Source organism: Mesorhizobium sp. M0239 (genome assembly GCF_040321815.1).
Classification (GTDB): Bacteria; Pseudomonadota; Alphaproteobacteria; order Rhizobiales; family Rhizobiaceae; genus Mesorhizobium.
In genome coordinates this window covers 55,844-165,854 of record NZ_JAMYSG010000007.1, presented here as the reverse complement: position 1 = coordinate 165,854, position 110,011 = coordinate 55,844, and the positions used below count along the sequence as shown (strand labels likewise).

Here is a 110,011-nt window from a genome sequence, read left to right as displayed (position 1 = left end):
GGCTGGATCTTTTCGACGACAACAGGACTGTCGGCAGCGTCACCCAAAAGAACACCGACCCCCGCTTCGCCGCGCACCATCCAGCTCTCGTCAAGCATATATGTGGCGGAAATCGAAAAATCGGCGTGCTTCAAACCGGCGCCGGCATCATAGCGCGCCAGCCCCGAGCGAGCCGATTGTTCGGGCGTGACGCCAAAATAGGCCTGCATGTAATTTTCGTCGGCAAAGACGGCGGACGCGCTGGCGCCGATCATCAACGATTGAGACAGAGGCCGGGTCACCTCGATCCCCACCCTGCCCTCCAGGCCATCGCTGCCGCCGATGGTCTTGTCCAGCTGCGCGAATATTTCGGCTGGACCGAACTTCGCCGCTGCCTTCGCGCCGACCGTCGCGCCCATGTCGACATCCCCCAAGCCGCGCAGATGGTCGGAGTCGTCTTCCTTGCGGCCCATCTCATAGCCAAGCCGCGCGCTGAACGCGAACGGTCCTTGTCCATAGACGGCGATGTTGGCACCTGTCGGATCGATCGTCACCGTGTCGAGGAATGTCGCCGTGACGAAAGGCACCGGCATGATCTTGAACTCATCGCTGCCCTCGTATTTGGGGACGATGATGGCCCCGCCGCCGAGCACGACATGCCAGTCGGCCAGCTTCTGTTCGAAACGCCCGAAACGGGAAGGCTCGGGCGGCAGGGTAAAATCATCGGAATTCACGGCAATGGCGTCTGCCGCCAGCGCGCCCTCCGAATGCGTCGAAAGCAGGATTGCCATGGCCGCGAGAGATGCCCGGCCGGCAAATAGTCCAGAGTCGATTTTGGCGAACATGCGCGCTCCAGTATAGCGAGGCCACGAGCCTCCGATGGCGCCAACATGTCAGGTGAAAGTGGCCGCATGCGTTAAGTGATGTTAAGTTTTGTTGCGCAATCGTGGTTTCATCTTGCCGTATAGGGAAGCCATAGACTGACAGCGGGAGCTGCCACGATCTGCCGTGGATCGTCTCGCGATCGGGGAACAGAACTGTTTCAATCCCGGCCAGAACAGTTCTAATGTCTGTGCTGGAGCAATGTAGGCGGTGTATGGGGAACACAAGCGACGACGACGAGCGGAGTTTCTTCTCCGAAGCGCCGATGCGGCCTGCGGCGAAAGCCAAGGCGACGCTCGACGAAAAGCCGCATTACCTCGGCCATCGCGACCGCTTGCGCGAGCGCTTTGCCCTGGCGGGGCCGGATGCCCTGCCCGATTACGAACTTCTGGAACTTCTGCTCTTTCGCCTGATCCCTCGTGCCGACACCAAACCGGCGGCCAAGGCGCTGCTGGCACGCTTCGGCACGCTGGCCGAAGTGCTCGGGGCGCCGGTTGGCCTCCTGCAGGAAGTCAAGGGCATTGGCCCTGCGGTGGCGCTCGATCTCAAGATCGTCGCGGCAACCGCGCAGCGCATGGCGCGCGGAGAGGTGCAGAGTCGCGAAGTCCTCTCGTCCTGGACGCAGCTTCTTGCCTATTGCCGGTCGGTCATGGCCTTCGAGGCGCGCGAGCAGTTCCGCATCCTGTTCCTCGACAAGAAGAACGCGCTGATCGCCGACGAGGTTCAGCAGACAGGCACCGTCGACCATACGCCCGTCTACCCGCGCGAGGTGGTCAGGCGCGCCCTCGAACTCTCGGCCACCGCCATCATCCTGGTCCACAATCACCCGTCAGGCGACCCCACACCCTCACGAGCCGATATCGAAATGACGAAGGAGATCATCGAGGCGGGCAAGCGGCTGGGCATCGCGGTGCACGACCACATCATCATCGGGCGCAAGGGATACGCCAGCATGAAGGGCCTGTTGCTGATCTGACGGGCCGGGGGCATGCCACGACCGCCCGATCAAGCCCGGGCGATCGAATGAAGTGCAGGAAATTCGCTTGCACAATCTTTTGCCAAAAAATTTGAAAATTGTTCAATCTTGGAAAGAGGATCCCAGTATCCGCTATTTCTGGATTAATCTTCCAATCTAGAAGAATTCTCTCTTTGATTTTTAGAAGATAATTCCGTTGAGGCATCGCATTTTCGCTTACCGTTTTGAAACGCTTCAATTGGAACTCCGCCATTGCAACGCAAGCGCCCGACCATAGCGGATGTCGCACGAACCGCCGATGTCTCCATCGGCACGGTGTCGAACTTCATCAATGGAACGGCCAGCCTGAGGGAAGGCACGCGCGACCGCATCGAGAAGGCGGTTGCCGCGCTGATGTATCGGCCGAGCTCCTTTGCGCGCTCACTGCCGGGCCGCGCGCCACACAGGCCAAAGAACCTCGATCACCTGCCAAGACTTCTGGTCGCCGGCAGGGTGAGTGTCGACTTCCTGTGCCGCGTCGACGTGCTGCCGCATCGCGACGACCGGATCACCGCCAGCCACATCGACAAGGCGCTGGGTGGCCCCGCCGCCAATCTCGCGGTTGCCGCCGCCGGCATCGGAGCACCCTACGCGCTGGACGTTGAACTGGCGACAGCGGTTGGCCAGGATCCAGAGAGCGATTGGGCGCTCGGCGCGCTTTCGAAACTGGGTGTCCACGCCTTGCCGATCCGCAACACGCCCAACAACCGACTCTCCCAGGCGATCGTGATCATCGAGCGCAACGGCAGCCGGACGATCATCAGCGAACCGTTCGAGCTTGGCGAGGTCGACCTGACAGCCAATCTGGATATCCAGCCCGAGCAACGTCCGGCCTGCCTTCATATCGAAGGCTTTCACTACGAGACGATGACCGCCTCCATCGCGCGCTTTCATCACGCAGGCTGGAAGGTGAGCCTGCATTCGGCCGGCCTTCCCAAAAGCGCACGCACGCCGGAAACCTTCTCGCAGATGGTCAAACAGATCGATCTGACCTTCATCAACGATGTGATGATACGGGAGATCTTCGACTTTCGCAGCCGCATGGCGACGACGATCGAAGAGGTGCGGCTGATGCTGTCACGCATCAAACAACGGGGAACGGTCGTGCTCACCCTCGGCGAGTTCGGCGCCGTCGTTTTTCCGGCGAATGGCGGTCCGCAGATCGAGGTGCCGGCGCTGCCGGTCAATCGCGTCGACGCGACGGGCGCCGGCGACAGCTTTGCCGGCATCTTCCTTGCCCTTTGGCTGCATGGCGCGTCGCTGGGCGACGCCGCGCGCTACGCGGCGATCGGGGCGAGCCTGACGACAACGGTCGAAGGCGCGCAGGGTTACATCGCAGACTTTGCCACGCTGAAGGCTGCGGCCCTGGCGAACAATGCCGTGATGGCCAGTTGAAACAATGGCTTATCGACGTTTCGACCCGGCGCGGAAAACCGCATCAACCGACGAAATCAGGAGAGTATGATCATAGCGAAAACAAAAGTCCTTCTTGTCGGCGAAAGCTGGGTGAGTTCGGCGACCCACTACAAGGGGTTCGACCAGTTCGGCAGCGTCACCTTTCACCTGGGCGCAACACCCCTGGTGGACGCCTTGAAGGGCAGCGAATTCGATCTCGACTACATGCCCGCTCACGAGGCCGTCGAGAAGCTGCCTTTCACCATGGAAGGGCTGTCGCAATACAGGGCGATCATCCTGTCCGACATTGGCGCGAATTCGCTCCTGCTCCACCCCGATGTCTGGCTCCACGGCAAAACGGTTCCCAACCGGCTCAAGCTGCTGCGCGACTGGACGCTGGCCGGCGGCGGCCTGATCATGATCGGCGGCTATTTCAGCTTCCAGGGCATTGACGGCAAGGCGCGCTGGCATCGCACGGCGGTCGAGGAGGCGCTGCCGGTGACCTGCCTTCCCAACGATGACCGGCTCGAAATTCCGGAGGGCTTTCGTCCTGAGATCACTGGTTCCAGAGACCACCCGCTTTTTGCCGGCATCGAGGGCGAATGGCCGCTGCTGCTCGGTGCCAACGAGGTCATCGCCCGTGATCGCGACGATGTCGAGGTCCTGGCACGGCTGCCGCAGGACCAGGGCGGCCATCCCCTGCTGGTCACCGGGCGCCATGGCGAAGGGCGTACGCTGGTCTGGACGTCGGACATCGGTCCTCACTGGCTGCCGAACAGTTTTGTCGAATGGCCTGGCTACGCGAGGCTTTGGACCAACGTGCTGCGCTGGGTCAGCAACGCCTAGCGGTCCGCAATCGTCGGGGAACCCGTCATGACAGAGCCCTTTCTTGTCGCCAGAAACATCGCCAAGCGCTTCGGCGCTCTGACCGCGCTGGCAAATGTCGATCTGGAGATCCGCTCCGGCGAGGTGCTGGCGCTTCTCGGCGATAATGGCGCCGGCAAATCGACCTTCATCAAGATCCTGGCAGGCGCTCATCCGCCCAGTGGTGGGGAGCTTGTGATCGAGGGCAATCCGGTCGCCTTTCACTCGCCCAAGGATGCCGCGGCATCGGGGATCGCGACGATCTTTCAGGAACTGGCGCTTTCGGAGAACCTGCCGATCGCAGAAAACGTCTTTCTCGGCCGTGAATTGAAACGCTCCATTTTGGGCATTCCGTTCCTGAAGCGCAAAGAAATGCGCCAGCGCGTCGACGGCCTGCTGAAGGAGCTCGATGCTCATATTTCCGATCCAGAAGCGCCTGTTGGCAGTCTGTCGGGCGGGCAACGCCAGGCCGTCGCAATCTGCCGGGCGCTCAATCTGAATGCCAGGCTGGTCATCATGGATGAGCCGACTGCGGCCCTTGCCGTTGCCGAAACGCGCAAGGTCCTGGCGCTGACACGGCGGCTTGCCGCGCGCGGCTGTGCCGTTGTGCTCATCAGCCACAACATTTCCGAGGTCTTCGAGGTCGCCGACCGCATCGTGGTGTTCCGGCGCGGCCGCAAGGTGGCCGAACGGCTGGCTGCCGATACCGATCACGAGGAAGTCGTTTCGCTCATAACAGGCGCTCATCCCGACGTGCGGGCGCTTGAAAAAACAAACTGAAACGCACGTCATTTCCAGAGAGGTTCAAACACAATGCTTTCACAGTTCAAGAAAGTGCTCGCCGCATCCGCACTGTCACTCGCCATTGCAACCGCGGCGCATGCCGCGGACAAACACAAGGTCGCCTTCGTTCCGCAATTGATCGGCATCCCTTACTTCAACGCCATGGAAGCCGGCGGCAATCGCGCCGCCAAGGATCTCGGCGTCGATTTCATCTATTCCGGTCCCGTCGACACCAATCCGGTCGACCAGTTGCAGATCGTCCAGAACCTGATCGATCAGGGCGTCGAGGCGATCTCGGTCAGCGTCCTCGATGCCTCCAGCATCGCACCCGTGGTCGAGAGCGCCAAGGCGAAAGGCATCAAGCTGTTCACCAGTGACAGCGACGCGCCCGACAGCGGCCGCGCCGTCTATGTGGCGCAGGCGACCGACGAAGGCCTCGGCACAACCATTGTCGACGAACTCGTCAAGCGCGTCGGCGAGGACGCAACCATCGGCATCGTCTCCGGCGAGGCAACGGCGTCCAATCTCAACGCCTGGATCGGCTTCATGCAGAAGCAAGCCACCGCCAAATATCCGAAGCTGAAGCTGCTCGCGCCGCAATTCGCCGGCGGCACCGCCGAACGCGCCGCGCAAATATCAGGCGATCTGATGGCGGCCAACCCGGACATCAAGGCCATCATCGCCGTCGCCTCCTCGACATGCCCGGGCGTAGCCCAGGCCATCGAAACCGCAGGCAAGATCGGCTCGGTCATCGGTGCCGGCTATTGCAGCCCGAACACGGCACGGTCCTACCTGAAGAGCGGAGCCTTCGGCTTCACCGTGCTCTGGGATCCCGAGCAACTCGGCTATCTCACGGTCTGGGCCGGCAAACAGCTGATCGACGGCAAGAGCTTCGAAGCGGAAAACAAGGTCGCCGGCCTGGAAAAGCCAGTCACCTATGATGCCGCCAAGGGCATTTTGCTTCTCGGGCCGCCGGCTGTCTTCACCAAGGACAATGTCGACAAGTTCAACTTCTGAGCTCTGAGATGAACGTAGTGCGGCAGTTTGGAAACGGTGTCTTCTCCATGAACGGGCGGGAGTGGTCTCTGCTTGTCGCCTGTTTGCTGGCGATCGTCATCTTTTCTGTCGCATCGCCGCACTACGCGACATCAGGCAATGCAGCCACGGTCTTGCGCAACAGCGTCGAACTGCTGCTGATCGGCCTTGGCATGACCCTGCTGCTCGCCATGGGCGGCATCGATGTCTCGATCGGCATCGTCATGGGTCTGGCGGCGATCGCCATCGGGCGCGTGCTCGGCGCCGGCGGCAATCCGCTGCTGGCGCTCATTGCAGGCCCTTTGGTCGGTGCGCTGCTGGGATGCGTGACCGCCGCCGTCGTTGTCCTCGGCCGCGTTCCGGCAATTGTCGGTACACTCGGCCTGCTCGGTGTCTACCGCACCGCCGTCTTCGTACTTCTCGGAGGGCAATGGCTTTCGGGCCTGCCCTCGAGCCTTACATATCTTCTTGCAACCAGCGTGCTCGGCGTCCCCGTCCCTGCCCTGGTGATTGCCGCTGCCTATCTGGCCGTCTGGCTGGCGCTGCGGCGAACCCCTTATGGGCTGCATCTGCTGGCGATCGGCAATTCGGAGGAAAAAGCGCGGCTTTCTGGCATCCCAGTGATCAAGATCCGCTTCACGACCTTCGTCATCAGCGGTGTGCTGACTGGCATTGCCGCCACGTTCTATGTCGCCACCTACCGCAATGTGGAGATGACGATCGGCAGCACGCTGGCGCTCGACGCCATTGCCGCGGTCATTCTTGGCGGCACCAGCATATTGGGCGGCAGATGCAGCCTGATCGGCACCGTGCTCGGCGTGCTTCTGCTTAGAATCCTGCAAAACGGTCTGCTGCTGATCGGTGTCCCCTCCCTTTGGCAGCCTGTCGTCACCGGCGTTCTCATCATCGGCGTGCTTGGCTTCGAAGCTGTTTGCAACCGATTGCCGCTCGGCAGATTTCAACGAGCCCGCGCATGAAAACGCTCCGCAACCTGCAGGGCCCGGCCCTTACCCTGGCTCTGCTCTGTATGCTTTGGCTGATCGTGATTGTCGGCCTGCTGGCGCTCAAGCCTTCTGTCTTCAATCTCGGTACCGTCACCACCATTCTTCAGTTCTCGACGATCCTTGCCCTGGTCGGCCTTGGACAAGGGTTGGTCATCATGGCCGGTGGCGCCGGCATCGACCTCTCGGTCGGCGGTGCGGTCTCGCTGTCCGCCATCGTCGCGATGCTTTGCCTCAAGCTGGGATTGCCGCCGGTCCTGCTGCCCGCCGTCTGCATCCTGGCCGGCGCGATGCTCGGTGCCTTGAACGGATGGCTGGTGAACGGGCTCGCGCTTCTCCCCTTCATCGCGACGCTCGGCACCTTCTTCGTCTATTCCGGCGCTGCACTTGCCATTACCGGCGGCGCGGCCCAAGCCGGCGTGCCCTCCTGGCTGCTTGTGTGGGGGCGCGGCGTCGTCATGGGCATTCCCCTGCCCTTTCTCACCCTTGCCATCCCCTGCTTTGCGCTAGCCGGTTTGGTGCTGCTCTCGACAGCGTGGGGGCGCTGGATCTACGCCATGGGCTTCAACGAACGCTCGGCCAGGCTGGTCGGTATTCCGGTCGATCGCGTTCGCTTGGTCCTCTACGCCTTGAGTGGCGCGCTCGCCGGCGCCGCGGGACTCGTCTCGATCGCCTGGCTCGGCAGCGGCAGGCCCAATATCGGCCAGAACCTCGAACTTGAATCGCTGACTGCCGCCATGCTCGGCGGCATCGCCATCACCGGCGGGCGCGGCGGCGTCGGCGGCGTGTTCGCGGCCGTCCTGCTGCTGGTCACGCTGAAGACCGGCCTTCTGCAATTGAACATCAACACGGTTTGGCAGGTGGGGATTGTCGGCGCCCTTCTGGTTTTTGTCCTTCTCGCCGACCGACTTTCCCAACGTTGGAGATCATGATGCCGTCCATGGAAGAGATCATTGCCGCGCGCGTCGAGGCAAGCGCTGACCGTATCGTCCAAACGCTGAGCGATCTCGTCGCCTTCCCCTCGATCGTGAAATCCGATCCAAAGGAGGCCGGCCCCGGCGAGCGTGATTGCCAGGTCTATCTGCAAAAGCGGATCGAGGCGCTAGGCTTCTCGACCGATCTATGGGACCCGGACGGCCCAGCACTCTACGAAAAATACAAGGGGCGGGCCGGCGCCAACAAAGGCAGGACGTTCGAAGGCCGGCCCAATCTCGGCGGTATCTTGAAGGGCACGGGCGGCGGTCGCTCCATCATGCTGACCGGCCATATCGATGTCGTCCCGCCCGGCGCCGCCGGGCACTGGACGACCGACCCGTTCCAGCCCGTCCTCAAGGACGGATTTCTACACGGCCGTGGTACGGTCGACATGAAAGGCGGCGTCGCCTGCATGCTGATGGCCGTCGAGATCCTGAGGGGACTCGACATTCCCCTGTCCGGAGACGTCGTCTTCACCACCGTCGTCGACGAGGAAATCGGCGGCATGGGGTCGCTGGCCATGGTCGATCGCGGCTTTCACGCCGACGCCGGCATCATGACCGAACCGACCGCGAACAGGATCGCACCGCTCTGTCACGGCATTCTGTGGGGGAAGATCATCATTGACGGCATAGGCGGGCATGCGGAGCTGACGCCCAATGCCTGGTATTCGAGCGGCCCGGTCGATGCCGTCCAGCTTTGCCGGCAGATCCTCGACGGCATCGACATCCTCAACCGGCGCTGGATGTTCGATCCCAGAAAGAACCATCCGTTGATGGACCTGCCCAACCAGATCATCGTCACCCAGATGAGCGCCGGCGAACATCCGTCCTCCATGGCAGGGCGCGGCGAGATCATCATCGACGCCCAGTATCTGCCAAGCGAGCATGACGAGTTCAAACTGGGCGGCAACGTCAAACGCGAAATCGAAGAGCACATCGCCAATGTCTGTCAGGCAGACCCATATCTGCGAAAGCACCCCGCCCGCGTCGAGTGGATCCTCGACGCCGACTGCGCCGAAATCCCGTCGGACAATCCCTTTGTCGGCGTCTTCCAGGAGGCCGTCAAAGAAGCCAATCTCTCGCCGGTCCTGAGTGGCTTTGGCGCGCACAGCGACATCGGCCTGCCGACCGGACTCGGCAACACGCCGACCGTCAATTTCGGTCCCGGCGACCCCGCGCAGGCGCATCAGCCGAACGAACGCGTTTCGGTGCGCGATCTCGTCGATTGCACCAAGGCAATTGCAATTGCCGTCGAAAAATGGTGCCGCTAGCGGGCAGACGATTGGCAGTGCGACAACGCAGCATAGGGGCCATGGCCCTTCGACAGGAGCCGCGGCTTCTGGTCATCGACCGGCGGCGGCACGCCCTCGAGTTCCCGCCATGCGGCAAGTGATCGATCTTTGCCGCACTGCAGGCATGGTTGCGCCCCTGCCTGGTGACGTCGTCGCGTTCTGACACCCGGCGAGCTTGCGCACGTGATTTGAGCTGAACGCCTGTGCAGCAAGCCGTGCCCGTTGCGTCCGTTCACGGCGGATCGGTGTTGCAGCTGCCGGCTACCTGGTTGACCGCTTCGCCGAACCCGGCGAGGTCGAAATCGGCCTCGCCGCGCCCCGCCAGCAGCCCGAACCGCCAGGAAAGCTGGAGCCGGTTCGCGGCGACAAGGCGCCTGATGCCGTCGGCTCCATCGCGCACCAGCATCCGGCCGCGCGGCCCGACCGACCAGCTTTCATCGAACTTGCTCTCCTGATCGACCGTGATCGACATGGTGATCTTGCGGCTGGCCGAAACAGCGTCGTTCAATTGCAGCCATTCAGTCCAATACGGCTCGCCGTTTGCCCGGCAGGCAATCGTCAGGATCGGGCTGTAGCTCAAGGCACCGCCGCCGGTGATCAGCTTGTTGGTGGCATAGAGCGAGGCCGTGACGAGGCCGTCTTCACTCGTGCCGAACCGCCAGTTGTCAGGCACCGTGCCGGCCTGGGCAATGCCGCAGACCGAAACAAGGATCAGCGCGATTACCGAAGCGTGTCCCAATTCGACGAACAGTCTCAACACGCCCTCCAACAACCAAGCGCTCGCAATAGAAGCGCAGATAATGATCAAAGCTTGGTCGCCACAGGCCATCGCTCGCGAAGCATGGCGGCTGTTGCAGTTTGGCAACGAAAAAGGCCGCCTCGACGGCGGCCTTCCTGTTTCAGCGGAGCGCTGGTGTTATTCGGCGGCCTTCTTCTTCGGCGCGGCCTTCTTCTTGGGCTCTTCCGCGTCGTCGGCCTTCTTGGCGTCGGCCTTCTTGGTGGCGGCTTTCTTCGCCGGCTTCGCCTTGACGGCGGTCTCGTCCTCTTCGTCGTCGGCCATCAGCTCTTCCTTGCTGACCTTGACGTCCGTGACCGAAATCTGACCGAGCAGATGGTCGACCACCTTTTCCTCGAACATCGGTGCCCGCAGCGTGTTCAACGCTTCCGGGTTGTTGCGGTAGAACTCGAAGACTTCCTGCTGCTGGTTGCCCGGATAGCGGCGCACCTGCTCGAACAGGCCGCGCTGCAGCTCTTCGTCCGATACGGTGACGCCGGCCTTCTCGCCAATTTCAGCCAGTACCAGGCCAAGGCGTACGCGGCGCTCGGCAAGCCGCAGATACTCGGCGCGCGCCTCTTCTTCCGTCGTCTCTTCGTCGGCGAAGGTGCGTCCGGCTGCTTCCAGGTCACGATTGACCTGCGCCCAGATGTTGTTGAACTCGGCGTCGACGAGCTTCGATGGCGCCTCGAACGAATAGGCCGCGTCGAGCTGGTCGAGCAGCTGGCGCTTGACCTTCTGGCGCGTCATAGCGCCGAACTGGTTCTCGATCTGGCCGCGTACGACGTCGCGCAGGCGCTCCAGCGACTCCAGGCCGAGGTTCTTGGCGGTCTCGTCGTTGATTTCCAGCGCGCCGGGCTGGGACACTTCCTTGACGGTGACGTCGAAGGTCGCTTCCTTGCCGGCCAGATGCGCGGCCTGGTAGTTTTCCGGGAAAGTCACGGTGACCTGCTTTTCGTCACCGGCCTTGGCGCCGACCAGCTGATCCTCGAAGCCGGGGATGAATTCCTTCGAACCCAACACCAGCGGCTGATCGGTGCCGGCGCCGCCATTGAAGGCCTCGCCGTCGATCTTGCCGACATAGTCGATGGTGACGCGGTCGCCATTGGCGGCCTTGCCGGTCTTCGGCTCATAGCTGCGCGCCGATTCGGCAACGCGCTGAACCTGCTCGTCGATCTCGGTATCCGGAACGTCGAACACCTGGCGTGTCACCTTGATGTCGGAAAAGTCCTTGATCTCGATCGCCGGGATGATCTCGTAGTTGAGGCGGAATTCGAAGTCGGCGCCGCCGGCCAGGATCTTCTCGGCTTCCTTCTCATCCTCGGTCATGATGACTTCGGGCTGCATGGCAGCCTTTTCACCACGCCCGGTAATGATCGAACGGGTCGAATCGTTGAGGATTTCGTTGACCACTTCGGCCATGAACGACTTGCCGTAAACCTTGCGCAGGTGCTGCACCGGCACCTTGCCGGGACGGAAGCCGTTGATGCGGACCTTGTTGCGGGCATCCGAAAGCCGCGCCATCAGCTTGGCTTCCATGTCACCGGCCGGCACGGTGATCTTGATCTCTCGCTTGAGACCGGAGTTGAGCGTTTCGGTGACCTGCATCGTAAAACCTTTGTTTTCACCAATGAGACTGCCACGGCCTCTGCCGTTCACAGCCTGCCGGTATATTCTTGCCGGGAATGGCTTTTGGTACGGAACCTGGCGATTTGACCGAAAACCCGGCTCAAACTCTCCCAAACTGCGTTCCAAAATGTGAATAAGTTCTTGTTTTTCCTACTTCTTATCACATTCTGCAGAAGCGGATCGTCGCGTCCCGTCACATTTGACACGCCTTTTGTCACAGGCGAGGCCAATTTTCAACAGTCTTCGCATTCCGGCGAATAACCAGCATTCGGGCCTGACCACATCTTGTCGCTGACCCACATCTTGTCTCTGACATTGACAGAATGATGGCCACATGGGATTGCCGGTCCATGCGGATGTGGCGGAACTGGTAGACGCCCTGGATTTAGGTTCCAGTGCCGAAAGGCGTGGGGGTTCGAGTCCCTTCATCCGCACCACCCTTCGCTCTGCGAGCTTCGGGTGGCGGCCACCGAAGCTCGGTTCAGGCAGCGATCGGATTGAGCTTCAGATGCTGGATCAGAATAATGGTCTTGGCGTCGAGGATACGGCCATCGGCGATGCCGGCCAGGGCCTCGTCGAGCGGCATTTCCAGGACCTCGATGTCCTCGCCCTCTTCTTGCGCGCCGCCGCCGGCCGAGATGCGGTCGGCGGGTGAATAACGGGCGATGAAAAACCAGAGACGTTCGGTGACGCTGCCGGGGCTCATATAGGGCGAAAACAGCCGCTCGACGTTCTGCAGCCGGTAGCCGAGTTCTTCCTCCGCCTCCTTTCGGATGCAGGTTTCGGGATCGTTTTCGTCCAACAGGCCGGCACAGGCCTCGATCAGCGGCTCGCGGTGGCCGGTGACGTAGGCGGGATAGCGGAACTGGCGCACCAGAAGCACGGTCGAACGCAAGGGGTCGTAAGGCAGGATCACCGCGCCATCGCCGCGATCATAGGTCTGGCGGATTTGCGTCTCCCACTGACCGTCGCGCCGACGGTAGTCGAGAACGGTCTTCTTCAGGACGGCCCAGTCGTCGGAGAGGATTTCCTCCGAACGGACGCGAATACGATCTTCCATCGTGGTCTCCATGCAAAAGCGCGTCGCGCTTTATGCTCCTGTTTTATGCGTGTCGTTCTCCCAAACCGGGGCCACTTTTGGGCGCCATGCATTGCCGAGGCCTATCCGCGAACCGGCATTTCGGCAATCCCGTCAGTGATTGGTCCAGAACCCCTTTCACCGCCTCGTGTCTGGCGCAGGCGCCATCGGTCGCCTAAATAGCTGCGAACCCTCCCGGAGTTTCTCATGACAGCGTCGCTTTTCCAGTCGATCACCCTCGACGGCCTCACCTTTCCCAACCGCATCGCCGTCGCGCCGATGTGCCAGTATTCCGCCGACGACGGCTCGGCCAGTGACTGGCATCTCCATCACTGGATGAATCTCGCAATGTCCGGTGCCGGCATGGTCACAGTCGAGATGACCGATGTCGAGCGGCGCGGGCGTATTACCCATGGCTGCCTCGGCCTTTATTCCGAAGACAATGAAGCCGCCGCCCGCCGCGCACTGAACGCCGCACGACGCGTCGCCGCACCCGGCACGAAATTCGGCTCCCAACTCGCCCATGCCGGCCGCAAGGCTTCGAACCGCAAGCCGTGGGAAGGCGGCGGGCCACTGCAGCCAAACGAGGATCCCTGGCAGACCGTTTCCGCCTCGGCCATCCCCTACGACACCGGCTGGAACGTGCCGCACGCACTGGAGGACGAGGAGATCCTGCAGCTCATCGAACGCTTCGCCGAAGCCGCAAGGCGGGCCGAACGCGCCGGCTTCGATTTCATCGAACTGCACGCCGCGCATGGCTATTTGATCTTCCAGTTCCTGTCGCCCTTGTCCAACCAGCGCACGGACCGCTGGGGCGGCTCGCTGGAAAACCGCATGCGTCTTGCCGTCGAAATCGCCAAGGCGGTGCGCAAGGCTACGCCAAAGCTGATGCTCGGCGCGCGGCTGTCGGTGATGGATTGGGTCGATGGCGGCTTCGACGTGGCGGACGCGATCGAAGTGGCCAAAGCGCTCAAGGACGAGGGCGTTGCCTATCTCTGCTGCTCGAGCGGCGGCAATTCGCCGTTGCAGAAATTGCCCACCGGCCCCGGCTATCAGGTGCATCTGGCGGAGGCGGTGCGCAAGGGTGCTGATATTCCGACCCGTGCCGTCGGCCTGATCGACGACCCCAAGCAGGCCGAAGCGATCCTCACCGAGGGCCGCGCCGACATGGTGGCGCTGGCGCGGGCCTTCCTGGCTGATCCGCGCTGGGGATGGCGTGCGGCGGCGACATTCAGCGAAACGATCCACCCGGCGCCGCAGCTTGCCCGTTCGGTGACCACGATGCAGCACTGGATGAAGGCGGTGGGCTGAACGGTCCGCGCTCCCGAAACGCGCGCCCCTCCTGTCTCCAGACAGTTTGACGGTGCTTCGCAGCTATTCCGTCCGCAAGCTGTTGGGTGGGACGAGGCTGCGGCGGGCGTGGCCGGCGTGGGAGGAAACTGTTCAGGGCATTCTTGCCGGTTGCGCGCTGACCGCAGGTGTAGAGCCTTCAAACAGCCTCTGAGACGTTTGGGCGCAGGCTGATGGCCATGGTTGCAACCAAATTGGCTGCTTTGCGTTGCGGCCATGATGGACAACAAACCTTTTGAAGTGCCGGTCGTCGTCGAACTTGGCCACGTCGGCAAATATCGCCACATCCGCAGCGCCCAGGAGGCCGCGGAATGCCTGATGACGGTGTGGCCGCTCAATCGCGGCCCGCGCCATCGTGATGCCCTCGACACTTGCCTCAAAGTGCTGGAAGGTTATCGTTCGACAGCAGATGCGCGCCGGGCGCTGATTGAAGCCGCCAAGGAATCGGAAGTGCTGGTGCCCGACGATAGACTGCCCGACGACCGGCTGCATTGAGCAGACGGACCTTTCAACCGGAGGTTTTCTATGGCGAAGCTGACTTACAAGATCGTCGAACATGACGGCGGCTGGGCCTATAAGGTCGGAGCGACCTTTTCCGAGACGTTCCCCACGCACCAGGACGCATTGCGCGCGGCCGAAATCGCCTCGGCCGAGCAGCAGGTCGCCGGAGCGACCGATGGCATCCAATATGAGGACGCCGAAGGCAAATGGCACGAGGAACTGGCCGACGGCCGCGACCGGCCGCAGACAGAAGTCTCAGATTAATTCGGTATAGCGCTTGATGTTGAGCGGTCCGACAGGGCGCCGACCGCAGCGCCGTCCGGAGAAAGGACGCGCCAGCGGCCAGCGGCTGTCCTTGCGGACTAGCCCTCGAACATTGCTTTCCAGAAAATCAGTGTGCGCTTTTCGGAAATTGCGTTCTGGCTATTTGCCGCAATACTGATCGTTGACGTTTTGCCCTGCGTTAGCGTCCGGGCCTGGCGTGTTGTGGGCACATGGGCCTATTGCGCCGGTATTGCCTTGGGTGTTCAACCCGGAGCCGTCACTGATGCTTCCCGTGGTATAGGGGTCGACAGTTGTCTGGTCGCTGTTGCCGAACAGCCACCAGTCACGATTGTTGGAATACCTGTCGTCCAGTGACTGCGCCATCGCCGATGTTGCGAGACCGATCGTCAGAACAGATGCTGCGAGAATTTTTGTAACCATTGAATCACTCCGTATCTTAGCCGCCTTGGTGCGACACTGATAAAACCCGGTAGTCAGCCGAATGGTTCCTTGAAATTGTCGTGAAGCTGAGGTGAGGCCCTGACCAGCAAAGCCCGGCCGGCGATGCGCTCGATGAATGCGGCGGTTCGCTCCGGGATCACGAATTGCGGCATGTGCCCTATTCCCTCGACCAGTTCGAACCTGGGTCCTTGACCTCATCGGCTCGCCGTGGCGGCGCGAAGATGACATTGCGGCCACCGTCGCGCCGCGCTATCTCAGACCACTCGCCTTGCCGGAGCCTTCCATGCCTGAAATCGTGACCGCCGCCATGCTCGTCATCGGCGATGAGATTCTGTCCGGTCGCACCAAGGACAAGAACATCGGCCATCTCGCCGACATCATGACGGCGATCGGCATCGACCTGAAGGAAGTGCGTGTCGTCCCTGACGAGGAAGACGAGATCATCGCCGCGGTGAATGCCGTGCGCAGTCGTTACACCTATGTGTTCACCACCGGCGGCATCGGTCCGACGCATGACGACATCACGGCCGATTCCATATCCAAGGCTTTTGGCGTGCCTTGCGAATACGATGCCCGGGCCTATGCGGTGCTGGAAGCAAGCTATGCCGCGCGCGGCATCGAATACACGCAGGCCCGCAAGCGCATGGCGCGGATGCCGCGCGGCGCCGATCTCATCGACAATCCGGTGTCGGTCGCACCTGGCTTCCGCATCGGCAACGTCCACGTCATGGCCGGTGTGCCATCGATTTTCCAGGCCATGCTCGACAATGTCGTGCCGACGCTGAAGGCCGGCACGAAGATGCTGTCGGCGACCGTGCCCTGCCCGTTCGGCGAAGGCCTCATCGGCGGGCCGCTGGGTGATATCCAGAAAGCGCATCCCGATACGATCATCGGCTCCTACCCGAAATATGGCGATGGCAAGTTCTGGACCGAGCTGGTCGTGCGTGCCCGCAGCCAGGAGGCGCTGGACGCCGCCCGCGCCGATGTCGAGGCGATGGTCGCCGGCTTCGCCAGCAATCCCGGCTGATCTGGTCCAGGCCGGAACAAAGCGCGACGCTGCAACGTTTCCCCGGCACGAGTTCGCCAGCTCGTAAACCGAGGGATTGTCATGCGATTCAAAACCATCGTCGCCATTCTGCAGAACGAGCAGGACGCCGAGCGCGTGCTCGACTGCGCCATTCCGCTCGCCACCCGGTTTCAGAGCCATCTGGTCGGCATCCACGCCGAAACGCTTCCCGTGCCCTACACCTCCGCCACAGGCTTTCCCGACACCGAATTCCTGCAGGTTTCGGCAGACATGAACCGGGAACGGGCCGAGAAGTTGAGGACGCTGTTTCTCAGGCATATCGAGGATTCCGGTCTTTCCTTCGAGTGGCGAAGCCTGGAAAGCTTTTCGGGTGACAGCGCGCTGACCGGGATTTCGAGCGTGCGGGCCGCCGACCTGATCATAGCGGCGCAGCGCGAAACGGGCGGAGATTCCAGCGCGGACGTAGACACGCTGGTCTATGATGCCGGCCGGCCGGTGCTGGTGGTGCCGCACGAGGGTCCGCTGATCACCACCTTCAAACGCGTCTTGCTCGCCTGGAACGGCAGCAAGGAAGCGGCGCGCGCCGCCTTTGACGCGCTGCCCTTCATCATCGCAGCCGAGAAGACCGACATATTGGTTATCGACCCTCCTGAAACGCTCGACGACAGCCCGGAGGCCGCCGGCGCCGAAATCGCGTCGGCGCTGTCGCGCCACGGCGCCACCGTCAGCGTCTCGGTGCAGCAGTCGGGCGGCAGTTCGGTCGATGACATCATCCAGACCAGGATCGCGGAAACCGGCGCCGATCTGCTGGTGCTTGGTGCCTACAGCCACTCATGGCTGCGTCAGCTTCTGTTCGGCGGCGTGACGCGCAGCGTGCTGCGCACCGCGCCGGTGGCAGCCTTCCTGTCGCGGTAGGTCCACACCGATCGCTGGTCCTTGCCTTTGCCAAGGCCCTTGCTCTTGCCAAGATGGGGGCTTTCCAGCTAATTCCGCGCGCATTCCCCTGTTTTCCTGCGCGCGATCCCCGCGTGCTGTGGAGTGCGCGACATGTCCCTTCCCGAAAAAGCCTTTCCGGTCTCCTGGGACCAGTTCCATCGCGACGCCCGGGCGCTCGCCTGGCGGCTTTCCGGCGCCAACAAGGGACAATGGAAAGCGATCGTCTGCATCACGCGAGGCGGGCTGGTGCCCGCGGCGATCATCTCGCGTGAACTCGGCATCCGCGTCATCGAGACGGTCTGCGTCGCCTCCTATCACGACTATACCAGCCAGGGGCAGTTGCAGGTCCTCAAGGAGATCACCCCTGCCCTGCTCGACGAAGACGGCGCCGGCGTGCTGATCATCGACGACCTGACCGACACCGGCAAGACGGCGGGCATCGTGCGCGCGATGATGCCCAAGGCGCATTTCGCCACCGTCTACGCCAAGCCGAAAGGCCGGCCGCTGGTCGATACTTTCGTCACCGAAGTCAGCCAGGACACCTGGATCTATTTCCCGTGGGACATGGGCTTCACCTACCAGAAGCCGATCGCCGACGACCACGCGGGCTGATTCGAACTACCTGCCTGTTACAGACCGGCAGCTTGCACTGGGGATGATTTGCTTTCGCAAACAGGTCCGGCAGGGCCGGATATTTTGTGAAATCGACGTCTATCGGCGGAAATCGGCCAGGCGAATGAAATTTTTTACTTTTATTGCCGACAATTAGCCGTAAGATTCGTGAGACGGCAAACGATTCCGGAGGCTGGGGCTAGCTTCTTCGATGTTGACGAGGCCAACGACACACAATCATCTGGCCGAAAGGGTCCGACGGCTCTTCGGCACGGCGCCGTGCCGCCTGCAGGTTGCCGCCCTGCCTTGGCGCGACACGGGAGACGGCGTCGAGATCATGCTGATCACCAGCCGCGATACGGGTCGATGGGTGTTGCCCAAGGGCTGGCCCGAGGCCAGGGAGCCGCTCTGCGAGGCCGCGGCGCGCGAAGCCGGCGAGGAGGCCGGGCTGCGCGGTCGTGTCTCTCATCTTGAAGCCGGCCGTTACTTCTACGCCAAGGTACTGGCTTCCGGCGAAGAAGTGCCGTGCGAGGTCCTGGTGTTTCCGCTGCATGTCGACAAAGTCGCGGACCGCTGGAAGGAAAAACACTCACGCACCCGCAAATGGGTCCGCGCAAGCGAAGCGGTGCGCATGGTCAACGAACCCGACCTTTGCCAGATCATCGCCTATTTCTGCGCCGACCCGCACAGCTTCTCCTGACGGGCGGCCACACCGCGCTCTTTGCAAAACGGGACTGGCTTGCAAGGGCTGGACATGCGTTGCCGCGTATCGACATGAATGCTTTGCTAAGGAATCAAGGATAGGATTCGGCAGCTCTGGTATTTTTGATCGATGGCGAATCCCGCAAATCCAATTCCAAACGAGTCCGACGAGCCCCAGCGCGAGCGTCGTCCGCGCGTGCTCAAGGGCGGGTCGATCATCACCGGAATTTCGAATTCGGAAGTGGGCTGCACGCTGCGCAATCAGCACGACGGCGGCGCCGAACTGAAGATACCGCTCGAAGCCCGGGTCCCAGATCGCTTCCTTCTCTATGTGCCGCTCGACGGCATTGCCTATCGTTGCGAGGTCCGCTGGCGACGCAACGACCGTATCGGGGTGCAGTTCACCGGCACCGAGCCAAAACCCCGGCTGCATTACGGCTGACGCCCGGGCAAGCTTGCGCGCGGAAAATCGTGATCCGCGCCTGCATTCTATCCCCGTTATCCACATATGTGACACACAAGATGTTGGGGTCACAAAAGCTACGCAAACGAATCCTTGACGGCGCAAAACGAGTCGCCTTTTATAGGCCATGTGCTCCTGTTGAGAGTGCGACCGGAAAGTTCTGAGCCCGGTCTTTTTTCCCGGACTATGTGCGTTTTTGCTCGCATTTCCGCCTGTTTACGAGGCCGGCGGAAGCGTTGGGATTGTGGGGCGGTTGGGGACGATAGGGACAATTGTCGGGCTTGAATAAATTGTCTGTTAATACTATATTTAGTGTTTGCAGGTAGGTTCGACGCTAGATAGTGTGAATTTCCCTCGATCGAGGGAATCGGAAAAAATCAGTTTTGAAGGACCCGCGGGTTCGTCGGCGCGTTGGACAGATGCTTCGCAAGGAGTTTGACCAGCAGGGCCGGCGGAGACCGCGAAAATGAAGAGCCGGTCGTTTCGAACGCCCGGCAGACGGCGGACATGCGCGTTTCGCATCGGGGGCAGAAATCCCTTGGGAAAAGCGCTATATATAGACAAAAGGGACCGGACCAATGCGCATCGAGCGTCGTTTCACCAAGCCAGGACAATCTGCCTACGCGGAGATCGAATTCCGCAAGGCGCTTTCGGAGATCAAGAATCCGGATGGTTCGGTGGTGTTCCGCTTGGACAATATCGACGTGCCGGCGCAGTTCTCCCAAGTTGCCGCCGATATCCTGGCGCAGAAATATTTCCGCAAGGCCGGTGTGCCGGCGCGCCTGAAGAAGATCGAAGAGAACGACGTCCCCTCCTTCCTCTGGCGCTCCGTCGCCGATGAGGCGGAACTGGCGAAGCTGCCGGAAGCCGAGCGCTACGGTTCCGAGATCGACGCCCGCCAGGTCTTCGACCGGCTTGCCGGCACCTGGACTTACTGGGGCTGGAAAGGCGGCTACTTCAAGGCGTCGGAGGAAGACGCGCGCGCCTTCCGCGACGAGCTTGCCTACATGCTGGCCACCCAGCGCGTCGCGCCGAACTCGCCGCAATGGTTCAACACCGGCCTGCACTGGGCCTATGGCATTGACGGCCCGAGCCAGGGCCACTTCTATGTCGACCCGTTCACCGGCAAGCTGACCAAGTCGAAATCCTCCTACGAGCATCCGCAGCCGCATGCCTGCTTCATCCAGGGCGTACAGGACGACCTCGTCAACGAGGGCGGCATCATGGACCTGTGGGTGCGTGAAGCGCGCCTGTTCAAATACGGCTCCGGCACCGGCTCCAACTTCTCGCTGTTGCGCGGCGAAGGCGAAAAACTGTCCGGCGGCGGCCGCTCGTCGGGCCTGATGAGCTTCCTCAAGATCGGCGACCGTGCGGCGGGCGCCATCAAGTCGGGCGGCACCACGCGCCGCGCCGCCAAAATGGTCATTGTCGACGCCGACCACCCCGATATCGAGGAATTCATCGACTGGAAGGTCAATGAAGAGCAGAAGGTCGCCTCGCTGGTGACCGGCTCGAAGATCGTCAAGAAGCATCTCGAAGCGATCATGAAGGCCTGCGTCAACTGCGAAGGCAATGGCGACGACTGCTTCGACCCGTCGATCAACTCCGCGCTGAAGCGCGAGATCAAGGCGGCCAAGAAATCCGCCGTGCCGGAGAACTACATCTACCGCGTCATCCAGTTCGCCAAGCAGGGCTATAGCTCGATGTCGTTCAAGACCTACGACACCGACTGGGATTCGGATGCCTACCTCACGGTTTCGGGCCAGAACTCCAACAATTCGGTGTCGCTGAAGGACAATTTCCTGCGCGCCGTCGAGGACGATGCCGACTGGCACCTGACCGCCCGCAAGGACGGCAAGGTGATGAAAACGCTGAAGGCCAGGGATCTCTGGGAAAAGATCGGTTACGCCGCCTGGGCGTCGGCCGATCCGGGCCTGCATTTCAACACCACGATGAACGACTGGCACACCTGCGCATCGGCCGGTGCGATCCGGGCGTCGAACCCGTGCTCGGAGTACATGTTCCTCGACGACACGGCCTGCAACCTCGCCTCGATCAATCTGCTGCCCTACCGCAACGCTGACGGCACGATCGACATCGCAGCCTACGAGCACACGGTGCGGCTGTGGACCATCGTTCTCGAAATCTCGGTCATGATGGCGCAGTTCCCGTCGAAGGAGATCGCCAAGCAGTCCTACGAATACCGCACGCTCGGCCTCGGCTATGCCAATATCGGCGGCCTGCTGATGACGTCGGGCATTCCCTACGACTCCGATGAAGGCCGCGCGATCTGCGCCGCACTCACCGCGATCATGACCGGCATGGCCTATGCCACCTCGGCCGAGATGGCCGGCGAGCTCGGCGCCTTCGCCGACTACGACCGCAATGCGCAGAACATGCTGCGCGTCATGCGCAACCATCGCCGTGCCGCCTATGGCGAGAAGCAGGGCTACGAGAAGCTCGCCGTCAATCCGGTGCCGCTGGTCGCTTCCGACCTGAAGCAGCAGGACCTTGCTACCCACGCCAAGGCCGCCTGGGACCGCGCCATCGAACTCGGCGAGGAGCATGGCTACCGCAACGCGCAGGCGACCGTGATTGCGCCGACCGGCACGATCGGCCTGGTCATGGATTGCGACACCACCGGCATCGAGCCCGACTTCGCGCTGGTGAAGTTCAAGAAGCTCGCCGGCGGCGGCTATTTCAAGATCATCAACCGCGCCGTGCCGGAAGCGCTGCGCACGCTTGGCTACTCCGAAGCCCAGATCGCCGAGATGGAGGCCTATGCGGTCGGCCACGGCAACCTCAACCAGGCGCCCGCCATCAACCCCGGCGCGCTCAAGGCCAAGGGCTTCACCGACGACAAGATCGCGGCGCTCAATGCGGCGCTGAAATCGGCCTTCGACATCAAGTTCGTCTTCAACCAGTGGACGCTCGGCGCCGACTGGGTGAAGGAGAATTTCGGCTTCACCGACGAGCAGCTCAACGATTTCTCGTTCGAGATCCTGCCGGCGCTCGGCTTCTCCCGCAAAGACATCGAGGCCGCCAACATTCATGTCTGCGGTGCGATGACACTGGAAGGCGCGCCGTTCCTCAAGGCCGAACATCTGGCGGTGTTCGACTGCGCCAGCCCGTGCGGCAAGATCGGCAAGCGTTCGCTGTCGATCAACAGCCACATCCAGATGATGGCGGCTGCACAGCCCTTCATTTCCGGCGCCATCTCCAAGACCATCAACATGCCCAACGATGCGACGGTGGAAGACGCCAAGGGCGCCTACATGCTGTCGTGGAAGCTGGCGCTGAAGGCCAACGCGCTCTACCGCGACGGCTCGAAGCTGTCGCAGCCGCTCAACTCGTCACTGCTCGCCGATGGCGAGGACGACGAGGATGAAGCCGTCGAGCAGCTGCTCGCCGCACCTGCGGCAGCACGTGCCGCACAGATCACCGAGCGGATCGTCGAGCGCATCATCGAGCGCGTGTCGCGCGAGCAGGAAAAGCTGCCCGGCCGCCGCAAGGGTTACACGCAGAAGGCCAAGATCGGTGGCAACACCATCTTCCTGCGCACCGGCGAATATGACGATGGCCGTCTCGGCGAGATCTTCATCGACATGAACAAGGAAGGCGCGACCTTGCGTGGCCTTCTCAACAATTTCGCCATCGCAATCTCGCTGGGCCTGCAATATGGCGTGCCACTCGACGAATATGTGCACGCCTTCACCTTCACCAAGTTCGAGCCGGCCGGCATGGTGCAGGGCAACGATGCCATCAAGAGCGCGACGTCGATCCTCGACTACGTGTTCCGCGAACTGGCGATCTCCTATCTCGGCCGCAACGATCTCGCTCATGTCGACCAGTCGGACTTTTCCAACACCGCACTTGGCCGTGGCATCAGCGAAGGCAAGACCGATGCGGTCTCCAAGGGCCTGACCCGTGGCGCCTCGCCGGTGAAGCTGGTGTCGCGCGTCAGCGGCAACGATCCGAAAGGCTTTGCGGCTCCCTCGGGCGCCCCTGCCCGCTCGGCACCGACCGCCTTCTCCGGCTCCAACGTGCTGGCTTTGAAACCGGCCAGCGACGAAGCGGTCGCCTACAAGCGCGACTATGAGGAGCGGGCAAAGGAACTGGCCGAGGACATCGCCTTCGAGGAGGCCGCTGCTTCCGATGCCACGGCAGGCTTGTTCACCGACGCCGCGGCCGTTGAGGCGGCCGAAGCCAAGAAACTCGCCAACGACCGCCGCGCCAAGTCGCTGCTCCAGGGCTACACCGGCAATTCCTGCTCCGAGTGCCAGAATTTTACCATGGTGCGGAACGGGACTTGTGAGAAATGCGATACATGCGGCTCGACGAGCGGGTGCAGTTGAGGTCTAGTGCCACCTCGGCTTACAGTTCGCGAGATCATTCGCCTGCTGGAGGCCGACGGCTGGTATCTGGTTGCAACCAAGGGCAGCCATCGCCAATATAAGCATGAAGTCAAAGCCGGCCGCGTCACCGTGGCTGGCAAGCCGTCTGAAGAGGTTGCACAGGGAACACTGAACAGCATCCTCAAGCAGTCAGGTTTGAAGGAGTGATGACATGCGTTACGCGGTGGTGATTGAAAAAGCAGGAAGTAATTTCTCTGCCTATGTGCCGGACCTACCCGGCTGCATCGCGACAGGTGCCACTGTGCCTGAAGTGGAAACCGAGATTCGCGATGCAATACGCTTTCACATCGAAGGTTTGCGAGCCGATGGGCTGGATGTGCCCAAGGGTGTCAGCCTCGCGGAATACGTAGAGGCGTAGAAGGCAATTCACTCAATCGGATCAGGCTCTGATCCCGCCTGCTATCTCTACGGCAACACCTCCAGCGTCTGCTCGTCCTGCCCTATCCGCACGAACAGCACCTTGCGCCCCTCACCCGTGGGCACCTCGAAATACTGGATGCCGTCAGGCATTTCGCCGCAGGGCGGCTCGGGGATTTCATTGAGGTCGGCTACTGCTTTCAGTTCTTTAGCATGGGCGGCGTCGGGGCTGAATGTGTAGCGTTTGACGGCGGCAGGCGCGGCGCCCTCGGTCTAAGGCGTCGAATTCAATAACTTGTTTGCATCTGGCCATGCCTTCGGCTTGCCCAGCTCAAAGTCTCTCGCCATGCCATCTCAGATGGTCGTCCATGAAGCTGGAGATGAAAAGATACGAGTGATCATATCCATCCTGCATCCGCAATTTTAGCGGAATACCCGCTTTGGCGCAGGCCGCCTCAAGCAGCCAGGGCCTCAGCCCGTCGTCAAGAAATCCATCCGACGTTCCCTGATCCACCAGAAATTCGGGGAAACGGTATCCGTCGTCGATGAGCGACGTCGCGTCACAGGCTCGCCACGAGGCCTCATCCTTGCCGAGATACTTCTCAAAGGCCGGTCTCGACCAGCCGGCGGTGCTTGGCTGGGCGATCGGGGCGAACGCCGAGCAGCTCTTGAAACGTTGCGGATTCTTCAAGGCAATCGTCAGCGCGCCATGCCCGCCCATCGAATGGCCAAAGATTGCCTGGCGCGCCATATCGGCTGGAAATTCAGCCGCGATGAGGGCCGGCAACTCCTCGGTGACATAGGAATACATGCGATAATTCTTCGCATAAGGCTCTTGCGTCGCATCGAGATAGAAGCCGGCGCCGGAGCCGAACTGCCAGTTGTCTTTTTCATCCGGAATGTCGGCCCCACGCGGGCTGGTGTCGGGACAGACGACGATCAGGCCAAGCTCGGCGGCCATGCGCCTGTACTCGCCCTTGTCCATTACATTGGCGTGGGTGCACGTCAGGCCTGAGAGATACCACACAACGGGACAAGGCGCCTCCCGCGCCTGCGGAGGTATGAAAACGGCAAAAGTCATGTCGCAACGGCAACTCGTCGACAAATGGGAATAGACGCCCTGCACGCCGCCATGGGCTTTCGTTTGAGAGATGATTTTCATGTGTTCTCCACGTTGCGGGTCGGATGACGGTCGCCCCCTACTGCCAACCAGCGGCAGCACTTGCGTCCTGCCATCCTATGGTTCTTGTGTCGACGGATCTCAGCGCGAAAAAAGAACCTCGCCCATTCCGAGCACTGCGTTATCCCCGCCATATTTGCGCGGTGCGCTCCCCAGAAGCGGCCGTTTCAAAATGCCCTCGGCGATCAGATGACGATCGATGATGGCGGCGAAAACGCTCTCGGGCGCGCCGCATTCGACGAAGCTCGGCGACATGCGTGCCGGCGCGCGATCGAGAAGGATCGAACCGCGACGCATCAAATAGCCGGGCATCTCGCCGGTGCCACCGGCCACCACCAGCGTGCCGGCGATCATGCGGCTGCCGGCAAGGTCGCCGGAGCCTTTCAGCACCGCGATCAGGCCGCGCCGCATGCGGTCCGCCGCGAAGGCGCCCGCCTTGCCCCTGACAATCAACACACCGCCGTTCATGCCGGCCAGTTCGCCCACGAGCGGCGCACCGAGGTGGTCGCCGGCATTGCCTGTTATCTCAAGCCTGCCGCCGCGCATGCCGGAGCCGGCGTATGGACCCGCATTGCCTTCGATCGTCAGCTTGCCGCCGCGCATAGCGCGCCCGGCCTGGGCGCCGGCATTGCCAACGATGCGAACCGACCCACCCCGCATGCCTTGCGCCACAAGGTCAAGGCGCGCGCTTCCGCCTTCGAACACGATGTTTGTCGGATCGCTGCCGGCGACGCGAAAAATGTCGCCCACCTTCGATCCGTGTTTCGACATGCCGATCTGGATTCCTTCGACGTCGCGGCTTTCGATCCCGGCCAGCCGCTCCGGCGTCAGCGGCGACAGGTCAAGGCGCTCCGGCGGCTCGGCAACCAGGGTGAAGGTCAGCGCCTTCATGGCAGCATATCCTTCAGCGAGTAGATGAATTTTCCGAGCTTGCCGCCGTAATTGCCGGCGCTGATGCGAACCGCGCCTCTTTTCGGTCCGAGCTGTATGACAGCCTTGATGCCGGCCTTCATCGCGGCGGCAACTGCATCATTGGTTTCACCATCGATGACGATTTCCAGGACGGCGTTGATGTCGGGACCGAGTTCACTCGCGACGACGCCGCGCAACGTCGGCGCATAGGCTTCGTTGGCCGAGGCGATCATCCCTTTGTATTTGCCACCTATCTTGGAACCCGAACGGGCGATGCCGCCCGGAAACGGCACGATGGCGCCAGGCACCATGCCGATCGCACCGACCGCGGCCTCGGCAGCGGCCAAAGCGTTGGCGCTGCTTTGCGCCATGACAAAGAAATTGCCGCCACCGACAGCTTCCTTCGTCAGTCCGGTCGTTGCTTCGCACAGGAACTCGCCATCCATGACGGGAATACGCCAGAAATGCCTGTCGCCGATCTTCTTGGAGATTTGCCAGCCGTCGCCGAAATAACGCAGCGCCGAACCGAGCTTGAGCTCGGCGCTGCCCTGCAGCCCGGCAAAGCAGGCGGAACCCGGCGAGGTCAAAACGCACTGGCCGACACGATTGAGCAGTTGTTTCTGCAATTCGTCCGTTCCCATCGCGAAAATCATGACGCGGCAGCCCGGCCGGCCATCCGGTGTGGCCGACGGCGGCAGGTCGAGATCGATTGCCGCTTCGCAGCCGCAACCGATCACCGAGGTGGCGAAGCCGGTCATCGTGATCGCCGCCTGGCGAGCCCATTTCCGGCTCGGCGCGGTGATGACGATGGCGGTTGCGCGCATGCCGAAGGCTTCCGCGAAGGTATCGTCGATCGTCACCCCATTGACGCTCATGTTCGGCATGGCACCTCGCCGAATGGCTGTTCGCGCGCAATCGCGGAATCCGGAAAATTGAACCAGTCCAGCGACAGGCCGTAGCGCTGCTGGTGATAGTCCTCGAGCCGTCGCACCATTGCCTTGTCGACAGGCGGCTTGAGCCTCAATGCCTTGCCCCAGCGGTAATGGATGATTTCCCCGTCTTGCACGACGAGATCGCCATCCTTGAAAACATACGCCGCCTGTCCGAGCATTTTCGCGATATCGCGGTCCCTGCGATAGACAGCGATGTCGGCTATTGCACCGGCGCCGAGATGGCCTCGATCCGTCAAGCCGAGCAGCTTGGCCGGCGCCGCGCGCGTCATGATGGCGATTTCCTCGAACGTGTATTCGCGGTCGATTGCGGCCAGGGTAGAGAGCGCCAGGGCGGATCGTGAAAGTCCAGCGGTCATTTCGGCGCGCGCTTCCCGGCTCATCAGCAGTTCGAACAGCGCCGGATAAGCGGTAAAAGGTGCACCGTTGGGATGATCAGTGGTGAAGAACACACGCCAGGGATCGTCGATCAGGAGAAAAAGCTCAAGCCCGATCGCCCACTGCATCGTGCCGTAGAAGTCCTTGCCATAGCTGTAGGGCACGATGCCGCCGCCATTGCCGTCACCATCATGAATGACGGTCTTTTTCGGGTGCGCGCTGCCACGCGCCGAAAACTGCCGCATGACGTCGGAGGAGACCGTGACCGTCTGGCCGAACATGACCTGGCCGATATCGATGGTGACTTCCGGCGTCGCGTTGACCAGTTCGGCAAGCCGTGCGGCGGCGGAAGAAAACCCGCGTTTTCCTTCCGTGCCATAGCCATAGAACTGGAGGTGGGCGAGATGCAGCGGCAGCCCATCCGCCGCTGCAATCGTCGCAGCCGCCGTATCCGCCGATCCGGGGCTGCCCAGATTGTTGCAATGGACATGCAGGGGATGCGGCAGGCCAAGACTGTCGACGGCGGCCTGCAGCGTCTTGACGATCTTGCGCGAACTGACGCCATAGGAAGGCACGACATCGTCCAGCGAGAAGGTGCGGACGTTCTCCTTGAAGGCGGCCGCCGCACCGGCGTTGATCACCTTGACCCCAAGCGCTCGCGTCGAAGCGACCGTCCAGGCGACATAGTCCTCGATCATCGTTCGGGGGGCGTCGTCGCGGATCATCGACAACAGGAAATCGTCATTGCCGAGAATGGCGAGGGTTGCTTTGTCGATGATCGGGATGTCAGCCAGTTCGAGATGCGTGTGAAGCGCCGCTCCCGGCGACATCGCCGGCTCGACCACCGTCGTAAAGCCCATCTTTGCGTAGAGGCAGCCGGTCTGGAACGTCGACCAGCCGGCATTGGAGAGCGGCGTCATTGCTGGCCGCGGCTGATGGGCGGCGTGCTGTTCGGGCAAGAGCAGCCGCGCGGTGTTCACATTGCCGCCGCCAATGTGGGAGTGGATGTCGATGGCGCCAGCCATCACGATGCAGCCGCTGGCTTCGATGATCCGGTCGGCCGCCCCTCCCGCCGGCGCCGGAACGATCTTGTCGTCCTTGATCCAGAGGTCGCCTTTGCCGAGACGGCCGTTGACGGGATCGATGATGTCGCCGCCGGCGATTTTCGTCAGCATGGCAGTGCCTCGGCGAAAGCATGGGTAGCGATCAGGCGGATGATCGTCGCGGCGGAGGGCAATTGCGAGGCCGCTTGCGCATCGATCGACCTGAGCGAGCCCGTGCGGCTGGAGTAGACAACCGCATCGTGATCGACCCCAGCCTCGCCGATGGCGATGGTGACCGCGGCGCCGGCAACCGGCTCTTGCGTTTTCGTCAACGCAATCAGCGCGATGCGGCGCTTTTTTTCCTTCGGTTGAGCCGTTGTGGCGGAGATCCGCAGGTGCAGGTCGGCTTCGCCGGCAGCGATCATGCGCGCCACATCGCAGCGCCAGGGATCGAATTCCGGGAAGCCGCGCGCAAAGCCGGTGCGCAGTGGAAAACCTGTCATCCAGGCCGAGGCGAGCGTGCTTCCCCAGCCGTTTTCGTTCGCCGGCAGATGAAGGCCGGATGCGCGCGATTTGCGATTGAGATCGGCGATCAGTCCTTGCAGCATCTCCAATGCCAAGCCTTCGGCGGCGTGGCCTGAAAACAGGAACACGGGGAAATGCGCGGCCGCCAGAGCTTTGGCGAAATCATTGAAATTCGACACCGGTTGCGATGTACGCTGCCCTTTGTACTGTGCCCGCAGTGCCGCCAGCGTGGCGGCGAGGCTGGCTTGGCCACAGGAAAGTTGCGTTGCCTTGCGCCCGCCGTTCAGCGGCGGCACGGACATCCCGTTTGGACCTACCACGAAGAACGCGCGCTGGTTCCCGGTCGAGAGGTCGGGAACCGTCCCAGCGAGTTCGCCAACAAGACCATGATGGATCCGCGGGAGCTCGCCCACGATCACCACGACATCGGCACGCCGGCGCGTCTCACCGGGGGCGACGGTCATTGCCCCCTTGTCCGTAAAAAGCGCGGTCTCTCGGGCAAGTGCCGCGCCATCGGCATGGTCGTATGCCGCGCCAGCCCGCTCGGCCAGCGCGATCGCCACCCTGGTGCCGTCTATATCCGTATCAAAGCTGAAAACCGGGCACCGACTTGACGACAATAGCGACGCGGCATGCGCAGCCGCGTGCTCAATCAGCGCTTCCCGGTTGCCGATCCAAGCAACCGCCATTCGCTAAACTACTTTCTGGTGCCGGCCCGATCCTAGACGAAACTGGATTGGCCGTGAACCCCACCTTGCAGCGGATCAGCGAATGTTTTCATACGCGTCAACAAATTCCGACCCTGCTTAGTCATATTTGACGTAAGCGAAGCGTTGATCGGTCAGCGGAGTGCCTTCCAGCGCCCCGCCTTCCTTGGCCGGCTGCCACTGAACAACATCCTCGATCTTTTTCGCCAACTCGAAATCCTTGTCGGTAATGCCTTTCGCCGCGTGGTTCGTCAGGCGCACCTCGACCCAGGCATAGGAGGCGGTGATATCGGGATGGTGCCACGCCGCCTCGGCGAGATGGCCAACCGTGTTGATGACCATGAGCGTCGATTTCCAGCTGTGGGTCTTGTATTTGCGCCGGATCCAGCCGTTTTCGTAACGCCATTTCGGCAGCTCCTTCTCAAGCCGATCGGCGATCTCGGCTTCCGAATAGACCTTTTCCTTGACTGTCTCGTTCATCTCGACCTCCGCGAATTGCTCGGTCTGTCTATGCGCCGGAGCCGGCAAACACGTGATGCATTCTCTTTGGCTTGCCCCATCGACGAAAACAGTTATCATGGTACCGGGCACCTAAACTTCCATGATGCATCCATGATGCACCCATCGGGGGGCAGATGTCGAATTCTGTTACCATACGAGTGCCCGCTCGCCTGCACCTTGGCTTCCTTGATCTCAATGGCGATGCCGGACGGCGGTTCGGCAGCGTCGGGCTTCCATTGAGCGAACCCGAAACCGTCGTCACCCTGTCGCGGTCCGGCGAGACCATCGTCGAAGACTCCGAGAGCACCCGCGCCAGCGAGCATCTGTCGACGCTCTGCAAGCATCTCGGCATTCGCGGCCAGCACCATCTGGTGGTCGAGCAGTCGATCCCCAGTCATGCGGGTCTGGGGTCCGGCACGCAGATCGCCCTTGCCGTCGCCTCGGCATTGCGCACTCTCCATAATTTGCCTCTGGATATCGTCGGCGACGCCAGCCTGCTCGAGCGGGGCGGCCGATCCGGCATCGGCATCGCAAGTTTCGAAGACGGCGGCGTCATAGTCGACGCCGGCAAGAACGACCGCGGCGGAACGCCTCCGGTCGTCGCGCGGCTGCCGTTTCCGGAAGAGTGGCGCGTCATCCTCATCCTCGACCATTCCGGGCATGGACTGCATGGCGCTGCCGAGGTCGCGGCGTTTCGTTCGCTGCCGCCATTCCCAACGGCAGGCAGCGGGGAGATCTGCCGGAGGGTGCTGATGGGCATTATGCCGGCTCTGGTCGAGCGGGACCTTCCGGCATTCGGCGCCGCCGTCACCGCGATACAGATGCTGATCGGCAGCCATTTCGCCCCGGCGCAGGGCGGCGTGTTCACCTCGAAGGGGGTCGAGATGGCGGCCCACCGTCTCAATGAAGCAGGCGCCGTCGGCATCGGCCAGAGTTCCTGGGGGCCGACAGGCTTTGCCTTCGCGCCATCGCATGACGCCGCACTCAAGTTCGTCGACGCGGTTCGGAAGACGAAAGTTGGAGACGGCCTTGAGATCAAGATCGTCAAGGGCAGGAACTCCGGCGCGAAGATCAGCTCAACCAGGCTGAATCTCGTCGGCAGCTGACGCTCCCGTTTCAGGCAGAAAGGCAAGAAATGGCCCGCAAACACATCCTGCACATGCTGACACCGTTGAAGCAGATGAGCCCCTTCGACGTGAATATGGCGCTCGACGCAGGTTTCGACGCCGTCGTCCCCTATGTCGATGTAAGCCTCGCCGAAGTGACAGGCCTGGTCCAGGACGCGATCTTTTCGCGCCCGCCGGATGCGGGTGTCGACACCGGCATCTTCATCGCCGGGAAGGATGCCTCGTTGGCGCTCGACATGTTCGACGCCGCGAAGAAGGCGATGGTGCCGCCTTTCCAGGTTTCGGTATTTGCCGATCCGGCCGGCTCGTTCACCACGGCCGCGGCGATGGTGGCCAAGGTCGAAAAGGCGCTGGAGAAGAAATTCCAGCGTGGGCTCAGGGATACGAGGGTGGCTGTTTTCGGCGCCACCGGCGTCGTCGGCTTCTGCACCGCCGTCATCGCGGCAGAGGAAGGTGCACGGGTCACACTTGTCGGCCATGACGGCATTGAAAGGGTCAAGCAGATCGCGGCCGAGATCGAAAGCAGATTCAACATCATCGTCGATGCCGCTGACGGATCGAGCGACGCCCGCAAGACAAAGCTGGCCGAGGCAAACGAAATTATCCTGGCTTGCGCTAAAGCCGGCGTCCAAGTGGTCTCCAAAGCCCAATTGAAAGGCAATGACCTGCTTATTGCGGCCGACGTCAATGCTGTTCCCCCGGCCGGCATCGAAGGATTGGCCGTCAATGCCAATGGTGATCCACTCGAAACGGCAAAAGCTGTCGGCATTGGTCCGCTTGCCATTGGCAATGTCAAATATAAGGTCGAATTCGGTCTCTTCAAAAGAATGATCGAATCCGAAAAGACGATCACGCTCGATTTTCAGGAAGCGTTTTCCCTTGCACGCGAGATTGCCAAGTAACGCCGGATCTCTTTTGATCGCGGCAATTTCAGGCCGGGCGCTGGCCGCCGCCGCGCGTCGCGCCGGTTATCGTCCGCTGGTCGCCGATTTCTTTTGCGATACGGACACCGTCGCGCTCGCAGAACGCGCGACGATATTGCCGGGCGACCTGCAGGGGGGCGTCGATGGCGAGCGCATCATTGACACGCTTCGGCGATTGGCTGGCGACGACCTCCCGGTCGCCATTATCCTGGGCTCTGGGTTTGAGCGGATGCCTGAGACCGTGGACAAGATCGCGCGACACTTTCCGCTCGCAGGCAATGGCGGCGGCGCGATCCGCAGGATCAAGGATCCGCAGTTGCTGGCTGATGATTGCACCGAACTCGGCATCCCGCATCCGCAATTGCGATGGGACCAGCCGCCTGATCCGGAGAACTGGGTGGTCAAGACCGCGGGCGGCGCCGGCGGCGGGCACGTCAGACGAGCAGCCGGAGAAAGCCCGACCGCCGGCCGCTATTTCCAGCGCTTCGTTGCCGGACGCAGCATCTCGGCCCTGTTCGTCGGCAACGGGCAAACCGCGCACATCGTGGGCTTCAGCCAACAGTGGACGTCCCCCTCCCCGACAGCGCCCTATCGCTATGGCGGCGCCGTGCGGTTGAGACGCTTCGATCGCAGACAGGCGGCGCTCATCGGCGGTTGGCTCTCAAGTCTGACGCGGCGCGCCGGCCTGGTTGGATTGTGCAGCGCCGATCTCATCCGCGGGCCGGATGGCTACAAGTTCATCGAGATCAATCCGAGGCCGGGCGCCACCCTCGACATTTTCGACGATGTCGAAGCGCCATTGATCGAAGCGCATCTGCGCGCCGCGACGGGTCAGGTCTTCCGCTTGCCGCGCTTCGTCGATTCGATGGCGTCGATGGTGACTTACGCCGCGACGCCAATCACTCACTTTCCGTCGATCGCCTGGCCTGAATGGACAGCGGACCAGCAGTCGGCTGGCACCCGTCTGATTGCCGGCGACCCTGTCTGCACGGTCTTCGCACGCGGTCCGAGCGTCCAATCGACCAAGCGGCTCATCAAGGGACAAGCCAGTCAATTGCAACTCCAATGGGAAGGAGACCGGACATGAAAGACGGTTCGGCATTCCTGAACGACAATGCACAGCGCATCGTTGACGGCATGATCGGCGACGCCGAACGCCTGCGTATCGTCGTCTCCACGGGGCCATTGGGCGAGCGCCTGATCGATGCCGGCGCCAAGACCGTCGGCAGCGTCGAAGCCGGGCTGCGCATGGCTGAGGCCGCGATGGGCGGTCTCGGCAGCGTTTCGGTGTTCATGGATCGCGCTTCACAGCAATGGCCGTTCACCGTCGAAGCGCGATCTTCGCAGCCGGTGCTAGCCTGCCTGGGCAGCCAGTATGCGGGCTGGAACCTGTCTGGCCAGGACTATTTCGCCATGGGATCTGGACCGGCGCGGGCACTCGCCCGGGTCGAACCGCTGTTCGAAACACTTTCCTATCGCGACATCGCATCGTCCGCGGTGCTTATCCTGGAGACGGCCGAACCGCCTCCCCGCGCGATCGTTGAGAAAGTGGGCAAGGCAACTGGACTGGCGACGGAAAAGCTCACCTTCCTCTATGCGCCGACACAAAGCCTTGCCGGCGGCGTGCAGATCGTTGCGCGCGCGCTCGAGGTTGCCCTGCACAAGATCAACGATCTCAAATTCCCGCTGGAGAACGTTGTCGATGGCATCGGAACGGCTCCGATCCCCGCCCCCCATCCGGATTTCCTGACCGCCATGGGCCGAACCAACGATGCCATCATCTATGGCGGCAGCGTCCAGCTCTTCGTGAAAGGATCGGCGAAAGAAGCTGGCAAACTCGCGGAAAAACTCCCAAGCAGCGCCTCACGGGACTACGGCCAACCCTTCGCCGAGATCTTCACGCGGTTCAAGGGCGATTTCTATGCCATCGACCCGCTGCTGTTCAGCCCGGCCGAAGTGATCGTGACAGCGATCGAAACCGGCGATACGTTTCGCGCCGGTGGGCGTGATCTGAAGATGCTCGAACGGAGTCTCGGCTAAGAGGATGGCGGTGCAAAGGGATTCGTCCGTCATTCGCCTGCCCGACGACTGCATTTCGTGCAGCCCTGCCGCGGACGCGGCAATGAGGGCGTGGAATCGCTCGCGCCGCCGACATTCCCGCACCCGAGAGGCCACATGATCCCTCGCATCCTGATCGTCAGCGACAAAGTGGACACCGGCTCCAACGGCCTGGCGGTAGGGCTTGGTCGGCGGGGCGCCGCCGTTGCAGCCGCGCCGCTGGCGGCTATCGCATTCGACACCGGCAGCCCGAGCGGGCTTTCGATCCCTGGCTTCGGCGGCACGCTGCCCGACGCCGTGCTCGTCCGTTCGATCGCCGCTGGATCGTTCGAAGCGATTACCCGGCGCCTCGGCGTGCTGCACGCGTTAAGCAGACTGTCGGTTCCCGTGTGGAATTCCGCGCAGGCGATCGAGCGCTGCGTCGACAAGTCGATGACGACATTCCTCTTGAAAAATGCCGGCCTGCCTACGCCACGCACCTTTGCCGTAGAAGGACTTGCCGTCGCCGAGGAGATCGCGGCGCAAGAGCTTCCGCGGGGACCGCTGGTGCTGAAACCATTGTTCGGGGCGCAAGGCCGCGGGATAAAGCTGATCCGCACGCTCTCGGACCTGCCGGCCGCAGAAGAGGTGAACAGCGTCTACTACCTTCAGCAATATGTGTCGCGTGCCGGTCCGCCTTTCCGGGATTTTCGCGTCTTTGTCTGCGCCGGCGAGACCGTGGCGATGATGAGCCGCATCAGCGACGACTGGATCACGAACGTCAACAGGGGCGGCGTGCCGGAACAGGTTTCCGAACATGGCAAGGCGGAACTGGCCTCGCTGGCTGTCGCCGCGTCAGCTGCGGTCGGCGCGGATTTTGCCGGCGTGGACATCGTGCGGGCTGACGACGGCAATCTGTTCATACTCGAAGTGAACAGCATGCCCGCCTGGTCGGGATTGCAATCGGTGGTCGCCGTGAACATCGCCGAAGCAATCGCCGATGCCTTGCTGAAACTCCTGGCCGACCGCGCCGAAGCGGCCGCCGCGCCGCGGCCCTACCGTTTCGCCGCGCCTGCGAATTCGTGAGGGCCCGTAGGATGGCGCTATCGCGTGAACGCCTCCGGGCCAGCTACAAGGATGCCTGCAGGATGGAGATCGAAGCCCTCAAACCGGGCAACGTCCATCTGTTCGCCGACGGACACGGCATGTCGGCCGCTCAATTCATGATGAGTGCGGAGGTTTCTTCCGGGCCGCTGACCGATCCTCGTCTGCCGGTCGGACAGCGCATGCTGGAGGCGGTGCGCGCGACCCGACTGGCGGTCGCAACCAATACCAATCTCGGAATCATCCTTCTGACAGGGCCACTGATATGCGCCGCCGAAATGAGCGGTGACAGACTGCAGGACAATCTCGACTCGCTGCTTCGGGCTTTGAGCGTGCAGGATACCAAGGCGGTGTTCGAGGCGATCGTCACGGCCGCGCCAGGCGGCCTCGGAGAAGCCGCCAACGATGTGCGGCAGGAGCCGAAGATCCATTTGCTGGACGCGATGCGGGAGGCCACCGACCGGGACATGATCGCCCGCCAGTACGGCAGCTGTTTCGGCGACGTGTTCGGGGTCGGGCTCGCCGCGCTGGATGGAGCGTTGGCACGTGGAGAAACCGGCATGTGGCCGACGGTATTCGTCTACATGGCGTTTTTCGCCGACTTCCCCGACAGCCATGTGATGCGCAAGCACGGCGTTGACGTCGCAAATCAGGCGCGGCAGGAAGCCGTTGCCGTTCAGGCGGCGCTCCATGCGGAGGGCGACGAACCGTCGCGCATTCGCCTGCTCATGGAGTTCGACCGCCGGTTAAAGACCGACAACATCAATCCCGGCACCTCGGCCGACCTCACCGTGGCTACTCTTTTAGTCCACACCCTCGCCCTCACCTTGCATAATCGCGGCGTTGGTGCTTGACTTCCAAAAGTGGAAGCTGTGCTTCCGCGGCTATCTAGCCAACCGGTCCGGGCAAATCCGGACGCTGCCAACAAGGATAGCTGTCCATCGAGCGCCTGCTCGGTTGCAGCGTCCGTGGACACCATAATTGTGTCTTGGAGGAAATTGGCATGGCAAAAATCTCAAAGGTTATGGTCGGTGAATCGCTGGTGGGAGACGGCAACGAAGTCGCGCATGTCGACCTGCTCATCGGCCCGCGGGGGAGCGCGGTCGAAACGGCATTCTGCAACGCGCTTACCAACAACAAGGACGGCTTTACTTCGCTTTTGGCGGTGATCGCGCCCAATCTTCAATGCAAACCCAACACCGTGATGTTCAACAAGGTCACGATCAAGGGCGCCAAGCAGGCGGTCCAGATGTTCGGCCCGGCGCAGCACGCAGTGGCAAAGGCCGTGCAGGACAGCGTCGCGGACGGGACCATTCCGGCCAACGAAGCGGACGACGTGTTCATCTGCGTCGGGGTATTCATCCATTGGGACGCGGCGGACGACGCCAAGATCCAGAAATACAATTACGAGGCGACAAAGGAAGCTATCCAGCGCGCCGTTGCAGGAACGCCGACCGCCGCCGAAGCAACGGCCCAGCGCGACAAGGTCAAGCATCCGTTCGCAGCCTAGACAAGAGACAGCCCCGCACAGGAAAAACCCTCTTCTGAGACGGATGGTCTGTTGCGCCGGCTGAAAAAGGTTCTGGGCTTTTGAAACGTCAACTCCCGAAGGGCGCTCGCCCTTCGGGAGTTGACGAGCGACGATTGTCAGGCGCCGAGTGACGCGAGGCGGCCGGGGGTGAGCGTAGCGTTGTGCAATGAGGTTGCGACCAGCGCCGCGGCGACACCCATCGCCGACAAGGCGCTGATGTCGGTCTCATCTCGGACGCCGCCGGCCGCGATGACGGCGCGATTTCCGGCCTTGGCCTTGACCTCCTGCAACCGCCCGAAGTCGGGACCGGCGGCCGCACCGACCTTGGCCAGCGTCATGACAATCACCTTTTGCGGCCAAAGCTCGGGCTCATCGAGAAGAGAACGCGGTCCGCAAAAACTATCGCCGACGAAATCAAGGGACAGGATGAGATCGGGATGATCGCGAAAACGCCGCAGCAACATGTCGTCCCGCTGCGATTCAGAGCCCAGAACAGGAGACAGCGAGCGTTCGGCAAGCGCCGCCAAAAGTGTCTTTTCGTCGGCCACACCGGCATCGACCCAAAGTTCCGGCGGCTCCGCCATCGTCCTCAGCCGGGCGAGTGCGTCGCTGTTTGGCACACCGCCTTCGATAGCGTCCAGATCCGCGATGTAGAAGGTCGAAAAAGGATAAAGCCCACGCAGTCCTTCAGCGACCGCGACGACATCAGGGCTTCGGCTGAGCGGCGTAACGATCGGCCTGTAGCGATCGCGTTTTCCCTGCTGGGCGCGAACCACCACGCCGTCTTTCAGGTCGAGAACCGGAATGATACGCAACGCTTTTTTCACCGACCAATTGCCCCCGTCATGAAAGCTTGAAGCGTGGAAAAAAGAAAGGGCATCATTGCCGGTTTCGACATTGGCGGCGCACATCTGAAGGTGACCCGCGCACAAGACGGTCGCATCGTCGAGGCGGTAACGATCGCAACGCCGCTCTGGCAAGGGCTGCACAAGCTGGCTTCAGCCCTCGACGAAACGGCTCTGATCTACGCGGGTGCGGATCTCAACGCATTCACCATGACGGGCGAACTGTCGGACATCTTTCCGTCCCGCGATGTCGGCGTAGGGGCTCTGCTGGGTCAGATTTCCACCCATTTCCCCACAGACAAAAAGCTGGTCTATGCTGGGCCATCCGGTTTCGTCGGGATTGAGCGGGCAGCGCAGCTAGCCGCCGATGTGGCTTCCGCCAATTGGCACGCGACAGCCTTGTTGGTGGCAAAACTCGCCGGCGATGCCCTGTTCGTCGACATGGGCTCCACCACCACCGATATCATTCCCATCAAGAACGGCGTCGTGGCCAATGACGGCTACACCGACGCCGGACGGCTTCTAACCGGCGAATTGGTCTATACCGGCTTTACCAGGACATTCCTGTTCGGCGTAGCCTCGTCGGCTCCCGTCCATGGCAGGCTAACGCCGCTGATGAACGAGTATTTCGCCTCGATCGCCGACGCTCACCGCATCCTGGGCGTGCTCGACGAGGACGACGACAGGCACCCTCCCGCCGACGGCAAGGAAAAGACCGTGGATGGCTCGATCGCGCGGCTGGCGCGCATGGTCGGGCGCGACGCCACTGACCTGACCTCGCCGGAATGGGGTGAAATCGCGCGCTGGTTCAGCGAGCAGCAACTGCGCAAAATGCATGATGCAGCGTCGCTGGTTGCCGGGACCTTGCCTCGGGATGTCCCGATCGTCGGGGCCGGAATCGGTCGCTGGCAGATCAGGCGACTGGCCGAACGCATGGAACGCAGCTATGTCGATTTCGCCGACATCATCCCCGCGGATGACACCGTTCGCGGCCAAGCGAGCAGCGCGGCACCCGCTTCCGCGGTAGCGCTTTTGGCGGGATATCCGTCGTAAGCAGGATGCGGCGCTCGGCCTAAGCCCGCGCGTCCTTGCTCCCGGAACCTTTGGCGGTCAAATGATCGCTGACACGCTGCATCAGCCAGCCCCAGGCTTCCTTTTCACCGTCGCCTGCTGTCTTTTCGATGGCGATCGAAAGGTAGGCGATTTCCGCCTCGATCTTGTCGCGCGGCAGCATGCCGAGCCGGCTGACCAGGATGGCCAGCTCAAGCACCGCCGCCTTGGCTCGGTTAAGGCCGGTGAACGGCGCAAGCGCTTCCTCCCGCACCACGCGGCAGAAATGGCGGGGGCGCACGCCATTGTCATCGACCGCTTGAACTTCGAGGCCCGAATACGCCAGCGCGGCCTCGAGCCTCGGCACCGGAAACCCGTCAACCGGAACAGTTGGCCAATGCTTGCGGCCTGTCAGGCAGCCGGCAAAGACACGCACGTCGTCGGTATAATTGGCGATGGCGAACGGCACTTCGGCGAGATTGTCGAGCGTGACCGACGGCCGGAACGGCGCAATCACCCAGCCGTCATTCTCGGCGATGATGCCGATCGGCGCGATGTGGACGTTGCCTGCCTTGTTGACCGTCGTGATGATCGATTCGCGAATGTAGGGCATGGTCCTAGCGCTCTTTCCTTGCGCGGAGCGTCTTGCCCGGCTCGGCAAGACGGGTACGGTCGGTTTCGGGAGCCGGCGCGGCAACGCCCCATGCGAGCGGCTCGTCCTGCACATAACGCTTGCCGAGGCGCCAGGCGATCTCGGCCTTCATCAGTTCGGCGCCGAGGTAAAAAGCGTGTGCGCCATCGGCGTTGACGTCCAGCCCGGCAAAAAGTTCGAACGCATCCGTGGCAACTGCATGCCCTTTGCTATTGAAAACATGGATGCCGTCCTCCGCTACCGCGATCCGGAAGTTGGCATCGCGCACCTGGACCGCCAATGCCTCGATATCGTCGGTTGAGGCTGTGAAAGGCTTGCGATCGTGGACCTGCAACAGGCCTGGGTGATAGCCGCGCGGCAAGGCGCCGTCCGTGCAAGCAGCCAACATGACGCGGCGGGCGATATCGTGCTCCTCGATCGTCCGCACCGTGTGTGGGCTGACATGCACCGCCAGCACGTTTCGGATCCCGAGTTCCGAGCAGAGTCCCGCTAGAACGGCCGTAACACCAGAACTGTCCGCGTCGGTCAATTCGGTGAGATTGCCGGTGCCCATCAGCAATTCGACGTCCGGCCAGCGGCGCCGCGCCTCGATGAAGCGCCCGAGTGAAACGGCGAAGCCGAAATGGATCGGGTCGAGCACGGGATCGGCAATGAAGGCGATACCGGCCTTTTGCGCGGCTTCGATGGCCCGGCCGAGCGAATCCAGATCGCCAGGCGTGGAAGGTATCAACACTGCCGTAGCCCTATGATCGAAGATCAACGGCAGCGTGTTCTCATCGAGGCTGAGAAGATAGTCCGCGCCGGCGCGTGCCCCGATCGTCAGTTCGTCCACGCTGGCCGAATCGACGCTGACCATAAATCCCCGTGCCTTGAGCGCTCGCACAGCCTCCGCCAGCAATGGAAACGGCGTCTCCGGCAGGCAGCCCAGATCGATGACATCGGCGCCGGCCGCAGCTAGCATCGAGGCCCTCGCCATCAGTGCCTCGACCGACAGCATCGGCGCATCGACGATCTCGGCGAAGATGCGCATATCGTGACGCGTCAGATCCGGCGGTTTGCCCGCCCGGCCAAGGAAGGCCGGAAGGTCGGCGATCTCGTCGGGGCCGCGCACAAAAGGCACGCCGAAATGCTCCGACAGGTGCTCGATGTTTCCCCGATAGCGTCCGGGTAGGATGACGCGGTCGGCGTCTCCTGTCAGAGTGAGCCGACGCTTCACAATGTCCTCGCTCATCAGCGCGGCGACCTTGACGCCGACGTCGACGATTTCCCACGCGAATTCGGTTCTGCCCAGCCCGGCCAGCAGCCGTTCCAGCCGCGCCTTGGCCAGATGGCCGGTAAGAAAAACCAGCCGCTCAGCCATCGCTTGCGAGTTCGGCCTGTCGCCGTGTGAGCGAGGCTTCGAGATCAGCGAGCGACTCGACCACCTGGGTCCGCTCGAAACTCTTCAACTGCTCGGTATTTTCCAGATCGATCCTGCGCGGATAGACCTTGACCAGCCCGTGCGGTGCCTGGGTTTCGAGTTCCGGTGCGGTGTCGCAAGCAAAGACGATGGCTGGCACACGGCACTTTCCCGCTTGGGCAAAGACATTGGTGGCGAGCGTGTCGGAAATGCCATGCACGCATTTGGCGACCGTGTTGGACGTGGCCGGCGCCACCACGACCGTGTGATAGACACCGTGGTAGAATTCGCCGACCGGGATCGCGCTCGCGGTCTTGTCGTGCAGCACGCGCGTCGTCTCCGGGAAATCAAGTTTGAGCTTGTACATGCGCAGCACTTCGTTGGCGGCCTTCGACACGAAGACATCGCAATGTTCGAGTTGGCGAACAAGTGCGAAGCTCTCCGTAAAAAAATGCCCGGAACCCGTCAAAACCCACGCCCAGCGCGGCACATGCAGCTTCACCATCGGCTATCCCGCCTTCTTTGCCGACGACCCTGTAGAAGCCACGATCCTGATGCCGGGCAGCTTGCCCAACACGAGCATCGCGCCGGCCTCGGCAGCATCCTTCGGACCGGCGAGATGGAAATCGACGCCGTCAGGCAGCATGGCGGCAAAGCCTGGGTCGACAATGCCTCGGGTCCTCAGGCTGTCAGCGGTATCGCTGTCGAAGAATGCACCGGTCTGCTTGATAAGCAACAGCGCGTTTGCGCCAAGCTTACCGGCAAGCCAGGCGGCCAGAGAATCGGAGGTAATGTCCCAGGAGGCCGGAACATCCAGCGCCGGCAGTGCCAGTGACGACGGCAGCCACACCGGAACCTTCCCCGCCTCCAACGCTCGCCCGATCTCATCCAGCGACCGTGCCGGCGTCAGCCTTTCGTCCCGGTCGAGGATGACATGGCCGAACTGTTCCATGGCCAGGATCGCCATGGCATGTGCGGCGGTGTCGGAAAAATCCATGCGTGTCTGCGTCTCACGCACATGATCGGCAAAGAGCCCGCCGCCGGGCACGATGACGATCGGCAGCCGGGAACCCGCCAGCGCTGCGATCCAGCTCTTCATCTCCGCCGCGTGGGCCGTGCTGCCGCCAAGCTTGACGATGGCCCGTCGGAGCATTTCGGGGCGTTCCTGGCGCGGCCGGAAGACAACGCTTCGGTCTTCTCGGCCAGCGGTGCCGGAGGCAGCGCCGCGTCCCGCCGATTGGCGCTTGCGTTCGATCTCGACGCCGACACCGCCAGGACCGAGCTCGAGCTTTTCCACCCTTACCGTAACGCGCACGACCCGCTGGTTCTCCAGGACGTGCGCTGCCACCTGCTCGGCCAAAGCCTCGCTGAGCTGGATATGGCCTCGCGCGACGATGGTGCGAATGCCGTCCATGATGATGTCATAAGAGAATACATGGCGCATGTCCTCGGGATGGTCGGTGATTTGCAGCACGTCGGCGGTCACATCAAAGCGCACTTTTTGAGTATGGCCATGCTCGAAGCTGTAGGCGCCGATCTGGACCGGCAGAACAAAATCCCGCACAAAAATCCTGTCCGTGCCCAGTGTCGGGTCGGTGTCCGGCGAATAGCCTCTCGCCGCCAACAGGCGATAGTCGATACTCAATTGACCGCCGGTCCCGGATTCCGTCGGGATCAACTCTCGAATCTGCGAGACCGCCTCGGCGCTGATCGAACTCGTGCGACCGGAATGGCCACACAGCGCCCCCCGAAAGCCGAGAAAATCCGGAGCGAAAGGCAATAGGCGCGGAATATCCGGAGCTTCCAACGATCCACTCAGGCCTGCCATCAGACCGAGCGATTTCGTGCGATCGACGAATCCCGGAATACGCTCCGGCGGCAGATGATCGAGCAGCCGGCCCTTCCCCTTTTGCGCGGTATCGACCATCACGCCATGGAAGCGATGCCTGGCGAACATCGGCAGAAGCTCGAACTCCGGCGCCAGATCGGCAAACAGCACGGCAATCAGCTTCGTTCGTGCAGCGAGCGGTTCGAGCGCTTCTACGCAGGCAGAGATATTTGCCGAAGGGAAAAATCCGATCTTCACATAGTCGACGCCGGTCGCCGCGATCTCTTCGGCCTTGATGCGGATCGTTTCGGGCTCCATCGGCAGGTCGCCGCAGACCGCGCTGACCGGAGCCCGACCAGCGATGAACGAAATGGTTCGGCGCATGGTTTCCGTGGACACCGCGCCCAGGGCTCCCGCCTTCGGGTCCTTCAGGTCGACGATATCGACACCTCCAGAAAGAGCGATCTCCGCCTCTTCGATTCCGGTGACGCTTGCCAGCATTCTGGTCATTTGAACAGTTTCTCCAGTTTGGAGGACAAGACGTTTTTATAAAGGCGGTCGATGCCCCTGCGCCACGTCTCGTCGGTGTTGCCACGCGAATCGACGCTGGCGACTTTCCGCACCGTTCTGGCAGGCGCGAAAAGTCGTCCGATAGGGTTTGATAAATTTTGCGGGTCGGCTAAGTTGATCATGGGCACCTTGACTTGGCGCGGGTCCGGCAACAGTCGAACCTTTGCGCAAGAATGGGTAATTACTATCGATGACGAGCGCGGTGCCAGGCACTCTCGCTGCCTTTTTGTGCTTTTTTTCCCTGACCGTCAACGTTTCCGACGCGACAGGCCAGGAAACGGTGGCGAAGCCGGAAAAAAAGACAACTGAAATCAAAATAGGTTATTTGCGGGCCTACGCACCGCAATTGACGCTTTCCATGCTCGACCTGCCGCCACGTGACGAAGGTGTCGCCGGCGCCGAGGTGGCAATCGGCGACAACAACACGACGGGAAAGTTCACCAACCAGAAATTCAGCCTGGACGTGACCGAGATCAAACCCGAAGGCGACGCGGTTCGGGCATTCGAGGACCTGATCGCCAAAGGCGACCGCTATGTGGTCGCCGATCTTTCAGCAAAACAATTGCTGTCGATCGCCGACATCGCCCGCGAAAAAGGCGTGCTGATCTTCAACGTCGGCGCGACCGACGACAGCCTTCGCGAGGAGGACTGCCGCATCAACGTTTTCCATATCGCGCCGACGCGCAGCATGCTGGCCGATGCGCTGGCGCAGTATCTCATGGTGAAGAAGTGGCCGAATTGGGTGCTGCTCTATGGATCGCATGAGCAGGATCATCTTTACGCCGATGCGTTGCGCCGCGCGGCGACCCGCTTCGGCGGCCAGATCGTCGCCGAGAAGGAATTCAAGGATACCGGCACAGCCAGGCGCACCGACACCGGCGCCACGCAGATACAGCAGCAGATTTCCGTGTTCACGCAAGATCTCCCGGAGCATGACGTGGTGCTTGTCGCCGACGAAAGCGAGGTTTTCGGGACCTACGTGCCCTATCGCACCTGGACGCCGCGGCTGGTCGCCGGCACGGCCGGTCTGGTTGCATCGTCGTGGCATCCCGCCAGCGAACAGTGGGGCGGCATCCAGATGCAGAGCCGCTTCCTGAAGACGACGAGCCGGCGGATGCTCTCCAAGGACATGTCGGCCTGGACGGCGGTGCGTGCCGTCGGCGAGGCCACCACGCGCACCAACGGCGACGATGCGAAAAAGATCAGCGACTACATGCGCTCTGACGATTTTTCGGTTGCTGCTTTCAAGGGGCAGAAGCTGACCTTCCGCAAATGGAACCTCCAGCTTCGCCAGCCGATCCTGCTTGGCGATACCAAGTCCGTCGTCTCGACATCGCCACAAGAGGGCTATCTTCACCAGGTCTCCGAACTCGACACGCTCGGTGTCGATCAGCCGGAAACGAAATGCGCTCTCAAGTAGAGTCAATCGGGAGGAATTTGCGTGCAGAAACGAGCTTGCGCATTCGCCATTCTCGCGGCCGGCCTGACAGTCAGCCCCGCATCGGCCTATACGGCCTACGTTTCCAACGAGAAGGACAACACGATGACCGTCGTCGACACGGCGACGATGCAGGTGATGAAGACCGTCGAAGTCGGCCAGAGGCCGCGCGGCATCACCATCTCGCATGACGGCAAGTTCGTCTACCTATGCGCCAGCGATGACGATACGGTCCAGATCATCGATACCGCGACGCTTGAAATCGTCGGTACGCTGCCATCCGGCCCCGATCCCGAATTGTTCGTGCTCTCGCCGGACGGCAAGACGCTTTATGTCGCCAATGAGGACGATAATCTCGTCACCGCCATCGACGTCGAAAGCAAGCAGGTCCTGGCCGAGATTCCGGTCGGCGTGGAACCGGAAGGCATGGGTGTCAGCCCCGATGGCAAGACCATGGTCAACACTTCGGAAACCACCAGCATGGCGCATTTCATCGACACCGGCACGCATGAGGTGACCGACAACGTGCTGGTCGACACGCGCCCGCGCTTCGCCGACTTCAAGCCCGACGGCACGCAGGTCTGGGTCAGCGCCGAGGTTGGCGGCACCGTCAGCGTCATCGACAACGCCAAACGCGAAGTGGTGAAGAAGATCCAGTTCGCGATTCAGGGACTGCGGGCCGAAACCATCCAGCCGGTAGGCATCGCCATCAGTGCCGATGGCAAGAAAGCCTATGTCGCGCTCGGCCCGGCGAACCATGTCGCGGTGATCAATACCGATACCTACGAGGTGGAGAAATACATCCTCGTCGGCCAGCGCGTCTGGCATCTGGCCTTCACGCCCGACCAGAAAACGCTAATCACCACTAATGGCAATTCCAACGATATCACCTTCATCGACACGGCCACCGACGAGCCGGTCCAATCGCTCACCGTGGGCCAGCAGCCCTGGGGTGTGGTCATTTCGCCCAAATAGCAGACATTGATCATCGGGAGGTCAAGACATGAAACTTTGCCGCAGGTTTTTCTTCGCCGCGCTCGCCGGATTTGTCCTTGCTCCGATCGGAGCAAGCGCCGACGACGCAACACCAAAACCGTCGCGTGCCAGCAAGAACCTGCCGGAATTGATTATCGGTTCGGCCGATTCCACCTATGCCGTCAATCAGAAGGACTTCGAGCTGATCGCCGGCCAGGGGTATCGCTGGAAGATCACCTCCAAAGGCGGTTTCGAATACAAGTTCGTGACCGACCTCTTCCGCAATGTCTGGATGGACCAGATCGTCATCAACGATTTGGAAGTGCATATGGACGGCGGACCAGCCTGGCTGGAATTCGACGATGCGGGAACGATCCAGGTGCAGTTCCATACCGTTCGCCCGGGCGAATATACCTGGTCGGTTCCCGACCTTGCCGACAAGGGACTGAAGGGCAAGATTACGATCAAGTGAGACAAAGGCGACCAGGGCGCCAGATAGCCAACGCGTCCTGAAGGAGCGACCCGGCATGCAGCATATGAGGACAAACGGTCCGGGAGAAGAGGTGGCGGCGCTCGATGTCGGCGCCGTCAGCCATTCCTATGGCCAGAAGCGGGCGCTCAACGACGTCTCCTTCTCGATCGCGCCGGCGACTTTCACCGTTCTGCTCGGCCTCAACGGGGCCGGCAAGACAACGCTGTTCTCACTGATAAGCCACCTCTACGACACGCGTCACGGATCGATCCGCATCTTCGGCCATGACATTCGCCGCGCGTCCGGCGAAGCACTCAGACGGGTCGGCATCGTGTTCCAGGCACGCACGCTCGACCTCGACCTCAGCGTCTACCAGAATCTCTCCTACCACGCCTCGCTGCATGGCATTGGCGGACGCGAAGCTCGCCAGCGCATTGCCGCGCTGCTTGAAACGGTCGACATGCAGGGCCGCCAGCACGACAAGGCACGCAGCCTCTCCGGCGGTCAGATGCGACGCATCGAAATCGCCAGGGCGCTGCTTCACCGACCTTCCCTGCTCCTGCTTGACGAGGCGACCGTCGGCCTCGACATCGAATCCCGCGCGGGCATCCTCGCCACCATCCGCAAGCTCGTCCAGGCAGAGGGCATCGGCGTGCTCTGGGCCACGCATCTGATCGACGAAGTCGAAGACGCCGACCATGTTGTCATACTGCGGCGGGGTGATCTGGTCGCGAGCGGCAAGGTGTCGGATGTGACCCGTGCGAACGGTGGAAATTCGATTCGCGAAACCTTTTCGAAGCTCAGCCGCGTCGATGCGGCGGGCATGGCGGAGACGTCGCCATGAGCGCTCCTGCGATGCCTGGAAAGGTCGCCGGCATCATGCCGGTGCGGTCTGAGCCATTCGGCCTGCGCCACTATCTCATTTGCCTGAAAGGCGTCGTCCTGCGCGAGTGCCTGCGCTTCCTGCACCAGCGCGAACGCTTCATTTCCTCGCTGGTCCGGCCGCTCGTCTGGCTGTTCATCTTCGCCGCCGGCTTTCGCCAGGTGCTCGGCGTGTCGATCATCCCGCCCTACAAGACCTATGTGCTCTACGAGGTCTATATCACACCGGGCCTTTGCGGCATGATCCTGCTGTTTTCCGGCATGCAGTCTTCGCTGTCGATGGTCTACGACCGCGAGATGGGCAACATGCGCATCCTGCTGGTCAGCCCGTTTCCGCGCTGGTTCCTGCTGGTGTCGAAGATGCTGGCCGGTGTGGCCGTATCGATCGTGCAGGTCTACGCGTTCCTGATCGTTGCCTGGTTGTGGGGCGTCAAGGCGCCGCCACTCGGCTACCTCTACGTGCTGCCGGCACTGTTCCTGTCGGGCATGATGCTTTGCGCGCTCGGTATGCTCTTGTCTTCGCTGATCAAGCAGCTCGAAAACTTCGCCGGCATCATGAACTTCGTCATCTTTCCCGGCTATTTCGCGTCTCCGGCGCTCTATCCCTTGTGGCGCATCCAGGAGGCGAGCCCGCTGCTCTACAAGATCTGCCTCTGCAACCCGTTCACCTATGCCGTCGAACTGATCCGCTTTGCCTTCTACGGACAGATCGAATGGCTGTCGCTGGGCGTCGTCGCCGGCTGCACGCTGCTGTTTCTGGGCGGCGCCATCATCGCATACGATCCTTCGCGCGGTTTGGTGATCCGCAAACAGGACATGGGAGGAAACGCCTGATGGCGCGAATGAGGCTTGCTCACACTCTGGTTCTGGTCGCCACGCTTGCCTCGATGGGGAGCGCCGGCGCGGCAAACACCGATCCCGACTGGCCCTGCATGCAGCGTAAGGTGCCACAGCTCTCGCTTGGCCAGATCTGGAATGGGCCGGAGCTTCCTGCGACCGCGAAAGATTGGGCGAAGGATGCCCGTGTGTCGGCGCTTGTCGAGGCGGTGGCGGCCCGGCGGACGCCGATTGCCGAAGCCCAGAAAGAGATCAAGGATTTCGCGACTTCCCTGTCGGCCGAGCAGGTCGCACCAAAAATGACGATGCTGGTGCAGGGAATGTTCGACCATATGGACGCCGAGCGTTCGCACGTGATCTCCGGCATCTCCCGCTATGCGCACAAACAGCTCGAAATGGCGGCACAGTTGCGCAAGGAAGCATCCGAAGTCGACGCGCTGCGCGCCAAGGCCGATGCGGATCCGGACGAAGTCGAACGGCGAACCGACCAGCTGAATTTCGCGACGCGAATTTTCACCGAACGGGTCCAGTCGCTGACTTATGTCTGCGATGTGCCCACGATAATCGAGCAGCGGCTTTACCAGTTGTCGAAGACCGTCTCGGAAACGCTCGTCGTGAAGAAATAGACCTTGGCGCCTGCCTCATGACCCCCTGCCAGGCAGCACACGCCAGCGCTGCACGAAATAACCGGGATGCGTCTCGATCCACCGAGCCACCAGCGGCTGCGCCTGCATGAAGGCAGTCCCGGGATTCATCGCCAGACCGTCTACCATTTGTTCGCGTTGTTCGCAGGTCCGCGGTACATCCGTCAGGCAGACCATCATAACGAGTGTGTAAAGCATTACCCCTTTTCCCCATCGAATTCCCGAACCCTACCCGGGAGATTTCTGCAGGGGTTGCACATACGGATCGCTTACGGGTGTGAAAGGACGTGGCCCCCGCTCTTTCGCACTGCAACATAACATATTGCTTATATAACACCAACGATCGCGAGCGTTATCCACCGGGCTTTCATCCGTTGCGTTCGTGCAATGTCATCCCGCCTTGTCTGGATACAGCTTTCCGAAAAGGGGCAGATACATCGCGCCCTTGCGCATCAGGAAATCGTTGAACGTGGCCATGGCCGGCGAGATCGCGTGATCGGTTCGCATCACCGAAAACCATTGCCGGCGGATCGGCATGCCGACAACGTCGAGGATGACAAGCCGGCCTGCTTCGGTTTCCGCAGCGATGGTGTGGGCAGAGATGAAGGCGATGCCGAGACCAGCCATCACCGCCTGCTTGATCGTTTCGTTCGAGGCCATCTCGACACCGAGGTCGTCGATGCGCCCAGGTACGTCGCTCAGGAATATTTCCAACGAGATGCGGGTTCCGGAGCCGGGCTCGCGAATAAGGAAATGCTCCTCGGCGATGCGCTCCTTGGAGATATCGCGCGCCGCGACCAACGGATGGTCGGGCGGCGCGATGATGACCAGCGGGTGATCGCCGAAGACCGAAGCACGCACCGGAACCTCCTTCGCCGGGCGCCCCATCAGCGCGATATCGATGTCGTGGTTCCTGAGGTTGTCGATCGTCTGGGCACGGTTGCCGATGGCAAGCCGCATGTCGATGTCGGGATGGTCCTTCATGAACGCAGCCATCAGCCGCGGCGCGAAATATTTGGCGGTGGAAACAACGCCGAGCCTCAAGCTGCCGGTGCGTACGCCCTTGATGGCATCCATCTTGTCTTCGAGCAAACCGAGATGCTCCTCGATAACCTGCGCCGTCTCGACGAAAGCCCGACCTGCGGCAGTGGGACGCATGCCGTCCGACGTTCGGTCGAACAGAGCCAGCTGGAATTCTTCCTCCACTTGCCGCAGCTGGATTGTCAGCGCTGGAGGAGACAGACCTAACATCTTGGCTGCGCTGACAATTTTGCCGCACTTGATGATTGCCTGGACGGTCTTGAAATGCTTAAGCGTGAGGTTTCTCATGCCGCACACTAAATTATTTTTACTGGTTAAGTAAAGTTATTGAATTTTACTTATCTGGCGACGTTTGTTTCCATTCCTCCAGTCCAGCCGCTCCGAGGAGATGCGGCCCGACCGGGAGGTTACGATGCCAGCGGCAACGCTCGACGCTTTTCTGAACTCCTATCTCGGCCAGCCTGACGAATTTCGCTCGGCAGTTGTGACGACCGTCCGTCAGTTGACACAGGCCGCCATCAAGGTCCGCAACACCATCAACCAAGGGGTGCTCGGCGCCGCCTTTGCCGAAACCCGTGGCGCCAATGCCGACGGCGACGTCCAGAAGGATCTCGACGTCTTCTCCGACGACATCTTCCTCGACGCCATGCGCCGCGCACCGGTCGCGCTTTACGCCTCCGAGGAACTGGAGCAGCCGGTCCTGCTCGACAGGCAAGCGCCACTCGCCATCGCGATCGACCCGCTCGACGGCTCTTCCAACATCGACACCAACGTGTCGATCGGAACGATCTTCTCGCTCCTGACCGCAACTGGCGCGCCGGACGCTGATCCGACCGCCTCTTTCCTGCAGGCGGGCGTGAACCAGCTAGGCGCCGGTTTCTTCATCTATGGGCCGCAGCTGGCACTCGTCCTGTCGCTCGGCAGCGGCACGCATGTCTTCGTCTTCTCGACAAGGCTCGGAACCTTCGTCCAGGCCTATGAAAGCCGGATCATTCCGCAACGCACTCAGGAGTTCGCCATCAACGCCGCCAACTACCGGCACTGGGACGAGGCCGTGCGGCTCTATGTAGACGACTGCCTGGAGGGCACCGAAGGACCGCGCGAGAAGGATTTCAACATGCGCTGGATCGCCTCTCTGGTTGCCGACTGTTACCGCATATTGATGCGCGGCGGCGTTTTTCTCTACCCCGGCGATCGGCGCAAGGGCTATGGTCAGGGACGGCTGCGCCTCGTCTACGAGGCCAACCCGATCGCCTATCTCATAGAACAGGCTGGCGGTGCCGCCACCGATGCGATCAACCGCATCCTGGAAATCGAACCCGAGAGCCTGCATCAACGCGTGCCGATGATCTTCGGGTCGGCGCGGGAAGTCGCGCGCATCACCCGCTACCACACAGAGCCGAGCAACATCGGTGAGCGTGCGCCGCTGTTCAGCCGCCGCGGCCTGTTCAGAGCCTGAGCAGCACCATGTCAGCCAAACACCCTATCATCACCATCACCGGGTCGTCGGGCGCCGGCACGACCTCGGTCAAGCGCATCTTCGAGCTGATTTTCCGGCGCGAGAACATCGAGGCCGCTTTCATCGAAGGCGACGCATTCCACCGCTACGACCGCGCGGCGATGAAGGGAAAGGTGGCCGAGGAGGAAAAGGCCGGCAACCCGAACTTCACCCATTTCAATGCCGCGGCCAACGAACTCGGAATTCTCGAAGAGGTGTTCGCGGAATATGGCCGCCGCGGAACCGGCAAGACCCGCACCTACATTCATGATGAGGAAGAGGAAAAGCAGCACGGCACGCCCCCGGGAACCTTTACCGAATGGCGCGAATTCGCTCCCAGCGACCTGCTCTTCTACGAGGGGCTGCACGGCTGTGTCGTCACCGACACGATCAATTTGGCCAAGCATGCGGATCTCAAGATCGGCGTCGTGCCGGTCATCAATCTCGAATGGATCCAGAAGATCCATCGCGACCGTTCGACACGCGGCTATTCCACCGAGGCGGTGATGGACGTCATCCTGCGCCGGATGCCCGACTATGTCCGCTACATTGTCCCGCAATTCTCGCAGACCGCCATCAACTTCCAGCGCGTGCCGATCGTCGATACGTCCAACCCGTTTATCGCGCGCTGGATTCCGACGCCCGACGAATCGATGCTGGTTATCCGCTTCGCCAATCCGCGCGGCATCGATTTTCCGTATCTGCTGTCGATGATCCACGACTCGTTCATGTCGCGGCCAAATTCCATCGTGGTGCCAGGCAACAAGCTCGATCTTGCCATGCAGCTGATCCTGACGCCGCTCATTCTGCAATTGACTGAACGCAAGAGCCGTGTGTCGTGAGGAGGATGCAATGACCAGCCAAACAGCACTGAAGCCCGTCACCACAACCGCTCCCGTCTCGGAGCGCGACATGGCGAACGCCATTCGCGCGCTGGCGATGGACAGCGTCCAAAAGGCGAATTCGGGTCACCCTGGCATGCCGATGGGCATGGCCGATGTCGCAACGGTGCTGTTCAACCGCTTCATCAACATCGATCCGTCGAGGCCGGGCTGGCCCGACCGTGACCGTTTCGTGCTTTCAGCCGGCCACGGCTCGATGCTGCAATACGCGCTGCATCATCTGCTTGGCTATGAAGACATGCAGATCGAGGAATTGCAGCGATTTCGGCAGTTGGGCAGCCGCACCGCCGGACATCCGGAATACGGCCATGCGCTTGGCGTGGAGACCACCACCGGACCGCTCGGACAGGGCATTTCCACGGCGGTCGGCATGGCGCTGGCGGAACGTATGCTTGCCGCCCGCTATGGTACCGATCTGGTCGATCATCATACCTATGTGATTGCGGGCGACGGCTGCCTTCAGGAGGGCATCAGTCACGAGGCGATAGACCTCGCTGGTCACCTGAAGCTTTCCCGCCTGATCGTCTTCTGGGACGACAATGCGATTTCCATTGACGGGCCGACCTCCCTCTCCACGTCGATGGACCAGCCGGCGCGCTTCAAGGCCGCCGGCTGGGATGTCCAAAGCGTCGCCGGCCACGACATGGAGGCAGTCGCCGCGGCAATCGAGTCGGCGCGGCGGTCGGATCGGCCATCGCTGATTGCCTGCCGCACAGTGATCGGCATGGGTGCCCCCAATCTCGGCGGTTCGGAGAAGACGCACGGCGCACCGCTGGGTGAAGCAGAGATCGCCGCGACACGCGAAAACATCGGCTGGGCCCACGCGCCGTTCGATGTGCCGGATGATATCCTTTTCGCCTGGCGCGAGATTGCCGGTCGCGGCGAAGCGATGCGGCGCGACTGGGAGCAGCGGCTTGCCGCCTCGCCGCGGCGCGAGGCTTTCGAGAGCGCCGTCGCCGCCGAACTGCCCGACACCGTCTTCAAAGCGCTCGACGCCTTTCGTCGCGAACATGTCGAGAAGGCAACCAAGGTGGCGACGCGAAAAGCCTCCGAAATGGCGCTCGAGGTCATCAACGGCGCAACGGAATTGACCGTCGGCGGCTCGGCCGATCTGACGCATTCAAATCTGACGATCACCAAGGGCATGAACCGCATTGCGCCGGGTGATTATGCCGGCCGCTACATTCACTACGGCATTCGTGAACACGGCATGGCGGCCGCCATGAACGGCATCGCGCTGCATGGCGGTTTCGTGCCCTATGGCGGTACGTTCCTGTGCTTCGCCGATTATGCGCGCGGCGCGATGCGGCTCTCGGCGCTCATGGGCCAGCGCGTCATCTATGTGATGACACACGATTCCATCGGCCTCGGCGAGGACGGCCCGACGCACCAGCCGGTCGAGCACCTTGCGATGCTGCGTGCCACGCCTAATCTCAACGTCTTCCGCCCGGCGGATGTCATCGAAACGGCGGAGTGCTGGGAACTCGCGCTAAAGAGCAAGGATCGGCCTAGCGTCCTGGTGCTGTCGCGCCAGAACCTGCCGATGCTGCGTCGGTCGCACAGCGACGAGAACCGCTCCTGCCAGGGCGCTTACATCCTGCGCGAGCCGGCAAAGCACCGCGCCGTCACCCTGATCGCCACCGGCTCGGAGGTCGAGATCGCGGTTGCTGCCGCCGAAAGGCTGGAGACCGAGCATGGCGTCGCCGCCGCCGTCGTGTCGATGCCGTGCTGGGAGCTTTTCGAGGAGCAGGAAAGCGCCACCCGCAAGGCCGTTCTCGGCTCGGCGCCGCGCGTCGCGGTCGAAGCGGCAGCCCGGCTGGGCTGGGACCGCTGGATCGGCGAGACCGGCGCTTTCGTCGGCATGACCGGCTTCGGCGCCAGCGCCCCTGCCCCCGACCTCTACCGGCATTTCAACATAACGTCCGAAGCGGTTGCTGCAGCGGCGCTGAAGCTCATCATCTAGGAGGATTCACAATGGCTCGCATCACCCTTCGCCAGCTTCTCGACCATGCCGCCGAGCACGGCTACGGCGTTCCGGCATTCAACATCAACAACATGGAACAGGGCCTCGCCATCATGGAGGCGGCCAAGGCCTGCGACGCGCCAGTCATCATCCAGGCTTCACGTGGCGCCCGGTCCTATGCCAACGACATCATGCTGGCCAAGATGATGGAGGCGCTGACCGAAATCCACCCGGCCATCCCGCTATGCATCCATCAAGACCACGGCAACAGCGAGGCCACCTGCCTTTCCGCGATCCGCCACGGCTTCACCTCGGTGATGATGGACGGATCCTTGATGGCGGACGCCAAGACGCCGGCAAGCTACGACTACAACGTCGCCATAACCGAACGCGTCGCACGCATGGCGCATTGGGTCGGCGCTTCCGTCGAAGGCGAACTGGGCGTGCTCGGCTCGCTGGAAACCGGCCAAAGCGAGGCGGAGGATGGCCACGGCGCCGAGGGCGCGCTCTCTCACGACCAACTCTTGACCGATCCAGATCAGGCGGTCGATTTTGTGACTGCAACCCAGGTCGACGCGCTGGCGATTGCCTGCGGCACCTCGCACGGCGCCTACAAATTCACCCGCAAGCCGGACGGCGACATCCTGGCCATGCAGGTGATCGAGGCGATCCACGAGAAGCTGCCCAACACGCATCTGGTCATGCACGGCTCTTCCTCTGTGCCGCAGGAGCTGCAGGACATCATCAACAGATACGGCGGCGAGATGCCCCAGACCTTTGGCGTTCCGGTCGAGGAGATCGAGCGCGGCATCCGCTTCGGCGTGCGCAAGGTCAACATCGACACCGATTGCCGCATGGCCATGGCCGGACAGTTCCGCCGCGTCGCGACGGAAGACCCGCGCGAGTTCGATCCCCGCAAATTCCTGAAACCCGCCATGGATGCCTTGCGCGATCTCTGCCGGGACCGCTTCGAGCGTTTCGGTACGGCCTCCAACGCCTCGAAGATCAAGGTCATCGCCATGGACGAGATGGCGAAACGTTACGCCGCGGGAAAACTCGACCCCCATATCGCAACCGCGAAAGCCGCCTGAGCAACAAACAGGAGACCTGTCATGAACAAGATCGACATACTGCCAGCGGGGACGCTCAAGGAAGGCAAGGAACGCTACAAGTCAGGGGTCATCCCCTACAAGAAGATGGGCTATTGGGAGCCTGACTACAGGCCCAAGGAAACCGATCTGATCGCGATGTTCCGGATCACGCCGCAACCCGGTGTCGACCACGAGGAGGCGGCGGCCGCCATCGCCGGCGAATCCTCCACCGCGACGTGGACCGTGGTGTGGACCGACCGGCTGACCGCCTGCGAGCTCTACCGCGCCAAGGCGTTCAGTTCCGAGCCGGTGCCGAACACCGGTCCCGGAACCAAGACCGAACAACAGTACTTCGCCTACATCGCCTACGACCTCGACCTGTTCGAGCCGGGCTCGATCGCCAATTTGACCGCATCGATCATCGGCAATGTGTTCGGCTTCAAGGCAGTCAAGGCGCTGCGGCTGGAAGACATGCGTATCCCGGTCGCGTACCTCAAAACCTTCCAGGGGCCGGCGACTGGCATCGTGGTGGAGCGTGAGCGGCTCGACAAGTTCGGCCGGCCGCTGCTCGGCGCTACGACGAAGCCGAAGCTCGGCCTCTCGGGCCGCAATTACGGGCGCGTCGTTTACGAAGCGCTGAAGGGCGGCCTCGATTTCGTCAAGGACGACGAGAACATCAACTCGCAGCCCTTCATGCATTGGCGCGACCGCTTCCTCTACTGCATGGAGGCCGTGAACAAGGCGTCGGCTGCCACCGGCGAGGTCAAAGGCCATTATCTCAACGTCACCGCCGGCACGATGGAGGAGATGTACGAGCGCGCCGAATTCGCCAAGCAGCTTGGCTCCTGCATCGTCATGATCGACCTCGTCATCGGCTACACGGCGATCCAATCTATGGCCAAGTGGGCACGCCGCAACGACATGATCCTGCACCTGCACCGTGCCGGCAACTCGACCTATTCGCGCCAGAAGAACCACGGCATGAATTTCCGCGTCATCTGCAAATGGATGCGCATGGCCGGCGTCGACCACATCCATGCCGGCACGGTGGTCGGCAAGCTGGAAGGCGACCCGCTCATGATCAAGGGATTTTATGACACGCTGCGTGAGGAGCGCACGCCGCAGAACCTCGAAACCGGGCTGTTCTTCGATCAAGAATGGGCCTCGCTCAACAAGGTGATGCCCGTCGCCTCGGGCGGCATCCATGCCGGCCAGATGCATCAGTTGATCCACTATCTCGGCGAGGACGTCATCCTGCAGTTCGGCGGCGGCACAATCGGCCATCCGGACGGCATCCAGGCAGGCGCGACGGCCAATCGCGTCGCCCTGGAAGCGATGATCCTGGCCCGCAACGAGGGGCGCGATTATTTGCGCGAAGGGACCAAGATCCTCGAACAGGCGGCCAGATGGTGCACGCCGCTGAAGGCTGCCCTGGAGACCTGGAAGGACGTCACCTTCAACTACGAATCGACCGACACGGCCGACTTCGTGCCAACCGCAACGCCCAGCTTCTAGACGAAAGGAACCATCGTCATGATGACCAATCCGGGAAACAAGGTCACGCAGGGACAGTTCTCGTTCCTGCCAGACCTGACCGATGAGCAGATTTCGGCGCAGATCAAATACGCGCTGAAGAACCATTGGGCGGTCAGCGTCGAGTACACGGACGATCCGCATCCGCGAAACACCTACTGGGAAATGTACGGCAACCCGATGTTCGATTTGAAAGATCCGGCGGGCATACTGCTCGAGGTCAATGCATGCCGGAAAGCCTGTCCGAACATGTATGTGCGGGTAACCGCCTTCGATTCGACCAAGGGCTGGGAAGCGCCGCGCATGTCGTTCATTGTCAACCGGCCGCCCAGCGAACCCGGGTTCCGGCTGCTGCGCCAGGAGCGCGACGGCCGCAGCCAGGGTTATTCGATCGTGCCTTATGCGACCGACAGGCCCGAGGGCGAGCGGAGCTAGCTGAACCATGCTGAACGCGATGACCAAGGACGCTGCCGCACAGGACGCGACGGTTGATCTGCAGGCCGAGTTCGAGGCCTCCAACATCGACGAGGTGATGGACAAGCTCGACCGTGAACTCGTTGGCCTGAAGCCGGTCAAGACCCGCATCCGCGAGATCGCCGCTCTCCTCCTGGTCGACCGGCTTCGCCGCAAGTTCGGGCTGACCTCGGGCGCCCCGACGCTGCACATGAACTTTACGGGAAATCCCGGCACCGGAAAGACCACCGTGGCGCTGAGGATGGCCGAAATCCTGCATCGTCTGGGCTATGTCCGCGAAGGCCACATGGTCGCCGTGACGCGCGACGATCTTGTTGGCCAGTATGTGGGCCACACCGCGCCCAAGACCCGCGAGGTGATCAAGCGTGCCATGGGCGGCGTGCTTTTCATCGACGAGGCCTACTATCTCTACAAGCCCGAGAACGAACGCGACTACGGCCAGGAATCGATCGAAATCCTGCTGCAGTGCATGGAGAACAACCGTGACGATCTGGTTGTGATCCTTGCCGGCTACAAGAACAAGATGGACCGCTTCTTCGACAGCAATCCCGGTATGCGTTCGCGCATCGCCCACCATCTCGATTTCCCCGACTATGGTGTCAGCGAACTGAAATCAATCGCCGAGATTATGCTCGCGGAGCAGAATTATCGCCTCAGCGAGGCGGCATCCCGTGCGCTCGAAGAGTATCTTCCGATCCGCATGAGGCTGCCGCATTTCTCCAACGCGCGTTCGGTCCGCAATGGGCTCGATCGGGCACGGCTGCGGCAGGCCAACCGGCTTTTCGCATCGCGCAGCAGGGTGTTGACCAAGGCCGATCTTGTCACCATCGAGGAATCCGACATCCGCGGCAGCCGCGTGTTCGCGGAAGGGAAACTCGAAGGCGAACCGGAGACGAAGATGCGCTGACGGGATGGAGCCGGCTGGCGCAGAGACCAACAGCGCAGACAGGATTGGAGACGACGACCATGGTCACCAGGACAATCATCGCACCCTCGGTGCTTTCCGCGGATTTCTCGCGGCTCGGCGACGAGGTCGAAGCTGTCGTGCGGGCGGGTGCCGACTGGATCCATCTCGACGTGATGGACGGGCATTTCGTACCCAACATCACCTTCGGTCCGCCGGTGATCAAGGCGATCCGCGACCGAACGGACAAAGTCTTCGACTGCCATCTGATGATCGCGCCGGCCGACCCCTATCTGGCCGCCTTCGCCGACGCCGGCTGCGACATCATCACGGTGCACGCCGAGGCCGGGCCGCATCTCGATCGTTCCCTGCAGGCGATCAAAAATCTCGGCAAGAAGGCCGGCGTATCGCTGAATCCTTCGACGCCGGAGAGCGCCATCGAATATGTGCTCGACAGGCTCGACCTGGTGCTTCTGATGACGGTCAATCCAGGCTTTGGCGGCCAGGCCTTCATTTCCGCGGTCATCGAGAAGATCAGGCGAATCAAGGCACTGGTTGGCCACCGCCCGATTGACATCGAAATCGATGGCGGCGTCACGGCCGAAACCGCCCCGCTGGTCGCCGCGGCCGGCGCCAATGTGCTGGTCGCCGGGTCGGCCGTGTTCAAGGGGGGCACCGAGGCGGCCTATCGCGCCAACATTGGAACCATCCGACAGGCGGCCGACGGTGCGATCCGGAAAGCCGCGTAAACCATTCCATCGGAGGCAAGCATGGCGGCCGTCCCCCCTGTCTGCGATTTCGGCTGGCGCGCCATCGATGCCGTTTTGCCTGACGTCGACGGCAGGTCGCATTCGATCTTCAGCCAGGCCGGCCCGAACGGCCTGGTCGTGGCCTTCATCTGCAATCACTGCCCTTATGTGAAGGCGGTGATTTCACGTATCGTGCGCGATGCCAACGACCTCAAGGCCGAAGGTATCGGCTTTGTCGCGATCAACTCAAACGATGCCGATGCCTACCCGGAGGATTCCTTCGACCAAATGAAGCTATTCGCCACGACGAGCGGCTTCAGCTTCCCTTACCTGCACGACCAGCACCAAACTGTGGCGCGCGATTACGCAGCCGTGTGCACTCCCGATTTCTTCGGGTTCAACAGCGAGTTGGGACTGCAATATCGCGGTCGGCTGGACGCCTCGCGACGAGAAGCCGGAGCGCCCGGGCTGAGACGCGATCTGTTCGAGGCGATGAAGCAGGTTGCCCGAACCGGCGACGGGCCGCTGGACCAGATCGCCTCGATCGGCTGCTCGATCAAGTGGAAGGATGCCGCATGAACGTCGGCGCAGGTAGGCCGCTTCGATCGCCGAAGGCGATCCTGTTCGACCTCGACGGCACGCTGGTCGACTCGGCGCCGGACATAGCGGCCGCAGTCAACGAATTGCTGGCCAGCCGCGATCTGCCGCCGCTGCGCCTGGATCAGGTCACGGCCATGATCGGCGGCGGCGTCAGGAAATTGATCGAGCGAGCCTTCGCGGCGTCGGGAGCGCCACTGCTCGGTAACGCTCTCGATGAGGCCAACCGCGTCATGGCGCCTATCTACCGCCGGCATCTGACCGGCCTGACAAGGCTGATGCCTGGCGTCAGGGAGGCTCTCACCCACTTTCATTTGGGCGGGGTAAGCATGGGGGTGGTAACCAACAAACCGCAGTTGGCGACCCGCGAAATCCTGCTTCATTTCGGATTGACGGAATATTTCGGCGCCATCGTTGGCGGAGACGCGGTGACATTCCTGAAACCGGCGCCCGATGCCCTGCTGCTGGCGTTGGCACAGCTTGGGGTCGACGCCGGTGACGCGCTGCTGGTCGGAGACAGTGGCGCTGACCTGGGCGCCGCACGCGCCGCCGGCTTGCCCGTCATTCTGTTGCGCGGCGGCTACAGCCACATTCCGGTGGAAGAGCTTGGCGCCGACCTTGTTTGCGACAGCCTTTTCGATCTGCCTTCGGCAATGCAGAGGCTGCAAGCCGATGCGTGATTGAGGCGTCCGCCGGCCGAACGCAAATTCGAACGGCCGGCTGCGCTCTATTTCGAGAATTGCTTCAGATAGGCAATGACATTGGCGATGTCTTCGTCCTGCTTGAGGCCGACAAACGCCATCTTCGTTCCTTTGACCATGGCCTTGGGATCGTGAAGATAGGTCTTCAGTGAGGGCTCATCCCATTTGACGCCGGATTTGCCAGCCGCGACCATCGCCTGAGAATAGCTGAACCCCGGGTGTGTTCCAGCCGTTCGGCCTATGACGCCGTTCAACGACGGGCCGACCTTGTTCTTGTCCTGGTCGGCGACGTGGCAGACCTTGCATTTGGCGAAGACCTTCTCACCCGCCGCCGCATCCTGTGCCTGGGATTGGCTCGCGATGAAGGGCACAACGGACATGACTGCGAAAAATGCGATTGCGCGCATGGCATTTCCTCATTGATCGTCTGGGTGCCCTGGACGATTTGCGCATGCCGATCCTTTGATCCGTCGGCATGCGCCTTACGCGGTGGTGTGGAATATCCGCTTCTCCCGTGGAGCCGCGCCGCGTGATTCAGAAGCTAATTGGCATGTTGTGAAAGTCAATCGTACAAAGGTTTAGAGGCCTGGGTGCTCAACAGACCCGTCCATTCGTCTTTGTTGACGGTGATCCGGCGAGCGCGTAGCTTGACCTCACTCCGGTTTCTCCATTGGCACCTCGGGAAATCCGGCAAACGGTGATTTTGCCCTCGCTTCTGGTTGGGCTGAGCTCGCCGGGATGAGCGTTTGGGAACGCGCAAGAGGTGCTGAATGGACATGGTCGATCTCATATTGACGGTTTGCCTCAGCGCCAATCCGAGCAATTGCCGAGACGAACATCTCTATTTCGAGAGCCGCGGCACTCTGTTCCAATGCATGATCCTTGCCCCCAGCGAAATCGCGAAATGGTCCCAAGAACACCCGACCCTCAAGGTCATGCGCTGGAAATGCGCATTTCCAAACAAGGAACGAGCCATTTGATTTGGCAGCGCGGAACCCTGGGGAGGAGGTGTCATGATGGTTTCACGGCGCATGACGTTGCGTCTGGCGGTTCTCGGGACAGCCGCTGTTCTTGCTACCAGGCCGGGCGTTGCGGCAGCCAGGATTCGCCTCGGTGTGCTGAAGTTTGGAACCGTGAGTTGGGAACTCGATACGCTAAGGCAGCACAAATTCGATGCCGCGAACGGGATCGGTCTGGAGATCATCGACTTCGCCGGCGAGGATGCAACCAACGTCGCGATGCTGGCTGGCGCGATCGATATGATCGTCTCCGACTGGCTGTGGGTCTCGCGCCAGCGCTCCGAAGGCGGCGACCTCACATTGACCCCCTATTCGACCGCGGTGGGTGCGATCATGGTGAAGGAGGATTCGCCGATCCGGACGGTCGCCGATCTCAAGGACAAGAAGATCGGCGTCGCCGGCGGCCCGCTCGACAAGAGTTGGCTGCTGATACAAGCGCTGACCAGACGCGATCTCGGCGTCGACCTGTCGGCAACCAGCGACATCGTCTTTGGCGCGCCGCCACTGATTTCGGAAAAGGCGATACAGGGCGAACTCGATGCAGTGCTGAATTTCTGGCATTTTTGCGCGCGTCTCGAGGCCAATGGCTTCCGTCGATTGATCGGCGTGAATGACGCGGCAAAGACGCTCGGGGCTCTGGGACCCGTTTCGGCGCTCGGTTACGTCTTCCATGACCAATGGGCCAACGAGAACCCCGATGCCGTCAGGGGTTTCGTGAGGGCGTCCGCGCAAGCCAAGGACTTGCTGGCCAGATCCGATGACGAATGGCTGCGCCTGGCGCCGATCATTCGCGCGGAAGGCAAGGAACTGGAAAAACTGCGCGATCGCTACCGCCAGGGCATTCCCAGCCGGTCGATCGCCGAGGAAGCGGCCGACGCCGGCAGGCTATACCATGTGCTTGCGGCGATCGGCGGCGCGAAGCTTGTCGGCAGCGCGCCGGAAATGGCGCCCGGCACGTTCTGGCAGGACCCCGAGAAATGACCGCATTGGGAACCGACGGCGCGCGTGATGCCCCGCCGACCATGTCCGGCCGACGCAATCTGGCGACGGCACTCATGCCCGCGCTGACCGTAGCGGTCTCCCTGCTCGGGCTTTGCCTGCTGTGGAACCTTGCGGCAAGTGTCTGGCCAAGCCGTGCCTTTCCAGGACCTGGGCAGGTCTGGCAGGTGCTTCTCAGGGAGGCTGCGAGCGGCGACCTTTTTTACCATCTCGGCGTGACCCTCGGCCGGGTCGCCGCGGCATATATCGTCGCAATGATCATCGGATCCGTCATCGGCGTTTTGCTCGGCAGCCATCGTCGCGTCGACCGTTTTTTCAACCCGTGGGTGATCCTGTTCCTCAACATCCCGGCGCTGGTGGTCATCGTCCTCGGCTATATCTGGTTCGGCCTCAACGAGGTGGCGGCGATCGGCGCGGTGGCGGTGAACAAGATCCCGAATGTCGTGGTGACGATGCGCGAAGGCGCCAGGGCGCTTGATCCAAGTTACGCCGAAATGGCCACCGTCTATCGCTTCGGCCGCCTTGAACGCATCCGCCATATCCTGCTGCCGCAATTGCAGCCCTATCTTGCCGCCGCATCGCGATCCGGCATCGCCCTCATCTGGAAGATCGTCCTGGTCGTCGAGTTGCTCGGCCGCTCGAACGGTGTCGGCTTCCAGATCCATCTCTATTTCCAGCTCTTCGATGTCGCCGCCATTCTTGCCTACACGCTGGCTTTCGTGGCGGTGATGCTTGTCATTGAACTTCTCCTGGTGCAGCCCGTTGAACGACATGCAACCCGTTGGCGCCGTCGTCCCGCTTAAGGTCGACATCGCCGAAAAGACCTTCAGGTCCGCGCGAGGCGTCTCGATCACGGCGCTTCAGGACCTTTCCTTCGAGGTCCGGCAAGGCGAATTCGCCTGCTTGCTGGGACCGTCGGGCTGCGGCAAAACCACGACGCTGCGTATCCTGCTTGGCTTGGACAAAGACTTTTCCGGCTCCTTCCAGTTGCCGCAAGGAGGTTCGAACCGCATCGCCGCCGTATTCCAGGAACCGACCCTGCTGCCGTGGCGAACGGTGGAGCAGAATGTCAGGCTGGCGTTGCCGAAAAGCTTGAGAGCGAAAAATCTCGACAGGCTGTTCGACACGCTCGGCCTCGCCGGCATGCGCTCGCTCTATCCTGCCGAACTGTCGCTCGGCCTTGCGCGCAGGGCAGCACTTGCCAGGGCTTTCGCCACCGAGCCGGCGGTGCTTTTCCTGGACGAACCCTTTGTCTCGCTCGACGAACAGACCGCCGAGCGGCTTCGGCATCTGCTTTTGACCGTGTGGTCGGCACGGCCAACGACCGCCTTGATGGTGACGCACAATCTACGCGAGGCACTGATGCTGTCGGACCGCATCATCGTGCTCGCGCCGCGGCCAACCCATGTGCTCGGCGTGTTCGACGTACGGCTGCCACGGCAACATCGCAATTCGCAGGTGATGAGCGACCTTCTGCGGTCGTTCCATCATAGATTTCCGGACGTCACCTGATTGCCAGCAGGCGAAATGCATATCGGAGGCCTTCATGTCGGTTGATCTGCTAAGACGCAGGCTTGTGAGTGGCTTCGCCTGCACCGCCGCCAGCGCCGCCTTGCTGCCATGCTGCCTCGGACGAGCCGTTCTGGCCGCAGGTGGCAGTTCTCGGTTCTCGGTCAGACAAATCGCCGACGGCGTCTTCGCCTTCCAGGGCGCGGATGAGTTGATGACCGCCGCCAACGACGGTGCGATCTGCAATCTGGGCGCCGTCATCGGCACCGATGCGGTTGCCGTCATCGACAGCGGTGGCAGCCTCATCGAGGCGCACGCCTTTCTCGCCGCGATCGGAAAGCTGACAGCAAAGCCGGTTCGCTTCCTGGTCAACACCCACATGCATCCCGACCATATCTTCGGCAATGCGGCATTCCGGAAGATCGGCGCGACCATCGTCGGTCACCGTAATCTGCCGCGTGCTCTCGAGGCGCGTGGCGCGTTCTATCTGCACAACTATCGCGAACAGCTTGGCGAGGCGCTGATGGAGGGGATCGAGATCGTGTCGCCGACCATGCTGGTCGACGATCGCCTGCAACTCGACCTCGGCGGGCGCATGATCGAACTGCGGGCATGGAAGGCGGCGCACACCGACAACGACCTGACCGTGTTCGATCCCGCGACCAGAACGCTCTTTGCCGGCGATCTCGTGTTCATAGGCTCCTTGCCGACGCTCGACGGATCACTGCTTGGATGGCTCCGCCAGATGGATGCGCTCACCGCGATCGACGCCGCGCGCGTCGTTCCAGGTCATGGTCCTGTAACGGCCGACTGGCCACAGGCGCTGGCGGAGGAGCGACGCTATTTCGAGATTCTGGCGCGCGATATCCGAAAGGCGATCGCCGACGGAACGCCGCTGCGCGAAGCAGTTAAAACCGCGGGCGAAACCGAACGGGATAATTGGCACCTGTTCGACGATTACAACGAGCGCAACGCAACGGCCGCATTTGCCGAACTCGAATGGGAATAGACGATGCCGACACGCGTCAGGTACCTGTAACGCACGGCGATTTGCCAAGGTGTCGCCAAAGGCTTATCCTCAACGCAGCCTGGGCACCACCTCTCTTGCATTGGTGGAGGCATCGAAATGCAAAATCACGCTTACTCGAGCCGGCAGCTCGCTTTGCCGCTCGCATCCGTTTTCGTCGCGATCATCTTGGCCATCGGCACGCTGCTCGGCTCCTCGGGAACCGCCAGCGCACAGCAAACAACCGCGTCCTCGGATAGGATCTGGCAGGATTTGAAGGGCGACGTGTTCGGCGATCGGGCAATTCTGGTCGATACCGGGGTCGTCAGGATCGAAGCGCCGAAGCGGGCGCAGGATGCCGCCATCGTGCCCGTCGACATCTATCTCGATCCAGCCAAGGCGCCGGACGGCATCAAATCCGTTACCTTGATCATCGATGCCAACCCTGCACCGGTGGCGGCAACGTTCCAGCTCGGCAAGGATGCCGGCGTGACGCATCTGTCGACGCGCGTGCGCGTCAACGACTATTCCTATCTGCGTGCCATCGCTGAGACGCAGAGCGGCCAACTCCATATGATGCAGACCTTCGTCAAGGCATCAGGCGGATGCTCCGCCCCTGCGGTCAAGAACCAGGACGAGGCCAACGCAACGATGGGTCAGATGAAGCTGCGCCAGTTCCCGCCCAAAGAGACGATGACCAAGACTGAGGAACTGCAGTTGATGATCCGGCACCCTAATAATTCGGGCCTGCAGCGGGATCCGCTGACCCAGTATTTCATACCGGCCCATTTTGTCCAGAAACTGTCGATCTCCCAAGCCGGCCGGCCGATCCTCTCCATGGAAGGTGGAATATCGATTTCGGAAGACCCCAATTTCCGGTTCGATTTCAGCGTGCACGGCAACGGCGAAATCCAGGTGGAAGCGATCGACACGGATGGCAAGACATTCCGCAATCAGTGGCCCCTGGAGACAGCAGGTCTCTGAAGTATCCCTCTTGCGCCGTAATGCCGGCTGCTTGCCAGCTCGATCCCGAAAGTGGAGTTCGTTTCGCGAGGATCAGACAAAGGATGGTACTCCATCCGGCTTGCGGAGGGAGCAGGCTCTAAAAGCAGCGCACGTCGGCTTCCGACTGCGCGCGCTTCAATTCGGTGCGGGCTGCCTTCGCCGGTGCGCTTTCGCGAAACAACCCCGCGTTTTCCCCTGTGGTCAAAGACATGCTCTTGAAAGTCTCGGCTCTCTCATAGTGGTCGTAGGGAAGGATCGAGGCGATGACGTCGATCGAGCAGGAACAGCTTTCCAGCGCCTGACGTGTCTGGCCGTTCGTCTGCATGCAGCCGAGCACGTAATCGGCGATCGTTGCTGTCGGGTAATCTCCCGCGGCGCCCGCCGGGTTTGCGAAGGCCAGCGGCGCGGCAAGGAGCAGCGGCAAAGTCGAAAATCCAACATATCTGATCACGGGAAAACCTCCGGTTGGGCTGGGCGCGATGCGCCCAGTCGGGATCACCGTGGCAGTTGGCAACGTGCCGCAGAGTCAGTCAAGCGCCCATGGCTTCCGTATACGACCAAAGGAGGAATGCAGTGCTGGTCGACGGTGGTTCCGCATGGGGGCCCCATGCCCCGGTCCACGCTCCAACTCCAACGATCATCTCATGCTTGGCTCACTATCGTTTCCCAACGGGGCACGTACATGGCCATGCCGAGACATCGAAGTGAATACCTCCAAATAAAATCCACACTTAGGTGAAATGTAAAACTCAAAAAATAATCAAATTTTATCCGGCCCACCGTTATTTCTCAATCAGAAATACTTCATCTAACAAATACTACCCTACTTATTTCCTTATATTGCGCCGCATCATTTACGATATTGCGGTGCAAAAAAACACCCAGGCTTTTTTGCTTGCCTAGCGTTTTGCGATGACATAGCCTCACTCTGTTTCCGGCTTCAAGGGCGTCACCGTCATTAGGGAGCGGCGACAGTCTTTCGTAGGCCAAGGTGAGGTGGGCAGTAACGGTGCCCTCTGCACATCTGGCTTAGGTCGTGACACGCTGCCGGAAATATTTCCCCCCCGTGAATCGCTTGGGCAAGCCCTTGTGGGCTCAGCAAATGATTCATCACTATGAACCTCGGGAGGAATTCGGATGCGTGTATTTACGAAAGCTACCTATATTCTAACCACTGCGGCGTTTCTGTCGCTCGGCGCGGCCTTTACGGCGTCGGCTAACGAGGACCTTGCAAAGCTGGCTTCGGATTCGAAGAACTGGGCAATGCAGACGGGTGACTACGCCAACACCCGCTATTCCAAACTCAACCAGATTACTGCGGACAATGTGAAGAACCTGCAGGTCAAGTGGACCTTTTCCACCGGCGTGCTACGAGGCCACGAGGGTGGACCGCTTATCATCGGCGATGTGATGTATGTTCACACGCCTTTCCCGAACAATGTCTTTGCGCTCGATCTCAAGAATGACGGGAAGATCCTCTGGAAATACGAACCCAAGCAGGATCCCAACGTCATTCCGATCATGTGTTGCGATACGGTCAATCGCGGCGTTGCCTATGGTGACGGCAAGATCATTCTCAATCAGGCCGACACCACCGTCGTCGCCCTCGACGCGAAGACCGGCAAGGTCGTCTGGTCGGTCAAGAACGGCGACCAGACCGATGGCGGCAAGGGCGAATCCGGCACGGCTGCTCCCGTCGTCGTCAAGGACAAGGTGCTCATCGGCGTATCCGGCGCCGAATTCGGCGTTCGCGGCTGGCTGGCCGCCTACAATCTGAAAGATGGCAAACTCGCCTGGAAAGCCTATTCGGAAGGTCCGGACGCAGACACCCTGATTGATCCCGAGAAGACCACGCATCTCGGCAAGCCGGTGGGCAAGGACTCCGGCACGAACACCTGGGAAGGCGAGCAGTGGAAGACCGGCGGCGGCACGACATGGGGATGGTATTCCTATGATCCCAAGCTGAACCTGGTCTACTATGGCACCGGCAATCCCTCGACGTGGAACCCGGTACAACGCCCCGGCGACAATCGCTGGTCGATGACGATCATGGCCCGCGATGCGGATACGGGTGTTGCCAAATGGCTCTACCAGATGACCCCGCATGACGAATGGGACTATGACGGCATCAACGAGATGATCCTCGTCGATGGCATGGAGGTCAACGGCGCCAAGCACGACGTGCTGGTGCATTTCGATCGCAATGGTTTCGCCTACACCATGGATCGCGCCACCGGCGACCTTCTCGTCGCCAAGAAATACGATCCGGCCGTGAACTGGGCGACGGAAGTCGTCATGGACCCCAAGAGCGAACAATATGGTCGCCCGCAGGTCGTGGCGAAATATTCGACCCAGCAGAACGGCGAAGACACCAACTCGACGGGCATCTGCCCGGCGGCGCTTGGAACGAAGGACCAGCAGCCGGCGGCCTATTCGCCGAAGACCGGGCTGTTCTATGTCCCGACCAACCATGTCTGCATGGACTATGAGCCTTACAAGGTGAGCTACACCGCCGGTCAGCCTTATGTTGGCGCCACCGTGTCGATGTATCCCGCACCTGGCGGCGACGGCAACATGGGCAACTTCATTGCCTGGGATGCGGCCAAGGGCGAGATCGTCTGGTCGAAGCCCGAGCAGTTCTCGGTGTGGTCGGGTGCGTTGGCGACAGATGGCGACGTCGTCTTCTACGGTACACTCGAAGGCTACATCAAGGCGGTCGATAAGGACGGCAAGGAACTCTACAAGTTCAAGACCCCGTCCGGCATCATCGGCAACATCACGACCTACGAGCAGGGCGGCAAGCAGTACATCGCCGTTCTGTCCGGCGTCGGTGGCTGGGCAGGTATCGGCCTGGCAGGCGGTCTGCTTTCGCCTGATAACGCCGCTGCCTGGCATGGCGCCGTCGATCAGGGCCGTGCCCAAGGCGACGAGGCCGCGGTCGTTGGCACCGCTGGTCTTGGTGCCGTCGGCGGTTACGCTGCACTTGCCGACTACACGACGCTGGGCGGTCAGCTCACCGTCTTCGGTCTCCCGGATTGATGCGCTGGGAACCTTGAGAACGCCTCAGGTCTTGTGAGACCAAAGGCTTGAAGAACGAGAGCCCGGATCATCCGGAAGCCATGGCCGGGCTCTCGATTCGGTCACGCACCCAAAACACCGATCAATGCCGGTCGCGCCAGCAAAACCGTGTCCATTGGCAAATGAAGGAAGTTTGAATGTCCGTTCGCATTGTAATTTCGGCTTTGGTCCTGGCTCTGCTGCCTCTGGCAAGCTCAGGCGTCGCCCAGGCCGACGACAGCATGGAAAAAGCCAAGGCGGTGAAGGAAGAAGGCGGCAAGTATTTGGATGCGGATGGAAATCCGACCTACAAGATCGAAAACGGAACCGTCGATTGGTACACGTTCAGCGGCTACCGCCGGTATCACTCCGATTGCCATGTCTGCCATGGGCAGGACGCAACAGGTTCGAGCTATGCGCCGGCTTTGGTCAACAGCTTGAAAAACATGGATTACGGCACGTTCCTCTCGATCGTCGCCGAGGGCCGCAAGAATGTCGGCGGCGGCAAGGAAAACGTCATGCCTGCCTTTGGCGACAACAAGAATGTCTATTGCTACATGGACGACCTCTACATCTACCTGCGCGCGCGCGCAGATGGCGCGGCGCCCCGCGGACGGCCGCCCAAGCACGAAGACAAGGCCCAGGCGGCGAAGGATGCCGAAGCATCCTGCATGGGTGGATGACATGATTGGCCGCGATGCATTGAAGCTGCGCGTCGTTCTGCCGATCCTCGGAACACTCGCCTTGCTGCCGTCGAACGCGCATGCGCAAAGCGCCGGCCTTGGCGCGGCGGGAGAACTGGTCGATCCCGACATTCTGCGCGTCTGCGCCGATCCCTCGAATATGCCCTTCACCGACAAGAGCGGCGAAGGATTCGAAAACAAGCTGGCCGAACTGGTTGCCGCGAAAACCGGGCGCAAGTCCGTCTCCTACACCTGGTTTCCCACGATCACCGGCTTCGTGCGCAATACGTTGGGGGCCAACCGATGCGACATCATCATGGGCTATGCCCAGGGCGATGAGCTGGTGCAGAACACCAACGCCTACTATCGCTCCGCTTATGTGCTGGTGCATCCGAAAAGCAAAGTTATGGAAGGCGTGGAAACGATCGAGGATCCCAGACTCACGGGCAAGACGATCGGCGTCGTTGAAAGCACGCCGCCAACCGCCAACATGGCCGCCAACAAGCTTCTGCGGACCGCCAAGATCTATCCGCTTGCGGTGGATACGCGCGTCACCCCATCCATGGGAGAGGTCATGATCAAGGACATGCTGGCACACAAGATCGATGCGGCGGTGCTCTGGGGTCCGATGGCAGGTTACTATGCAAGGGAACTCGGAGCTGATGTGACGATCGTTCCACTGGTGAAGGAAAAAACCGGCTCGCGCATGTCTTACCGCATCACCATGGGCGTACGTCCGTCCGACCAGGAATGGAAGCGGACGCTCAACCGGGTGATCAGGGAAAACCAGGCGGAGATCACCAGGATCCTGCTGAGCTACAACGTGCCGCTGATCGACGAACACGACAACCTGATTACCCAATGAATGGAAGGGAGACTATTTTCTTGCTGGTCGCCGCGAGCCTTCTGGGTCTGACCGAGCCGACATGGGCTGGCGATGTCGCCGAACCCAGCGGTTACCGAATGGACGACTATCGGGCGCCGGTGCCGCGGACGCTGCAAGGCGCGAGGGTGGTGACGACGGTGGAAGCGGAAGCGCTGTGGCGAGCGAAAAAGGCGATCTTCTTCGACGTGATGCCGGACACGCCCAAGCCGGCCAATCTGCCGGCAGGGACGATATGGAGGGACAAGGTCAGAAAGGACATTCCAGGCAGCATATGGCTGGCCAATGTGGGATACGGCGCTATTTCGCAGGAGACCGCCAGCTATTTTCGCCAAGGCCTCGAGGCCAAGGCCGGGACGGACAAGTCGCGCGCGATTCTGTTCTACTGCATGACGAATTGCTGGATGTCGTGGAATGCGGCGAAACGGGCCGTCGAGTGGGGCTACAGTTCGGTAATCTGGTATCCGCTCGGCGCTGATGGGTGGGAAGATGCAAACCTTCCACTGGAGGAGAAAAAACCCTACACAACGAACAATTGAAGTAAGGACTGCAATTATTCTCGATAGTTTGTTTTCAACTTTTCAAAACCTATTGTTTCATTTGTCCATTTTGAGACTTGATGGACGAGCCATTGCGTCGGTGCCCTGCAATGGTTGACTAACGACAGGATCGGTCCCTTCGGGCTGGTATAAGAGGAGAAATGTCATGAAGAAGAACTGGAAAAAACCGACCATGTGTCAGGTTGCCGCTGGCTTCGAAATTTCACGGTATCTGCCTGCTGAAATTACTCCCAAGAAGTAGGCCGCAGAGGTGCGCGTCCCTGGCGACAGGGGCGCGCATCCCCTCGCCGCATGGGATTTTCGTGAAAGATTTTGACGCACGCAAAGCGTGCGAAGCGTTTTTTGTGACTGCAAATTGCCTGCAGGTCAGAGAAGCCGCCGCGCGGGCATTTTCATGCATTTGAAGATCATCGGATCGGCGGCGGGCGGCGGCTTTCCGCAATGGAACTGCAACTACCGTCTGAGTCGTGCGGCTCGCACCGGCATGGCCGGCGTACATTCACGAACCCAGTCAAGTGTCGCCGCCTCTGCGGACGGGTTCGGCTGGGTTCTTTTCAATGCCTCGCCCGACATTCGCCAACAAATCGCTGCAACACCTGAACTGCAGCCTGCGGGCGATGCGCCGCTGCGCTCGACGCCTATTCGCGCGGTGGTGCTGACCAATGCCGATGTCGATCATATCGCCGGACTGCTCAGCCTGCGCGAACGGCAGCCTTTCGCCATCTATGCAACGGCGCAGGTTCTGGCGACGCTGGAGGCGAATTCGATTTTCAACGTTCTCGATCCAGCGCTTGTGCCGCGGCGCATCCTGCCGCCGGCGAAAGAATTGGCCATCTGCGACGCAGAAGGCCGCGATACCGGCGTAATGATCGAGCCCTTTCCCGTGCCCGGGAAGATAGCACTCTATCTGGAGGATAGAGACCGTCCGGATGCCAATTTCAGCTCCGACGCAGGTGACACGATCGGAGTCCGAATTGCCGGCATCGGCAGCCGCGGCTCCGTCTTCTATATCCCAGGCTGCGCGCGCATCGATGCGCGCTTACGCGCGCGTCTCACCGATGCCGCCTGTCTTTTGTTCGACGGCACGGTGTATACCGACGACGAGATGATCGTCGCCGGCGTCGGTCAGAAAACCGGCGCGCGCATGGGGCATCTGGCGATCTCGGGAGAACTGGGTTCGATCGCAGGCTTGGCCGATGTGAAGGTTAGCCGCCGTGTCTTCGTCCACATCAACAACACCAACCCCATCCTTGACGAGAATTCCGCCGAGCACGCGGCGGTCAAGGCGGCAGGCTGGGAAATCGCAAACGACGGTATGGAGATGGAATTTTGAGCGACTTCCGCGATGCAGCCAAAGGCGGACTCTCCACGAGCGCTCTCGAAGCCGTATTGAGGCAGGTTGGCGCCGAGCGCTATCACAATCGCCATCCCTTTCACCACAGGATGACCAGCGGCGCGTTGTCAAAGGCCGAGATGAAGGCCTGGGCGCTGAACCGCTATTGCTATCAGGCGGTCATCCCGCGCAAGGATGCCATGATCCTCGTGCATGCCGAGGATCCGGCGTTTCGCGCCGCTTGGCGCAAGCGGATCGAGGATCATGACGGCGAGGACGGCTGGAGCGGCGGCATCGCGCGCTGGCTGCATCTGGCAACTTCGCTCGGCCTGGACGCCGAGGCCGTGAAGAGCGAAAGGCTGGCGCTGCCGGCGACGCGCTTCGCGGTGGGCGCTTACCTTTCCTTTTGTACAAACCGGACGCTGTTCGAGGCGGTCGCGTCGTCGCTGACCGAGATGTTCTCGCCACTCATCATCGGTGAGCGGGTGCCGGCAATGCTGGCCAAATACGACTACATCACCGAGGATACGCTGGCCTATTTCAGGCAAAGGCCCGAACAAGCCTCGCGTGACGCCGGCTTCGCCCTCGCCTACGTGCTCAGCCATGCCGATACGGCGGAGCGCCAGCAGCAGGCAATCGATGCACTGGTGTTCAAATGCGATATACTCTGGGCCATGCTTGATGCGCTTCAACACGCTTATGGCGAGCAGGGCAGCATACCGCCTGGCGCCTTCCAGCCCGAGGCAGCCCAATGATGGCGCTGCGCGAAAGAGCCGTGGTGTCGTTGCGATCGGTGCCTTCGCTGCCGAAGCACGCGCGCATACAGTACGATTCCGTGCGGCAGGCATTCGCCGTACTGTCACCGGAAAAGATATTCTGGCCGAACGATATCAGTCTCGACATATTGCGCCGCTGCGATGGACGGTCCACGGTCGGCGACATCATTGCCGGCCTTGCCGCGGATTACGAGGCCGAGCAGGAGGCCGTGGCGACTGACGTCATCGCCTTCCTGCAGGAATGGTCGGATAAGCTGCTGGTGAGGCTATGAGCACGCCCCTCCTCCCGCCAATCGGCATGCTGGCGGAACTGACGCATCGCTGCCCGCTGCAATGTCCTTATTGCTCCAATCCGCTCGAACTGCTGAAGGCCAATCGCGAACTCGACACAGAGACCTGGCTCGCTCTGTTCTCGGAGGCCGCCGATCTCGGAGTGCTCCAGGTGCATCTGTCCGGCGGCGAGCCGACACTGCGCCGCGACCTCGAGCAATTGATCGCCGGGCTTGCGGGGCGCGGCGTCTACACCAATCTGATTACCGCGGGCGTTGGCATCGTCGAGGGCCGTATCGAGGCATTTGCCGAAGCCGGTCTCGACCATCTGCAACTGAGCTTTCAAGGCGCGCGGCCGGCGACCACCGATCGCATCGGCAACCACAAGGGCGCCCACGAAAAGAAGCTGGAGACGGCACGCCGCGCGCGCGCTGCCGGTCTGCCTCTTACCATCAACGCACCGATCCATCGCCATAACATCGAGGAAGTGCCGGAATTCATCGATCTCGCCCTTTCGCTGGGCGCGGAGAGGCTTGAGATCGCCAATGTGCAGTATGCCGGCTGGGCGTTGACCAATCGCGATCAACTGATGCCCGAGCGTGAAGCGGTCGACAGGCAGGCGGAGATCGTCGCGGAGGCACAGGAGCGGTTGGCCGGCATCATCAACATCGATTTTGTGACGCCGGACTATTTTGCGATCTATCCCAAGCCGTGCATGGGCGGCTGGGCGCGTGACGCCTTCATGGTGACGCCTGACGGCACCGTACTGCCCTGTCATGCCGCACAGACGATCCCGTCTCTCAGCTTCGAGCGTTTCGAACCACGCAGGCTGTCCTCGATCTGGGCCGATTCACCGGGGTTCAATGCCTTTCGCGGCACGGACTGGATGCAGGAACCCTGTCGCGGCTGTGAGCGGCGCGAGATCGACTGGGGCGGCTGCCGCTGCCAGGCGATGGCGATCGCCGGCGATGCCGCTGCAACGGACCCGGCTTGCGCGAAATCGCCGATCCATGCTCGCATGGCAATGCTGGTCGACGAAGCCAAGCGCATTGCCACAGCCCCTTCGAGAGAAGAACCATTCGTCTACCGGCGGATCGGCGCCATGACCGAATCCGCCTGACCAGTGTCATACCAGCCCGAGCAGAAAGGCGGCGCCGCCGAGAAAGCCTGCCGAGCAGATCCATAGCAGCCCAAGCCCCCGGACCCGGCATTCGAGCACCGCTGAGCCGGGGTTGACGGGGTCATAGTGAACGTCGACCTTGCTACCTTCGACATATTGCCGTGCCTGGCCGCCGACGAGGCCGGGCAGCGAGGCGGTCACGGTGGCGCCGAAGGTCACACGATCGGCGCTGTAGCGCTGGCCGGCGACGCCATAGGAGTAGACGATGCGGGATTTGGAGACGGTGCGCCAGCGGCCATAGCCTGAATGGTTTCGGAGCGCCTGCAGACCTGAAGTGTCGATGCGGCCAGCGACGATCGGCCATTTTGCCGCCTGCTCGGCTAACGCTTTCTGGGCGAAACCCATGCTCAGGATGAACAAGCCCATAAAAAGCAGCAACGCCGCGGCACCGAGATTCTGCGGCTTGGGCAAATGCGGCCCAATCGCTTCCAGAACACCGCCGACGGAAAACACCAGCACAACCGCCCCGATCACCAATCCTGCCGAAAGTTGGACCATGAACTTGAAGGCGCCGTCCGGCAGTGTGCGCTCGATCACCGCTTTGCTCGGATCGGCCGGATTGTAGAAGACAGTCACCTCCGCGCCGCGGGGAAACTGGGCAAGGGTTTCAGCGACTTCGAAATTCCCCAAATTCTCCTTCACGCTGTAGCGCGAGCTTTGAAATTTCTTGCCGCCGACCTTGTATTCGAAGGTGATCGCCGGAAAATTGCGCATTTCGGTGGTATCGCTGCTGTCCGAGCCAACGCCCGAGTTTCTCACTTCACGTGCCTCGACGCGCGAGGAAATGATCTTTCCCGGGGCCGGCAACCAGCGGCTGAGCGCTTTCACCTCTCGCCATTTCATGAAGGTGATGAACGACAGCGCGCCCGCGACCACGCAGGCAAAGCCGACAAGCATGATCTTGAGTTCCAACTCGTCTCCCCCAGGAGTGCAGGAACTTCACATAGACAGCAAGGCTGCGGCAATGTCTTGCTTATTCGCGAAATCTGAAAAGGCTGAGCAGCGCAAACAGCGACAGCGTTCGGCGGGTCATGCAGGCTTGACGGCCAGGAACGTGTTCCATTCTTCGCTATTGCGGCCGACGTTGAAATCCTCCCTGATGAGGACGAGCCCGGCGCCTTCGAGACGGGCCGCGAAGTCGTCCCTGCGCCAGTAGACCATGTGATATTCGCCTGATGTCTCGCCGTCGCCATTGCGCATCGAGACGAGGAAGGCGCCGCCCGGCCGCAGCGACCCGGCTATCTTGGCAAGTACCTGGTCGGTCTCGTCGCGAGGCACATGGATGAGGACGCAGAGGGCCAGGACTGCGTCGTAGGGGCCGCCGAGATCATCGGTGATGAGATCGAGCAACTCGCCATGCTTGCCACGCGCGGCCTGCAGTTCCAGAAACCGCTTGGTTGCGTCGGTGCGCCGGACTTTGACACCCAAAGTCTCCAGAAAATCCGCGTCATATCCGGCTCCGGACCCGACTTCCAAAATCCGGCCGCCTGTGCCAGCGATTGCCACCAGGCGCTTCAGCGATGCCTGCTCCCTCTCGTTGGGAACATGGCGCACGGTGGCATCATATTGTTCGGCATAATCCTCGTAGGCGCTGATCGTTTGACGGCTCTGCGCCAGAGCCTCCGATGACACACCCATCTTTTCCTCCCATGCGTCCATGTCGGTCAAAGAGCCGGACACTTTCCTCAGCGAATGCTGCCGGCGGAAGCGTGTCCATCGAGCAGTCCGATATCGCGCTTGCCCAGACCGCGGGCATCAGGCAGAGCGAAGCGCGCCGGGACTGACGACTGTCTCAGTTGGCGTCGGCTACCGTCTGCCGGCCGCCGGCCCAGGCGCGCCATTGCCGTTCGTCGCCATGGAAGACATTGAGGTCTATACGGCCGGTGACGCCGTGCGACAGGCCGGAGCCGGAATACTGCCAGAAGAGCCATTTGCGGCCGGGATAGACCTTTGACGGATGCTGGGCCACGGCACGCAGCCAGAACGGATAGTCGAGGAATTCGCCCCTGAGATTGTCGCGGTAGAAATCGGGCGCGGTGTAGATGATGGGACGCTGGCCGTAATGGCGCTCCAGCTTGTCCATGAACACCTGCATCTTTTCCAGCACCTTTTCGCGCGACGGCCGGCGCTTGCAGCTGGACTCGCCGTTCCACTCGACGTCTATCACCGGCGGCAGTGCGCCTTCGACCCTGGGCACGTTGCGGATGAACCAGTCCGCCTGCTCGCCGGCCGTGCGGCACCAGTAGAAGAAATGATAGGCGCCGCGCTTCAAGCCGGCGGCGTCGGCGTTGCGCCAGTTTTTCATGAACATCGGATCGAGGTGGTCGCCACCGTCGGTCGCCTTGATGTAGGCGAAGTTGGCGCCCTGGGCGCGCAGCTTGTCCCAATTCACGTTGCCTTGCCAACGCGAGACGTCGACGCCGTGCACTGCAAGGCGGCGAGGCGAAGCCTTGCCGAAATTGATAGGCTTGGCATCACGAAAACCGTAACGGGTGAGCGGCCCGGCAAGCATGGCCGGTGCCGCGCGGGTCAACAGCTTGGGCGGCGACACCAAGGCTGCCGGCTCGACCGGCAACCCGCCGACATCAGGCACTTGGGGATCAGGCACATCAGGTGCGGCAAACACCCCCGTCTCTTCCTCCTCCGCCAAACCAAACGGGCGCCTCGGACCGTTGTCAGACATGGGGGCCAATTCGGCCCTTGCCGCCCTGTTGCCCCTTGCCGCCGGAGCAGCGGCGATCGGTGCCGGCGGCCGAATCACGGAACTGGTGGTCTCGTTGGACGGTTTCTGCAAATCCAGCGCGTCGACGCCGGCCGTTGAAGAGCAGCCGGCAAGGCATAGCGATGCGATCAAAAAACTGACGACGCCCGGAATCCGCATCTGGACCTGTACTCAAAACACAACAGACCGAGGGCAAAACGACAGCCGACGGACAAACCGGATCAGTTATGAATGAGAAATTACCAATAAAGTTTGAATCAATTTTTTTCGCCCATACCGCGTGTGGGTAAGCGCGGTGGAAAACCGGCTAGGATTTCCTGAAAACGCCGATCATCGGCCCGAGATTCCAGTAGTCGTCTTTGCGGCCGATGGCAGGCGCAAACAAGCTTGATATCGTGCCGTCGAGGAACAGCGCGTTGTCGCAGCCAAGCGCGTCGCGGAAAAGCCGGGCGAAGGCATGGAAGGTCACTGTGCCGTTCGAAATCGCAAAGACCGCGACGCCGTCCTTTCGCACCCCGACACCGTCGCGGGTTTTCCGCGAAGTGCCGTCGGCCTGGAATTTCGGATGCAGCTTGCCGTCGATCACCAGCATCGGCCCCGATTGCGTCGCATAGTCGACGGTCGGGCGCCTTTTCACGAAATCCCTGGTGGCACGGACCGCGGCCTTGCCGTCGCGAATGTAGAAAATGCCGTTCGGCTGCAGGGAAAAATTGCCGCTTCCAGATCCCGTTTTCACCGAGGCCATCTCCTGGCCACGCTCGACATAGAGGCCGACCGGAGCGAGGTTCGGGTGATACATGCCGGCATTGATGCCGAACAGCATGGTGCGACCTGCTGCCTGTTGCGCGGCATGCAGATTGTGCAGCGACTGAAACGGCTTGCCCGCCGCATCCTTCCAGAACAGCTCGAGCTGATATCGTTTCGGATCGACCTCGCAAACGAGATAGCTGGTCGCCTCGAAGGTGAAGTCCCGGCATGGCGGCAGTGAGGCGACCCACTGGCCAAATCCCATGCCTAATGCCGCCACTGACGGCAGTGCGCCCTTGGCCAATGCCAGCAGCAACGGCAATGATTGTAAGAGGGTCAGGAAATCCATGCGCTTACCGGAATCGAAGTTCGAGGTCCGATACGGATATAACCCGTTTCAAGCGATACTGTGAAAGGCGCTGGACTTAGGCAAGCCATCCCATGGCGACGCTCAACAACAAGACGATGCCGAGCAGGCCGCGATAGATGACGAACGGCCAGGCCGAGAAACGCTCCAGCACGTGCATCAGCCCCCATATGGCGAAGAAGGCGGAGATCGAGGCGACGACCAGCCCGACGGCAAGGACCGACCACCCATGGGCGTCGAGATGGACCTTGTGCAGTTCCCAGAGTTCCTTAAGGCCGGCGAGTGCAATCGCCGGCAACCCGAGCAGGAACGAGAAGCGCGCCGCCTCGGCCCGCTTGAAGCCGAGCCCCAGTGCCGCCGTCAGGGTCGAGCCCGAGCGCGAGACGCCGGGGACAAGCGCGCCGATCTGGGCAACACCGACGAGCAGCGCATCGGTCAGCGACGCACCGCCCATGCTGCGCCGGTGACGGGCAAAGATCTCGGCCAGCGCCAGCAAGATCGCCATTGCGATGCAGGCCCAGCCGATCACCGTTAGGCTGCGTAGCGGCGAATTGCAGGCGTTGAGCACGCCCGACAGCGCCACGCCGGCGATGACGATCGGGATCGTCGCCAGCACGATCCAGAGCGCCAGCTTGAAATGCCGGTCGGCGAAATCGCGTCGCGCCAGAGCGTCGAACGAACCAAACAGGATATTCCTGACATCACTCCAGAAATAGCTGACCACCGCGGCAAGAGCCGCGAGTTGCATGGCGGCGGAGAAGGCGGAGCCAGGATCCTGCCAGCCGAGCACGGCCGGCACGATGCGCATATGGGCGGTCGAGGAAATCGGCAACAGTTCGGTGATGCCTTGCACCACGCCGAGGAACGCCACCTTGGCGAACCCCAGCCCGACGAAGCCCGTGTCCAGGCCTTGTGTGCAGATGTCGGCCAAAATCGAATTCCGTGCATGAGAGATCAGAGTTGCGTGGACCGACCACCGGTCAATCCCCGACAAGCCTTATCGTCATGGGCCGGATAATCAATTTACGGATTTGTAAGCTGGCGTGCCGAAGTGCACGCCGTTCGAAACCGGCCCACCTTGGAGCCGGCTTGAGATACACAGGGAAAATCGCAAAGCGACTACGGGCAGAGCCAGAGTTTCTGGCATGTCCTGGCGATCACATGCGCCGGCGGCACTTCGGGCTCATCGGTCGAAGGCCGGCGAGCCCGTTCGAGCAGCATGCGCACCTGTTCGGGGCGCACACGATCGCGCTCCATCACAAGCAGGACCATCGGATCGCTCAAAAGCTCGTCCAGGGTGCTGATGCTGTCGTTCATCCGTCGTCTCCTCGAATGCCGTACCCGCGACCCATAAATAGGGAGACAATGATGGCCTGCCAATGACGCTTTGCCGGCTACCTCGTGTCGATTTAAATTTTGGCCATGGTTGCGTTCTTCCTTCTCGCTGGCGTAGCGCGTCGATCCACCTTCTTCCACAACAAAGGGAAAGGGGAAAATTAGCCTGGCGGAGGGGCGCCTTCGTATTTCGGCAGGCTGTCATCGAGCACCACCCAGGGCTGCTTCGAGGCGGTGAAAATATGCATTTGCGGCTTGAAAACCGTGGGATCGTCGAGCGAACCGGTGGTGATGCCGATGATATCAGCGGAATCACGCCGGGAAAACATCGTCGTGCCGCAGCTCGGGCAAAAGCCGCGCTTGAGATCCGGCGAAGAGTTTATGGTCGCCAGCGGCCCGTCGATCGTCACGTCGTCGATGCGAAACAGGACGCGTGCGTTGAAGGCGGCGCCGATCGCCTTCTGGCAAACCCGGCAGTGGCAGACGCGTTCGTTGATGGGGGCCGCGTCCGCGCGGTAGCGCACCGCCTTGCACAGGCATCCGCCGTCATATCTTGCCATTGTCCGGATCGATCCACTGGTGGGGGAGAATAGGCGCGCAAGGTATCGGCGCGGCCGATTGGGTCAATTGAAAAGCTTTGATGCAACGTCATCGCTTATGCTGATGCGAGTGGGGCTGAAGTCATGACGCCGAAAGCCGTCATGGCGGCCGCATGACGATCCGCCGGCTGCCAGCCAACAACCGGCGGCCTTGGCGTTCACTCCGTTTCGCCGACGACCTCGTCCCAGGTTTTGACCTTGGTCTGGCCGTTGAGGAACGGCAGCGCGGCGGCCGTGAGTTCGGGGGCGAAGAAAGTGTCGTAGTGGGTGCGGTTGGGCAGGATCGCCAGGCGGTTCTGCGACAGGTTCTCGCGCATCCAGCCGGCGTCCTTCAGCCCGCCGCCGAGCATCTGATAAAACTTGATCTCGTGCTCGGGCTTGTACATATCGCTGTCGCCATAGACCAGCATGACAGGTATCTTCAGCTTGGCGACGTCGGCCGAGTAATCGCGGTTCTGACGCATGAAGCCGCCCAGCGCATCGAGGAGCTTCGGGAACTCCTCCGGATGCGGCGCCACCGCGACGTAGGATTTGTACATCGGCGTGTCCTTCATGAACTCAGCCGCAGCCGCGCTCACCTGTGCCTGCTGGGGACGCATCTCGTCATAGAAGCCGTCCGTGGCGTAGCCGGTCGATACCAGGACGAGGCGGCGCACCGCTTCGGGATGCTGGCCGGCCATGCGGAAGGCGACGCCGCCGCCCAGCGAATAGCCCATGACATCGACCTGGTCGTAACCGAGCGCCTTGACGATGGCGGCCATGTCGTCGCCCATCGCTTCCACGGTGAATGGTCGGTCACCCAGCGCGGTGCGACCGTGACCCTGCAGGTCGACGCCGATGACGGTGCGGTTTTCGGCAAGTTTCGGCAGGATCGGCGCGAACATATCCGTGGTGCCGAGACCGCCATGCAGCAGAAGCAGCGGCTCGCCCTTGCCATAGATGGCATAATAATAATTCAGGCCGTCGATCGGCAGCAGGCCAGACTTTTCCGGCTTCGGCAGTGCGTTCGTCTCAGTCGTCATGGCGGGTTTTGTCTCCTCCGCATTGGTGGTGCCCGGGCAGGCAAGCAGTGCTGCGGCCGAAGCAAAAATGGCGAAAAACAGGGTTTTGGACATATCGATCTCCTCTCGTCCTGCCGGTATCAGAGCGTCATGCGGATCAAAGCGTTTTGGCGAGTTCTTCGAGCTGGTCGGCGCACTGTCCCCAACCCTCGTGGAAACCCATCTTCTCATGCTGTTCGCGGTCGGCGACGCTCCAGTGCCTGACCCGAGCGATGTAGCGCGTCTTGCCGTTGCCCTCGTCCTCGAAGGTCAGCACGACGGTCATGAACGGCTTTTCCGAAGGCTGCCAAGCCTCTGTGTAGGCGTCGGTGAAGACGATCTTCCTGCCGGGAACGACTTCGAGGAAGATTCCCGGGTTGGGGAATTCGTTACCGTCCGGGCTAGCCATGACGACAAGGCTCGAGCCGCCGGTGCGCACATCCATCTCGGCGCGCGGCGTCGTCCACGGCTTTGGCGAGAACCAGCGCGTGATCAGTTTCGGATCGGTCCAGCAGCGATAGACGTTCTCACGCGGCGCATCGATGATGCGGGCAAGAACCACTTCACGGTCGTTGGTGGGGGCGGTGTCGAGCTTGGTGGTCATAAGGGCGTCCTGCGTTCGATCTGGCTTCCGTCCCAAGGACGAGCCGATGAACCGCAAACCGACATCGTCCACGAAAATTTTGCGATGACGTCCCTGCTCCGCGTCGGTCCGTGGGGAACGAAGGAAGTGTCAGTGGCGCTTGGCTTGCACCAGATAAGCCTCGATTTCGGTCTCGCCGAGCCACTTTGCCGCTTCCAGCCGGTGCAGGCCTTCGACGAGGATGTGGCGTTTGCCGTCATGGCGGACCTGGATCGGCGTCTTCATGCCGTTTTCCAGAATGTCCTCGGCCAGATGGCGGACGGTCTCGGGATGCAGCGTCTTCTTGCGCGCTGTCGGCACGTAGATCTCGTCGACTTTGACCTTTTGCACTCTGAGCATTCCGACCCCCGTGGCGGAAACGCCGCCTGCCCTGAGATAGTCCGTTTGATGGAGGCGGCCAAGGGTGCGGCTAACGAATGCTGGTCCGATCGTTTCCATTTGACGCAACGACAGCAGATCGCCGAAATGGCGGCCTTCGACCTTTCAGGTGTTCATGACCCATCTGCCGACCGAATTCCCCGATTTCGGACTGACGCCGGAGCAGCGCCGCCACGCGGTGCGTGGCCATTACTACGAATGGCCGGGGATGGATGGCGAGCGCGGCGAGATCTGGTGCTACAGCGACCGCTTTTCCTATCGCGCCGGCGAAACGGTGGCGTTGCATGTCAGTTCGACAGCTCCGAACTTCGGCATGACAATCACCCGGGATGGCGGCAGCGAGACCAAAGCGTTCGAAAAATCGGGCATCGCGGCACGCCGGCAGGACACACCTGACCAGTGTTCGGTTGAAGGCTGCGGCTGGGACGTATCCTTCGAATTTCGCGTCGGGGCGGACTGGCCGTCCGGCGCCTATCGGGTCACGCTGACCGCCGACGGCCGCGACGGCAAACCGATCCAATCCCATCATCTTTTCATCGTCAGCCCGCAGCCGGGCCGTAAACCCGGCCGTGTGCTGCAGGTGGCTGCGACAGGCACATGGCTGGCCTACAACACCTGGGGCGGCTCCAACCACTACCAGGGCATCACCGGGCCGGATCGCAACCAGTATTCGCCCATCGTGTCGACGCAACGCCCCTGGTGCCGCGGCTTCGTCGTGCTGCCGAAAGACGCGCCGCGCGTGCCGCTGGAAGTCGCCGTGCCACCCAAGACGATTCCCCGCTATCCGCATATGGAATGGGCGCTCGCCACAGGCCATTCGAAGAAATACGCCTCTTCGGGCTGGGCCAGCTATGACAGCCATTTCTTCCGCTTCGCCGAACAGGCCGGCTATGGCGTCGATCTCATCAGCCAGCACGATCTGCATTTTTCGTCCGAAATTCTCGACGGCTACGACTGTGCCGTCTTCGTCGGCCATGACGAATACTGGACCTGGGAAATGCGCGATGCCGTCGACGCCTATGTCGAGCGCGGCGGCCATGCGGCGCGCTTTGCCGGCAATTTCATGTGGCAGACGCGGCTGGAAGACGAGGCCCGCCGGCAGGTCTGCTACAAATATCGCGCGCGTGCCGAAGACCCCGCCTATCTCCCAGGCGGCGACATCACCCGCGCCACCAACTCCTGGGAAGCGCCGGAAATCGGCCGGCCGGGTTCGGCGACCTTCGGGCTCAACGCCACGCGCGGGGTTTATACCGGTTGGGGCGGTTGCGCGCCGCGCGGCGTGCGTGGCTTTCCGGTCTACCGGCCGGAGCACTGGGCCTTTGCTGGCACCGGCATCTATTATGGTGACCTGCTGGGCTCCGACAGCCATGTCTATGGCTATGAAGTCGATGGGCTCGATTTCGAGATACGCGGCGGCCTGCCCTACCCCACAGCGACCAGCGGCGCGCCAGACGGCCTGCAGGTTCTCGCGGTCGGCATGGCATCCCAGGTCGAGGAAAGCGCCGACATTCCGATCGAGGATCAGTTCCTCACCGACGAAGACGGTCGCTTCACCGCCGAAACACTGTTCGGAGAGGCGAGCGACGCCAATCTGGAAAAGGTCAAACGCGGCAATGGCATGATCGTCAATTTCCCGCGCGGCAAGGGCGAGGTGTTCCACGCCGGAAGCTGCGAATGGGTCGCCGGCCTGCTAAGACAGGACCCGATGGTCGAACGCGTCACAAAAAATGTCCTCGATCGTTACCTCGGAAAGCCCTGATATGTCGAAAATCCAATCCGCCGTTGAAGAAACCGAAGTCCGGCGAGACTCGCATCTGTTCTATCTGTCCAGCCTGCGCCGGCCGCTGATCGACCGTGCCGAGGGCATCTATATGTGGACGCAGGACGGCCGCCGCTTTATCGACGGCTCGAGCGGCCCGATGGTCGCCAATATCGGCCATTCCAACCGCAACGTGCTGGATGCCATGAAGCGGCAGATGGACCGCGCCACCTTCGCCTATCGGCTGCATTTCGAGAACGAGCCGGCCGAAGAACTGGCACGTGAGCTGGCCGGCAAGCTGCCGGAAGGCATGGACCGTATCTTCTTCGTCTCGGGCGGCTCGGAGGCGACGGAATCCTGCATCAAGCTGGCGCGGCAATGGGCTGTCGCCACCGGCCAGGCCAGCCGCTGGAAGGTGATCACGCGCTTCCCCTCCTATCATGGCGGCACGCTGGGTTCGCTGTCGATTACCGGCGACGATGCGCTGGCCGAAACTTTCGAGCCGATGATGCGGGTGATGCCGACCGTGCCGGCGCCGAACGCCTGGCACGACCGCGACAATCTTTCGATGGAACAGCGCGGCATCCGCTATGCCGACATGCTGGAGGAGAAGATCCTGGCCGAAGGGCCGGAGAGCGTGGTCGCCTTCATCATGGAACCGATCGGTGGCGCTGCGACCGCAGCGCTGGTGGCGCCCGACAGCTACTATCCGCGCATCCGCGAGATCTGCGACCGCTACGGCATCCTGCTCATCCACGATGAAGTGATGAGCGGCGCCGGCCGCACCGGCAAATTCCTCGGCGGCGACCACTGGAACTGCAAGCCCGACATCGTTGCGCTGTCGAAGGGGCTGGGTTCGGGCTATGCGCCGCTTGGCGCGCTCGCCGCCCCGATGCGGCTGGTGCAGCCGCTGCTTGACTCCGGCGGCTTCCAGCACGGCCACACCTATGCTGGCAATCCGCTGGCCTGCGCCGCCGGGCTTGCCGTGCTCGGTGAAATGGACCGGCTCGACCTGATCGCCAATGCGGCCGCCATGGGCGACGTGCTGATGGACGGGCTGAAGGGGCTGGCGAAGCGGTTTCCGTTCATCGCCGATATGCGTGGCAAGGGCCTGCTCACCGGCGCCCAGATGGTTGCCGATCCCGAGACGCTGAGGCCGATCGACCAGACCAAGAAAGCCACGCAACGGCTGCTCGACCTCGCCTATGAGCGCGGGCTGATCATCTATGGCCGCAGGGTCAAGGGCGGCGTCGACGGCGACAATTTCATGGTCGCGCCGCCGATGATCGTCACCAGGGAGCAGGTCGGCGAGATCGTCTCCATCATCGGCGACTCGCTGGACGTTCTGGCCTCCGAACTCGACCTACCGGTCGAAGGCTGAGGCGACAAAGATGGCGCCTAGAAAAGTCATCGTCACCTGCGCTGTCACCGGCTCGGTGCACACGCCGTCGATGTCGCCCTATCTGCCGGTGACGCCGGACCAGATCGCAGCGGAGGCGATCGCGGCGGCCGAAGCCGGTGCCTCGATTCTGCATCTGCACGCCCGCGATCCGAGTGACGGCCGCCCGACCGCCGATCCGGACGTCTACATGCAGTTCCTGCCGCGCATCAAACAGGCGACCGATGCAGTGATCAACATCACCACCGGCGGCTCGTCGCTGATGACCTTGGACCAGCGGCTGGCGGCACCGCTCAGAGCCGAACCCGAAATGTGCTCGCTCAACATGGGTTCGATGAATTTCGCGCTGTTCCCGATGCTCGACAAGCCGAGGGAATGGCAGCACGAGTGGGAACCGAAGCTGCTGGAAGCCACCCGCGACACGATCTTCAAGAACACCTTCGCCGACATGGAAGGGGTGCTGGAAAGACTGGGCAAGGGCTGCGGCACGCGCTTCGAATTCGAATGCTACGATGTCGGCCATCTCTACTCATTGGCGCATTTCCGCGACCGGGGGCTGGTGTCTGGCCCATTGTTCATCCAGTTCGTGCTGGGCATTCTGGGCGGCATCGGCGCCGACCCGGACAATCTCGTCCACATGAAGCGGATCGCCGACAAATTGTTCGGCGACAGCTACCAGTTCTCGGTGCTGGCCGCCGGCCGCCAGCAGATGCCGCTGATCTCGATCGCCGCGGCCATGGGCGGCAATGTCCGCGTCGGGCTGGAGGACAGTCTCTATGACGGCCGCCAGCTGGCGAAATCCAATGCCGATCAGGTGCGCCGCATCCGTGGCATTCTCGATGGGCTGTCGCTGGAGGTTGCAACCCCCACCGAAGCGCGCGACATGCTGGCGCTCAAGGGCGGCGACCGGGTGGCGTTTTGAGATGCTGGCGTTTGAAAGGGAGACAATCTGAAATGATTGCGTTCCTTCGCACCCCCCTCTGTCCTGCCGGACATCTCCCCCGCAAGGGGGGAGATCGGATGTCATTTCGGCTTTCGCTAACTTCCAACGTTGCAGGATGGGCGGTAGTATCAAAACTGCCAATCTCCCTCCTTGCGGGGGGGATGTCCGGCAGGACAGAGGGGGGTGCCTGGGCACCGAACCTCCGATGATTGTCCCCCCGCCCAATATCCTCCTTCGACTCGGCACTCTCGACGACGTCGAAACGATCCACGCGGCGATCCTGAAACTCGGCACCCATATCGGCGCGCCCGAGGAGATCATTTCGACACCGGACGATCTCAGAACTTACGGCTTTGGTGAAAAGCCATCCTTCTCCACCCTGATCGCCGAAGTCGGCGGCGAATTTGCCGGGCTCTGCCTGCATTTCCCGATCTTTTCGACCTGGATGGGGCGGCCTGGCGTCTATGTGCAAGACCTCTATGTCGAGGATCGTTTTCGTGGCCGCAAGATCGGCGAGCGGCTGCTGCGGCACGTTGCGGCGCAGTGCCGGAAAGAAGGCGGCGTGTATCTGAGGCTATCCGTCGACACCGACAATGAGGGCGCCAAGGCCTTTTATGAAAGGCTGGGCATCGCCTGGTCGAGCTACGAACAGACCCAGAAGATCATCGGCGATGCCTTCTTTGCCTTCGCCGACACGGCCGAGAATGAGGAGCAGGAATGAAAGCCTTCTACGCCGAGGAACAGAAGCGTCACGACCCCAAGGCCTTTCTGTCAAGCGGTGCGGCGCAGCCCAATCCGGAAAAGCCGGAGCGCGTCGAAAGATTGTTAGCCGGCGCATTATCCGCCGGTTGCACGATCGAGCGGTCTCGGGATCATGGGCTCGGCCCGGTCGCGGCTGTGCATACGCCCGAATATCTGGATTTCCTCGAGCATATCTACGCGCGCTGGCAGCGCATCGAGGGCGCTTCGGCCGAAGTGATCCCCAACATCCATCCGATCGCGCGCAACGGCTCCTACCCGGCCTCGGCAGTCGGGCAGGCCGGCTACCACATGGCCGATACTGCTTGCCCGATCTCGGGCGAGACTTGGCAAAGCGCGCTGTGGAGCGTCTGGAGCGCGGTCGATGCGGCCGAGGCGGTGATGTCAGGCGTACCGGCCGCCTACGCGCTATGCCGCCCGCCCGGTCACCACGCCTTTGCCGATGTCGCCGGCGGCTTCTGTTTCATCAACAATTCGGCCGTCGCCGCACAGGCTCTGCGTAAACAGGCCGCACGGGTGGCGATCCTCGATGTCGACCTGCATCACGGCAACGGCACGCAAGGCATCTTCTATGCACGACCGGATGTGCTGACCGTCTCGCTGCATGCCGATCCCGTGCGTTTCTACCCGTTCTTCTGGGGCCATGCCGACGAGCGCGGCGAAGGGCCAGGCCTCGGCTACAATTTCAACCTGCCGCTGCCACGCAAATCCGCCGACGCGGCGTTTCTCGAAGCGCTCGAGGTAGCGTTCCAGCGCATCCGTGCCTTTTCGCCCGACGCGCTGGTCGTGGCGCTCGGGCTCGATGCGTTCGAGGGCGATCCGTTCGGCGGACTTTCGGTGACGACGCCGGGTTTCTCGCGCATCGGCGAGGCCATCGCAAAGCTCGACCTGCCGACGGTCATCGTCCAGGAGGGCGGCTACCTCTGCGACGAACTCGGCGACAATCTCACCGCGTTCCTCACCGGCTTCGGCGGCAAGATGCGGTGAGTACTCAAGCCAGTGTCAGGAGCGCTGCTGCCTGAGCATGGCGATGACCCGGTGCACGCTCTCCAGCGTCTCGTCGATTTCGGCAGATGTGTTGTAGTGAGCGATGCCGATGCGCACGACGCCATACTCGGCCGGGATGCCGAGTTGATGGACGATCTCCCAGGCATAGTTGTGCCCCGACCACAGGAAGATGTTCTCGGCGTTCATCTGCCGTACGATCGTCTCCGGCACGATGCCGTCGACGGTGAAGGACACCGTCGGCACGCGCTCGCCAATCCGCTTCGGATCGGTGATGCCGTGGATGGTCAGACCCTCGATATCGGACAGACCGTCGATCAGCTGTTGCGCCAGCGGGTTTTCATAGGCGATCGACACCGCGAACGCCTTGGCGATCTTCTGCCTTCGCGATCCACCCTCGCCCGCTGCCGCGCCAAGGTCGGCGAAGTAATCGACCGCGGCCGTGAGGCCGGCCATCAGTTCGATCTGCGGCGTGCCCAGCTCGAACCGCTCCGGCAGGCCGTTGGATGAACAGCGGCACTTGTAGGGTTTCAGATCATCGATGACATCATGCTGGCCCCACAAAATGCCCATATGCGGGCCGAAGAATTTGTAGGCCGAACAGATCAAGAAATCGCAGCCGAGCTCCTGAACGTCGATCAGGCCGTGCGGGGCGAACTGCACGGCATCGACATAGACCAGCGCGCCGGCGTTCCTGGCGATGGCGCTCAGCGCCTTCACCCGGTTGATGGAACCAGTCAGGTTGCTGGCATAGTTCAACGCGACCAGCCGGGTCCTGTCGGATAGCAACCCGGCGAGCGTCGCCTCTTCGACCTGCCAGCTCTTTTCGTCGAACGGCAGCCAGCGCACGACGAGGCCGAGATCCTCGGCCAGCTGCAGCCAGGGCGACACATTGCCCTCATGGTCCATGCGGGTGAGGATGATCTCGTCGCCGGGCTTCATCGTGCGGCCGAGCGTGCGCGACATGTGATAGGTCAGCGTCGTCATGTTGGCGCCGATGATGATTTCTTCCGGGCTCGCCGCACCAAGGAAATCGGCCATTGCCCGATGCGCCTCATCGACGACGGCCTGCGCGGCAATCGTCGTTTCGAAATAGCCGCCAAGGTTGGCGTTGGTGGTCAAAAGACAGCGCGACACGGCGTCTGCGACGACTTGCGGCACCTGCGTGCCGGCCGGATTGTCGAGATAGATGCGGCGACGGCCCTTGTCGGTCAGGGAGAGAGCGGGAAATCTTTCGCGGACCAGCTCGATCGGAAAATTCATTGTTGCCCTTCTCCCATTGTAATCATTGGATTCGGCCAGCGGCCAATCCCCGTTCAAGGACAGGGATTACCGACCCGCTGATGGATCGCATCCACCGCCTTCTGCATTTCTTCGGTCCAGACGACATCGACGGAAGACAGCGCCATGTCGAGCTGCGAAAGCGTCGTTGCGCCGACGATGTTGGAGGTTACGAACGGCCGGCTTGAGACATAGGCATTGGCAAACAGTGCCGGCTCCAGGTCAAAGGAGCGCGCCAGCTCATTGTATTCAAGTTGTGCTTCGGCAGCACCTGGCGTCTCGTAGCGCTGGCCGCGGTTGAATAGCTGCGTGCGCGAGCCCTGAGGCCGCGCGCCATGGTCGTATTTGCCAGTCAGGTATCCCTGTGCCAGCGGCGAATAGGGCAGCAGCGACACTTGCTCGCGCTCGCAGACCTCGGCGAGGTTCACCTCGAAGGTGCGGTTGACGAGATTGTAGGCGTTCTGGATCGACGCGACGCGCGGGCCGATGTCCTTGTCGGCTTCGGCAAGGAACCGCATCACGCCCCAGGAACTCTCGTTCGACAGGCCGAAATGGCGTATCTTTCCTGCCTTCACCAGTTCGTCGAACACGGCAAGCGTCTCGGCGACCGGCGTTTCGTCGGCCGGTGCGCCGACGGAATCGGCGCGCGGCGACACGGCGCCGACGCGCGTCGGGTTGGCGCCCCAGGGGATATCCCGCTCCGGCCAGTGGATCTGATAGAGGTCGATATAGTCGGTGCCGAGCTTGGCCAGCGACTTGTCGATGGCGTCAAAGATATCGGCGCGCACCAGTTGCGACGGCCTGTCGCCGCGAAACCAGCTGTTGGCCGTGCGGCCGACGACCTTCGAGGCAAGGATTACCTTGTCGCGGTTGCCCTTGGCTTTCATCCAGCTGCCGATGATCTTTTCGGTCCACCCTTGCGTCTCCGCCTTGGGCGGGATCGGGTAGAGCTCGGCGGTATCGATGAAATTGACGCCGCGCGAGAACGCCAGGTCCATCTGGGCGTGGCCTTCGGCCTCGGTGTTCTGCTGGCCCCAGGTCATGGAGCCCAGGCAGATCTGGGTAACAAGAAGATCGGTCCGACCGAGACGACGCTTGTGCATGGAATTCGGCTCCGGAGGAAGGCTGGCGCGACTGCGCGGAGGAAGCCGCATCTATAGGCAAAGCAGAGCCGCTCTCCAAGCCTCGCCAGAGCGACTTTTGCGTGAACCAGCCGGGTTAGCGGCGAGCACCTGCCAATGCACGGCGCTTGGCCTCGTCGATCAGCATGTTGGCCACTTGCATGCGGATCATGGCGCGCTGGCGCAGATGCGGGGCGACACGGTCGGGATGGTTGGCAAAGGCAAAGCTGCGGCGCATGCGACCGAAATCGGCGACCTGCTTGGGCTGATTGAGGCCGAGTTCCATGGCGATGGCTTCGGGATCGATCGGCGGCAGCTTTTCCTCGGGCTTTGGCTCTTCGCCGGCGAGAGCCAGCTTGGCATGATCGAGCAAGGCGGCGAATTCCGTCGCCAGATCCGCGCCCGCCTCGCGATATTCGGCAGCGGAAACCTTGATGCGGCCGGAATGGAGTTCATCGGCCACCGAAAGATAGTCGAACGGGATGGATGGACGAGCGCCGGCCTCTTCGCCCTCGCCATTCTTGTCGGGGGCGATGAAGAGGTCGTCGAGCAACGAAGCGAAATCCCGCTTGGCGCCAGTAGCGATGTCAGCCTCCCCCTCGCCCGACCCTTCGGGTATCAAAGCATAGAACCGGCTCGTTAAAAATGCATGGCACCGATCTTAACGAATTTAGCCTTCGCCTCGTCTACCGCTTGACCCACCGCAATCCCAAAAACAAAAGCCGGACTGCATTTTCACGCAGTCCGGAATTCGCCAGGAGTGGCGAGGAAAAACCGGCCATGTAGCCAGCATTCGAGGCTACGGTGCGCGTCGGCCAAAAGTTTCACCGGGTTGCAGAAAATGGCGAAAGATTCGCCAAGGCAAAAATTCGCCAAGACATGGCAGGTATGCAAATGCTGCACTGCACAATTGTCACGATTCACCTATATTGGCTGGCGTGGAGGACCAATTTGGGGCTTGAATCATGGGTTTCTTCACTGAAATGTTCGCCCGGCCTCGGCCGCAGGAACATCTGAGATACCGCTCGGCGCTCGCGCTGCTTCATTCGATGAGCAATGCCGACCGCGCCGACATCGGTATCAAGCCGGCCGACTTCCCCCGCATCGCCCGCGAAATGTCCATTCGCTGACTGTCATCGGAGTCGTCAGATGTCCCGGATCAGTCCGGGACATCTCGAAGACCCTAATCCTCTAGCGCGCTCCCAGGAATGTCGCCTTGCCCAGCGGCACGCCATTGTGGCGAAGGATGTCGTAAGCGGTGGTCAGGTGGAAATAGAAATTGGGCATGGCCACATGCAGCAGATACTGCGTGCCGGGCATCGAAATCTCGCGCTGGCCAAGCTTCAGTTCGATGACCTTGTCATCCGAACCGTCGAACTCGGCGGCCGAAAAGGTCTCCAGAAGGTCCAGGGTCTTGGTGACGCGCGCCTGGACATCGGCAAAACTCGCCTCGTTGTCCTCATATTTCGGCACCTCACGCCCGGCGAGCCGCGACGGCGCGCCCTTGGCGTGATCGGTAGCGATCTGCACCTGCCGGGTCAGTGCGTACATGTCGGGCGCCAGCCGAGAGGTCAAAAACACCTGCGGATCGATCTTGCGATCAAGCGCATTCTGTTCGGCGGTCGCCAGCACATTGGAAAGCGCTTTCAGCCTGGCTGAAAACACAGGCACGGAGGCCTCATACATCGATATCGTCACGTCAAATCTCCTGCCCGGCCGAACGCCGGCGGACGCGACGTAGCGCCTTCGCGCGCGATTCTTCAAGACCGCCGAGCCTGCGTCACCACGTTGCCGCAATCGCCAGAGTAGAATCTCCCCATCGAGCGGAGGTTCCCGATGAGACGCGCCCTTTTCGCAGCGACTGCCTTTCTCTCCCTTGTCCCGATCGGCCAGACGCTATTGGCGGCCGACGATGCCCCCGAAACGCCCTATGTCGACGACCGGTCTAGCGCCGATGCGGTTGTGCGTTCGCTCTACAGCGCCATCAGCCGGCACGAATTCGCCCGCGCCTGGGGTTATTTCGGCGATACAAAGCCGGCAAAGGATTTCGACAGTTTCGTCAAGGGTTTTGATGGCACCGACAAGGTCGAGGTCGAGACCGGGGCTGTTTCCGACGAAGGTGCGGCCGGCAGCATTTTCTACAACGTCCCCGTCGCCGTCCGCGCCACCGACAAGAGCGGCGGCAAAAAGGTCTTTGCCGGGTGCTACACGCTGCGCCAGGTGAATGCCCAGACACAAGTGGAGCCACCCTTCGATCCGATCCACATCGAGAAAGGGGCACTGAAGCCCTCCACTGCCGATTTCGAGGAGGCGCTGCCGCCAAGCTGCGGCGATGGCCCGCCACCGCCAAAGAAAGACACCGCACTGGAGCAGGCCAAGAAGGCCTTTCTGGCAACCTATGGCGACCAGTGCGACAAGCAGTTCCTCGCCAATGATCCGACCGTTTTTTCGATCAAATACAAGGACAAGGATGCGCAGCCTGGCGACCCCGACAAGGAAACGCGACTGTTCCATTTTTCCTGCTCGGCCGCCGCCTACAATGAAAGCTCGGTCTACTACATGACCGACGAGACATCGGGCGTGCAGCAATTGCAGTTCGCCGAACCCAAGATGGATATCCGCTACGAGAACAATGACAGCAACGGCAAATTGCTGGGCATGACCATCGTCGGTTTCCAGACGTCCGGCTGGGCAGTCAATTCCGACTATGACGAAGCCGCCCACACGATCACCACGTTCAACAAGTGGCGCGGCATCGGCGATGCGTCCGACGCGGGGACGTACCTGTTTCGCAACGGCAATTTCTCGCTGGTCCAGTACGACGTCGATGCGTCCTATGACGGGGAGCAAAACCCCGAGACTGTCGTCGACTACAACACCGCGCCCTGAGCCTCACACGAGCTTGCAGGCTGATCGATCAGGGCGCCTTCGACAGCATCCAGTTGAGCGTGCCGCGCCAGTCGGTCATGCGGATCGGCGTGCCATGGGTGCCTGTCTCGAAACGAACGAAATGGGTCGGGTAAGTCTTCGATTTGGCCAGGATCGAGCGAAAGAATGCTTCCTGATTTGCCACGGGGAAGACCACGTCGTGACTGCCCTGGCCGAAAAAGACCGGCACCCGGCGCTTGAAAGCAGGGCTGGCGAAGAAGCTCTCATCCCACAGCGAGCCGAGCAGCAGCAGGCCGCTGATGCGGCCGCCCATGTCCTTGCGCGCGGCAAGCTTCCAGCACAGCGCGCCGCCCATCGAGCCGCAGGCGACGAAGATCTTCGCGCCTGGCGATTGTTCGGCATAGTGACCGATCAGCGCTGCCACCTGCGCTGCTCCCTTGTCGCCGAAATCGGCAAAATCCGGGCTGAGATAGAGGCCGCCATTGCCGGCCATCAGGTTCTTGAGCCGGTTGAAATTGCCGCCGAAGGTGAAGTCGTCGACGCCTTGCTTGCGGCTGCCGCCCTGCCCGTGCAGGTAAAGCACGATGATGCCGGCGCCCTCGGTCTTACCGACGGCGACATGCCTGACATCGCCAGCATCGGTTTTCAGCAACAGATCCTGCTGCATCTTGCGGACGCCGGTGTCGGTGTATTGGGCGTTTACCCGGCGCTCCGGCACCTGGTCACGCTGGTTGATATCGCGCATCTCGCGGTAGTCGATGACGGTATAGGCGCCATTGGTGTCGGACGACAGCGTGGCCGGATAGGCGAAGAGATCGTCCTTGAAGGGTTTTAGTTCGAGAGCGGCAGCGTGGGCAGCTGAAGAAAACAAGAAAAGCATTGCCGTGAGGAAAGCGCGGCACGCCCCCCTCTGGCCTGCCGGCCATCTCCCCCTCAAGGGGGGAGATTGGATGCGCCTTCTGCTTTCACCAATCTCCAAGGTTTCGGGACGTGAGCTGCCGTCAAAGCTGCCAATCTCCCCCCTTGAGGGGGAGATGGCCGGCAGGCCAGAGGGGGGTAAAAGCGCCAACATGGAAGATGAAGTCATCCCTCTGGCATGCGTTTTTAGGCTTGGGTTTGTCAATCCTGCAGCACGCCGCCAGCGCCTTCCAGCGCCTCGCGCGTGTCGACATCGACAGACGCCGCCGCGCCGATCTCGACATCGATGACATCGAGCCCTTCGGTCTCGACCAGATGGCGTGCACCGGTGTCGCCTTCCAGATGGGCGATCGCCGGAAACAGCGAGCGCGGCAAAAGCACCGGGTTGCCGCGCTTGCCGTCATGCGAGGCACGGACCACCGCATTGCCGCCGGCCTTGCGGAATGTATCGATCAACCTGTCGAGGTCGTCGGACGCGATACCCGGCATGTCGCCGAGAACGATCATCACACCGGCGGCGTCTCCCGGCAGATAGGCAATGCCGGCTTTCAGCGAGGTGGACAGGCCCTCGGTAAAATCCGGATTGTCGGCGAAGGTCACGTCGAGGCCGGCCAGCGCCGTGCGCACCCGCTCGCGCTGATGGCCGGTGACGACAATCGTTCCAGACGCCTTCGAGCCGAGCGCCCGCTCGGCGGTGCGGCGCACCAGCGGCTTGCCGTCGAACAGCGCCAAAAGCTTGTTCGGTCCACCCATGCGGCTCGACCGGCCCGCCGCCAGCAGCACGATCCCGACCTTGAGCTGGCTCATGGCCGGCAGCGGTTCGCGCGGCTGCGGCCGCGTCGGGATTTCCATTAGCAGCCCGCCTACTCCCATGCCGGCAATATCCTTGGCGGTCACGTCGAGACCGGCGATCAGCCTGTCGAGCACCCAGTCGAAGCCGTTTTCCTTGGGGCTGCGGGCGCAGCCGGGAGCGCCGATGACGCGCTTGCCGTCGAGCATACCCAACACCAGCAGATTGCCGGGATCGACCGGCATGCCGGCGCGGATGACAGTACCACCCGCCTTCTCGATCGCGGCGGGAACGACATCGGCGAAATCGCTCATCGCCGAGGCGCCGAAGATCACCACCATGTCGTTGTCGCGCGCCAGCGAGGCCGCGGCTTCCGCCACCGACGCGATCTCATGCGGCGTGCGGCGCTCCGCCGTCAGCCTGCCGCCGGTGCGCGCCAGCCGCGCTTCGGTGACGCGCAACGTCTTGTCCAGCACACTCGGCTTGATGCCCGGCAGAACCGTCTGGATGACGCCGACACGCACCGGCTGGTAGGCGTTGACGGCAAAGATCTCACCACCGGCGCAAATTTTTGTCGCGGCGTCGACCAGCGCTGAACTGACCGCGAAGGGAATGATCTTCACCGTCGCGACCATCTGGCCTTTCTCGACCGGCGCATGCTGCGCCAGCGTGGCGATGGTGATGGCGGGATCGATGGCATTGATGGCGTCGATGGCAGCGGCATCGACCGTGAAGATGCCCGGCGCCTTGGCATGGAGGTTGACCCGCCCGGTCGCGGCAGGCCTGGCCTCGATCCCGCGAAAGGTCATGCTCTCAGCTATTTCCTGCGCGGCGGCATCCTCGCCGAGGTCGTCGGCAGCCAGCACGGCTGCAACGACCTGCGAAATGCCGGCGGCCCGCAGCAGCGCCACATCTTCGGCGCTGAGCCTGTGCGCCTTGCGGAAGCGGCGTTCACCAGCGGTGGTGGAGTGCGCCAGCACCGCGCCTTCCGCGGTCTCGATCGGGATCGGGCCGAATTTCACGCCGCAGCGCCCGTAGAGCGCCGCGCGTCCTTTTGGACGCGCAAAGGACGCTCTACTACTTTGAATCTACGCATCGTGCTTTTCCAAAATCGATTTCGATTTTGGAGCCGATGCGGAGGCATCGAAACCGCGCGAGCGGAAGGCATGGATCGCCTGGGCCAGCACCGCAACGGCGATCTCGGCCGGACTGGCAGCACCAATATCCAGCCCGATCGGCGCATGGATACGGGCGATCTGATCGGCGCTCGCGCCCAGCGCCAGCAGGCGTTCGACCCGCTTGGCATGCGTCTTCCTGCTACCGAGCGCCCCGACATAGAAACAGTTGGCGTCGAGCGCGGCCTTCAGGGCGAAATCATCGACCTTCGGGTCATGGGTGACGGCGGCAAGTGCGGTGTAGCTGTCGAGCGGCTGGCGCTTCAGCACATCCTCCGGCCATTCGGCATGAAGCGCCACATCGGGAAAGCGGTCCGGCGTGGCGAAAGCGGTGCGGGGGTCGATGATCTCGACGGGATAGCCGGCAATCCTGGCCATCGGCGCCAGCGCCTGGCTGATATGGACAGCGCCAATCACGACCAGACGCGGCTGCGGCAGATGCGCGTTGAGAAAGAAATTCCGCCCCTCGGCTTCGACCGAACCGGAGTTGCCTGTGCGAAACGCCCTGGCGATCGCGGCGCCAAGATCGCCGGCGACCTGATCGCCCTCGCGCACGATCCGGTCGCGGCCGTCACCGAGATCGGTGACAAGGATCGCCGCACGGCGAGCGCGTCGTTCGGCGTTCAAAGTTTTTAAGGCGTAGGGATCCATCAGGAAATCTCTTGTCCGAGCATGATCTTGTCCAAAAACCGGGTCCCACTTTTTGGGATCATGCTCTAGCCCAGTCTTTCCACGTACACCTTGATGCGACCGCCACAGGACAAGCCGACCTGCCATGCGGTTTCATCGGCAACACCGAACTCCAGCATCCTGGCCTTGCCGCTGTCGATGACGTCGATGGCCTCGCTGACCACAGCGCCTTCGACGCAGCCGCCGGAAACGGAGCCGTGGAAATTGCCGTCGGCATCAATGACCAGATGGCTGCCTATGGGTCGGGGCGCCGAACCCCAGGTCTCGACCACAGTCGCGATGGCCACGTCCTTGCCGTCCTTCATCCAGCCCTCCGCAATGATCAGCGGGTCGCGGGCCTCATCCAGATAAATGCTGTTTTCCATGACCGTTTCTCCAGAAGTCTGTTTTTCTCGGGATCTGTTTTCCGGATGGGAAAGATATGGTTATGCGGCGTGCCTCGCGCCAGCTTCCAGCCATCGGCGCGGATCGACGGATTGTGCCGACTTCTTGTCCAGCGACGCGCAGAGATCGGCGAGCGCGTCGAGATTGTGCACCGAGCGGAACTCGTCGACATGCGGCAGCATCGTCTTGACGCCGCGGGCGCGCGCCTGGAAGCCGTCGAAGCGCAGCAACGGGTTCAGCCAGATCAGACGCCGGCAGGATTTGTGCAGGCGTTCCATTTCTTCTGACAGGCCGGCGACATCGTCGCGCTCCAGCCCGTCGGTGATCAGAAGCACGACCGCGCCCTGCCCCAGCACACGCCGCGACCATACCAGGTTGAATTCGGCCAGCGTGTCACCGATGCGGGTGCCGCCCGACCAGTCCCTGACCGCCGCCGAACAGTCGGCAAGGGCTGCATCCGGGTCGCGATGGCGCATCTGCCGGGTCAGGTTGGTGAGCCGGGTGCCGAAGACGAAGGTGTGCACGCGACGCCTTTTTTCAGTCAGCGCATGCAGGAAATGCAGGAAGATGCGCGTGTACTGGCTCATCGAGCCGGAAATATCGGCCAGCACCACCAGCGGCGGGTGAACCTCGCGCGGCGAACGGAACTTCGGCAGAATCAGCTCGCCGCCGGTGCGCGCAGCCGAACGCATCATGGCGCGCGGATCGATGCGGCGGCCATGCGCATCGGCCTTGAAGCGCCGGGTCCGCACCATGTCGAAAGGCAACCGCAACTGCGCGATCGCCTTCTTGGCGTCGGCCATCTCGGCGGCGTTCATCTGGGCAAAATCCTTGGCCCGCAGCACCTCGTTGCCGGAAAAGGTGAAGCGGGCGTCGACCTCGATCTCGGGAATTTCCTGTGGCGGCTGGTTCTTCTGGTGGCCCTCGAACATCGCCTGGCTGACCCGGTTTTCAGCGGCGCGTGGCTTCTGCTTTTCCCTGGTGTCGGGTGCCACCGGCGAAAACATAGCCAGCATCTTTTCGATCAGTTCGCGCGACTTCCAGAACAGCCGGAAGGCTTCGTCGAAAATGGCGTGATCCTCATGCCGCGACACCAGCACGGCGTGCAGCGTCCAGTAGAAATCGTCGCGCGAACCAATGCCCGCGGCGAGCACCGCCTCGATGGCGTCCTTGACCGAGGCCGGCCCGACCCGCATGCCCGCCTTGCGCAAGGTGCGGGCAAAATAGACGATGTTGTCGGCGATTCGCCCGTGCGGCATGGCCTCTTTTGGCTCGGGGCGTAGCATCGCCTACTCCGCCGCCGAAAGCTCGGCCTTCACCTCGTTGAGGATGCGCCGGCCTTCGCCCTGTTCGATGCGGGCAATGTCGTCCTGGTATTTCAACAGCACGCCGATCGTGTCGGAGACGGTTTCAGGATCGAGCGCCACCTTGTCGAGCTCGGTCAGCGCGCCGGCCCAGTCGATGGTTTCGGCGACGCCCGGCACCTTGAACAGCTCGATCTGGCGCAGCTTCTGGATGAAGGAGACCACTTCGGCCGAAAGGCGCTGGTTGGCCTGCGGCACCTTGCGGCGCACGATCTCCAGCTCGCGCTCGGCATTGGGATAGTCGACCCAGTGATAAAGGCAGCGCCGCTTCAGCGCATCGTGGATTTCGCGGGTGCGATTGGTGGTGATGATGACGATCGGTGGTTCTTCCGCCTTGATGGTGCCGAGTTCGGGCACCGTCACCTGGAAATCGGACAGGATTTCGAGCAGGAAGGCCTCGAAGGCCTCGTCGGTGCGGTCGAGCTCATCGATCAGGAAAACCGGGGCAGCGCCCGTCTTTCCGGTCAGCGCATCGAGCACCGGGCGGCGGATCAGGTATTTTTCGGAAAAGACGTTGCGCTCCATGGCGGAGCGCTCGACCTCGCCGGCCGCCTCCTCCATGCGGATCTCGATCATCTGCGCGGCGTAGTTCCACTCATAGACGGCGGACGAGACGTCGAGGCCTTCATAGCACTGCAGGCGGATCAGCCGGCGGCCGAGCGCCTGTGCCAACACCTTGGCGATCTCGGTCTTGCCGACGCCGGCCTCGCCCTCGAGGAAAAGCGGCCGCTTCATACGCAACGACAGGAACAGCACGGTCGCCAGCGACCGGTCCGCCACATAGTCCGCACCGGTCAGGAGATCGAGCGTCTCGTCGATCGTCCGTGGCGCGGCGCGCGGTTTCAGCTCGGTCATTCTTTCTCCGTGAACGCCGCCGCTCCGCTTTCCAGTACGTGGTAGCCGCGGGCGTGATAGATCAGCGGCCGCAAATTATCGCCCATACGCAGACCTGTCACCTTGCCAAAAAGCACACGATGGGTGGCCAGATCCTTGGTGTCGATCAATTCGCAGTCGAACACGGCAAGCGCGCCTTTCAGGGTCGGCGCGCCGGTGGAGATCACATCCCATTCGCCAAGCGCGAAACGTTCCTCGACCGGCAGGCCGGTGATGCCGGAAAAGCCGACCGACAGCGGCTCCTGGTGCGAGGCCAGCGTGTTCAGGGCAAACCTGCCGTTTTTCACGAACAGCTCATTCTTGGCATTTTCGCGGTTGAGACAGACCAGGATGGTCGGCGGCGTGTCCGACACCGAACAGGCGGCGATCACCGTCGTGCCGCGCTTGCCGGCCGGCCCGTCGGTGGTGACCACATGGACGTGGCCGGCAAAGTGGCTCATCGCATCGCGATAGGCCTGCGGCCCAATGTCGTTCTTCTTCAGCACCGTAAATTTTCCATGGTCAGGATCCTACCGACATATATGGCCAGACATAGCCCGCCACAAGCGAAGTGCCTGAGCCATATCCCGAAATTCGCGTGTTGCACCAAGGCCGGGCAGCCTTTAGGTCTTGGCGGCAATAGTGCCGGGAGCATAGAGCCGGCACGGAGGGACCCATCGCTCGAATGCGACCCAGGACAAGAACAATAGCGGCGCTGTTCTGGCTGTTTCTGGCCAGTGCCGCGGATGCCCAGACGCTGCTCGTCGGCGTCGCGGCACCGCTATCGGGACCATCTGCCATTCTCGGCAAGCAGATCGAGGCCGGGACCGGCCTGGCGGCCGAAGCGAACGGCATCGAACTGAAGACGGTGGATGACGCCTGCACCGCCGATGGTGGCGCTGCCGCGGCCAGGGAATTCGCAGCCGCCAAGGTCAACATCGTGGTCGGCTTTCTCTGCACCGAAGCGATCGAAGCGGCGATGCCTATCCTCAAGGACGCCAACATTCCGGCCATCACCGTTGGCGTGCGAACCGAAAGTCTGACCGACCGCCGCGCCAAGACCGGCTGGCCGGTCTATCGCCTCGGGCCACGCGGCGACGATGAGCGCAACACCGTCGCCTCCGCCCTTACCCATCTGTGGCAGAACGAGCTGTTCGCCATCATCGACGACGGCACCATCTACGGCCGTGAGATCGCCGAGACGTTGCGGGCAGCGGCCGAACAGGCAGCGCTGAGGCCGGTATTCACAGACACGTTCCGGCCACAGCTCGACAACCAGATCGGCATGATCGGCCGGCTGAAGAAGGCCGGCGCGACGCATGTCTTTGCTGGCGGCGACGGCGACGACATCGCCATCATGGGCCGCGATGCCGCACAGCTTCAGGCTGGCATCGTCTTTGCCGGCGGCGAAAATCTCCGCACACCGCCGGGCGACGTGCCCTATGCCGTGGGCACGCTGATGATCGCACCGCCTGAATGGGCCGATGTCGCCGATCCAAAAGTGCTGGCGGCATTTGACGCTAGGAAGATCGTGCCCGACGGCTATGCGCTGCCCGCCTACGCCGCGGTCGAAATCGCCAAGGCGGCATCAAGCTTGTCCGAAAGCTCGGGCAAGCCATTGGCTGAAGCCCTGACCGGACAGGATTTCACCACGGCGATCGGGCCGATCCGCTTTGATGCCAAAGGCGACCTCAGCCAGAGCCCTTACCGCGTCTTCCGTTTCGACGGCACGCGCTTTGCGCCCTTGGAAAGCAACTGATGTTTCGCACCGGCCCACGCAACCTGATCACCGACGTTGCCGGCCTGCGCGTCGGCAATGCGTCCGACGCCAGCCTGAAGTCCGGCGTCACGACCGTGCTTTGCGACACGCCGACAGTGGCTGGCGTTCAGATCCTGGGCGGCGCGCCGGGCACGCGCGAGACAGACCTGCTCGAACCGCACAATTCGGTCGATGTGGTGCACGCCGTGGTGCTTTCAGGCGGTTCGGCTTTCGGCCTCGACGCGGCATCCGGCGTGCAGGCGGCGTTGCGCGAACGCGGCATCGGCATCGAGGTCGGTGGCTTTCGCGTGCCGATCGTGCCGTCGGCGATCCTGTTCGACCTGCGCAATGGCGGCGACAAGGATTGGGGCCGTTATCCGCCCTACCGTGAGCTTGGCTATGAGGCGGCGCAAACCGCCACCGCCGATTTCCAACTCGGCACGATCGGTGCCGGCACCGGTGCGCTGACCTCGGGGCTAAAGGGCGGCCTCGGCTCCGCCTCGACGCTGCTGGATAGCGGCGTCACCATCGGCGCGCTGGCCGCCGTCAATCCGACGGGCTCGGTAACCGTCAGCCGAACCCGCCATTTCTGGGCAGCACCGTTCGAGATCGGCGGCGAATTCGGCGGGCTTGGTTACCCCACGCCGATGCCGGACGATGCGAAACAGATTCTTTTGAAACACCGCAACAAGCATGTTGGCAGGCAGATGGAGACCGGCGGCAACACCACCATCGCCGTCATTGCCACCGATGCGGTGCTCACAAAAGCTGCCGCCAAGCGCCTGGCGATATCGGCGCATGACGGGTTCGTGCGCGCCATATGGCCGACGCACACACCGGCCGATGGCGATCTTGTGTTCGCGCTGGCGACCGGCACGAGCGGTATCGAACTCTCCGCCGATGCGGCAATCGATCTCTACGCCGCCGCCGGCGCCACCATGGCGCGCGCCATCAGTCGCGGCGTCTATGCGGCAACGCCTGCCGAAAACGATCTGTTTCCGGTCTGGTCGTCACGCCTGAGGTGAAGCGATCAATCAGACCCGATCGGACTTTTCTTCCTCGAACGTCACCGCAACATCGGAATTCGCCGACAGCCAGACCTTCTTCCCGTCGACTTCGGCAATCAGGCTCAGGGGAATATAGTGATGATGGCCCTTGTGAGCGCCCTCGCCGCTATCGGCCTTGGTCAGCTTGATGCGCTGGCCATCGACCTTGTCGACAGTGCCGACATGCACGCCGTCGGCGCCGACAACTTCCATATGCTCGCGAATTTTGCTGGTGCCGGTCATGGTGGTTCTCCATTGGGACTGCCGACCATAACAAATGACGGGCCGATTGGATGCATCGGCTTTCGCACCGCACGACGTTTTGATTTCGGCGTGCTAGGGGATTGAGACGATCACGGGGGTGAAGACCGATGCGAATGCTCTTTCTGTTTGCCGTTGGCCTGCTTGCACAGTTTGCCACCTCGATCGCGGCTCATGCCGGCGATGTCGCCGAACTTGAAATCCTCGGCTTCACCAAGGACGGCAGCGTCTTTGCTTTCGAGGAATATGGCGTGCAGGATGGATCGGGTTTTCCCTATGCCAACCGCTACTACATCGACACCAGCACCGACAGCTTTCTCAAGGGCACGCCGATCCGGGTCCGGCTTGAGGACGAGAATGCCAAACTGGATGCGGCGCGCCTTCAGGCCCGGCAAAAAGGCGAAGCCATTGTCAGTCAGGCCGAGCTGAGCGCCAATCGCGGCATCACCGCGGGTTTCAACCCGGTGACCGAGCTTTCGGCGGATCCGCACCGGATGGCGGTCAATCCGCGCCCGATCTTTTCGCCGGTCGACCCACCGCTCGAGTTCCGGCTCGACGAGATCGGCATGAACAACACCAAGGGCTGCGAGAGCCAGGGCGAGATCAACGGCTTCCGGCTGCTGCGCATCGAGGCGCAGGATGGTGGCACCACCAAGCTGCTGCACGAGGATAAGGCGATACCGAAAAGCCGGGGTTGCCCGAACGGCTACCGCATCGGCGCCGTGCAGACCTTTTCGATGGACAGTCTCAGCGCCTATGCCGTGCTGATCGCGGTGCGCCAGTACGGCTTTGAAGGCCCGGACTTTCGCTGGATCGCGGTGACCGGCCGCCTGTGACACCGCTTGTCCCACCCGCCCCGCGCGATCGTTCGCTGAACCGCCTTCGCCGCGCTATACCGACGCCGCGCACTGCGTTTTATGGCGCCTTGCTATGGGCCACGACGATGGGCGCCAGTGCGCTCGTCACCCTGTTGTTGGACGACTGGGAGACGCCGGCGAAAATCCGCATTGTCACCGTACTGTTCGCGGTGGGAGCTGCGCTGGCCTTTCCTATCGGCCTGTTCGCGGCGCGGCTGGTTTCGCAGGGAAGACGCTGGGAAGTCGCCTTTGCCGCGGCCTTCGTGTGCCTAGCCGCGGCGACGATCGGCCTGACCGCCGGGCTGTTTGCCCTGCAGTACCGCTCCTACTATGCCGAGTGGCATGCGCCTGCTTTCACCCGCACCTGGGTCCTCCAGTTCGTCTTCACGACGTTGATTGCGCTTTATCAGTTCGTGGTGCTGGGCATCCGGCTCTATTTTCCAGTTGGTTTCATCGCTCTGTTTGCCGCGGGCGTCTGGTTTGCGCGCCAGCGGCGTTGAGCATTTTGCTCGCCTCTGTTAGGACGCGGGCAAACTTCTCGATATGTCAGGACTGACCGATGATCCCTCGCTATTCCCGGCCGGAAATGGTCGCCATCTGGTCGCCAGAAACCCGGTTCCGCATCTGGTTCGAGATCGAAGCCTATGCATGCGACGCGCTGGCCGAACTCGGCGTCATCCCCAGGGAAGCGGCAAAAACCATCTGGGAAAAGGGCGGGGCGGCAAAATTCGATGTCGAGGCGATCGACGAGATCGAGCGCGTTACCAAGCATGACGTGATCGCCTTCCTCACCCATCTTGCCGAATTCGTCGGGCCGGACGCCCGCTTCATCCATCAGGGCATGACCTCGTCCGACGTTCTCGACACCTGCTTTGCGGTGCAGCTTACCCGCGCCAGCGACATCCTGCTCGCCGACATCGATGGTCTGCTTGCAGCGCTCAAGCGCCGCGCCTTCGAGCACAAGGACACGGTCACCATCGGCCGCAGCCATGGCATCCATGCCGAGCCGACCACCTTCGGCGTCAAGCTGGCGCAGGCCTATGCCGAGTTCTCGCGCTGCCGCGAGCGGTTGGTGCACGCGCGGGAGGACATCGCCACCTGTGCGATCTCCGGGGCGGTCGGCACCTTCGCCAACATCGACCCCTATGTCGAGGAACATGTGGCGGCGAAGCTCGGCCTGAAGCCCGAGCCGGTTTCGACGCAAGTGATCCCGCGCGACCGTCACGCGATGTTCTTTGCCACGCTCGGCGTCATCGCCTCGTCGGTCGAGCGGCTGTCGATCGAGATCCGGCATTTGCAGCGCACCGAAGTGCTGGAAGCGGAAGAGTATTTTTCGCCGGGCCAGAAAGGCTCGTCGGCCATGCCGCACAAGCGCAACCCGGTGCTGACCGAGAACCTCACCGGCCTTGCCCGCATGGTGCGTTCGATGGCGCTGCCGGCGATGGAGAATGTGGCGCTCTGGCACGAGCGCGACATCTCGCACTCCTCGGTCGAGCGCATGATCGGCCCGGACGCCACCGTGACGCTCGATTTCGCGCTGTCACGGCTGACCGGCGTCATCGACAAGCTGCTCGTCTATCCCGACAACATGCTGAAGAACATGAACAAGTTCCGCGGCCTCGTGCATTCGCAGCGCGTCATGCTGGCGCTGACGCAGGCGGGCCTGTCGCGCGAAGACTCCTACCGGCTGGTGCAGCGCAACGCCATGAGAGTGTGGGAGCAAGGCGCTGATTTTCTTGAGGAATTACTGTCCGACAAGGAAGTGACCGCAGCGCTGCCGGAAGCCGAGATCCGCGAGAAATTCGACCTGGGCTATCACACCAAGCATGTCGACACGATCTTCAAGCGGGTGTTCGGATAGGATTTCCATGCGACTGGCTGTCCTTTCCGACATTCACGGGAATCTGCGCGCGCTTGAAGCGGTTCATGCGCGGATCAAGGACAATTCTCCCGACATCATCGTCAATCTGGGTGATTGTCTCTCCGGGCCGCTATGGCCGGAAGAAACCGCGCAATATTTGATTGCACAGAACTGGCCGACCGTGCGCGGCAATCACGACCGTGTGCTGATCGAGCCGCCGGCTTCCGGGCTGGAAGACGTCGATGCCTTTACCCACCATTGCCTCTCCCAGACGTCATTGGCTTGGCTTTTGGCATTGCCGATTGCCCTGACGCTCGCCCCTGAAATTCTGCTCTGCCACGGCAGCCCCAGCGACGACGAGACGTTCCTGCTCGAGGAAGACGGCGGCAATCACTTCTATCCATCCAATCAAAAAGAAATCAGACACAAGCTCGGCAGCATCGATGCCGGGCTGACCTTGTGCGGCCACACCCATACGCCGCGCGTCGTGCGGCTTTCCGACCGCCAGACGATCCTAAATCCCGGCAGCGTCGGTGTTCAGGCGTTTCCCGGCCTTACCGTGACCGGCAGCCCGCATGCCCGCTACGCCCTCGCCACGCACAAGCGCGGAGAATGGTCGTTCAGCCATCACGCGGTCAGTTATGACTGGGCCGAAGCATCCAGCCGCGCGACGGCGGCCGGCTTCGACAGTTGGGCACACGGATTGCTGACCGGTTACGCCGCCAGTTCTGTTTAAGAGCGCAGCGGGCGCTTAGCCGGCAGCGCCAGGCACGGTGCGGATCACCGTGCCCCACGGGTCTTCCCGCGTGGTTTCGGTGGATGCCTTGTCCGAACGCATCTCGACCCAGGCCAGACCTGACCGGGAGGGATCGCGGCGGCCTGCGCCTGAACTCTGCCAGGCGTTGGCGCCGATGTGGTGGTGATAGCCGCCCGACGACAGGAACACCGCCTGGCCGCCATATTTCGCCACCGTGTCGAAGCCGAATTCCTGGTTCCACCAGGCTTCGGCGTCTTCCGGCCTGCCGACACGCAGGTGGACATGGCCGACGATGCTGTTTTCCGGCGCGCCCTGCCAGCCGGCGTCACCCGCAGGCACTTCGGCAACGACGGACGGAATGTTCAGCCGCTCCGTTGCCATGGCAATCTTGTCGCCATTCCACTTCCAGTCCTGCGGGCGGCGGTCGGCATAGATCTCGATGCCATTGCCTTCGGGATCGGTCAGGTACAGAGCTTCGCTGACCAGATGGTCGGAAGCGCCCTCGATGGCGATCTTGTTTGATATAGCGTGGTTGATCCAGCGGCCGAGATCGGCGCGGCTGGGCAGCAGGAAGGCGGTGTGGAACAGCCCGGCGCTGCGCGGATCATCCGGCTTAGCTGAAGCGTCCTGCTCAAGCACCAACAAGGGACGGTTGGCGGCGCCCAGCGTGATCGAACCATCGGCACGGCTCAACTCCTGCAGACCGACAATTTCGCGGTAATATGCGGCAAGGCTTTCCGCGTCGCGCGCCTTCAGCCCGACGCGGGCAACGCTGACTGGGGTGGTGGCGGCAAAAGGCAACTCGCTCATCAAATGCTCCGTTCGACCGGCCTGCGATGAAGCTCCCAAAGCGAGAAGCCCCACTCCGCCGATCATTGTACGTCGTGTCAGTTCCAAAGTCAGGGTTCCCGCGCACGGCTGTTTCTTTTCCTGACCACAGATCGTCCATCGGCATCGTTCACACAAGACGCGAAGAAGCGAACATGGTGTTCACTATTGTGATCAAAAGTGGCGTTCCCGCCGGTTGCACGAAGCGATGCCGCTCGCTATCTCAGCGCCATGAAGGTCAAGGAAGCAGATATCCTCATCGTGCCGGGCTACACCAATTCCGGCCCCGACCATTGGCAGAGCCGCTGGCAGTCGAAACTGTCGACGGCGCGCCGCGTCGAACAGGCCGAGTGGTCGAAGCCGGTTCGCGAGGACTGGACCGCGAGCGTCGCCAAGGCGGTCAACGAGGCCGAGCGGCCGGTCGTCCTGGTCGCGCATTCGCTCGGCGTCACCACTGCGGTGCAAGCCATTCCGCAATTCCGCAAGCCGATCGCCGGGGCCTTCTTCGTGGCACCTCCCGACGTCGCCAATCCCGAGATCAGGCCCAGGCACCTGATGACCTTCGGTCCCTACCCGCGTGAGCCGCTGCCCTTTCCCTCGATCGTGATCGCCAGCCGCAACGATCCGTTCTGCGCCTTCGATGTCGCCGAAGACATTGCCGGTGCATGGGGCTCACTATTCATCGATGCCGGCGAGACCGGTCATCTGAACGCGGATTCAGGCTTCGGGCCGTGGCCCGAAGGTTCAATGACCTTCGCCAAATTCCTGACGGATTTGAAACCCTGAGTTTCTTCAGGACCCAATCGAATCGCGGACGCTCTTGATCAGCGTTTTTGCGCCAAGCCCGATCAGCGAATGCTCGGAGCCCATGGCCAGCAGGCGATAGCCCATCGACACAACCCGGCCGGCAATTGCCGGCTCGACAACGTAGATCGCCGCATGTTTGCCGGCCTTGCGGGTGCGCTCGGCCACCGATGCCACCGTCTCCATCATGCTTTCCAGCGTCGAATTGACGGTCGCACCATTGCTCCAGGCGATCGAGAAATCCGATGGGCCGAGGAAGATGCCGTCGATGCCGGGCGTGTCGAGGATGCCGTCGAGCGCATCGAGGGCCGGACGCGTCTCGACCATGGCGAAGGCCATGGTGCGTTGGTTGGTGTCGCGCAGCCACTCGGCCTGGTCGCCCTTGCCGTGGCGTGGAAAAGCGTAAGTCGGCCCCCATGAGCGCTCGCCGAGCGGCGGGTATTTCATGGCGGCGGCGAACAGTTTTGCATCGGCAACCGAATTCACCATCGGCGCGATGACCGCCTCGGCGCCGAAATCGAGCGCGCGGCTTGCCATGTCGAAACGGCCAACAGGAATGCGCACCAGCGCCGGCTTGCCGGCAGCGAGCACCGGCACCAGGCCACGCAGCACGCTGTCTTCGTGATGGCCGCCATGCTGCATGTCGAGCGTGACGGCATCAAAGCCCTGCTTGGCGACGATCTCGACGGTCAAGGCATCCGGCACGCCGGACCATGCGGTGAACAACGTTTCGTCGGCCGCGAGGCGGGACTTCAGGGACATGGGTACTTTCCTTGTTAACTCCGGCAGTTTCAGCCGGAAATCGTGACAAAGGCAAAGAAAAACCGCCCGGATAGGCCGGGCGGTCGATTGGTCCAGCGTATGGCCGGGATCAGCGCATGGCCCGGATCAGGTGTTCTTGATCTGCTCGATCGCCTGCGCCATCAGTTCGTCCATGGTGCGGCGGATCTGGTGGTCCGACTGCTCGACGCCGGCCGCGTCGAAATCCCCGCGGATTTTGCGGAACACGTCGTGGTCGCCGGCTTCCTCGATGTCGGAGATAACCACTTCCTTGGCATAGGCGTCGGCATCAGCGCCGGACTTTCCGAGCTTTTCGGCGGCCCACAGGCCGAGCGCCTTGTTGCGGCGCGCCGAGGCCTTGAACCGAAGCTCCTCGTCGAATGCGAATTTACGCTCAAAGCCCTCTTCGCGGTCTTTCATGCTGCTCATGGCGTCCCTCCGGTCAAATTCGATTCGTTGGCGGTGAATATGTGCGTTGCCAAAGCACAAACCAAAAGGTCGCGGGCCGGTCAATACGCTTCATCGCATGCTGCGCTGCGGCATTTCAGTCCCGAAAGCGGTTGATTGGAAGGATTTGCCGATTGAGCAAACGATGTGATTGGGATAGACCCGGCATTGAACCCTACCGTAGCCGCACTATTTCAGGCAGACGGACAGGAAATGGTCTGATACCGCCTGTCCGGAACCCCAGAGAAAAATCCAGATGAAAAATCGCCGCCGCATTTATGAAGGCAAGGCCAAGATACTCTATGAGGGACCCGAACCGGGCACGCTTATCCAGTTCTTCAAGGATGACGCCACCGCGTTCAACAAGAAGAAGCATGAAGTCATCGACGGCAAGGGCGTCCTCAACAACCGCATTTCCGAGTACATCTTCAACCATTTGAACCGCATGGGGATCCCGACCCATTTCATCCGCCGGCTGAACATGCGCGAGCAGTTGATCAAGGAAGTCGAGATTATTCCGCTCGAAGTGGTGGTGCGCAATGTCGCCGCCGGTTCGCTGTCCAAGCGGCTCGGCATCGAGGAAGGCACCGTTCTGCCGCGCTCGATCATTGAATTCTATTACAAGGCCGACGCGCTTGACGATCCGATGGTGTCGGAAGAGCACATCACTGCGTTCGGCTGGGCGAGCCCGCAGGAGATCGACGACGTCATGGCGCTGGCCATCCGCGTCAACGACTTCCTCTCCGGCCTGTTCATGGGCGTCGGCATCCAGCTCGTCGACTTCAAGATCGAATGCGGCCGGCTGTTCGAGGGCGACATGATGCGCATTGTCGTCGCCGACGAGATCTCGCCGGATTCCTGCCGCCTGTGGGACGTGGCGACGCAGGACAAGCTCGACAAGGATCGTTTCCGCCGCGACATGGGCGGCCTCGTCGAGGCCTACCAGGAAGTTGCCCGCCGCCTCGGCATCATGAACGAGAACGAGCCGCCGCGCCCGACCGGCCCGGTGCTCGTCGCCTCGACCGACGGCCTCAAAGGCAAGCCGCACTGATCGCGGCTTGCGAACTGATAGTCAGAACAGGAGCATGTCCAGCGTGATCAAGGCCCGCATTACCGTCACCCTCAAGAACGGCGTGCTCGACCCGCAGGGCAAAGCGATAGAACACGCATTGTCGGGCCTTGGCTTCGGCGGCGTCGGCGCGGTGCGGCAGGGCAAGGTTTTCGACGTCGAACTGGCCGAAAGTGACAAGGCCAAGGCCGAAGCCGACCTCAAGGCCATGTGCGACAAGCTGCTGGCGAATACGGTGATTGAGAATTACGCGGTGGAGATCGCCTAAATTGAAATCAGCCGTCGTCCTCCTGCCCGGCCTCAATCGCGACCGCGACATGATCG

Annotated in this window: 121 protein-coding genes and 1 tRNA gene (2 of these 122 cut by a window edge); 77 read left to right on the top strand and 45 right to left on the bottom strand. The window is 61.9% G+C overall.

Features of this window, described 5'->3' with window-relative positions; genetic code table 11:
- Positions 1 to 824 carry the 5' portion of a MipA/OmpV family protein gene (locus NKI99_RS09405; protein ID WP_352610657.1) on the bottom strand. The gene continues 34 nt to the left of window position 1, outside the view, so 824 of the gene's 858 nt are visible here — the first part of the coding sequence; its start codon is at positions 822 to 824; the stop codon falls past the left edge of the window.
- Positions 825 to 1,075: 251 nt separating this feature from the next.
- On the opposite strand from NKI99_RS09405, the gene radC reads away from it, so the two are divergent.
- The 8 genes from radC to NKI99_RS09365 all read left to right on the top strand — a co-directional run bounded on the left by radC (position 1,076) and on the right by NKI99_RS09365 (position 9,202).
- Positions 1,076 to 1,837 carry a RadC family protein gene (radC, locus tag NKI99_RS09400; protein WP_023810452.1) on the top strand — a complete coding sequence of 254 codons (762 nt, stop codon included), beginning with the start codon at positions 1,076 to 1,078 and terminating at the stop codon, positions 1,835 to 1,837.
- 252 nt (positions 1,838 to 2,089) lie between these two features.
- Positions 2,090 to 3,271 (top strand): carbohydrate kinase family protein, encoded by a 1,182-nt coding sequence (locus tag NKI99_RS09395; RefSeq protein ID WP_352610656.1) that lies wholly within the window; start codon positions 2,090 to 2,092, stop codon positions 3,269 to 3,271.
- Between the two features lie 66 nt (positions 3,272 to 3,337).
- The gene (locus tag NKI99_RS09390; RefSeq protein ID WP_352610654.1) at positions 3,338 to 4,117 is read left to right on the top strand and encodes a glutamine amidotransferase; all 780 of its coding nucleotides are present in this window, start codon (positions 3,338 to 3,340) and stop codon (positions 4,115 to 4,117) included.
- A gap of 27 nt (positions 4,118 to 4,144) precedes the next feature.
- Positions 4,145 to 4,915, top strand: a complete 771-nt coding sequence (locus tag NKI99_RS09385) for an ATP-binding cassette domain-containing protein (protein WP_352610652.1) — start codon at positions 4,145 to 4,147, stop codon at positions 4,913 to 4,915.
- 33 nt (positions 4,916 to 4,948) lie between these two features.
- Positions 4,949 to 5,935, top strand: coding sequence for an autoinducer 2 ABC transporter substrate-binding protein (locus NKI99_RS09380; RefSeq protein ID WP_027036878.1), 987 nt, complete (start codon positions 4,949 to 4,951; stop codon positions 5,933 to 5,935).
- Positions 5,936 to 5,982: 47 nt separating this feature from the next.
- Positions 5,983 to 6,930: an ABC transporter permease gene (locus tag NKI99_RS09375; RefSeq protein WP_352610650.1), complete on the top strand. Its 948-nt coding sequence runs from the start codon at positions 5,983 to 5,985 to the stop codon at positions 6,928 to 6,930.
- The gene (locus NKI99_RS09370; protein ID WP_352555247.1) at positions 6,927 to 7,886 is read left to right on the top strand and encodes an ABC transporter permease; all 960 of its coding nucleotides are present in this window, start codon (positions 6,927 to 6,929) and stop codon (positions 7,884 to 7,886) included. Before NKI99_RS09375 ends, NKI99_RS09370 begins: the two co-directional genes overlap by 4 nt.
- Positions 7,883 to 9,202: a M20 family metallopeptidase gene (locus tag NKI99_RS09365; protein WP_352610647.1), complete on the top strand. Its 1,320-nt coding sequence runs from the start codon at positions 7,883 to 7,885 to the stop codon at positions 9,200 to 9,202. Before NKI99_RS09370 ends, NKI99_RS09365 begins: the two co-directional genes overlap by 4 nt.
- Positions 9,203 to 9,455: 253 nt before the next feature.
- Here NKI99_RS09365 and NKI99_RS09360 read toward each other — a convergent pair whose 3' ends face one another.
- The gene (locus NKI99_RS09360; RefSeq protein WP_352610645.1) at positions 9,456 to 9,980 is read right to left on the bottom strand and encodes a hypothetical protein; all 525 of its coding nucleotides are present in this window, start codon (positions 9,978 to 9,980) and stop codon (positions 9,456 to 9,458) included.
- A gap of 159 nt (positions 9,981 to 10,139) precedes the next feature.
- A complete protein-coding gene (tig, locus tag NKI99_RS09355; protein WP_352610643.1) occupies positions 10,140 to 11,606 on the bottom strand; it encodes a trigger factor in 1,467 nt (488 codons plus the stop codon).
- A 373-nt stretch (positions 11,607 to 11,979) separates the two neighbouring features.
- Between tig and NKI99_RS09350 the strand changes: the two genes are divergently transcribed.
- Positions 11,980 to 12,064: transfer RNA gene (locus tag NKI99_RS09350), tRNA-Leu, on the top strand.
- 44 nt (positions 12,065 to 12,108) lie between these two features.
- Here the strand turns inward: NKI99_RS09350 and NKI99_RS09345 are convergent.
- Positions 12,109 to 12,687: an NUDIX domain-containing protein gene (locus NKI99_RS09345; protein WP_352555253.1), complete on the bottom strand. Its 579-nt coding sequence runs from the start codon at positions 12,685 to 12,687 to the stop codon at positions 12,109 to 12,111.
- Positions 12,688 to 12,912: 225 nt separating this feature from the next.
- On the opposite strand from NKI99_RS09345, the gene NKI99_RS09340 reads away from it, so the two are divergent.
- From NKI99_RS09340 to NKI99_RS09330, 3 genes are all read left to right on the top strand, one after another.
- The gene (locus NKI99_RS09340) at positions 12,913 to 14,016 is read left to right on the top strand and encodes an NADH:flavin oxidoreductase/NADH oxidase (protein WP_128303343.1); all 1,104 of its coding nucleotides are present in this window, start codon (positions 12,913 to 12,915) and stop codon (positions 14,014 to 14,016) included.
- Between the two features lie 255 nt (positions 14,017 to 14,271).
- On the top strand, positions 14,272 to 14,550 hold the full coding sequence (locus NKI99_RS09335; protein WP_013532012.1) for a DUF982 domain-containing protein: 279 nt from the start codon (positions 14,272 to 14,274) through the stop codon (positions 14,548 to 14,550).
- 30 nt (positions 14,551 to 14,580) lie between these two features.
- Complete coding sequence (locus NKI99_RS09330) at positions 14,581 to 14,820, top strand: DUF2188 domain-containing protein (RefSeq protein WP_013532013.1); 240 nt, start codon at positions 14,581 to 14,583, stop codon at positions 14,818 to 14,820.
- Between the two features lie 159 nt (positions 14,821 to 14,979).
- Here NKI99_RS09330 and NKI99_RS09325 read toward each other — a convergent pair whose 3' ends face one another.
- The gene (locus NKI99_RS09325) at positions 14,980 to 15,261 is read right to left on the bottom strand and encodes a hypothetical protein (RefSeq protein WP_352610642.1); all 282 of its coding nucleotides are present in this window, start codon (positions 15,259 to 15,261) and stop codon (positions 14,980 to 14,982) included.
- A gap of 304 nt (positions 15,262 to 15,565) precedes the next feature.
- On the opposite strand from NKI99_RS09325, the gene NKI99_RS09320 reads away from it, so the two are divergent.
- From NKI99_RS09320 to NKI99_RS09285, 8 genes are all read left to right on the top strand, one after another.
- Positions 15,566 to 16,309: a competence/damage-inducible protein A gene (locus NKI99_RS09320; protein ID WP_352610640.1), complete on the top strand. Its 744-nt coding sequence runs from the start codon at positions 15,566 to 15,568 to the stop codon at positions 16,307 to 16,309.
- 81 nt (positions 16,310 to 16,390) lie between these two features.
- Entirely contained in the window at positions 16,391 to 17,224 is an 834-nt protein-coding gene (locus NKI99_RS09315; protein WP_352610638.1) for a universal stress protein, read from the top strand.
- Positions 17,225 to 17,356: 132 nt separating this feature from the next.
- A complete protein-coding gene (gene gpt / locus NKI99_RS09310) occupies positions 17,357 to 17,857 on the top strand; it encodes a xanthine phosphoribosyltransferase (protein WP_352610636.1) in 501 nt (166 codons plus the stop codon).
- A gap of 211 nt (positions 17,858 to 18,068) precedes the next feature.
- Positions 18,069 to 18,557, top strand: coding sequence for an NUDIX hydrolase (locus tag NKI99_RS09305; RefSeq protein ID WP_023810435.1), 489 nt, complete (start codon positions 18,069 to 18,071; stop codon positions 18,555 to 18,557).
- 132 nt (positions 18,558 to 18,689) lie between these two features.
- Positions 18,690 to 19,001 carry a PilZ domain-containing protein gene (locus NKI99_RS09300; RefSeq protein WP_023810434.1) on the top strand — a complete coding sequence of 104 codons (312 nt, stop codon included), beginning with the start codon at positions 18,690 to 18,692 and terminating at the stop codon, positions 18,999 to 19,001.
- A 599-nt stretch (positions 19,002 to 19,600) separates the two neighbouring features.
- On the top strand, positions 19,601 to 23,377 hold the full coding sequence (locus NKI99_RS09295) for a vitamin B12-dependent ribonucleotide reductase (RefSeq protein ID WP_352610634.1): 3,777 nt from the start codon (positions 19,601 to 19,603) through the stop codon (positions 23,375 to 23,377).
- A 6-nt stretch (positions 23,378 to 23,383) separates the two neighbouring features.
- Entirely contained in the window at positions 23,384 to 23,584 is a 201-nt protein-coding gene (locus tag NKI99_RS09290; protein ID WP_023810432.1) for a type II toxin-antitoxin system HicA family toxin, read from the top strand.
- 4 nt (positions 23,585 to 23,588) lie between these two features.
- Positions 23,589 to 23,795 (top strand): type II toxin-antitoxin system HicB family antitoxin, encoded by a 207-nt coding sequence (locus NKI99_RS09285; protein WP_127293307.1) that lies wholly within the window; start codon positions 23,589 to 23,591, stop codon positions 23,793 to 23,795.
- 330 nt (positions 23,796 to 24,125) lie between these two features.
- Here the strand turns inward: NKI99_RS09285 and fghA are convergent, their stop codons facing one another.
- From fghA to NKI99_RS09255, 6 genes are all read right to left on the bottom strand, one after another.
- Positions 24,126 to 24,956 carry an S-formylglutathione hydrolase gene (gene fghA / locus NKI99_RS09280; protein WP_352610632.1) on the bottom strand — a complete coding sequence of 277 codons (831 nt, stop codon included), beginning with the start codon at positions 24,954 to 24,956 and terminating at the stop codon, positions 24,126 to 24,128.
- A 99-nt stretch (positions 24,957 to 25,055) separates the two neighbouring features.
- Entirely contained in the window at positions 25,056 to 25,865 is an 810-nt protein-coding gene (locus NKI99_RS09275; protein ID WP_352610630.1) for a formylmethanofuran dehydrogenase subunit C, read from the bottom strand.
- Complete coding sequence (fhcD, locus tag NKI99_RS09270; RefSeq protein ID WP_352610628.1) at positions 25,862 to 26,770, bottom strand: formylmethanofuran--tetrahydromethanopterin N-formyltransferase; 909 nt, start codon at positions 26,768 to 26,770, stop codon at positions 25,862 to 25,864. Before fhcD ends, NKI99_RS09275 begins: the two co-directional genes overlap by 4 nt.
- Entirely contained in the window at positions 26,758 to 28,389 is a 1,632-nt protein-coding gene (locus NKI99_RS09265) for a formylmethanofuran dehydrogenase subunit A (RefSeq protein WP_352552633.1), read from the bottom strand. The genes fhcD and NKI99_RS09265 overlap by 13 nt, the downstream gene beginning before the upstream one ends.
- Positions 28,383 to 29,471: a tungsten formylmethanofuran dehydrogenase gene (locus tag NKI99_RS09260; RefSeq protein ID WP_352610626.1), complete on the bottom strand. Its 1,089-nt coding sequence runs from the start codon at positions 29,469 to 29,471 to the stop codon at positions 28,383 to 28,385. Before NKI99_RS09260 ends, NKI99_RS09265 begins: the two co-directional genes overlap by 7 nt.
- 117 nt (positions 29,472 to 29,588) lie before the next feature.
- Positions 29,589 to 29,969 carry a 4a-hydroxytetrahydrobiopterin dehydratase gene (locus NKI99_RS09255; protein ID WP_013532029.1) on the bottom strand — a complete coding sequence of 127 codons (381 nt, stop codon included), beginning with the start codon at positions 29,967 to 29,969 and terminating at the stop codon, positions 29,589 to 29,591.
- Between the two features lie 155 nt (positions 29,970 to 30,124).
- Here NKI99_RS09255 and NKI99_RS09250 point away from each other — a divergent pair, with 155 nt between their 5' ends.
- The 7 genes from NKI99_RS09250 (at position 30,125) to fae (ending at position 36,691) form a co-directional block, all read left to right on the top strand.
- On the top strand, positions 30,125 to 31,096 hold the full coding sequence (locus NKI99_RS09250; RefSeq protein WP_128303333.1) for a beta-ribofuranosylaminobenzene 5'-phosphate synthase family protein: 972 nt from the start codon (positions 30,125 to 30,127) through the stop codon (positions 31,094 to 31,096).
- A gap of 29 nt (positions 31,097 to 31,125) precedes the next feature.
- Positions 31,126 to 32,019 (top strand): NAD(P)-dependent methylenetetrahydromethanopterin dehydrogenase, encoded by an 894-nt coding sequence (locus NKI99_RS09245; protein WP_352610624.1) that lies wholly within the window; start codon positions 31,126 to 31,128, stop codon positions 32,017 to 32,019.
- Between the two features lie 13 nt (positions 32,020 to 32,032).
- On the top strand, positions 32,033 to 33,127 hold the full coding sequence (locus tag NKI99_RS09240; protein WP_352610622.1) for an ATP-grasp domain-containing protein: 1,095 nt from the start codon (positions 32,033 to 32,035) through the stop codon (positions 33,125 to 33,127).
- The gene (mch, locus tag NKI99_RS09235; RefSeq protein ID WP_352440197.1) at positions 33,124 to 34,080 is read left to right on the top strand and encodes a methenyltetrahydromethanopterin cyclohydrolase; all 957 of its coding nucleotides are present in this window, start codon (positions 33,124 to 33,126) and stop codon (positions 34,078 to 34,080) included. Before NKI99_RS09240 ends, mch begins: the two co-directional genes overlap by 4 nt.
- A gap of 135 nt (positions 34,081 to 34,215) precedes the next feature.
- Complete coding sequence (locus tag NKI99_RS09230) at positions 34,216 to 35,163, top strand: ATP-grasp domain-containing protein (RefSeq protein WP_352610620.1); 948 nt, start codon at positions 34,216 to 34,218, stop codon at positions 35,161 to 35,163.
- An 11-nt stretch (positions 35,164 to 35,174) separates the two neighbouring features.
- Positions 35,175 to 36,035 carry a triphosphoribosyl-dephospho-CoA synthase gene (locus NKI99_RS09225; RefSeq protein ID WP_352552643.1) on the top strand — a complete coding sequence of 287 codons (861 nt, stop codon included), beginning with the start codon at positions 35,175 to 35,177 and terminating at the stop codon, positions 36,033 to 36,035.
- 149 nt (positions 36,036 to 36,184) lie between these two features.
- Positions 36,185 to 36,691 carry a formaldehyde-activating enzyme gene (gene fae, locus NKI99_RS09220; RefSeq protein WP_013532036.1) on the top strand — a complete coding sequence of 169 codons (507 nt, stop codon included), beginning with the start codon at positions 36,185 to 36,187 and terminating at the stop codon, positions 36,689 to 36,691.
- Positions 36,692 to 36,828: 137 nt separating this feature from the next.
- On the opposite strand, the gene NKI99_RS09215 is transcribed toward fae, so the two are convergent.
- The gene (locus NKI99_RS09215; RefSeq protein WP_128303328.1) at positions 36,829 to 37,539 is read right to left on the bottom strand and encodes a HisA/HisF-related TIM barrel protein; all 711 of its coding nucleotides are present in this window, start codon (positions 37,537 to 37,539) and stop codon (positions 36,829 to 36,831) included.
- Positions 37,540 to 37,572: 33 nt separating this feature from the next.
- On the opposite strand from NKI99_RS09215, the gene NKI99_RS09210 reads away from it, so the two are divergent.
- On the top strand, positions 37,573 to 38,610 hold the full coding sequence (locus NKI99_RS09210) for a hydantoinase/oxoprolinase family protein (RefSeq protein WP_352610618.1): 1,038 nt from the start codon (positions 37,573 to 37,575) through the stop codon (positions 38,608 to 38,610).
- Positions 38,611 to 38,629: 19 nt separating this feature from the next.
- On the opposite strand, the gene NKI99_RS09205 is transcribed toward NKI99_RS09210, so the two are convergent.
- Genes NKI99_RS09205 through NKI99_RS09190 form a run of 4 tightly spaced genes read right to left on the bottom strand, consistent with a single transcriptional unit; the run spans position 38,630 to position 42,996 of the window.
- Complete coding sequence (locus tag NKI99_RS09205) at positions 38,630 to 39,220, bottom strand: DUF447 domain-containing protein (protein WP_352552647.1); 591 nt, start codon at positions 39,218 to 39,220, stop codon at positions 38,630 to 38,632.
- A 4-nt stretch (positions 39,221 to 39,224) separates the two neighbouring features.
- Positions 39,225 to 40,619: a DUF6513 domain-containing protein gene (locus tag NKI99_RS09200; protein WP_352610616.1), complete on the bottom strand. Its 1,395-nt coding sequence runs from the start codon at positions 40,617 to 40,619 to the stop codon at positions 39,225 to 39,227.
- Entirely contained in the window at positions 40,612 to 41,163 is a 552-nt protein-coding gene (locus tag NKI99_RS09195) for a flavoprotein (protein ID WP_023810415.1), read from the bottom strand. The genes NKI99_RS09200 and NKI99_RS09195 overlap by 8 nt, the downstream gene beginning before the upstream one ends.
- A gap of 3 nt (positions 41,164 to 41,166) precedes the next feature.
- Positions 41,167 to 42,996: a (5-formylfuran-3-yl)methyl phosphate synthase gene (locus NKI99_RS09190; RefSeq protein ID WP_352610614.1), complete on the bottom strand. Its 1,830-nt coding sequence runs from the start codon at positions 42,994 to 42,996 to the stop codon at positions 41,167 to 41,169.
- Between the two features lie 250 nt (positions 42,997 to 43,246).
- On the opposite strand from NKI99_RS09190, the gene NKI99_RS09185 reads away from it, so the two are divergent.
- The 6 genes from NKI99_RS09185 to NKI99_RS09160 are packed head-to-tail and all read left to right on the top strand — an operon-like array spanning position 43,247 to position 48,286.
- A complete protein-coding gene (locus NKI99_RS09185) occupies positions 43,247 to 44,476 on the top strand; it encodes a lanthanide ABC transporter ABC transporter substrate-binding protein PedA1 (RefSeq protein ID WP_352440193.1) in 1,230 nt (409 codons plus the stop codon).
- 21 nt (positions 44,477 to 44,497) lie between these two features.
- Entirely contained in the window at positions 44,498 to 45,469 is a 972-nt protein-coding gene (locus NKI99_RS09180) for a YVTN family beta-propeller repeat protein (RefSeq protein ID WP_352440192.1), read from the top strand.
- A 28-nt stretch (positions 45,470 to 45,497) separates the two neighbouring features.
- Positions 45,498 to 45,941 (top strand): hypothetical protein, encoded by a 444-nt coding sequence (locus tag NKI99_RS09175; protein ID WP_023810411.1) that lies wholly within the window; start codon positions 45,498 to 45,500, stop codon positions 45,939 to 45,941.
- A 55-nt stretch (positions 45,942 to 45,996) separates the two neighbouring features.
- Positions 45,997 to 46,785, top strand: a complete 789-nt coding sequence (locus tag NKI99_RS09170) for a lanthanide ABC transporter ATP-binding protein PedB/LutE (protein ID WP_128303321.1) — start codon at positions 45,997 to 45,999, stop codon at positions 46,783 to 46,785.
- A gap of 35 nt (positions 46,786 to 46,820) precedes the next feature.
- Complete coding sequence (locus NKI99_RS09165; RefSeq protein WP_050580490.1) at positions 46,821 to 47,657, top strand: lanthanide ABC transporter permease protein PedC; 837 nt, start codon at positions 46,821 to 46,823, stop codon at positions 47,655 to 47,657.
- Positions 47,657 to 48,286: a hypothetical protein gene (locus tag NKI99_RS09160; RefSeq protein WP_023810408.1), complete on the top strand. Its 630-nt coding sequence runs from the start codon at positions 47,657 to 47,659 to the stop codon at positions 48,284 to 48,286. Before NKI99_RS09165 ends, NKI99_RS09160 begins: the two co-directional genes overlap by 1 nt.
- A gap of 15 nt (positions 48,287 to 48,301) precedes the next feature.
- Here NKI99_RS09160 and NKI99_RS09155 read toward each other — a convergent pair whose 3' ends face one another.
- Both NKI99_RS09155 and NKI99_RS09150 read right to left on the bottom strand, forming a co-directional pair.
- Entirely contained in the window at positions 48,302 to 48,502 is a 201-nt protein-coding gene (locus NKI99_RS09155; RefSeq protein WP_023810407.1) for a hypothetical protein, read from the bottom strand.
- A 192-nt stretch (positions 48,503 to 48,694) separates the two neighbouring features.
- Positions 48,695 to 49,633 carry a LysR family transcriptional regulator gene (locus NKI99_RS09150; RefSeq protein WP_127319312.1) on the bottom strand — a complete coding sequence of 313 codons (939 nt, stop codon included), beginning with the start codon at positions 49,631 to 49,633 and terminating at the stop codon, positions 48,695 to 48,697.
- 124 nt (positions 49,634 to 49,757) lie between these two features.
- On the opposite strand from NKI99_RS09150, the gene NKI99_RS09145 reads away from it, so the two are divergent.
- The 10 genes from NKI99_RS09145 to gph are packed head-to-tail and all read left to right on the top strand — an operon-like array spanning position 49,758 to position 59,736.
- Positions 49,758 to 50,804 (top strand): class 1 fructose-bisphosphatase, encoded by a 1,047-nt coding sequence (locus NKI99_RS09145; RefSeq protein ID WP_352610612.1) that lies wholly within the window; start codon positions 49,758 to 49,760, stop codon positions 50,802 to 50,804.
- An 8-nt stretch (positions 50,805 to 50,812) separates the two neighbouring features.
- On the top strand, positions 50,813 to 51,685 hold the full coding sequence (locus NKI99_RS09140; protein ID WP_352610610.1) for a phosphoribulokinase: 873 nt from the start codon (positions 50,813 to 50,815) through the stop codon (positions 51,683 to 51,685).
- Positions 51,686 to 51,695: 10 nt separating this feature from the next.
- Positions 51,696 to 53,708, top strand: coding sequence for a transketolase (gene tkt, locus NKI99_RS09135; RefSeq protein ID WP_352610608.1), 2,013 nt, complete (start codon positions 51,696 to 51,698; stop codon positions 53,706 to 53,708).
- 11 nt (positions 53,709 to 53,719) lie between these two features.
- Positions 53,720 to 54,799: a class II fructose-bisphosphate aldolase gene (gene fba, locus NKI99_RS09130; protein ID WP_352610606.1), complete on the top strand. Its 1,080-nt coding sequence runs from the start codon at positions 53,720 to 53,722 to the stop codon at positions 54,797 to 54,799.
- A gap of 21 nt (positions 54,800 to 54,820) precedes the next feature.
- Positions 54,821 to 56,314 (top strand): ribulose-bisphosphate carboxylase large subunit, encoded by a 1,494-nt coding sequence (locus NKI99_RS09125; RefSeq protein WP_352610604.1) that lies wholly within the window; start codon positions 54,821 to 54,823, stop codon positions 56,312 to 56,314.
- Between the two features lie 18 nt (positions 56,315 to 56,332).
- A complete protein-coding gene (locus NKI99_RS09120) occupies positions 56,333 to 56,767 on the top strand; it encodes a ribulose bisphosphate carboxylase small subunit (protein WP_013532057.1) in 435 nt (144 codons plus the stop codon).
- A gap of 7 nt (positions 56,768 to 56,774) precedes the next feature.
- Positions 56,775 to 57,713, top strand: a complete 939-nt coding sequence (gene cbbX, locus NKI99_RS09115) for a CbbX protein (protein ID WP_023810399.1) — start codon at positions 56,775 to 56,777, stop codon at positions 57,711 to 57,713.
- A 59-nt stretch (positions 57,714 to 57,772) separates the two neighbouring features.
- Positions 57,773 to 58,459 (top strand): ribulose-phosphate 3-epimerase, encoded by a 687-nt coding sequence (gene rpe, locus NKI99_RS09110; protein WP_128303317.1) that lies wholly within the window; start codon positions 57,773 to 57,775, stop codon positions 58,457 to 58,459.
- A gap of 21 nt (positions 58,460 to 58,480) precedes the next feature.
- Positions 58,481 to 59,038: a thioredoxin family protein gene (locus tag NKI99_RS09105; RefSeq protein WP_023810397.1), complete on the top strand. Its 558-nt coding sequence runs from the start codon at positions 58,481 to 58,483 to the stop codon at positions 59,036 to 59,038.
- Entirely contained in the window at positions 59,035 to 59,736 is a 702-nt protein-coding gene (gene gph, locus NKI99_RS09100) for a phosphoglycolate phosphatase (RefSeq protein WP_352440185.1), read from the top strand. The genes NKI99_RS09105 and gph overlap by 4 nt, the downstream gene beginning before the upstream one ends.
- A 47-nt stretch (positions 59,737 to 59,783) precedes the next feature.
- On the opposite strand, the gene NKI99_RS09095 is transcribed toward gph, so the two are convergent.
- Positions 59,784 to 60,164 (bottom strand): c-type cytochrome, encoded by a 381-nt coding sequence (locus tag NKI99_RS09095; protein WP_023810395.1) that lies wholly within the window; start codon positions 60,162 to 60,164, stop codon positions 59,784 to 59,786.
- A gap of 363 nt (positions 60,165 to 60,527) precedes the next feature.
- On the opposite strand from NKI99_RS09095, the gene NKI99_RS09090 reads away from it, so the two are divergent.
- From NKI99_RS09090 to NKI99_RS09065, 6 genes are all read left to right on the top strand, one after another.
- On the top strand, positions 60,528 to 60,737 hold the full coding sequence (locus NKI99_RS09090; protein WP_023810394.1) for a hypothetical protein: 210 nt from the start codon (positions 60,528 to 60,530) through the stop codon (positions 60,735 to 60,737).
- 33 nt (positions 60,738 to 60,770) lie between these two features.
- On the top strand, positions 60,771 to 61,757 hold the full coding sequence (locus tag NKI99_RS09085; RefSeq protein ID WP_023810393.1) for an ABC transporter substrate-binding protein: 987 nt from the start codon (positions 60,771 to 60,773) through the stop codon (positions 61,755 to 61,757).
- Positions 61,754 to 62,578: an ABC transporter permease gene (locus tag NKI99_RS09080; protein ID WP_031212962.1), complete on the top strand. Its 825-nt coding sequence runs from the start codon at positions 61,754 to 61,756 to the stop codon at positions 62,576 to 62,578. The genes NKI99_RS09085 and NKI99_RS09080 overlap by 4 nt, the downstream gene beginning before the upstream one ends.
- On the top strand, positions 62,547 to 63,287 hold the full coding sequence (locus NKI99_RS09075; protein ID WP_023810391.1) for an ABC transporter ATP-binding protein: 741 nt from the start codon (positions 62,547 to 62,549) through the stop codon (positions 63,285 to 63,287). Before NKI99_RS09080 ends, NKI99_RS09075 begins: the two co-directional genes overlap by 32 nt.
- Before the next feature lie 34 nt (positions 63,288 to 63,321).
- A complete protein-coding gene (locus NKI99_RS09070) occupies positions 63,322 to 64,293 on the top strand; it encodes a quinoprotein relay system zinc metallohydrolase 2 (protein ID WP_352610602.1) in 972 nt (323 codons plus the stop codon).
- 117 nt (positions 64,294 to 64,410) lie between these two features.
- On the top strand, positions 64,411 to 65,274 hold the full coding sequence (locus NKI99_RS09065; protein WP_352610600.1) for a quinoprotein dehydrogenase-associated SoxYZ-like carrier: 864 nt from the start codon (positions 64,411 to 64,413) through the stop codon (positions 65,272 to 65,274).
- A 118-nt stretch (positions 65,275 to 65,392) separates the two neighbouring features.
- On the opposite strand, the gene NKI99_RS09060 is transcribed toward NKI99_RS09065, so the two are convergent.
- The gene (locus NKI99_RS09060; RefSeq protein ID WP_023810388.1) at positions 65,393 to 65,746 is read right to left on the bottom strand and encodes a hypothetical protein; all 354 of its coding nucleotides are present in this window, start codon (positions 65,744 to 65,746) and stop codon (positions 65,393 to 65,395) included.
- Positions 65,747 to 66,432: 686 nt separating this feature from the next.
- On the opposite strand from NKI99_RS09060, the gene NKI99_RS09055 reads away from it, so the two are divergent.
- The 9 genes from NKI99_RS09055 to pqqE all read left to right on the top strand — a co-directional run bounded on the left by NKI99_RS09055 (position 66,433) and on the right by pqqE (position 73,977).
- Positions 66,433 to 68,334, top strand: coding sequence for a methanol/ethanol family PQQ-dependent dehydrogenase (locus NKI99_RS09055; RefSeq protein WP_352610598.1), 1,902 nt, complete (start codon positions 66,433 to 66,435; stop codon positions 68,332 to 68,334).
- Between the two features lie 176 nt (positions 68,335 to 68,510).
- Positions 68,511 to 69,035 carry a c-type cytochrome, methanol metabolism-related gene (locus tag NKI99_RS09050; protein WP_127327544.1) on the top strand — a complete coding sequence of 175 codons (525 nt, stop codon included), beginning with the start codon at positions 68,511 to 68,513 and terminating at the stop codon, positions 69,033 to 69,035.
- Positions 69,007 to 69,900 carry a quinoprotein dehydrogenase-associated putative ABC transporter substrate-binding protein gene (locus NKI99_RS09045; RefSeq protein ID WP_352610596.1) on the top strand — a complete coding sequence of 298 codons (894 nt, stop codon included), beginning with the start codon at positions 69,007 to 69,009 and terminating at the stop codon, positions 69,898 to 69,900. The genes NKI99_RS09050 and NKI99_RS09045 overlap by 29 nt, the downstream gene beginning before the upstream one ends.
- Complete coding sequence (locus NKI99_RS09040) at positions 69,897 to 70,457, top strand: PQQ-dependent catabolism-associated CXXCW motif protein (protein ID WP_352610594.1); 561 nt, start codon at positions 69,897 to 69,899, stop codon at positions 70,455 to 70,457. Before NKI99_RS09045 ends, NKI99_RS09040 begins: the two co-directional genes overlap by 4 nt.
- A 166-nt stretch (positions 70,458 to 70,623) precedes the next feature.
- Positions 70,624 to 70,719: a coenzyme PQQ biosynthesis protein A gene (locus NKI99_RS33835; RefSeq protein ID WP_013532074.1), complete on the top strand. Its 96-nt coding sequence runs from the start codon at positions 70,624 to 70,626 to the stop codon at positions 70,717 to 70,719.
- A 153-nt stretch (positions 70,720 to 70,872) separates the two neighbouring features.
- A complete protein-coding gene (gene pqqB, locus NKI99_RS09035) occupies positions 70,873 to 71,811 on the top strand; it encodes a pyrroloquinoline quinone biosynthesis protein PqqB (RefSeq protein ID WP_023810382.1) in 939 nt (312 codons plus the stop codon).
- A complete protein-coding gene (pqqC, locus tag NKI99_RS09030; RefSeq protein WP_023810381.1) occupies positions 71,808 to 72,566 on the top strand; it encodes a pyrroloquinoline-quinone synthase PqqC in 759 nt (252 codons plus the stop codon). The genes pqqB and pqqC overlap by 4 nt, the downstream gene beginning before the upstream one ends.
- Positions 72,563 to 72,859, top strand: coding sequence for a pyrroloquinoline quinone biosynthesis peptide chaperone PqqD (pqqD, locus tag NKI99_RS09025; RefSeq protein WP_023810380.1), 297 nt, complete (start codon positions 72,563 to 72,565; stop codon positions 72,857 to 72,859). The genes pqqC and pqqD overlap by 4 nt, the downstream gene beginning before the upstream one ends.
- Complete coding sequence (gene pqqE / locus NKI99_RS09020) at positions 72,856 to 73,977, top strand: pyrroloquinoline quinone biosynthesis protein PqqE (protein ID WP_023810379.1); 1,122 nt, start codon at positions 72,856 to 72,858, stop codon at positions 73,975 to 73,977. The genes pqqD and pqqE overlap by 4 nt, the downstream gene beginning before the upstream one ends.
- A gap of 6 nt (positions 73,978 to 73,983) precedes the next feature.
- Here the strand turns inward: pqqE and NKI99_RS09015 are convergent, their stop codons facing one another.
- The 3 genes from NKI99_RS09015 to NKI99_RS09005 all read right to left on the bottom strand — a co-directional run bounded on the left by NKI99_RS09015 (position 73,984) and on the right by NKI99_RS09005 (position 76,831).
- Positions 73,984 to 74,949, bottom strand: a complete 966-nt coding sequence (locus NKI99_RS09015; protein ID WP_352610592.1) for a DUF3592 domain-containing protein — start codon at positions 74,947 to 74,949, stop codon at positions 73,984 to 73,986.
- 117 nt (positions 74,950 to 75,066) lie between these two features.
- Positions 75,067 to 75,675 (bottom strand): class I SAM-dependent DNA methyltransferase, encoded by a 609-nt coding sequence (locus NKI99_RS09010; RefSeq protein WP_023810377.1) that lies wholly within the window; start codon positions 75,673 to 75,675, stop codon positions 75,067 to 75,069.
- 154 nt (positions 75,676 to 75,829) lie between these two features.
- Positions 75,830 to 76,831, bottom strand: coding sequence for a glycoside hydrolase family 25 protein (locus tag NKI99_RS09005; protein WP_502895807.1), 1,002 nt, complete (start codon positions 76,829 to 76,831; stop codon positions 75,830 to 75,832).
- Between NKI99_RS09005 and NKI99_RS09000 the strand changes: the two genes are divergently transcribed.
- Positions 76,719 to 76,994, top strand: a complete 276-nt coding sequence (locus NKI99_RS09000) for a hypothetical protein (protein WP_245490376.1) — start codon at positions 76,719 to 76,721, stop codon at positions 76,992 to 76,994. The genes NKI99_RS09005 and NKI99_RS09000 overlap by 113 nt on opposite strands.
- Before the next feature lie 72 nt (positions 76,995 to 77,066).
- Here NKI99_RS09000 and NKI99_RS08995 read toward each other — a convergent pair whose 3' ends face one another.
- From NKI99_RS08995 to NKI99_RS08965, 7 genes are all read right to left on the bottom strand, one after another.
- The gene (locus NKI99_RS08995) at positions 77,067 to 77,855 is read right to left on the bottom strand and encodes a phosphodiester glycosidase family protein (protein WP_352610590.1); all 789 of its coding nucleotides are present in this window, start codon (positions 77,853 to 77,855) and stop codon (positions 77,067 to 77,069) included.
- Between the two features lie 76 nt (positions 77,856 to 77,931).
- Positions 77,932 to 78,804, bottom strand: coding sequence for an undecaprenyl-diphosphate phosphatase (locus NKI99_RS08990; RefSeq protein WP_127321898.1), 873 nt, complete (start codon positions 78,802 to 78,804; stop codon positions 77,932 to 77,934).
- Positions 78,805 to 78,992: 188 nt separating this feature from the next.
- The gene (locus NKI99_RS08985; protein ID WP_013532087.1) at positions 78,993 to 79,190 is read right to left on the bottom strand and encodes a hypothetical protein; all 198 of its coding nucleotides are present in this window, start codon (positions 79,188 to 79,190) and stop codon (positions 78,993 to 78,995) included.
- 179 nt (positions 79,191 to 79,369) lie between these two features.
- Complete coding sequence (locus tag NKI99_RS08980) at positions 79,370 to 79,768, bottom strand: GFA family protein (protein ID WP_023810373.1); 399 nt, start codon at positions 79,766 to 79,768, stop codon at positions 79,370 to 79,372.
- Positions 79,769 to 79,965: 197 nt separating this feature from the next.
- A complete protein-coding gene (locus tag NKI99_RS08975) occupies positions 79,966 to 80,922 on the bottom strand; it encodes an alpha/beta fold hydrolase (protein ID WP_352610589.1) in 957 nt (318 codons plus the stop codon).
- Between the two features lie 43 nt (positions 80,923 to 80,965).
- Positions 80,966 to 81,451, bottom strand: coding sequence for an SRPBCC family protein (locus tag NKI99_RS08970; RefSeq protein WP_023810371.1), 486 nt, complete (start codon positions 81,449 to 81,451; stop codon positions 80,966 to 80,968).
- Between the two features lie 129 nt (positions 81,452 to 81,580).
- The gene (locus NKI99_RS08965) at positions 81,581 to 81,829 is read right to left on the bottom strand and encodes a ParB N-terminal domain-containing protein (protein ID WP_013532091.1); all 249 of its coding nucleotides are present in this window, start codon (positions 81,827 to 81,829) and stop codon (positions 81,581 to 81,583) included.
- A 154-nt stretch (positions 81,830 to 81,983) separates the two neighbouring features.
- On the opposite strand from NKI99_RS08965, the gene NKI99_RS08960 reads away from it, so the two are divergent.
- The 5 genes from NKI99_RS08960 to NKI99_RS08940 all read left to right on the top strand — a co-directional run bounded on the left by NKI99_RS08960 (position 81,984) and on the right by NKI99_RS08940 (position 87,715).
- Complete coding sequence (locus NKI99_RS08960) at positions 81,984 to 83,627, top strand: N,N-dimethylformamidase beta subunit family domain-containing protein (RefSeq protein WP_023810369.1); 1,644 nt, start codon at positions 81,984 to 81,986, stop codon at positions 83,625 to 83,627.
- 1 nt (position 83,628) lies between these two features.
- Positions 83,629 to 85,008, top strand: a complete 1,380-nt coding sequence (locus tag NKI99_RS08955) for an aminotransferase family protein (protein ID WP_352610587.1) — start codon at positions 83,629 to 83,631, stop codon at positions 85,006 to 85,008.
- Positions 85,009 to 85,018: 10 nt separating this feature from the next.
- Positions 85,019 to 85,948 (top strand): 3,5-dioxohexanoate:acetyl-CoA acetone transferase, encoded by a 930-nt coding sequence (kce, locus tag NKI99_RS08950; RefSeq protein WP_023810367.1) that lies wholly within the window; start codon positions 85,019 to 85,021, stop codon positions 85,946 to 85,948.
- 226 nt (positions 85,949 to 86,174) lie between these two features.
- Complete coding sequence (locus NKI99_RS08945) at positions 86,175 to 86,690, top strand: GNAT family N-acetyltransferase (protein WP_031212950.1); 516 nt, start codon at positions 86,175 to 86,177, stop codon at positions 86,688 to 86,690.
- Entirely contained in the window at positions 86,687 to 87,715 is a 1,029-nt protein-coding gene (locus NKI99_RS08940; RefSeq protein WP_128303302.1) for a histone deacetylase family protein, read from the top strand. Before NKI99_RS08945 ends, NKI99_RS08940 begins: the two co-directional genes overlap by 4 nt.
- 15 nt (positions 87,716 to 87,730) lie before the next feature.
- Here the strand turns inward: NKI99_RS08940 and NKI99_RS08935 are convergent, their stop codons facing one another.
- The 3 genes from NKI99_RS08935 to NKI99_RS08925 form a co-directional block, all read right to left on the bottom strand.
- On the bottom strand, positions 87,731 to 88,996 hold the full coding sequence (locus NKI99_RS08935; RefSeq protein WP_352440169.1) for a cysteine desulfurase-like protein: 1,266 nt from the start codon (positions 88,994 to 88,996) through the stop codon (positions 87,731 to 87,733).
- Positions 88,997 to 89,049: 53 nt separating this feature from the next.
- Positions 89,050 to 90,117 carry an aldo/keto reductase gene (locus tag NKI99_RS08930; protein ID WP_128303300.1) on the bottom strand — a complete coding sequence of 356 codons (1,068 nt, stop codon included), beginning with the start codon at positions 90,115 to 90,117 and terminating at the stop codon, positions 89,050 to 89,052.
- Positions 90,118 to 90,232: 115 nt separating this feature from the next.
- Positions 90,233 to 90,688 (bottom strand): hypothetical protein, encoded by a 456-nt coding sequence (locus tag NKI99_RS08925; RefSeq protein ID WP_023810362.1) that lies wholly within the window; start codon positions 90,686 to 90,688, stop codon positions 90,233 to 90,235.
- 412 nt (positions 90,689 to 91,100) lie between these two features.
- Here NKI99_RS08925 and NKI99_RS08920 point away from each other — a divergent pair, with 412 nt between their 5' ends.
- Entirely contained in the window at positions 91,101 to 91,265 is a 165-nt protein-coding gene (locus tag NKI99_RS08920) for a hypothetical protein (protein WP_023810361.1), read from the top strand.
- 61 nt (positions 91,266 to 91,326) lie between these two features.
- Here the strand turns inward: NKI99_RS08920 and NKI99_RS08915 are convergent, their stop codons facing one another.
- The gene (locus tag NKI99_RS08915) at positions 91,327 to 91,833 is read right to left on the bottom strand and encodes a DUF1993 domain-containing protein (protein WP_023810360.1); all 507 of its coding nucleotides are present in this window, start codon (positions 91,831 to 91,833) and stop codon (positions 91,327 to 91,329) included.
- 138 nt (positions 91,834 to 91,971) lie between these two features.
- On the opposite strand from NKI99_RS08915, the gene NKI99_RS08910 reads away from it, so the two are divergent.
- The gene (locus NKI99_RS08910; RefSeq protein WP_023810359.1) at positions 91,972 to 93,024 is read left to right on the top strand and encodes a DUF1176 domain-containing protein; all 1,053 of its coding nucleotides are present in this window, start codon (positions 91,972 to 91,974) and stop codon (positions 93,022 to 93,024) included.
- A gap of 28 nt (positions 93,025 to 93,052) precedes the next feature.
- On the opposite strand, the gene NKI99_RS08905 is transcribed toward NKI99_RS08910, so the two are convergent.
- The 7 genes from NKI99_RS08905 to NKI99_RS08875 form a co-directional block, all read right to left on the bottom strand.
- Entirely contained in the window at positions 93,053 to 93,904 is an 852-nt protein-coding gene (locus NKI99_RS08905) for an alpha/beta hydrolase family protein (protein ID WP_352610585.1), read from the bottom strand.
- 239 nt (positions 93,905 to 94,143) lie between these two features.
- Positions 94,144 to 95,754, bottom strand: a complete 1,611-nt coding sequence (locus NKI99_RS08900; protein WP_352610583.1) for an NTP transferase domain-containing protein — start codon at positions 95,752 to 95,754, stop codon at positions 94,144 to 94,146.
- A gap of 66 nt (positions 95,755 to 95,820) precedes the next feature.
- A complete protein-coding gene (locus NKI99_RS08895) occupies positions 95,821 to 96,558 on the bottom strand; it encodes an XdhC family protein (RefSeq protein ID WP_352610581.1) in 738 nt (245 codons plus the stop codon).
- 65 nt (positions 96,559 to 96,623) lie between these two features.
- The gene (locus NKI99_RS08890; protein ID WP_128303293.1) at positions 96,624 to 96,962 is read right to left on the bottom strand and encodes an XdhC family protein; all 339 of its coding nucleotides are present in this window, start codon (positions 96,960 to 96,962) and stop codon (positions 96,624 to 96,626) included.
- Between the two features lie 60 nt (positions 96,963 to 97,022).
- Entirely contained in the window at positions 97,023 to 98,267 is a 1,245-nt protein-coding gene (locus tag NKI99_RS08885; protein ID WP_352610579.1) for a vWA domain-containing protein, read from the bottom strand.
- Between the two features lie 3 nt (positions 98,268 to 98,270).
- Positions 98,271 to 99,200 carry an AAA family ATPase gene (locus tag NKI99_RS08880; RefSeq protein WP_352440161.1) on the bottom strand — a complete coding sequence of 310 codons (930 nt, stop codon included), beginning with the start codon at positions 99,198 to 99,200 and terminating at the stop codon, positions 98,271 to 98,273.
- Positions 99,197 to 99,724, bottom strand: a complete 528-nt coding sequence (locus NKI99_RS08875; RefSeq protein ID WP_027036962.1) for a flavin reductase — start codon at positions 99,722 to 99,724, stop codon at positions 99,197 to 99,199. Before NKI99_RS08875 ends, NKI99_RS08880 begins: the two co-directional genes overlap by 4 nt.
- Before the next feature lie 179 nt (positions 99,725 to 99,903).
- Here NKI99_RS08875 and NKI99_RS08870 point away from each other — a divergent pair, with 179 nt between their 5' ends.
- Positions 99,904 to 100,977: a branched-chain amino acid ABC transporter substrate-binding protein gene (locus NKI99_RS08870; protein ID WP_352610577.1), complete on the top strand. Its 1,074-nt coding sequence runs from the start codon at positions 99,904 to 99,906 to the stop codon at positions 100,975 to 100,977.
- Positions 100,977 to 102,002 carry a P1 family peptidase gene (locus NKI99_RS08865; protein WP_352610575.1) on the top strand — a complete coding sequence of 342 codons (1,026 nt, stop codon included), beginning with the start codon at positions 100,977 to 100,979 and terminating at the stop codon, positions 102,000 to 102,002. Before NKI99_RS08870 ends, NKI99_RS08865 begins: the two co-directional genes overlap by 1 nt.
- A 9-nt stretch (positions 102,003 to 102,011) precedes the next feature.
- Here NKI99_RS08865 and NKI99_RS08860 read toward each other — a convergent pair whose 3' ends face one another.
- Complete coding sequence (locus NKI99_RS08860; RefSeq protein WP_352610574.1) at positions 102,012 to 102,266, bottom strand: DUF2171 domain-containing protein; 255 nt, start codon at positions 102,264 to 102,266, stop codon at positions 102,012 to 102,014.
- Between the two features lie 128 nt (positions 102,267 to 102,394).
- On the opposite strand from NKI99_RS08860, the gene NKI99_RS08855 reads away from it, so the two are divergent.
- The 4 genes from NKI99_RS08855 (at position 102,395) to NKI99_RS08840 (ending at position 105,738) form a co-directional block, all read left to right on the top strand.
- Positions 102,395 to 103,120, top strand: coding sequence for a DUF2259 domain-containing protein (locus NKI99_RS08855; protein WP_128303288.1), 726 nt, complete (start codon positions 102,395 to 102,397; stop codon positions 103,118 to 103,120).
- Between the two features lie 107 nt (positions 103,121 to 103,227).
- Entirely contained in the window at positions 103,228 to 103,641 is a 414-nt protein-coding gene (locus tag NKI99_RS08850; protein ID WP_128303287.1) for a hypothetical protein, read from the top strand.
- A gap of 59 nt (positions 103,642 to 103,700) precedes the next feature.
- A complete protein-coding gene (gene purB / locus NKI99_RS08845) occupies positions 103,701 to 105,002 on the top strand; it encodes an adenylosuccinate lyase (protein ID WP_128303286.1) in 1,302 nt (433 codons plus the stop codon).
- 7 nt (positions 105,003 to 105,009) lie between these two features.
- Positions 105,010 to 105,738 (top strand): metallophosphoesterase family protein, encoded by a 729-nt coding sequence (locus NKI99_RS08840; RefSeq protein WP_023810346.1) that lies wholly within the window; start codon positions 105,010 to 105,012, stop codon positions 105,736 to 105,738.
- Positions 105,739 to 105,753: 15 nt separating this feature from the next.
- Here NKI99_RS08840 and NKI99_RS08835 read toward each other — a convergent pair whose 3' ends face one another.
- A complete protein-coding gene (locus tag NKI99_RS08835) occupies positions 105,754 to 106,569 on the bottom strand; it encodes a VOC family protein (RefSeq protein WP_023810345.1) in 816 nt (271 codons plus the stop codon).
- A 249-nt stretch (positions 106,570 to 106,818) separates the two neighbouring features.
- Between NKI99_RS08835 and NKI99_RS08830 the strand changes: the two genes are divergently transcribed.
- Positions 106,819 to 107,373 (top strand): RBBP9/YdeN family alpha/beta hydrolase, encoded by a 555-nt coding sequence (locus tag NKI99_RS08830; RefSeq protein WP_023810344.1) that lies wholly within the window; start codon positions 106,819 to 106,821, stop codon positions 107,371 to 107,373.
- A 6-nt stretch (positions 107,374 to 107,379) separates the two neighbouring features.
- On the opposite strand, the gene NKI99_RS08825 is transcribed toward NKI99_RS08830, so the two are convergent.
- Together NKI99_RS08825 and NKI99_RS08820 are read right to left on the bottom strand one after the other, a co-directional pair.
- Positions 107,380 to 108,153, bottom strand: coding sequence for an HpcH/HpaI aldolase family protein (locus NKI99_RS08825; RefSeq protein WP_023810343.1), 774 nt, complete (start codon positions 108,151 to 108,153; stop codon positions 107,380 to 107,382).
- Between the two features lie 126 nt (positions 108,154 to 108,279).
- Positions 108,280 to 108,600 (bottom strand): DUF1476 domain-containing protein, encoded by a 321-nt coding sequence (locus NKI99_RS08820; protein WP_013532126.1) that lies wholly within the window; start codon positions 108,598 to 108,600, stop codon positions 108,280 to 108,282.
- A gap of 274 nt (positions 108,601 to 108,874) precedes the next feature.
- On the opposite strand from NKI99_RS08820, the gene purC reads away from it, so the two are divergent.
- The 3 genes in view from purC to purQ are tightly spaced (at most 43 nt apart) and all read left to right on the top strand, a layout consistent with a single transcriptional unit that may run on beyond the window.
- On the top strand, positions 108,875 to 109,669 hold the full coding sequence (purC, locus tag NKI99_RS08815; RefSeq protein ID WP_013532127.1) for a phosphoribosylaminoimidazolesuccinocarboxamide synthase: 795 nt from the start codon (positions 108,875 to 108,877) through the stop codon (positions 109,667 to 109,669).
- Between the two features lie 43 nt (positions 109,670 to 109,712).
- On the top strand, positions 109,713 to 109,955 hold the full coding sequence (gene purS / locus NKI99_RS08810) for a phosphoribosylformylglycinamidine synthase subunit PurS (protein WP_023810342.1): 243 nt from the start codon (positions 109,713 to 109,715) through the stop codon (positions 109,953 to 109,955).
- Position 109,956: 1 nt separating this feature from the next.
- Positions 109,957 to 110,011, top strand: the 5' end (the start) of a protein-coding gene (gene purQ, locus NKI99_RS08805; protein ID WP_128303282.1) for a phosphoribosylformylglycinamidine synthase subunit PurQ. The gene runs 614 nt beyond the window's last position; 55 of the gene's 669 nt are visible here — the first part of the coding sequence; its start codon is at positions 109,957 to 109,959; the stop codon falls past the right edge of the window.

Coding starts and splice junctions, on each gene's coding strand:
- radC (WP_023810452.1), top strand. CDS start 1,076: ATGGGGAACACAAGCGACGACGACGAGCGGAGTTTCTTCTCCGAAGCG.
- NKI99_RS09390 (WP_352610654.1), top strand. CDS start 3,338: ATGATCATAGCGAAAACAAAAGTCCTTCTTGTCGGCGAAAGCTGGGTG.
- NKI99_RS09385 (WP_352610652.1), top strand. CDS start 4,145: ATGACAGAGCCCTTTCTTGTCGCCAGAAACATCGCCAAGCGCTTCGGC.
- NKI99_RS09380 (WP_027036878.1), top strand. CDS start 4,949: ATGCTTTCACAGTTCAAGAAAGTGCTCGCCGCATCCGCACTGTCACTC.
- NKI99_RS09375 (WP_352610650.1), top strand. CDS start 5,983: ATGAACGGGCGGGAGTGGTCTCTGCTTGTCGCCTGTTTGCTGGCGATC.
- NKI99_RS09370 (WP_352555247.1), top strand. CDS start 6,927: ATGAAAACGCTCCGCAACCTGCAGGGCCCGGCCCTTACCCTGGCTCTG.
- NKI99_RS09365 (WP_352610647.1), top strand. CDS start 7,883: ATGATGCCGTCCATGGAAGAGATCATTGCCGCGCGCGTCGAGGCAAGC.
- tig (WP_352610643.1), bottom strand. CDS start 11,606: ATGCAGGTCACCGAAACGCTCAACTCCGGTCTCAAGCGAGAGATCAAG.
- NKI99_RS09345 (WP_352555253.1), bottom strand. CDS start 12,687: ATGGAAGATCGTATTCGCGTCCGTTCGGAGGAAATCCTCTCCGACGAC.
- NKI99_RS09340 (WP_128303343.1), top strand. CDS start 12,913: ATGACAGCGTCGCTTTTCCAGTCGATCACCCTCGACGGCCTCACCTTT.
- NKI99_RS09335 (WP_013532012.1), top strand. CDS start 14,272: ATGATGGACAACAAACCTTTTGAAGTGCCGGTCGTCGTCGAACTTGGC.
- NKI99_RS09330 (WP_013532013.1), top strand. CDS start 14,581: ATGGCGAAGCTGACTTACAAGATCGTCGAACATGACGGCGGCTGGGCC.
- NKI99_RS09325 (WP_352610642.1), bottom strand. CDS start 15,261: ATGGTTACAAAAATTCTCGCAGCATCTGTTCTGACGATCGGTCTCGCA.
- NKI99_RS09320 (WP_352610640.1), top strand. CDS start 15,566: ATGCCTGAAATCGTGACCGCCGCCATGCTCGTCATCGGCGATGAGATT.
- NKI99_RS09315 (WP_352610638.1), top strand. CDS start 16,391: ATGCGATTCAAAACCATCGTCGCCATTCTGCAGAACGAGCAGGACGCC.
- gpt (WP_352610636.1), top strand. CDS start 17,357: ATGTCCCTTCCCGAAAAAGCCTTTCCGGTCTCCTGGGACCAGTTCCAT.
- NKI99_RS09305 (WP_023810435.1), top strand. CDS start 18,069: ATGTTGACGAGGCCAACGACACACAATCATCTGGCCGAAAGGGTCCGA.
- NKI99_RS09300 (WP_023810434.1), top strand. CDS start 18,690: ATGGCGAATCCCGCAAATCCAATTCCAAACGAGTCCGACGAGCCCCAG.
- NKI99_RS09295 (WP_352610634.1), top strand. CDS start 19,601: ATGCGCATCGAGCGTCGTTTCACCAAGCCAGGACAATCTGCCTACGCG.
- NKI99_RS09285 (WP_127293307.1), top strand. CDS start 23,589: ATGCGTTACGCGGTGGTGATTGAAAAAGCAGGAAGTAATTTCTCTGCC.
- fghA (WP_352610632.1), bottom strand. CDS start 24,956: ATGAAAATCATCTCTCAAACGAAAGCCCATGGCGGCGTGCAGGGCGTC.
- NKI99_RS09275 (WP_352610630.1), bottom strand. CDS start 25,865: ATGAAGGCGCTGACCTTCACCCTGGTTGCCGAGCCGCCGGAGCGCCTT.
- fhcD (WP_352610628.1), bottom strand. CDS start 26,770: ATGCCGAACATGAGCGTCAATGGGGTGACGATCGACGATACCTTCGCG.
- NKI99_RS09265 (WP_352552633.1), bottom strand. CDS start 28,389: ATGCTGACGAAAATCGCCGGCGGCGACATCATCGATCCCGTCAACGGC.
- NKI99_RS09260 (WP_352610626.1), bottom strand. CDS start 29,471: ATGGCGGTTGCTTGGATCGGCAACCGGGAAGCGCTGATTGAGCACGCG.
- NKI99_RS09255 (WP_013532029.1), bottom strand. CDS start 29,969: ATGAACGAGACAGTCAAGGAAAAGGTCTATTCGGAAGCCGAGATCGCC.
- NKI99_RS09250 (WP_128303333.1), top strand. CDS start 30,125: ATGTCGAATTCTGTTACCATACGAGTGCCCGCTCGCCTGCACCTTGGC.
- NKI99_RS09245 (WP_352610624.1), top strand. CDS start 31,126: ATGGCCCGCAAACACATCCTGCACATGCTGACACCGTTGAAGCAGATG.
- mch (WP_352440197.1), top strand. CDS start 33,124: ATGAAAGACGGTTCGGCATTCCTGAACGACAATGCACAGCGCATCGTT.
- NKI99_RS09230 (WP_352610620.1), top strand. CDS start 34,216: ATGATCCCTCGCATCCTGATCGTCAGCGACAAAGTGGACACCGGCTCC.
- NKI99_RS09225 (WP_352552643.1), top strand. CDS start 35,175: ATGGCGCTATCGCGTGAACGCCTCCGGGCCAGCTACAAGGATGCCTGC.
- fae (WP_013532036.1), top strand. CDS start 36,185: ATGGCAAAAATCTCAAAGGTTATGGTCGGTGAATCGCTGGTGGGAGAC.
- NKI99_RS09205 (WP_352552647.1), bottom strand. CDS start 39,220: ATGCCCTACATTCGCGAATCGATCATCACGACGGTCAACAAGGCAGGC.
- NKI99_RS09200 (WP_352610616.1), bottom strand. CDS start 40,619: ATGGCTGAGCGGCTGGTTTTTCTTACCGGCCATCTGGCCAAGGCGCGG.
- NKI99_RS09195 (WP_023810415.1), bottom strand. CDS start 41,163: ATGGTGAAGCTGCATGTGCCGCGCTGGGCGTGGGTTTTGACGGGTTCC.
- NKI99_RS09190 (WP_352610614.1), bottom strand. CDS start 42,996: ATGACCAGAATGCTGGCAAGCGTCACCGGAATCGAAGAGGCGGAGATC.
- NKI99_RS09185 (WP_352440193.1), top strand. CDS start 43,247: ATGACGAGCGCGGTGCCAGGCACTCTCGCTGCCTTTTTGTGCTTTTTT.
- NKI99_RS09175 (WP_023810411.1), top strand. CDS start 45,498: ATGAAACTTTGCCGCAGGTTTTTCTTCGCCGCGCTCGCCGGATTTGTC.
- NKI99_RS09170 (WP_128303321.1), top strand. CDS start 45,997: ATGCAGCATATGAGGACAAACGGTCCGGGAGAAGAGGTGGCGGCGCTC.
- NKI99_RS09165 (WP_050580490.1), top strand. CDS start 46,821: ATGCCGGTGCGGTCTGAGCCATTCGGCCTGCGCCACTATCTCATTTGC.
- NKI99_RS09160 (WP_023810408.1), top strand. CDS start 47,657: ATGGCGCGAATGAGGCTTGCTCACACTCTGGTTCTGGTCGCCACGCTT.
- NKI99_RS09155 (WP_023810407.1), bottom strand. CDS start 48,502: ATGCTTTACACACTCGTTATGATGGTCTGCCTGACGGATGTACCGCGG.
- NKI99_RS09150 (WP_127319312.1), bottom strand. CDS start 49,633: ATGAGAAACCTCACGCTTAAGCATTTCAAGACCGTCCAGGCAATCATC.
- NKI99_RS09145 (WP_352610612.1), top strand. CDS start 49,758: ATGCCAGCGGCAACGCTCGACGCTTTTCTGAACTCCTATCTCGGCCAG.
- NKI99_RS09140 (WP_352610610.1), top strand. CDS start 50,813: ATGTCAGCCAAACACCCTATCATCACCATCACCGGGTCGTCGGGCGCC.
- tkt (WP_352610608.1), top strand. CDS start 51,696: ATGACCAGCCAAACAGCACTGAAGCCCGTCACCACAACCGCTCCCGTC.
- fba (WP_352610606.1), top strand. CDS start 53,720: ATGGCTCGCATCACCCTTCGCCAGCTTCTCGACCATGCCGCCGAGCAC.
- NKI99_RS09125 (WP_352610604.1), top strand. CDS start 54,821: ATGAACAAGATCGACATACTGCCAGCGGGGACGCTCAAGGAAGGCAAG.
- NKI99_RS09120 (WP_013532057.1), top strand. CDS start 56,333: ATGATGACCAATCCGGGAAACAAGGTCACGCAGGGACAGTTCTCGTTC.
- cbbX (WP_023810399.1), top strand. CDS start 56,775: ATGCTGAACGCGATGACCAAGGACGCTGCCGCACAGGACGCGACGGTT.
- rpe (WP_128303317.1), top strand. CDS start 57,773: ATGGTCACCAGGACAATCATCGCACCCTCGGTGCTTTCCGCGGATTTC.
- NKI99_RS09105 (WP_023810397.1), top strand. CDS start 58,481: ATGGCGGCCGTCCCCCCTGTCTGCGATTTCGGCTGGCGCGCCATCGAT.
- gph (WP_352440185.1), top strand. CDS start 59,035: ATGAACGTCGGCGCAGGTAGGCCGCTTCGATCGCCGAAGGCGATCCTG.
- NKI99_RS09095 (WP_023810395.1), bottom strand. CDS start 60,164: ATGCGCGCAATCGCATTTTTCGCAGTCATGTCCGTTGTGCCCTTCATC.
- NKI99_RS09090 (WP_023810394.1), top strand. CDS start 60,528: ATGGACATGGTCGATCTCATATTGACGGTTTGCCTCAGCGCCAATCCG.
- NKI99_RS09085 (WP_023810393.1), top strand. CDS start 60,771: ATGATGGTTTCACGGCGCATGACGTTGCGTCTGGCGGTTCTCGGGACA.
- NKI99_RS09080 (WP_031212962.1), top strand. CDS start 61,754: ATGACCGCATTGGGAACCGACGGCGCGCGTGATGCCCCGCCGACCATG.
- NKI99_RS09075 (WP_023810391.1), top strand. CDS start 62,547: ATGCAACCCGTTGGCGCCGTCGTCCCGCTTAAGGTCGACATCGCCGAA.
- NKI99_RS09070 (WP_352610602.1), top strand. CDS start 63,322: ATGTCGGTTGATCTGCTAAGACGCAGGCTTGTGAGTGGCTTCGCCTGC.
- NKI99_RS09065 (WP_352610600.1), top strand. CDS start 64,411: ATGCAAAATCACGCTTACTCGAGCCGGCAGCTCGCTTTGCCGCTCGCA.
- NKI99_RS09055 (WP_352610598.1), top strand. CDS start 66,433: ATGCGTGTATTTACGAAAGCTACCTATATTCTAACCACTGCGGCGTTT.
- NKI99_RS09050 (WP_127327544.1), top strand. CDS start 68,511: ATGTCCGTTCGCATTGTAATTTCGGCTTTGGTCCTGGCTCTGCTGCCT.
- NKI99_RS09045 (WP_352610596.1), top strand. CDS start 69,007: ATGCCGAAGCATCCTGCATGGGTGGATGACATGATTGGCCGCGATGCA.
- NKI99_RS09040 (WP_352610594.1), top strand. CDS start 69,897: ATGAATGGAAGGGAGACTATTTTCTTGCTGGTCGCCGCGAGCCTTCTG.
- NKI99_RS33835 (WP_013532074.1), top strand. CDS start 70,624: ATGAAGAAGAACTGGAAAAAACCGACCATGTGTCAGGTTGCCGCTGGC.
- pqqB (WP_023810382.1), top strand. CDS start 70,873: ATGCATTTGAAGATCATCGGATCGGCGGCGGGCGGCGGCTTTCCGCAA.
- pqqD (WP_023810380.1), top strand. CDS start 72,563: ATGATGGCGCTGCGCGAAAGAGCCGTGGTGTCGTTGCGATCGGTGCCT.
- pqqE (WP_023810379.1), top strand. CDS start 72,856: ATGAGCACGCCCCTCCTCCCGCCAATCGGCATGCTGGCGGAACTGACG.
- NKI99_RS09010 (WP_023810377.1), bottom strand. CDS start 75,675: ATGGGTGTGTCATCGGAGGCTCTGGCGCAGAGCCGTCAAACGATCAGC.
- NKI99_RS09000 (WP_245490376.1), top strand. CDS start 76,719: ATGGGGGCCAATTCGGCCCTTGCCGCCCTGTTGCCCCTTGCCGCCGGA.
- NKI99_RS08995 (WP_352610590.1), bottom strand. CDS start 77,855: ATGGATTTCCTGACCCTCTTACAATCATTGCCGTTGCTGCTGGCATTG.
- NKI99_RS08985 (WP_013532087.1), bottom strand. CDS start 79,190: ATGAACGACAGCATCAGCACCCTGGACGAGCTTTTGAGCGATCCGATG.
- NKI99_RS08980 (WP_023810373.1), bottom strand. CDS start 79,768: ATGGCAAGATATGACGGCGGATGCCTGTGCAAGGCGGTGCGCTACCGC.
- NKI99_RS08975 (WP_352610589.1), bottom strand. CDS start 80,922: ATGTCCAAAACCCTGTTTTTCGCCATTTTTGCTTCGGCCGCAGCACTG.
- NKI99_RS08970 (WP_023810371.1), bottom strand. CDS start 81,451: ATGACCACCAAGCTCGACACCGCCCCCACCAACGACCGTGAAGTGGTT.
- NKI99_RS08965 (WP_013532091.1), bottom strand. CDS start 81,829: ATGCTCAGAGTGCAAAAGGTCAAAGTCGACGAGATCTACGTGCCGACA.
- NKI99_RS08960 (WP_023810369.1), top strand. CDS start 81,984: ATGACCCATCTGCCGACCGAATTCCCCGATTTCGGACTGACGCCGGAG.
- NKI99_RS08955 (WP_352610587.1), top strand. CDS start 83,629: ATGTCGAAAATCCAATCCGCCGTTGAAGAAACCGAAGTCCGGCGAGAC.
- kce (WP_023810367.1), top strand. CDS start 85,019: ATGGCGCCTAGAAAAGTCATCGTCACCTGCGCTGTCACCGGCTCGGTG.
- NKI99_RS08945 (WP_031212950.1), top strand. CDS start 86,175: ATGATTGTCCCCCCGCCCAATATCCTCCTTCGACTCGGCACTCTCGAC.
- NKI99_RS08940 (WP_128303302.1), top strand. CDS start 86,687: ATGAAAGCCTTCTACGCCGAGGAACAGAAGCGTCACGACCCCAAGGCC.
- NKI99_RS08935 (WP_352440169.1), bottom strand. CDS start 88,996: ATGAATTTTCCGATCGAGCTGGTCCGCGAAAGATTTCCCGCTCTCTCC.
- NKI99_RS08930 (WP_128303300.1), bottom strand. CDS start 90,117: ATGCACAAGCGTCGTCTCGGTCGGACCGATCTTCTTGTTACCCAGATC.
- NKI99_RS08920 (WP_023810361.1), top strand. CDS start 91,101: ATGGGTTTCTTCACTGAAATGTTCGCCCGGCCTCGGCCGCAGGAACAT.
- NKI99_RS08910 (WP_023810359.1), top strand. CDS start 91,972: ATGAGACGCGCCCTTTTCGCAGCGACTGCCTTTCTCTCCCTTGTCCCG.
- NKI99_RS08905 (WP_352610585.1), bottom strand. CDS start 93,904: ATGCTTTTCTTGTTTTCTTCAGCTGCCCACGCTGCCGCTCTCGAACTA.
- NKI99_RS08895 (WP_352610581.1), bottom strand. CDS start 96,558: ATGGATCCCTACGCCTTAAAAACTTTGAACGCCGAACGACGCGCTCGC.
- NKI99_RS08890 (WP_128303293.1), bottom strand. CDS start 96,962: ATGGAAAACAGCATTTATCTGGATGAGGCCCGCGACCCGCTGATCATT.
- NKI99_RS08885 (WP_352610579.1), bottom strand. CDS start 98,267: ATGCTACGCCCCGAGCCAAAAGAGGCCATGCCGCACGGGCGAATCGCC.
- NKI99_RS08880 (WP_352440161.1), bottom strand. CDS start 99,200: ATGACCGAGCTGAAACCGCGCGCCGCGCCACGGACGATCGACGAGACG.
- NKI99_RS08870 (WP_352610577.1), top strand. CDS start 99,904: ATGCGACCCAGGACAAGAACAATAGCGGCGCTGTTCTGGCTGTTTCTG.
- NKI99_RS08865 (WP_352610575.1), top strand. CDS start 100,977: ATGTTTCGCACCGGCCCACGCAACCTGATCACCGACGTTGCCGGCCTG.
- NKI99_RS08860 (WP_352610574.1), bottom strand. CDS start 102,266: ATGACCGGCACCAGCAAAATTCGCGAGCATATGGAAGTTGTCGGCGCC.
- NKI99_RS08855 (WP_128303288.1), top strand. CDS start 102,395: ATGCGAATGCTCTTTCTGTTTGCCGTTGGCCTGCTTGCACAGTTTGCC.
- NKI99_RS08850 (WP_128303287.1), top strand. CDS start 103,228: ATGGGCGCCAGTGCGCTCGTCACCCTGTTGTTGGACGACTGGGAGACG.
- purB (WP_128303286.1), top strand. CDS start 103,701: ATGATCCCTCGCTATTCCCGGCCGGAAATGGTCGCCATCTGGTCGCCA.
- NKI99_RS08840 (WP_023810346.1), top strand. CDS start 105,010: ATGCGACTGGCTGTCCTTTCCGACATTCACGGGAATCTGCGCGCGCTT.
- NKI99_RS08835 (WP_023810345.1), bottom strand. CDS start 106,569: ATGAGCGAGTTGCCTTTTGCCGCCACCACCCCAGTCAGCGTTGCCCGC.
- NKI99_RS08830 (WP_023810344.1), top strand. CDS start 106,819: ATGAAGGTCAAGGAAGCAGATATCCTCATCGTGCCGGGCTACACCAAT.
- NKI99_RS08825 (WP_023810343.1), bottom strand. CDS start 108,153: ATGTCCCTGAAGTCCCGCCTCGCGGCCGACGAAACGTTGTTCACCGCA.
- NKI99_RS08820 (WP_013532126.1), bottom strand. CDS start 108,600: ATGAGCAGCATGAAAGACCGCGAAGAGGGCTTTGAGCGTAAATTCGCA.
- purC (WP_013532127.1), top strand. CDS start 108,875: ATGAAAAATCGCCGCCGCATTTATGAAGGCAAGGCCAAGATACTCTAT.